General features: G+C 52.3%; 100 protein-coding genes, 12 tRNA genes, 3 rRNA genes and 4 pseudogenes (2 of these 119 only partly in view). 95 read left to right on the top strand and 24 right to left on the bottom strand.

Annotated elements, in window-relative coordinates:
* From rplO to EHV15_RS03445, 19 genes are all read left to right on the top strand, one after another.
* Positions 1 to 239, top strand: partial view of a 50S ribosomal protein L15 gene (rplO, locus tag EHV15_RS03535; protein ID WP_036619537.1) — the 3' portion only. The gene continues 202 nt to the left of window position 1, outside the view; only the last 239 of its 441 coding nucleotides appear in the window; its start codon lies off the left edge, out of view; its stop codon occupies positions 237 to 239.
* The gene (gene secY, locus EHV15_RS03530) at positions 239 to 1,537 is read left to right on the top strand and encodes a preprotein translocase subunit SecY (protein WP_128630034.1); all 1,299 of its coding nucleotides are present in this window, start codon (positions 239 to 241) and stop codon (positions 1,535 to 1,537) included. The genes rplO and secY overlap by 1 nt, the downstream gene beginning before the upstream one ends.
* A 95-nt stretch (positions 1,538 to 1,632) precedes the next feature.
* Positions 1,633 to 2,277, top strand: coding sequence for an adenylate kinase (locus EHV15_RS03525; protein ID WP_128630033.1), 645 nt, complete (start codon positions 1,633 to 1,635; stop codon positions 2,275 to 2,277).
* Between the two features lie 5 nt (positions 2,278 to 2,282).
* Positions 2,283 to 3,035: a type I methionyl aminopeptidase gene (map, locus tag EHV15_RS03520; protein ID WP_128630032.1), complete on the top strand. Its 753-nt coding sequence runs from the start codon at positions 2,283 to 2,285 to the stop codon at positions 3,033 to 3,035.
* A 3-nt stretch (positions 3,036 to 3,038) separates the two neighbouring features.
* Entirely contained in the window at positions 3,039 to 3,353 is a 315-nt protein-coding gene (locus EHV15_RS03515) for a KOW domain-containing RNA-binding protein (protein ID WP_128630031.1), read from the top strand.
* Positions 3,354 to 3,355: 2 nt separating this feature from the next.
* A complete protein-coding gene (infA, locus tag EHV15_RS03510) occupies positions 3,356 to 3,571 on the top strand; it encodes a translation initiation factor IF-1 (protein WP_006212898.1) in 216 nt (71 codons plus the stop codon).
* Positions 3,572 to 3,761: 190 nt separating this feature from the next.
* Entirely contained in the window at positions 3,762 to 3,875 is a 114-nt protein-coding gene (gene rpmJ, locus EHV15_RS03505) for a 50S ribosomal protein L36 (protein ID WP_003333770.1), read from the top strand.
* A 21-nt stretch (positions 3,876 to 3,896) separates the two neighbouring features.
* Complete coding sequence (gene rpsM, locus EHV15_RS03500) at positions 3,897 to 4,265, top strand: 30S ribosomal protein S13 (RefSeq protein ID WP_016310723.1); 369 nt, start codon at positions 3,897 to 3,899, stop codon at positions 4,263 to 4,265.
* Positions 4,266 to 4,284: 19 nt separating this feature from the next.
* Positions 4,285 to 4,680: a 30S ribosomal protein S11 gene (rpsK, locus tag EHV15_RS03495; protein ID WP_036619547.1), complete on the top strand. Its 396-nt coding sequence runs from the start codon at positions 4,285 to 4,287 to the stop codon at positions 4,678 to 4,680.
* 129 nt (positions 4,681 to 4,809) lie between these two features.
* Positions 4,810 to 5,754, top strand: coding sequence for a DNA-directed RNA polymerase subunit alpha (locus tag EHV15_RS03490; protein ID WP_128630030.1), 945 nt, complete (start codon positions 4,810 to 4,812; stop codon positions 5,752 to 5,754).
* Positions 5,755 to 5,792: 38 nt separating this feature from the next.
* Positions 5,793 to 6,158, top strand: a complete 366-nt coding sequence (gene rplQ, locus EHV15_RS03485) for a 50S ribosomal protein L17 (protein WP_128630029.1) — start codon at positions 5,793 to 5,795, stop codon at positions 6,156 to 6,158.
* 320 nt (positions 6,159 to 6,478) lie between these two features.
* The gene (gene truA, locus EHV15_RS03480) at positions 6,479 to 7,264 is read left to right on the top strand and encodes a tRNA pseudouridine(38-40) synthase TruA (RefSeq protein ID WP_128630028.1); all 786 of its coding nucleotides are present in this window, start codon (positions 6,479 to 6,481) and stop codon (positions 7,262 to 7,264) included.
* A 74-nt stretch (positions 7,265 to 7,338) separates the two neighbouring features.
* The gene (locus tag EHV15_RS03475) at positions 7,339 to 7,683 is read left to right on the top strand and encodes a TFIIB-type zinc ribbon-containing protein (RefSeq protein ID WP_128630027.1); all 345 of its coding nucleotides are present in this window, start codon (positions 7,339 to 7,341) and stop codon (positions 7,681 to 7,683) included.
* Positions 7,684 to 7,941: 258 nt separating this feature from the next.
* Positions 7,942 to 8,379 carry a 50S ribosomal protein L13 gene (gene rplM / locus EHV15_RS03470; protein ID WP_128630026.1) on the top strand — a complete coding sequence of 146 codons (438 nt, stop codon included), beginning with the start codon at positions 7,942 to 7,944 and terminating at the stop codon, positions 8,377 to 8,379.
* A gap of 20 nt (positions 8,380 to 8,399) precedes the next feature.
* Complete coding sequence (rpsI, locus tag EHV15_RS03465; protein ID WP_128630025.1) at positions 8,400 to 8,792, top strand: 30S ribosomal protein S9; 393 nt, start codon at positions 8,400 to 8,402, stop codon at positions 8,790 to 8,792.
* Positions 8,793 to 9,010: 218 nt separating this feature from the next.
* Positions 9,011 to 9,703 (top strand): phosphoadenylyl-sulfate reductase, encoded by a 693-nt coding sequence (locus EHV15_RS03460; RefSeq protein WP_128630024.1) that lies wholly within the window; start codon positions 9,011 to 9,013, stop codon positions 9,701 to 9,703.
* Positions 9,704 to 9,751: 48 nt separating this feature from the next.
* A complete protein-coding gene (sat, locus tag EHV15_RS03455; RefSeq protein WP_128630023.1) occupies positions 9,752 to 10,921 on the top strand; it encodes a sulfate adenylyltransferase in 1,170 nt (389 codons plus the stop codon).
* Positions 10,922 to 10,993: 72 nt separating this feature from the next.
* Complete coding sequence (gene cwlD / locus EHV15_RS03450) at positions 10,994 to 11,764, top strand: N-acetylmuramoyl-L-alanine amidase CwlD (protein WP_128630022.1); 771 nt, start codon at positions 10,994 to 10,996, stop codon at positions 11,762 to 11,764.
* A 59-nt stretch (positions 11,765 to 11,823) separates the two neighbouring features.
* Positions 11,824 to 12,945 (top strand): Mrp/NBP35 family ATP-binding protein, encoded by a 1,122-nt coding sequence (locus tag EHV15_RS03445; protein ID WP_128630021.1) that lies wholly within the window; start codon positions 11,824 to 11,826, stop codon positions 12,943 to 12,945.
* 36 nt (positions 12,946 to 12,981) lie between these two features.
* On the opposite strand, the gene gerD is transcribed toward EHV15_RS03445, so the two are convergent.
* A complete protein-coding gene (gerD, locus tag EHV15_RS03440) occupies positions 12,982 to 13,746 on the bottom strand; it encodes a spore germination lipoprotein GerD (protein ID WP_128630020.1) in 765 nt (254 codons plus the stop codon).
* A gap of 140 nt (positions 13,747 to 13,886) precedes the next feature.
* Here gerD and EHV15_RS03435 point away from each other — a divergent pair, with 140 nt between their 5' ends.
* On the top strand, positions 13,887 to 14,471 hold the full coding sequence (locus tag EHV15_RS03435) for a KinB-signaling pathway activation protein (RefSeq protein WP_128630019.1): 585 nt from the start codon (positions 13,887 to 13,889) through the stop codon (positions 14,469 to 14,471).
* Between the two features lie 66 nt (positions 14,472 to 14,537).
* Here EHV15_RS03435 and pdaB read toward each other — a convergent pair whose 3' ends face one another.
* The gene (gene pdaB / locus EHV15_RS03430) at positions 14,538 to 15,347 is read right to left on the bottom strand and encodes a polysaccharide deacetylase family sporulation protein PdaB (protein WP_128630018.1); all 810 of its coding nucleotides are present in this window, start codon (positions 15,345 to 15,347) and stop codon (positions 14,538 to 14,540) included.
* Between the two features lie 128 nt (positions 15,348 to 15,475).
* Here pdaB and EHV15_RS03425 point away from each other — a divergent pair, with 128 nt between their 5' ends.
* The 25 genes from EHV15_RS03425 (at position 15,476) to glmS (ending at position 34,587) form a co-directional block, all read left to right on the top strand.
* Positions 15,476 to 16,093, top strand: a complete 618-nt coding sequence (locus tag EHV15_RS03425; protein ID WP_128630017.1) for a stage II sporulation protein M — start codon at positions 15,476 to 15,478, stop codon at positions 16,091 to 16,093.
* A 109-nt stretch (positions 16,094 to 16,202) separates the two neighbouring features.
* Positions 16,203 to 16,433: a hypothetical protein gene (locus EHV15_RS03420; protein ID WP_128630016.1), complete on the top strand. Its 231-nt coding sequence runs from the start codon at positions 16,203 to 16,205 to the stop codon at positions 16,431 to 16,433.
* Positions 16,434 to 16,770: 337 nt separating this feature from the next.
* Positions 16,771 to 18,324 (top strand): 16S ribosomal RNA (locus EHV15_RS03415).
* Positions 18,325 to 18,455: 131 nt separating this feature from the next.
* A tRNA-Ala gene (locus EHV15_RS03410) sits at positions 18,456 to 18,531 on the top strand.
* A gap of 234 nt (positions 18,532 to 18,765) precedes the next feature.
* Positions 18,766 to 21,697: ribosomal RNA gene (locus tag EHV15_RS03405) — 23S ribosomal RNA — on the top strand.
* Between the two features lie 63 nt (positions 21,698 to 21,760).
* A 5S ribosomal RNA gene (rrf, locus tag EHV15_RS03400) occupies positions 21,761 to 21,877 on the top strand.
* Together the 16S, 23S and 5S rRNA genes with 12 tRNA genes alongside form the textbook arrangement of a ribosomal RNA operon.
* A gap of 5 nt (positions 21,878 to 21,882) precedes the next feature.
* A tRNA-Asn gene (locus EHV15_RS03395) sits at positions 21,883 to 21,958 on the top strand.
* Positions 21,959 to 21,961: 3 nt separating this feature from the next.
* A tRNA-Thr gene (locus EHV15_RS03390) sits at positions 21,962 to 22,034 on the top strand.
* Between the two features lie 10 nt (positions 22,035 to 22,044).
* Positions 22,045 to 22,119 (top strand) — tRNA-Glu (locus tag EHV15_RS03385).
* A 7-nt stretch (positions 22,120 to 22,126) separates the two neighbouring features.
* Positions 22,127 to 22,202 (top strand) — tRNA-Val (locus EHV15_RS03380).
* Positions 22,203 to 22,209: 7 nt separating this feature from the next.
* A tRNA-Gln gene (locus EHV15_RS03375) sits at positions 22,210 to 22,284 on the top strand.
* Positions 22,285 to 22,296: 12 nt separating this feature from the next.
* Positions 22,297 to 22,372: transfer RNA gene (locus EHV15_RS03370), tRNA-Lys, on the top strand.
* Positions 22,373 to 22,407: 35 nt separating this feature from the next.
* Positions 22,408 to 22,491 (top strand) — tRNA-Leu (locus EHV15_RS03365).
* A 6-nt stretch (positions 22,492 to 22,497) separates the two neighbouring features.
* A tRNA-Gly gene (locus EHV15_RS03360) sits at positions 22,498 to 22,572 on the top strand.
* 6 nt (positions 22,573 to 22,578) lie between these two features.
* A tRNA-Arg gene (locus EHV15_RS03355) sits at positions 22,579 to 22,655 on the top strand.
* A gap of 45 nt (positions 22,656 to 22,700) precedes the next feature.
* Positions 22,701 to 22,777, top strand: a tRNA-Pro gene (locus EHV15_RS03350).
* Positions 22,778 to 22,796: 19 nt separating this feature from the next.
* A tRNA-Gly gene (locus EHV15_RS03345) sits at positions 22,797 to 22,870 on the top strand.
* Positions 22,871 to 23,906: 1,036 nt separating this feature from the next.
* On the top strand, positions 23,907 to 26,702 hold the full coding sequence (gene ppc, locus EHV15_RS03340; protein ID WP_128630015.1) for a phosphoenolpyruvate carboxylase: 2,796 nt from the start codon (positions 23,907 to 23,909) through the stop codon (positions 26,700 to 26,702).
* A gap of 158 nt (positions 26,703 to 26,860) precedes the next feature.
* Positions 26,861 to 27,436, top strand: a complete 576-nt coding sequence (gene sigW / locus EHV15_RS03335; protein ID WP_128630014.1) for an RNA polymerase sigma factor SigW — start codon at positions 26,861 to 26,863, stop codon at positions 27,434 to 27,436.
* A 133-nt stretch (positions 27,437 to 27,569) separates the two neighbouring features.
* Positions 27,570 to 28,187 (top strand): zf-HC2 domain-containing protein, encoded by a 618-nt coding sequence (locus EHV15_RS03330; RefSeq protein ID WP_128630013.1) that lies wholly within the window; start codon positions 27,570 to 27,572, stop codon positions 28,185 to 28,187.
* Between the two features lie 251 nt (positions 28,188 to 28,438).
* On the top strand, positions 28,439 to 29,269 hold the full coding sequence (cdaA, locus tag EHV15_RS03325) for a diadenylate cyclase CdaA (protein WP_246061288.1): 831 nt from the start codon (positions 28,439 to 28,441) through the stop codon (positions 29,267 to 29,269).
* Entirely contained in the window at positions 29,262 to 30,692 is a 1,431-nt protein-coding gene (locus tag EHV15_RS03320; protein WP_128630012.1) for a CdaR family protein, read from the top strand. The genes cdaA and EHV15_RS03320 overlap by 8 nt, the downstream gene beginning before the upstream one ends.
* Positions 30,693 to 30,799: 107 nt before the next feature.
* Positions 30,800 to 32,140: a phosphoglucosamine mutase gene (glmM, locus tag EHV15_RS03315; RefSeq protein ID WP_128630011.1), complete on the top strand. Its 1,341-nt coding sequence runs from the start codon at positions 30,800 to 30,802 to the stop codon at positions 32,138 to 32,140.
* Between the two features lie 114 nt (positions 32,141 to 32,254).
* A complete protein-coding gene (locus EHV15_RS03310) occupies positions 32,255 to 32,557 on the top strand; it encodes a hypothetical protein (RefSeq protein ID WP_128630010.1) in 303 nt (100 codons plus the stop codon).
* 197 nt (positions 32,558 to 32,754) lie between these two features.
* Positions 32,755 to 34,587, top strand: a complete 1,833-nt coding sequence (glmS, locus tag EHV15_RS03305) for a glutamine--fructose-6-phosphate transaminase (isomerizing) (RefSeq protein WP_128630009.1) — start codon at positions 32,755 to 32,757, stop codon at positions 34,585 to 34,587.
* A 234-nt stretch (positions 34,588 to 34,821) separates the two neighbouring features.
* Here glmS and EHV15_RS37840 read toward each other — a convergent pair whose 3' ends face one another.
* The 3 genes from EHV15_RS37840 to EHV15_RS03290 form a co-directional block, all read right to left on the bottom strand.
* A complete protein-coding gene (locus tag EHV15_RS37840; RefSeq protein ID WP_281281707.1) occupies positions 34,822 to 35,061 on the bottom strand; it encodes an ATP-binding cassette domain-containing protein in 240 nt (79 codons plus the stop codon).
* Positions 35,062 to 35,613: 552 nt separating this feature from the next.
* On the bottom strand, positions 35,614 to 38,196 hold the full coding sequence (locus tag EHV15_RS03295; protein WP_128630008.1) for a glycosyl hydrolase: 2,583 nt from the start codon (positions 38,194 to 38,196) through the stop codon (positions 35,614 to 35,616).
* Between the two features lie 222 nt (positions 38,197 to 38,418).
* Entirely contained in the window at positions 38,419 to 39,459 is a 1,041-nt protein-coding gene (locus tag EHV15_RS03290; RefSeq protein ID WP_128630007.1) for an NAD(P)-dependent alcohol dehydrogenase, read from the bottom strand.
* Between the two features lie 155 nt (positions 39,460 to 39,614).
* On the opposite strand from EHV15_RS03290, the gene EHV15_RS03285 reads away from it, so the two are divergent.
* The 9 genes and pseudogenes from EHV15_RS03285 to EHV15_RS03245 all read left to right on the top strand — a co-directional run bounded on the left by EHV15_RS03285 (position 39,615) and on the right by EHV15_RS03245 (position 48,137).
* Positions 39,615 to 40,028, top strand: coding sequence for a MerR family transcriptional regulator (locus EHV15_RS03285; protein ID WP_128635153.1), 414 nt, complete (start codon positions 39,615 to 39,617; stop codon positions 40,026 to 40,028).
* 190 nt (positions 40,029 to 40,218) lie between these two features.
* Positions 40,219 to 40,878, top strand: a pseudogene (locus tag EHV15_RS03280) (MFS transporter); the annotation flags it as partial.
* 29 nt (positions 40,879 to 40,907) lie between these two features.
* Positions 40,908 to 41,234: pseudogene (locus tag EHV15_RS03275) on the top strand (cupin domain-containing protein); the annotation flags it as partial.
* Between the two features lie 63 nt (positions 41,235 to 41,297).
* Positions 41,298 to 41,713 (top strand): annotated as a pseudogene (locus tag EHV15_RS37995) (SRPBCC family protein).
* Between the two features lie 492 nt (positions 41,714 to 42,205).
* Complete coding sequence (locus EHV15_RS03265) at positions 42,206 to 43,249, top strand: FecCD family ABC transporter permease (protein WP_178075753.1); 1,044 nt, start codon at positions 42,206 to 42,208, stop codon at positions 43,247 to 43,249.
* A gap of 186 nt (positions 43,250 to 43,435) precedes the next feature.
* Positions 43,436 to 43,882 carry an acetyltransferase gene (locus EHV15_RS03260; protein WP_128630004.1) on the top strand — a complete coding sequence of 149 codons (447 nt, stop codon included), beginning with the start codon at positions 43,436 to 43,438 and terminating at the stop codon, positions 43,880 to 43,882.
* A 16-nt stretch (positions 43,883 to 43,898) separates the two neighbouring features.
* Positions 43,899 to 44,639 carry a LytR/AlgR family response regulator transcription factor gene (locus tag EHV15_RS03255; RefSeq protein WP_128630003.1) on the top strand — a complete coding sequence of 247 codons (741 nt, stop codon included), beginning with the start codon at positions 43,899 to 43,901 and terminating at the stop codon, positions 44,637 to 44,639.
* Entirely contained in the window at positions 44,640 to 45,947 is a 1,308-nt protein-coding gene (locus EHV15_RS03250) for a sensor histidine kinase (RefSeq protein ID WP_178075751.1), read from the top strand.
* Between the two features lie 123 nt (positions 45,948 to 46,070).
* Positions 46,071 to 48,137: a serine hydrolase domain-containing protein gene (locus EHV15_RS03245; RefSeq protein ID WP_128635150.1), complete on the top strand. Its 2,067-nt coding sequence runs from the start codon at positions 46,071 to 46,073 to the stop codon at positions 48,135 to 48,137.
* 614 nt (positions 48,138 to 48,751) lie between these two features.
* On the opposite strand, the gene EHV15_RS03240 is transcribed toward EHV15_RS03245, so the two are convergent.
* The 4 genes from EHV15_RS03240 to EHV15_RS03225 form a co-directional block, all read right to left on the bottom strand.
* Entirely contained in the window at positions 48,752 to 49,861 is a 1,110-nt protein-coding gene (locus EHV15_RS03240; RefSeq protein WP_128630002.1) for an NADH:flavin oxidoreductase, read from the bottom strand.
* 108 nt (positions 49,862 to 49,969) lie between these two features.
* Positions 49,970 to 50,299: an ArsR/SmtB family transcription factor gene (locus tag EHV15_RS03235; RefSeq protein ID WP_128630001.1), complete on the bottom strand. Its 330-nt coding sequence runs from the start codon at positions 50,297 to 50,299 to the stop codon at positions 49,970 to 49,972.
* 121 nt (positions 50,300 to 50,420) lie between these two features.
* Complete coding sequence (locus EHV15_RS03230) at positions 50,421 to 51,521, bottom strand: saccharopine dehydrogenase family protein (RefSeq protein ID WP_246061286.1); 1,101 nt, start codon at positions 51,519 to 51,521, stop codon at positions 50,421 to 50,423.
* A gap of 57 nt (positions 51,522 to 51,578) precedes the next feature.
* Positions 51,579 to 52,031, bottom strand: coding sequence for a MarR family winged helix-turn-helix transcriptional regulator (locus EHV15_RS03225; RefSeq protein ID WP_128630000.1), 453 nt, complete (start codon positions 52,029 to 52,031; stop codon positions 51,579 to 51,581).
* 121 nt (positions 52,032 to 52,152) lie between these two features.
* Here EHV15_RS03225 and EHV15_RS03220 point away from each other — a divergent pair, with 121 nt between their 5' ends.
* Positions 52,153 to 52,674, top strand: coding sequence for a TetR/AcrR family transcriptional regulator (locus EHV15_RS03220; protein WP_128629999.1), 522 nt, complete (start codon positions 52,153 to 52,155; stop codon positions 52,672 to 52,674).
* A 191-nt stretch (positions 52,675 to 52,865) separates the two neighbouring features.
* Complete coding sequence (locus EHV15_RS03215; RefSeq protein WP_128629998.1) at positions 52,866 to 53,834, top strand: SDR family NAD(P)-dependent oxidoreductase; 969 nt, start codon at positions 52,866 to 52,868, stop codon at positions 53,832 to 53,834.
* On the opposite strand, the gene EHV15_RS03210 is transcribed toward EHV15_RS03215, so the two are convergent.
* Positions 53,835 to 54,713 carry a LysR family transcriptional regulator gene (locus tag EHV15_RS03210; RefSeq protein ID WP_128629997.1) on the bottom strand — a complete coding sequence of 293 codons (879 nt, stop codon included), beginning with the start codon at positions 54,711 to 54,713 and terminating at the stop codon, positions 53,835 to 53,837.
* 306 nt (positions 54,714 to 55,019) lie between these two features.
* Here EHV15_RS03210 and EHV15_RS03205 point away from each other — a divergent pair, with 306 nt between their 5' ends.
* Together EHV15_RS03205 and EHV15_RS03200 are read left to right on the top strand one after the other, a co-directional pair.
* Complete coding sequence (locus EHV15_RS03205) at positions 55,020 to 55,400, top strand: DUF805 domain-containing protein (RefSeq protein ID WP_128629996.1); 381 nt, start codon at positions 55,020 to 55,022, stop codon at positions 55,398 to 55,400.
* A gap of 247 nt (positions 55,401 to 55,647) precedes the next feature.
* On the top strand, positions 55,648 to 56,328 hold the full coding sequence (locus EHV15_RS03200; RefSeq protein WP_128629995.1) for a DUF554 domain-containing protein: 681 nt from the start codon (positions 55,648 to 55,650) through the stop codon (positions 56,326 to 56,328).
* A gap of 343 nt (positions 56,329 to 56,671) precedes the next feature.
* Here the strand turns inward: EHV15_RS03200 and EHV15_RS03195 are convergent, their stop codons facing one another.
* Together EHV15_RS03195 and EHV15_RS03190 are read right to left on the bottom strand one after the other, a co-directional pair.
* Positions 56,672 to 58,705: a zinc metalloprotease gene (locus EHV15_RS03195; RefSeq protein ID WP_128629994.1), complete on the bottom strand. Its 2,034-nt coding sequence runs from the start codon at positions 58,703 to 58,705 to the stop codon at positions 56,672 to 56,674.
* Between the two features lie 655 nt (positions 58,706 to 59,360).
* Positions 59,361 to 59,954 (bottom strand): Uma2 family endonuclease, encoded by a 594-nt coding sequence (locus tag EHV15_RS03190; RefSeq protein ID WP_128629993.1) that lies wholly within the window; start codon positions 59,952 to 59,954, stop codon positions 59,361 to 59,363.
* A gap of 150 nt (positions 59,955 to 60,104) precedes the next feature.
* On the opposite strand from EHV15_RS03190, the gene EHV15_RS36300 reads away from it, so the two are divergent.
* On the top strand, positions 60,105 to 60,278 hold the full coding sequence (locus EHV15_RS36300) for a hypothetical protein (RefSeq protein WP_164815316.1): 174 nt from the start codon (positions 60,105 to 60,107) through the stop codon (positions 60,276 to 60,278).
* Between the two features lie 132 nt (positions 60,279 to 60,410).
* Here EHV15_RS36300 and EHV15_RS03185 read toward each other — a convergent pair whose 3' ends face one another.
* From EHV15_RS03185 to EHV15_RS03165, 5 genes are read right to left on the bottom strand one after another with little or no spacing between them, the layout of a single operon-like run.
* The gene (locus EHV15_RS03185) at positions 60,411 to 61,883 is read right to left on the bottom strand and encodes a glycoside hydrolase family 1 protein (RefSeq protein WP_128629992.1); all 1,473 of its coding nucleotides are present in this window, start codon (positions 61,881 to 61,883) and stop codon (positions 60,411 to 60,413) included.
* Entirely contained in the window at positions 61,873 to 63,165 is a 1,293-nt protein-coding gene (locus EHV15_RS03180; RefSeq protein WP_246061889.1) for a PTS sugar transporter subunit IIC, read from the bottom strand. Before EHV15_RS03180 ends, EHV15_RS03185 begins: the two co-directional genes overlap by 11 nt.
* A 19-nt stretch (positions 63,166 to 63,184) precedes the next feature.
* On the bottom strand, positions 63,185 to 63,478 hold the full coding sequence (locus EHV15_RS03175; protein ID WP_128629990.1) for a PTS sugar transporter subunit IIB: 294 nt from the start codon (positions 63,476 to 63,478) through the stop codon (positions 63,185 to 63,187).
* A gap of 2 nt (positions 63,479 to 63,480) precedes the next feature.
* Positions 63,481 to 63,819 (bottom strand): PTS lactose/cellobiose transporter subunit IIA, encoded by a 339-nt coding sequence (locus EHV15_RS03170; protein WP_128629989.1) that lies wholly within the window; start codon positions 63,817 to 63,819, stop codon positions 63,481 to 63,483.
* Positions 63,820 to 63,833: 14 nt separating this feature from the next.
* A complete protein-coding gene (locus tag EHV15_RS03165; RefSeq protein ID WP_128629988.1) occupies positions 63,834 to 65,759 on the bottom strand; it encodes a BglG family transcription antiterminator in 1,926 nt (641 codons plus the stop codon).
* Positions 65,760 to 65,928: 169 nt separating this feature from the next.
* On the opposite strand from EHV15_RS03165, the gene EHV15_RS03160 reads away from it, so the two are divergent.
* The 21 genes from EHV15_RS03160 to EHV15_RS03060 all read left to right on the top strand — a co-directional run bounded on the left by EHV15_RS03160 (position 65,929) and on the right by EHV15_RS03060 (position 94,698).
* Complete coding sequence (locus EHV15_RS03160; RefSeq protein WP_128629987.1) at positions 65,929 to 67,644, top strand: sensor histidine kinase; 1,716 nt, start codon at positions 65,929 to 65,931, stop codon at positions 67,642 to 67,644.
* 187 nt (positions 67,645 to 67,831) lie between these two features.
* Positions 67,832 to 69,406, top strand: a complete 1,575-nt coding sequence (locus EHV15_RS03155; protein ID WP_128629986.1) for a response regulator — start codon at positions 67,832 to 67,834, stop codon at positions 69,404 to 69,406.
* Positions 69,407 to 69,515: 109 nt separating this feature from the next.
* Positions 69,516 to 70,436: an ABC transporter permease gene (locus EHV15_RS03150; protein WP_128635148.1), complete on the top strand. Its 921-nt coding sequence runs from the start codon at positions 69,516 to 69,518 to the stop codon at positions 70,434 to 70,436.
* 132 nt (positions 70,437 to 70,568) lie between these two features.
* The gene (locus EHV15_RS03145) at positions 70,569 to 71,432 is read left to right on the top strand and encodes a carbohydrate ABC transporter permease (RefSeq protein ID WP_218571267.1); all 864 of its coding nucleotides are present in this window, start codon (positions 70,569 to 70,571) and stop codon (positions 71,430 to 71,432) included.
* A 192-nt stretch (positions 71,433 to 71,624) separates the two neighbouring features.
* Entirely contained in the window at positions 71,625 to 73,223 is a 1,599-nt protein-coding gene (locus tag EHV15_RS03140) for an ABC transporter substrate-binding protein (RefSeq protein WP_128629984.1), read from the top strand.
* 30 nt (positions 73,224 to 73,253) lie between these two features.
* A complete protein-coding gene (locus tag EHV15_RS03135; protein WP_128629983.1) occupies positions 73,254 to 75,338 on the top strand; it encodes a beta-galactosidase in 2,085 nt (694 codons plus the stop codon).
* Positions 75,339 to 75,793: 455 nt separating this feature from the next.
* Complete coding sequence (locus EHV15_RS03130) at positions 75,794 to 76,954, top strand: winged helix-turn-helix domain-containing protein (RefSeq protein WP_128629982.1); 1,161 nt, start codon at positions 75,794 to 75,796, stop codon at positions 76,952 to 76,954.
* A 485-nt stretch (positions 76,955 to 77,439) separates the two neighbouring features.
* A complete protein-coding gene (locus EHV15_RS03125) occupies positions 77,440 to 78,753 on the top strand; it encodes an MFS transporter (protein ID WP_281281593.1) in 1,314 nt (437 codons plus the stop codon).
* 529 nt (positions 78,754 to 79,282) lie between these two features.
* A complete protein-coding gene (locus tag EHV15_RS03120) occupies positions 79,283 to 79,876 on the top strand; it encodes a TVP38/TMEM64 family protein (protein WP_128635146.1) in 594 nt (197 codons plus the stop codon).
* A gap of 193 nt (positions 79,877 to 80,069) precedes the next feature.
* Positions 80,070 to 81,035, top strand: a complete 966-nt coding sequence (locus EHV15_RS03115; RefSeq protein WP_128629981.1) for a glycoside hydrolase family 43 protein — start codon at positions 80,070 to 80,072, stop codon at positions 81,033 to 81,035.
* Positions 81,036 to 81,210: 175 nt separating this feature from the next.
* Positions 81,211 to 82,953, top strand: coding sequence for an extracellular solute-binding protein (locus tag EHV15_RS03110; RefSeq protein ID WP_178075749.1), 1,743 nt, complete (start codon positions 81,211 to 81,213; stop codon positions 82,951 to 82,953).
* A 17-nt stretch (positions 82,954 to 82,970) separates the two neighbouring features.
* A complete protein-coding gene (locus EHV15_RS03105; RefSeq protein ID WP_128629980.1) occupies positions 82,971 to 83,894 on the top strand; it encodes an ABC transporter permease in 924 nt (307 codons plus the stop codon).
* An 8-nt stretch (positions 83,895 to 83,902) separates the two neighbouring features.
* The gene (locus tag EHV15_RS03100; protein WP_128635144.1) at positions 83,903 to 84,841 is read left to right on the top strand and encodes a carbohydrate ABC transporter permease; all 939 of its coding nucleotides are present in this window, start codon (positions 83,903 to 83,905) and stop codon (positions 84,839 to 84,841) included.
* 17 nt (positions 84,842 to 84,858) lie between these two features.
* A complete protein-coding gene (locus EHV15_RS03095) occupies positions 84,859 to 86,160 on the top strand; it encodes a family 43 glycosylhydrolase (protein WP_128629979.1) in 1,302 nt (433 codons plus the stop codon).
* A 102-nt stretch (positions 86,161 to 86,262) separates the two neighbouring features.
* Positions 86,263 to 87,204 carry an ArsR/SmtB family transcription factor gene (locus EHV15_RS03090; RefSeq protein ID WP_128629978.1) on the top strand — a complete coding sequence of 314 codons (942 nt, stop codon included), beginning with the start codon at positions 86,263 to 86,265 and terminating at the stop codon, positions 87,202 to 87,204.
* 81 nt (positions 87,205 to 87,285) lie between these two features.
* Positions 87,286 to 88,224: an ArsR/SmtB family transcription factor gene (locus EHV15_RS03085; protein WP_128629977.1), complete on the top strand. Its 939-nt coding sequence runs from the start codon at positions 87,286 to 87,288 to the stop codon at positions 88,222 to 88,224.
* Between the two features lie 662 nt (positions 88,225 to 88,886).
* On the top strand, positions 88,887 to 90,224 hold the full coding sequence (locus EHV15_RS03080) for an ABC transporter substrate-binding protein (protein ID WP_128629976.1): 1,338 nt from the start codon (positions 88,887 to 88,889) through the stop codon (positions 90,222 to 90,224).
* 81 nt (positions 90,225 to 90,305) lie between these two features.
* Positions 90,306 to 91,193: a carbohydrate ABC transporter permease gene (locus tag EHV15_RS03075; RefSeq protein ID WP_128629975.1), complete on the top strand. Its 888-nt coding sequence runs from the start codon at positions 90,306 to 90,308 to the stop codon at positions 91,191 to 91,193.
* A 1-nt stretch (position 91,194) separates the two neighbouring features.
* Entirely contained in the window at positions 91,195 to 92,001 is an 807-nt protein-coding gene (locus EHV15_RS03070; protein WP_128629974.1) for a carbohydrate ABC transporter permease, read from the top strand.
* A 39-nt stretch (positions 92,002 to 92,040) separates the two neighbouring features.
* A complete protein-coding gene (locus EHV15_RS03065) occupies positions 92,041 to 93,801 on the top strand; it encodes a glycoside hydrolase family 2 protein (RefSeq protein ID WP_128629973.1) in 1,761 nt (586 codons plus the stop codon).
* Positions 93,802 to 93,819: 18 nt separating this feature from the next.
* Positions 93,820 to 94,698, top strand: coding sequence for an MBL fold metallo-hydrolase (locus EHV15_RS03060; RefSeq protein ID WP_246061275.1), 879 nt, complete (start codon positions 93,820 to 93,822; stop codon positions 94,696 to 94,698).
* Between the two features lie 27 nt (positions 94,699 to 94,725).
* Here EHV15_RS03060 and EHV15_RS03055 read toward each other — a convergent pair whose 3' ends face one another.
* Positions 94,726 to 95,697, bottom strand: coding sequence for a helix-turn-helix transcriptional regulator (locus tag EHV15_RS03055; RefSeq protein ID WP_128629972.1), 972 nt, complete (start codon positions 95,695 to 95,697; stop codon positions 94,726 to 94,728).
* A gap of 122 nt (positions 95,698 to 95,819) precedes the next feature.
* On the opposite strand from EHV15_RS03055, the gene EHV15_RS03050 reads away from it, so the two are divergent.
* On the top strand, positions 95,820 to 96,722 hold the full coding sequence (locus EHV15_RS03050) for an SDR family oxidoreductase (RefSeq protein WP_246061273.1): 903 nt from the start codon (positions 95,820 to 95,822) through the stop codon (positions 96,720 to 96,722).
* 373 nt (positions 96,723 to 97,095) lie between these two features.
* Here the strand turns inward: EHV15_RS03050 and EHV15_RS03045 are convergent, their stop codons facing one another.
* Positions 97,096 to 97,473 carry a DUF2500 domain-containing protein gene (locus tag EHV15_RS03045; RefSeq protein ID WP_128635141.1) on the bottom strand — a complete coding sequence of 126 codons (378 nt, stop codon included), beginning with the start codon at positions 97,471 to 97,473 and terminating at the stop codon, positions 97,096 to 97,098.
* A 544-nt stretch (positions 97,474 to 98,017) separates the two neighbouring features.
* On the opposite strand from EHV15_RS03045, the gene hflX reads away from it, so the two are divergent.
* The 4 genes from hflX (at position 98,018) to EHV15_RS03025 (ending at position 101,370) form a co-directional block, all read left to right on the top strand.
* Positions 98,018 to 99,295: a GTPase HflX gene (gene hflX, locus EHV15_RS03040; protein ID WP_128629971.1), complete on the top strand. Its 1,278-nt coding sequence runs from the start codon at positions 98,018 to 98,020 to the stop codon at positions 99,293 to 99,295.
* Positions 99,296 to 99,343: 48 nt separating this feature from the next.
* Positions 99,344 to 99,814: a GNAT family N-acetyltransferase gene (locus EHV15_RS03035; RefSeq protein ID WP_128629970.1), complete on the top strand. Its 471-nt coding sequence runs from the start codon at positions 99,344 to 99,346 to the stop codon at positions 99,812 to 99,814.
* A 294-nt stretch (positions 99,815 to 100,108) separates the two neighbouring features.
* Positions 100,109 to 100,435, top strand: coding sequence for a transposase (locus EHV15_RS03030; protein ID WP_128629969.1), 327 nt, complete (start codon positions 100,109 to 100,111; stop codon positions 100,433 to 100,435).
* A gap of 38 nt (positions 100,436 to 100,473) precedes the next feature.
* Positions 100,474 to 101,370 (top strand): IS3 family transposase, encoded by an 897-nt coding sequence (locus tag EHV15_RS03025; protein ID WP_246061270.1) that lies wholly within the window; start codon positions 100,474 to 100,476, stop codon positions 101,368 to 101,370.
* 273 nt (positions 101,371 to 101,643) lie between these two features.
* Here EHV15_RS03025 and EHV15_RS03020 read toward each other — a convergent pair whose 3' ends face one another.
* Both EHV15_RS03020 and EHV15_RS03015 read right to left on the bottom strand, forming a co-directional pair.
* On the bottom strand, positions 101,644 to 103,209 hold the full coding sequence (locus EHV15_RS03020; protein ID WP_128629967.1) for a HAMP domain-containing sensor histidine kinase: 1,566 nt from the start codon (positions 103,207 to 103,209) through the stop codon (positions 101,644 to 101,646).
* A gap of 34 nt (positions 103,210 to 103,243) precedes the next feature.
* Positions 103,244 to 103,930 (bottom strand): response regulator transcription factor, encoded by a 687-nt coding sequence (locus EHV15_RS03015; protein ID WP_128635140.1) that lies wholly within the window; start codon positions 103,928 to 103,930, stop codon positions 103,244 to 103,246.
* A gap of 277 nt (positions 103,931 to 104,207) precedes the next feature.
* On the opposite strand from EHV15_RS03015, the gene EHV15_RS03010 reads away from it, so the two are divergent.
* Positions 104,208 to 105,140: a manganese-dependent inorganic pyrophosphatase gene (locus EHV15_RS03010; protein ID WP_128629966.1), complete on the top strand. Its 933-nt coding sequence runs from the start codon at positions 104,208 to 104,210 to the stop codon at positions 105,138 to 105,140.
* Between the two features lie 115 nt (positions 105,141 to 105,255).
* Here the strand turns inward: EHV15_RS03010 and EHV15_RS03005 are convergent, their stop codons facing one another.
* Positions 105,256 to 106,509 (bottom strand): MFS transporter, encoded by a 1,254-nt coding sequence (locus EHV15_RS03005; RefSeq protein WP_128629965.1) that lies wholly within the window; start codon positions 106,507 to 106,509, stop codon positions 105,256 to 105,258.
* A gap of 300 nt (positions 106,510 to 106,809) precedes the next feature.
* Between EHV15_RS03005 and EHV15_RS03000 the strand changes: the two are divergent.
* Positions 106,810 to 108,267 (top strand): annotated as a pseudogene (locus EHV15_RS03000) (SulP family inorganic anion transporter).
* Positions 108,268 to 108,597: 330 nt separating this feature from the next.
* Here EHV15_RS03000 and EHV15_RS02995 read toward each other — a convergent pair.
* The gene (locus EHV15_RS02995) at positions 108,598 to 108,924 is read right to left on the bottom strand and encodes a hypothetical protein (RefSeq protein ID WP_128629964.1); all 327 of its coding nucleotides are present in this window, start codon (positions 108,922 to 108,924) and stop codon (positions 108,598 to 108,600) included.
* Positions 108,925 to 109,073: 149 nt separating this feature from the next.
* Between EHV15_RS02995 and EHV15_RS02990 the strand changes: the two genes are divergently transcribed.
* Complete coding sequence (locus tag EHV15_RS02990) at positions 109,074 to 110,462, top strand: amino acid permease (protein ID WP_128629963.1); 1,389 nt, start codon at positions 109,074 to 109,076, stop codon at positions 110,460 to 110,462.
* A gap of 29 nt (positions 110,463 to 110,491) precedes the next feature.
* Here EHV15_RS02990 and EHV15_RS02985 read toward each other — a convergent pair whose 3' ends face one another.
* Complete coding sequence (locus EHV15_RS02985; RefSeq protein WP_128629962.1) at positions 110,492 to 111,124, bottom strand: LysE family transporter; 633 nt, start codon at positions 111,122 to 111,124, stop codon at positions 110,492 to 110,494.
* Between the two features lie 150 nt (positions 111,125 to 111,274).
* Between EHV15_RS02985 and EHV15_RS02980 the strand changes: the two genes are divergently transcribed.
* From EHV15_RS02980 to deoC, 7 genes are all read left to right on the top strand, one after another.
* Positions 111,275 to 112,012 (top strand): MBL fold metallo-hydrolase, encoded by a 738-nt coding sequence (locus EHV15_RS02980; protein WP_128635139.1) that lies wholly within the window; start codon positions 111,275 to 111,277, stop codon positions 112,010 to 112,012.
* 4 nt (positions 112,013 to 112,016) lie between these two features.
* On the top strand, positions 112,017 to 112,598 hold the full coding sequence (locus tag EHV15_RS02975; protein ID WP_128629961.1) for a TetR/AcrR family transcriptional regulator: 582 nt from the start codon (positions 112,017 to 112,019) through the stop codon (positions 112,596 to 112,598).
* Between the two features lie 732 nt (positions 112,599 to 113,330).
* The gene (locus tag EHV15_RS02970) at positions 113,331 to 113,597 is read left to right on the top strand and encodes a YqkE family protein (RefSeq protein WP_128629960.1); all 267 of its coding nucleotides are present in this window, start codon (positions 113,331 to 113,333) and stop codon (positions 113,595 to 113,597) included.
* An 87-nt stretch (positions 113,598 to 113,684) separates the two neighbouring features.
* Positions 113,685 to 114,044, top strand: a complete 360-nt coding sequence (locus EHV15_RS02965; protein ID WP_128629959.1) for a hypothetical protein — start codon at positions 113,685 to 113,687, stop codon at positions 114,042 to 114,044.
* 74 nt (positions 114,045 to 114,118) lie between these two features.
* Positions 114,119 to 114,310, top strand: coding sequence for a helix-turn-helix transcriptional regulator (locus EHV15_RS02960; RefSeq protein WP_128629958.1), 192 nt, complete (start codon positions 114,119 to 114,121; stop codon positions 114,308 to 114,310).
* Entirely contained in the window at positions 114,303 to 114,884 is a 582-nt protein-coding gene (def, locus tag EHV15_RS02955; protein ID WP_128629957.1) for a peptide deformylase, read from the top strand. Before EHV15_RS02960 ends, def begins: the two co-directional genes overlap by 8 nt.
* Before the next feature lie 50 nt (positions 114,885 to 114,934).
* A protein-coding gene (gene deoC, locus EHV15_RS02950; RefSeq protein WP_218571266.1) for a deoxyribose-phosphate aldolase crosses the window boundary here: on the top strand, positions 114,935 to 115,343 show its 5' portion. It continues 242 nt past the right edge of the window; only the first 409 of its 651 coding nucleotides appear in the window; it begins with the start codon at positions 114,935 to 114,937; its stop codon lies beyond the right edge, outside the window.

Here is a 115,343-nt window from a genome sequence, read left to right as displayed (position 1 = left end):
ATCCGACGCGGAAAGAGTATGCGATTGTCAACATCCAAGATTTGAACAAATTTGCGGCGGATACGGAAGTAACTCCTGAACTGTTGTTTGAACAAGGGATCGTGAAAGACGCGAAGAGCGGCATCAAGATTCTCGGCAACGGCGAAGTAACTGTCAAGTTGACAGTGAAAGCGAACAAGTTCTCCCAATCTGCGGTAGAGAAAATCGAGGCTGCCGGCGGTAAAACCGAGGTGATCTAATGTTTAAAACCATTAAGAACATATGGCATGTTCAGGACCTGCGCACCCGTATTCTGTTTACGATGTTTATCTTTCTCATTTACCGGATCGGATCTTTCGTTCCGGTTCCGGGCGTTAATGCGTCGGTATTTCAGTCGGCAAACGAATCGGGGAACAATCTGCTCGGGCTCTTGAACACCTTCTCGGGAGGCGCTTTGGCGAATTTCTCAATCTTTGCCCTCGGGATTATGCCTTATATCACGGCTTCCATCATTGTGCAGCTCTTGTCCATGGACGTTGTTCCGAAGTTTGCGGAATGGGCTAAGCAAGGGGAGCACGGGAAAAAGAAGATGGCCCAGGTAACTCGTTACGGTACGGTCATTTTGGCAATCATTCAGGCGTTTGCCACATCGATTGGTTTCAATCGGTTGTATGGAACGCAAATGGTGCCGAATGCGACCTTTGCGGATTATCTGGTTATTGCGATCGTGTTGACCGCAGGCACTTCGTTTTTGATGTGGCTCGGTGAACAAATTACCGATAAAGGCATCGGCAACGGGATCTCGCTGATCATCTTTGCCGGGATCGTTGCTTCGTTTCCTTCGCATATCACAACGATCGCCCAATCGGAATTTATCGTTGAAGGGCAAACTTTCATTAACGTGGTGAAATCCATCGCGATTATCCTCGTGTGCGTACTGATCGTCATCGGTGTTATTTACATCCAGCAGGCCGTACGGAAGATTCCGGTGCAGTACGCCAAACGCGTCGTCGGCAACAAGATGTACGGCGGACAGAATACGCATATTCCGCTGAAAATCAATGCCGCGGGCGTTATTCCGGTCATTTTCGCAATTTCCTTGCTGCAGTTCCCGGTTGTGATCGCCAGCTTCTGGTCGACGCACACCTGGGCGCAATGGGTTACACACAACCTGTCCACGAACGCGCCGCTTGGGATTGTGCTTTATGTGGTCATGATCATCGGCTTTACGTTCTTCTATACGTTCGTACAGATGAACCCGCAGCAAATGGCCGAAAATATGAAGAAAAACGGCGGATACATTCCGGGAATTCGCCCGGGGAAAGCAACCGAAACTTATCTCACCCGGGTTCTGACCCGCTTGACGATGACCGGCTCCGTGTTCCTCGCGGCCATCTCCATCCTGCCTATGGGCCTCGGCGCATTGGCAAATCTGCCGCGTACGGTTCTTATTGGCGGAACCTCGATTCTGATCGTTATCGGCGTTGCGCTGGATACGATGAAGACGATCGAAGGTCAGTTGATCAAACGTCACTATAAAGGCTTTATCAATAAATAGGCGATAGGTACCAGGATCGGGCTGCTGCTGGGCTCGCCTGGCACCTATTGTGCTGTTTATTGTCATGGTGTGATTTTTTGGAGGGAGTGAGAGACATGAACCTGCTTTTCATGGGTCCTCCCGGAGCGGGAAAAGGAACACAAGCCGAGACCATCGTCAATGAATTCGGTATTCCTCACATCTCCACCGGCGATGCGTTCCGTCTGGCCATCAAACAGGGAACGCCCGTAGGGGTGAAAGCGAAGGAATATATCGATAAGGGCCTTTTGGTGCCTGATGACGTCACGGTGGGCATCGTCCGCGAACGCCTGCAGCAGTCCGATTGCGAAAAAGGTTTTTTATTGGACGGTTTTCCAAGAACCCTTTCGCAAGCGGAATCGCTGGAGGAACTGCTCCAGGAAATGGGGCGCAAGCTGGACCACGTCATCAACTTGAAAGTGGACCGGAACAAGCTGCTGGCGCGGCTGACCGGACGCCGGATTTGCAAATCTTGCGGGGCCACTTATCATGTGATCTTTAATCCTCCTAAGCAGGAAGGTGTCTGCGATAAATGCGGCGGCGAGCTGTACCAACGCTCTGACGATACGGAAGAGCATGTAGGTACACGGCTGGACGAATATATCAACAAAACGGCACCGCTTCTGAAGTTTTACGAAGAAAAAGGCCTGCTGCGCCAAGTAGACGGCGAACAGGAAATCGATGCGGTCTCGAAAGAAATCGTATCATTACTGCGAGGTTAGGTGTAATGATCATCTGTAAATCCGAAACGGAACTGGGCTTTATGCGAGAAGCTGGGCGAATCGTAGCGGAAACGCACAGGCTCATGGCGCAATCGATTGAGCCTGGAATTACGACGGGGGAACTCGATCAGATCGCCGACAGATTTATTCGCAGTCAGGGCGCCGTGCCGTCCTTTAAGGGCTACAACGGTTTTCCTTACAGCATTTGCGCTTCGGTCAACGAAGAATTGGTACACGGATTTCCCGGCAAACGCAAATTGAACGAAGGCGATATCATCAGTCTGGATATCGGCGCGGAGTATCGCGGCTACCACGGCGACTCGGCGTGGACCTATCCGGTGGGCGAAATTTCGGCGGAAGCGAAACGGTTGCTTGAAGTGACCGAAGGATCGCTGTATGCGGGCCTTGCGCTCGTGAAGCCGGATGTCCGCTTGTTCACGATTTCGCATGCGATTCAGCAGCATATCGAAGCTGCAGGTTTTTCCGTCGTTCGGGAATATGTCGGACACGGCATTGGATCCAAGCTGCATGAAGAACCGCAAATTCCGAACTACGGCATGCCTGACCGGGGGCCGCGGCTCAAACCCGGGATGGTCCTGGCGATCGAACCGATGGTTAACGTGGGAAAAAGGTATGTCAAAACGCTGGACGACAATTGGACGGTCGTTACGGTGGACGGCTCGTTGTGCGCTCATTTTGAGCATACGGTGGCCGTTACGCCTGACGGTATGGAAATTTTCACGAAGCTGGACGCGTAGGTGATGAATGTGAAACAACGTTCGGAAGCGCAGCCGGGTCAATTGGTGAAAGTTCTAAAAGGCAGGGATGCCGGAACGGTGAACGTGATCGTTCAGATCGTGGACGACAGGTTCGTTCAGATCGCGGACGGGGACAAACGCAAGTTTGACCAGCCGAAGCGAAAAAACGTCCAGCATCTTGAGTTACTGCCCATGGTCAGCAGCGAGGTTGTTCATAGTTTGCAGGAGAGCGGCCGGGTTACAAATGCGAAGCTGCGTCACGCCGTGCTTGTCTATTTGAAATCCGAAAGTTCCGAGGCTGAAGAGAAAGGAGACTGACTGTGGCTAAAGAAGATGTCATTGAAGTCGAAGGCACGGTTATTGAACCGCTGCCGAATGCAACATTCAAGGTTGAGCTGGAAAATGGCCATCAAATTCTCGCTCATGTTTCCGGGAAGCTGCGGATGCACTTCATCCGTATTTTGACCGGAGACAAGGTGGTTGTCCAACTGTCGCCTTATGATTTGACAAAAGGCCGGATCACTTACCGTAAATAGTTGGCTCTGGCATGTGCCGCTGTTTTGTGGTACAATATGCAGGTTGAGTTGTTTCAAACCAATGCTGACGATAAAGTTTTACATCCGTAAAACTTAGTTTTTCCTTACGAAGAGAGTTTTGCTTCGCAAAACTAAGCTCGTGCTTTCGAAGTTAGTTTTACTTACGTAAAACTTTTAGGAGGTAATCAACATGAAGGTAAGACCTTCTGTAAAGCCGATTTGCGAAAAATGCAAAGTCATTCGTCGCAAAGGCAATGTCATGGTGATTTGCGAAAATCCGAAACACAAACAAAAACAAGGTTAATAGAAGGGGGTGTAGCGTAAAATGGCACGTATTGCTGGTGTGGATTTGCCACGTGATAAACGCGTTGAGATCGCCTTAACTTACATTTTCGGAATCGGTAAAACGACTTCTCAGAAAATCCTGAAAGAAACAGGCATCAATCCGGACACTCGTGTTCGTGATTTGACGGAAGATGAGGTTAGCAAACTACGCGAAACGATCGACAAAACGGTCAAGGTGGAAGGCGACCTGCGTCGTGAAATTTCCTTAAATATTAAACGTTTGATCGAAATCGGCTGCTACCGCGGTGTGCGTCACCGTCGCGGCTTGCCGGTTCGCGGACAACGTACGAAAACGAATGCCCGTACTCGCAAGGGTCCTCGTCGTACGGTAGCGAACAAGAAGAAATAAGAAGGGGGGATAACAGACAATGGCTAAACCAAAAAAAGTCGTACGCACGAAACGTCGTGACCGGAAAAATATCGAATCTGGTGTGGCACATATCCGCTCCACCTTCAACAATACGATCGTTACCATTACGGACCCGCACGGCAACGCGATCTCTTGGGCAAGCTCCGGTAATCTCGGCTTCAAAGGCTCCCGTAAATCGACGCCGTTTGCCGCGCAAATGGCTGCGGAATCGGCTGCGAAAGCGGCTATGGAGCATGGCATGAAGACTGTTGAAGTTATGGTCAAAGGTCCTGGTGCCGGCCGTGAAGCCGCTATTCGCTCATTGCAAGCGGCAGGTCTTGAAGTTAACATGATCAAAGACGTGACTCCGATTCCTCACAACGGCTGCCGTCCTCCAAAACGCCGCCGTGTTTAATGAAGCCGTACTGAATGTGGTATAACAACAGCGCCACTTGGTAACAATGGTTGTTTAGGCATACTACATGATCGACTTCAGCAAACAAGGCAGTTTCAAAGGAACGACGTTTTGAAGGAGGGGTACTTCGTGATAGAAATCGAAAAGCCAAAAATTGAGACCGTAGAAGTTAACGAAGAAGGCACCTATGGGAAATTTGTAGTAGAACCACTTGAGCGTGGATATGGCACCACACTGGGCAACTCGCTTCGCCGGATTTTGCTATCTTCTTTGCCGGGTGCTGCGGTAACCTCGGTCCAAATCGATGGAGTTCTGCATGAATTCTCGACCATCCCGGGCGTTATGGAAGACGTTACGGAAATTATCCTGAACCTGAAAGCTCTCTCGCTCAAAATCCACTCCGATGAAGAGAAAATTCTCGAAATCGATGCGGAAGGCGAAGGCTTGATTACGGCAGGGGATATCCGTGCGGACAGCGACGTGGAAATTTTGAATCCGGATCTGCATATCGCAACGATGGAGCCGGGTTCGAGACTTCACATGCGCATTTATGCGGGACGCGGTCGTGGTTATGTTCAGGCAGATCGGAATAAACGAGATGATCAGCCGATTGGTGTCATTCCCGTCGATTCGATCTATACCCCGATTACTCGCGTCAATTATGTGGTGGAGAACACCCGTGTTGGCCAAGTGACCAACTATGACAAGCTGACGCTTGAAGTGTGGACCGATGGCAGCATCAAACCTGAAGAAGCGGTTAGCCTCGGCGCAAAAATTTTGACCGAGCATCTCTTCCTGTTCGTCGGGTTGACGGACGAAGCGAAGGACGCTGAAATCATGGTTGAGAAGGAAGAAGACAAGAAAGAAAAAGTGCTTGAAATGACGATTGAAGAGCTCGATCTCTCCGTTCGTTCCTATAACTGCCTCAAACGTGCCGGGATTAACACGGTACAAGAGCTGACGACGAAAACCGAAGAAGATATGATGAAGGTGCGCAACCTTGGCCGCAAATCTTTGGAGGAAGTTCAAGAGAAGCTCGAGGAACTTGGTTTGGGATTACGCACTGAAGAATAAAGACCACTTGAATCGTTTTAGCGAAGGAGGGAAAACTCATGGCATACCAAAAGTTGGGCCGCGATTCCAGCGCACGTAAAGCTTTGTTCCGTGACCTGGTAACGGACCTGTTCTTATACGAGCGCATCCAAACGACGGAGGCGAAAGCGAAAGAAGTTCGTTCGATCGCTGAAAAGCTGATCACCAAGGCAAAACGCGGAGATTTGCACGCCCGTCGTCAAGTGGCAGCTTACGTTCGCCGCGAATCGATCGACGGGGAGCAGGATGCAATCCAAAAGCTGTTCAATGAACTGGCAACTCGTTATTCCGCGCGTCCAGGCGGATATACCCGTATCTTGAAATTGGGACCTCGCCGCGGCGACTCTGCTCCTATGGTTTATCTGGAACTGGTAGACCGGGCGTAATTTACGGGGATCTCCCCAAACAAAGCGTGTAAAACTCTCTGTCGGCTCGCCTTATGGCTAAGCTTTCGGAGAGTTTTTTTCTGTGAGTCTACATAAGCTGAGCTTGAGACAGGGAGGAAAATAGGCAAGAGGGTGAAATGATTCTGAAGAAGCGGAGCGTTCGCCTTTGTGAGCGGATTTCTACCATGTTTGAATTTACTGAATCAAAGAAATCCGCGAACAACAGCGATCGTAAGAACATTTCACACGTCTGCCTCTATCCGACCCGACATTAATTCAATATATGTAGACCACCCAACGACTCAGGAAGGAAGGAACCGATGCGTAATTTGCTGATGACCGTCAGTTACGACGGCACGAACTATTACGGTTTTCAAACCCAGCCTGGCGGCAACACGGTGCAGGACCATCTGGAAGCGGCGATTTACGGGCTTACCGGAGAACAGGTGAAAATCCACGGCTCCGGGCGGACCGATGCCGGCGTACATGCCCGGCAGCAGCCGTTTAATTTCCCGACGGCGGCGAAGATTCCGGTGGAACGCTGGTGCCTGGCGCTGAACAGCCGTCTTCCTTCCGATATCCGGGTGACTTCGGCCAGAGAGGTTCCGCTATCCTTTCATTCCAGACGGTCGGCTAAACGCAAAACGTATCGCTATACGATCAACGGGAATCGTTTTCCCGACGTGTTCCAGCGAAACTACCAGTTGCACCATTACGGCCGGCTCGATATTGAGGCGATGCGCTTGGGGCTGGCCTTTTTGGTCGGTACGCATGATTATACATCCTTCGCCTCGCGTTATTCCACCAAACCGAGTCATGTTCGCACGATTTATGATGCCCGCTTGGAAGTGGATACATCGCCGGATGCTTCCGGCAGCGAAGGGCAGGGGATCATTCACTTCTATTTTACCGGCAACGGCTTTTTGCAGCATATGGTTCGCATCATTGTGGGTACGGTCCTGGAAATCGGCGAGGGCAAACGTAAGCCGGAAGAGATTCCGCTTATTCTCGAAGCCCGTAGCCGCGCAGCGGCCGGCCCTACAGCGGAAAGCAAAGGGTTGATGCTGTGGAGCGTCGAATACGAAGAAAAAGCTCTTTTGATGTGAAACCCCGGTTGGACTCATACGTAACATATTTAAAAATGTGATTATTAAAATGAGCCCTAAGGAGGTTTTTCCGTATGAAATGTCCGGTATGTAGTGATGTGCGCATGAGAGAAGTGGAGAAGGATGGCGTCTTGATCGATGTTTGTCCGGATTGCAAAGGAGTTTGGCTGGACCGAGGAGAGCTGGAGAAGCTGATGAGCGAAGTGCGGGAACTCCGGCCTGCTTTTAACGAGTGGTATGAGCGGGATTATGACCGGGATTATGACCGGCCAAAGCCGAAGTCCAACGAAGGATATGACAGCTATCCAGAGAAGGGGTATGATCGCGATCCGCGATACTCGCAGCACGGTTATGACAAACACTATAAACATAAAAAGAAGAAATCGGTGCTTGATGTGTTTGGCGATCTGTTTGATTAACCGGGAAGCGGCATTTTAGCGAGAAAACCTTAAAAAAAGCTTGCGTATTATTTGCCCTTCCTGTAAAATAAAAGTTGTGTTTTCTTGATGGCTCTCCCACAGCCCCCAGTCAAGAAAGCCAACCAAACAAGCATTTGAGATTTGCTAATTATGAATGAAACGATCGAAGATAAATGTGCTGGAAAAGGTCAGGCGACCTGAAGAGCAGGATCGTTTTCAGCAGGATTGAAACGGACGAATTTGAAGGAGGATCATTACATGCGTACCACTTATATGGCGAAGCCGGGCGAAGTTGAGCGCAAATGGCATATCATCGATGCCGAAGGCAAAACGCTGGGCCGCCTGGCAAGCGAAGCTGCCGCTCTCATCCGCGGTAAACATAAACCACAATTCACTCCACACGTTGACTGCGGTGACTTTGTTGTCGTCATCAATGCGGAGAAAATCGCCCTGACCGGCAAAAAAATGGATAACAAAAAGTACTATCGTCATTCCCTGCATCCGGGCGGTTTGAAAGTGACTACAGCCAAGGATTTGCTGAGAACGAAACCTGAACGTGTAATCGAGTCCGCCGTTCACGGCATGCTGCCAAAAACTCGCCAAGGTGAGAAAATGAAGCTGAGATTGAAAGCTTACGCTGGCACAGAGCATCCACATGCGGCACAAAAACCTGAAGTTTACGAACTTCGCGGATAATTAAAAGGGAGGACAGTTTCATGGCACAAGTACAATACTATGGGACAGGTCGTCGTAAACATTCGGTAGCTCGTGTTCGCCTTGTACCGGGTGAAGGACGCATTGTCATCAATAAACGCGACATCAACGATTATTTCGGTCTGGAAACGCTGAAGCTGATCGTAAAACAACCTCTGGCTTTGACGGAAACGATCGGCAACTACGACGTCATCGTCATCGCTCATGGCGGCGGTATTTCCGGTCAAGCCGGCGCAATCCGCCACGGGATCTCCCGTGCTCTGCTCAAAGCAGATCCGGAATTCCGTCCTGCGCTGAAAAAAGCAGGCTTCCTGACTCGTGACCCACGGATGAAAGAACGTAAGAAATACGGTCTCAAAGCCGCTCGTCGCGCGCCTCAATTCTCGAAACGTTAATATTTGCAAGCTAAGCCCTTCTCCGGCTTTCGGAGAAGGGCTTTTTTGCTTTTTCGTACATATACATCTTTTTTATGTTGAAAAGCTGGTCTTTTTTTCAAAATGGATTTTTTTTGTTGACTTATCATATTTATGTTTTATACTTAAAAATATAATTCTAATCTGATTAGTCGGTTTTATTCCATCCATAGGCATACCTTAGTGGGAGGTTGAAATCATTGAATTTATTGGAAAAAGAACAGCTGATTCACACAAAGGCGGAGGAATTTGAAACCTACACCCCGCAGGAGATCATTGCCTGGGCGGTCGAGGCGTTTCCGAACATCACTTTCGCCTGCAGCTTCGGCGCGGAAGATGTCGTGATCGTTGACATGCTGCAGAAAATCAGTCCATCCACGGATATTTTTTATCTGGATACCGATTTTCACTTTAAAGAAACGTATGAGACGCGCGATGCGATTGCGGCCCAATATAATCTGGAGTTCGTACGCGTATCCCCGAAGCTTACGCCGGAGGAGCAAGCGGAGAAGCACGGGGATGAACTGTGGAAATCCGATCCGAACGCCTGCTGCAATATTCGCAAGGTGGAGCCGTTAACCCGCGTGCTTGGCGGTTACGAGGCTTGGATTACGGGAATACGCCGCGACCAGGCGCCAACGCGGGCCAATGCCAAGAAGGTCGAATACGACGTTAAATTCGGCTTGGTCAAATTCAATCCGTTGGCAGATTGGACGTCGGATGATGTATGGAACTACATCCGGGACAATCAGCTCATTTACAACCCGCTGCACGATCGGAATTTCCCAAGCATCGGCTGTGAGTACTGCACACGGCCGGTTATGCCAGGGGAAGACCCTCGGGCAGGACGTTGGGCCGGCACGGAAAAGACGGAATGCGGGTTGCACAAATAATACGCTAATGCAAAAGCGACAAACGAATTGGAAATTGGGGGAGATCAAATGACGGCAATTTTACCGCATGGAGGCAGCCTGGTGAATAGGCTCGTGACCGGCGAGGAGCGTACTGAATTATTGGCGTTGGCGCGGGAACTTCAGTCGATTTCCATCAATGCCTGGACGATATCCGATTTGGACCTGATTGGGGTCGGTGCTTTTTCGCCGTTAACCGGCTTTATGAACGAAGCGGATTACCGTTCCGTGGTGCAGCGGATGCGGCTGGCGGACGGTACCATATGGAGCATCCCGATTACCCTTTCCGTCAGCAAGGAACAGGCGAAGCTGTTGGCCGTAGGGGAAAAGGTTGCGCTAACCGGGGAACAGGACGGCGTCATTTACGCGCTGCTTGAAATTGGAAGCATCTATGAGGTCGACCATGGAGAGGAAGCCAAAAATGTCTTCAAAACGGACGATATCGAGCACCCGGGCGTAAGAAAGCTGTTTGAGCGTTCGCCGTATTATGCCGGCGGTTCGGTACAGGTGCTGAATCGGCCGCAGCCGGCTCGCTTCGGGGAGTTTTACTTCGATCCGGCGGACACGCGCCGTATCTTTGCCGAGAAGGGCTGGAGGAAGGTCGTTGGCTTTCAGACCCGCAACCCCGTGCACCGGGCGCATGAATACATCCAAAAGAGCGCGCTGGAGATTGTGGACGGCCTGTTTTTGAACCCGCTTGTCGGCGAGACCAAGTCCGACGATGTTCCGGCAGACGTGAGAATGAAAAGTTATTTGACGCTGCTCGAAAATTATTATCCCAAAGACCGCACGTTCCTGGGCGTATTCCCGGCGGCGATGCGCTACGCGGGACCGCGTGAAGCGATTTTCCATGCGATGGTGCGGAAAAACTACGGCTGTACGCATTTCATCGTTGGCCGCGATCATGCCGGGGTCGGCGATTATTACGGAACGTATGAGGCGCAGGAGATTTTTTCGAACTTTACCGCCGAGGAGTTGGGTATTTCGCCGCTGTTTTTCGAGCACAGCTTCTTTTGCACGAAGTGCGGCAACATGGCTTCCAGTAAAACCTGCCCGCATCCGAAGGAAGATCATTTAACTTTGTCCGGCACTAAAGTGCGGGGGCTGCTGCGCGAGGGCATCTGCCCGCCGCCGGAATTTACCCGTCCCGAGGTGGCCCAGGTGCTGATCGAGGGTATGAAATCGCAAGTGACAAGTTAACAGCCAGTCATATTTGTCCACCTTGTCCCATATCATGGTTAATGTCATGAAGGGGAGAAAGGTGGCTTTTTTATGGGCGAAAAAGATAAGGTAACGCTATGGATACCCTTGAACCATATTAAAAAGGCGCTGATCGGCGTCTGCCTTGTTGCCTTGCTCATCGGTATAGCGTTATATCAAGCTCCTGCGCAAAAGGTATGGAAATACTGGAGCCTTCCGCTTGCGGGACGGGTTATTGCGCTTGACGCGGGGCACGGCGGTCCGGATGGGGGCGCTGTCAGCCGGCAAGGGCAGATCGAAAAGGACATTAATCTGGCCGTATCGCTGTATTTGCGCGATTATTTGCAGCAGGCCGGGGCGGTTGTCGTCATGACGCGGGAAGAGGATAAGGATCTGGCGAATGAAGGGACACGTGGGTTCAGTAAACGCAAAACGGAGGATTTGAAACGCCGCGTTCGCTTTGTCGAGGAAAATCAGGCTGATCTGCTGGTGAGCATTCATATGAACAGCATTCCGTCGCCGCGCTGGCGCGGGGCGCAGTCGTTCTACTACCCTAATCATGCGGACAGCGCCAATTTAGCGGCGCTTGTTCAGGAGGAGCTCAAACGGAACCTGGAAAATACGGACCGGGTCGCCAAGCCGTCGGATAAAACCGTCTATTTGCTGGAGACGGTGCGGATTCCTTCGGTGCTCGTGGAGGTCGGTTTTTTGTCCAATCCCGAGGAAGCCTCCCTGCTCGGCAGCGAAGCCTATCAACGCAAAGTGGCTGCTTCGATTTATCAAGGCATATTGCGCTATTATTCCGGCGAAAAACTCAAAAGCCCGGCAGACGGCGTCAGGTAATGCTATAATAAACATCATAATGAACCAGCCAACTATCTGATGAAGTCGAGGTGCTTTCATTGTTAACGAAGGATGAACTCCAGGCTGCATTGCGTCCCGTTGCCGAACCGGCGACGAAGCGAAGTCTGGTGGAGATGCAATGGATTCGCGATATGATGATTAAAGAGAATCGGGTCGCTTTAACCGTAGTATGCATGGACAAGGACAGCGAGGAACTGGCGGAAGTGGAGCGGGAAATCCGCTACCGTCTGGCCGAGGCGGGCGTGCCTGACGTACATATTCGTTTCCGCGAAGCGTCCGAGCGGGAGCGGGAAGAGGCCCGCGGCTCAGGCGGTTCTGGCGGCGCCGCATCCGGGCCGGCGGAGGGCGGCAGGGAACTGAAGGGCCACGGCGCCGGACTGGAGCACCTGCCGGTTCTCGATCCCGCGTCCGGCGTGCATTTTATAGCCGTGGCCAGCGGGAAGGGCGGAGTCGGCAAATCGACCGTCACGGTCAATCTGGCGGTCGCGCTTGCACGCCAAGGCAAACGGGTCGGCTTGATCGACGCGGACATTTACGGATTCAGCGTGCCCGATATGATGGGCATTGAAGAGGCGCCTAGCGTGGAAGACGGGGTGATCGTCCCGGTTGAACGGTTTGGTGTAAAAGTCATGTCGATGGGCTTTTTCATTCAAGACAACAATCCCGTCATTTGGCGGGGGCCGATGCTCGGCAAGATGCTGCGTCAATTTTTTAACGATGTTCATTGGGGCGAACTGGATTATCTGCTCCTTGACTTTCCTCCGGGGACGGGCGATATTGCGCTTGACGTGCACCAAATGATTCCCCAGAGCCGGGAGATCATCGTAACGACGCCGCATGCCACGGCGGCCTTTGTGGCGGCCAGAGCGGGGACGATGGCGTTAAGAACCGAACATGAAGTGCTGGGCGTCGTCGAGAACATGGCGTATTACGAATGCTCAAAATGCGGGGAAAAAGAGTACATCTTCGGCAAAGGCGGTGGGGCCCGGCTGGCCGAATCGCTCCATACCGAGCTGCTCGCGCAGATTCCGCTGGGCGCGCCGGACAATCACCCGTCCGAGCCCGACTTCTCGCCTTCGGTATATAAAGCGGACACTCCGGCCGGCAAATTGTATGATGAGCTGGCTGGACGGATCGTCGATAAATGCGAAAAAGACTGACCTCCGGCCAGTCTTTTTTTTGTGTTCGCGCGGGGCTTAAGACGAACCGCCGCCACCGCCGCCGCCTCCTTGACCTTCGCCGCCTCCTTGGCCTTCTCCCCCTTCTTGGCCTTGCTTCTGCGGCGCTTTTTCAACCTTCGGCTGCAGTTCTTCCTGAACGACCGTTTTCAGCAGTTCCCGCACTTCCATGCGGAACAGCGGGCTTTGCATCGATTCCTGCATGATGGTCATCGTTTGCTTACGGTAATCCGGGGTTTTCGTCAGATCGAAAAACATTTTCGTGACTTCCGGCGATTTCAGCATGTCGGTCATGGATTTCTGATACGTCGGATCTTTGATTAACTGCATATGGAGCTCTTTGTTTTGCGAGCTGATGGCTTTGGCAAAATCCCCGGCAAATTGAGGATCGGTCATGATTTTCTCGATTTCCTTTTTGTATTCCGGAGAAGTGATCGTTTCTTTAACGGCCATGCGCACATCGTTGTTGGTTTGCGGCGGGAGAATCATTTTGACGCCGAAAGTTCCGCCGCCGCCTCCTCCGGCTCCGCCCCCTCCGCCTGAACCGGATTCCGAACCGGGATCGGAGCCACCGCCGCCACCGCCGCTTGGGGAGCTCAGCGCTTCGTAGACCGCTTTTTTGCCTTCGTCCGTTTTCAGGATATCGATCACCATCGATTTCGTTTCTTTATAACCTCCACCACCCTGGGAAGAGGAGGAGCTTTGTTCAGAACCGCAGGCCGCCAGCGGAAGAGCAAATGCACATAAAAAACATAAAAACCAACGGGTACCCCGCAATTTCATGGTTCCCTTCCTCCTTATCATCATTATTGCTGGTTTTAGTATGCAGCTTCAAAACGGAATTATCCCAATGAAAAGGCTGAAAAGAATGGTTTTTTGACGGGAACGTTGGTAAAATATTTCGATAGTGGGGGTGTAGGGGCTTGAACCTGAAAAAGTGGCTTTATCTGTTCTCGACTTCTTTGGGCGTAGGCGCGGCCATATCGCTGATCGTCGGCTTGCTGCTGCAGTGGACCGATACGGTAAAATATAACGGCGTCGCCGATATTTTCGTGAATATCGGCATCTTGCTCGGTGTTGGCATTATGGTCAGCGTTTACTCGCAAATGGGTTTTTTTGCGTATCTGATGATCAATTACATGGGGACCGGCGTATTTTCCAGAAGATCATGGCAGTATGTACAGCTGGTGCTTACGGCATTGGCACTGCTGGAGCTCATGTTTTTCCGGATATTCGTGGGCGGGGACAAAAGCGGGATTTCCGACATCATCCTCGGCGTCATTATACTCGTGGTGGCCATCGTAACCGCCTATTTCAAGGCCAAGTTCACGAATGGAACGGCCTGGATTCCGACCTTGTTTTTTATGGTGGCGGTGACGATCGTGGAAACCGTAGGTGTGCTGAAAATCGGAGTGGCCGAGGCGACGGCCTGGATCGTTGCCCCGCTTATCGCCTGCAACGCATACCAGATCCTGATTTTGCATAAAGTTCTGAAGCCGGAGCGTTAAAGATAGGATATACATAAAAAGGCCCAGCAATGCACTGGGCTTTTTTTGTTCATATCGTCGATTGCTTCACAAGCCGGCAGCGAAGTCCAACTGCTCTTGCAGCCAGGCTTGATCGCGCACCTCGTTGCCCTGTACGTTCGCTTCCTGAAGCAGATCGGTGACCGTAACGAATTCGTAGCCTTTTTTACGCAGCTCATCGATGATGGTCGGCAGCGCTTCATGCGTCTGCTTGACCGAATCGCTGGCATGAAGAAGGACGATATCTCCGGGGTGAGCTTTGTTCACAACGCGCTCGACGATCGTCTGTACGCCTTTGTTCATCCAATCCTGGGAATCCGTATCCCACTGAATGACTTGATAGCCTTGGCTGGCAGCGATTTTCAGCACCCTTTTATCGAAATCGCCGTTAGGCAGTCTGAGCAGTTTTGGCGGTTGTCCGGTCACCTCGGTAAGAATGGTATGGGCGGTCGTAATTTGCTGTGATATCTCTTCATCGGTAAGGCTGCTGTAGTTGACATGTTTATACCCGTGGCTGCCGATTTCGTAGCCCTGCTGCTGAATCGCCTTGACCAGTTCCGGATGAGTTTTGCTCCAGGGGGCGGAAAGGAAAAAAGTCGCTTTTTGCACGTTTTTATCCTTCAGCACCTTGAGGATCGGTTCGGCGCGTTTATCTCCCCAACTGATATCGAAGGTCAGGGCAATGACTTTTTTGTTCGTGGAGACACTATAAATGGCTGAAGGCGTGCTTTCTTCGGAAAACACGGTGACTTGGCCCCGTTCCACGTAAATGACGCCGGCGGCAAACAGGGCCGCAGCGAAAACAAAGAAAAAACGTTTGATTTTCTTCCCGTTCAGGACATAGAAGAAATTGTTCATTAGCAATTTAGCCCCTCTCGTCATCAGAATGAAATGATCAGAACTGATCCACTGATCCGCTTGTACCAATGTATGCTTTTCCCGCTGCTTTATGACGCCCTTGTCCCTGAAATTTAAGGAGGTTACCTATGTTTTCCTTTAAAAGATTTATGATGGATTTGGTGCTTTACCGCAAGGCGATGCTGATTTCCTTTTTGATTTTTGCCGCAGGAGTAGCGCTTGGGGCCGCCAACGCCGATGCGCTGACGCGGTTGATTCTGCCGGACCTTGAGAAATTGGGGGAATACAGCCGGCAGTTATCGCAAACCGAGACGCCGGAGCTGCATTTTTTCACGTTTATTTTCTTGAACAATGCTTTAAAAAGTGTCGCGATCATGGTTTTGGGCGGGCTGCTGGGGCTGCTGCCGGGCATATTTCTGCTGATGAACGGGGTGGCGCTCGGGTATGTGGTGGCGGCGGCCAGCAGCCGGGGAGAACATGTGCTGGATTTGATCGTTCGCGGGCTGCTTCCCCACGGCATTATTGAAATCCCGGCGATCCTGATCGCCTCGGGATTCGGCCTGCAATTCGGCTATTTGGTTATCAAAAGCCTGGGCGAGCGGGGCGCGAGGGATCCGGGGGAAAGAACGGTCGACTGGCGGGGATTTTTTACGGCTTTCTGCCGTGGAGCATGCTGGGTTGTTTTGCTTTTGGTCATCGCGGCCGTTATCGAAAGCACGCTGACTTTTTATTTGGTTGGATCATAATTTTCCCAAAAAATGTGCATAACAGTAAAGCACCTCTGGCGAGCTTAGGTGAACAATGCATCCCCTATTTCAACATTTGAATCTATGACGAAAGAGGAGTTGTTCTGTCATGCTGGGAATGTTATTCAGCGAAAAAGAATGCAAGGAACTTGATTATGTACTGCGAAAAGAGCTGGATGAAATGCTGTTGGATATGAGCGACCATCGGCTTGATCAGGATATTCGGCATGCGATCGCCAATCGGTATAAAACGATATTTAGAATGTACGCCCGCTTTGCGCCTTCCAAAGAACTGTCCAAATACGCCCGCCGGGCCCGTTTTCCGCAAGTGAAACAATAAGAGAAAGTTGGAGTTGACGATAGGGGGCGAATTATGTTAAATTAGCATTCGTCCCGTTAGTAAGGGATGTAAAGCAGCGACGCGGGTTTGATTGACTGGGTTAAAGTGGAAACAAAAAAATCTACAAAACCTCTTGCAAAAACCCAACTCACTGTGATATATTATAAAAGTCGCCGCTGAAACAACGGCGATGAACGAAAACGAAGTTGATCTTTGAAAACTGAACAACGAGTGAGTATTAATGAGAATTAATTTTCTCGTCAGTTTTTCTAAATGAGCAAGTCAAACCTCGGATGGAACACCTCATAGCCTTCGGGTATGAGCCTCCTTCCGATCCTTATTGGAGAGTTTGATCCTGGCTCAGGACGAACGCTGGCGGCGTGCCTAATACATGCAAGTCGAGCGGAGTTAATCGGGAGCTTGCTCCTGATTAACTTAGCGGCGGACGGGTGAGTAACACGTAGGCAACCTGCCCGTAAGACCGGGATAACTACCGGAAACGGTAGCTAATACCGGATAATCAAGCTTCTCGCATGAGAGGCTTGGGAAAGGCGGAGCAATCTGTCACTTACGGATGGGCCTGCGGCGCATTAGCTAGTTGGTGGGGTAACGGCTCACCAAGGCGACGATGCGTAGCCGACCTGAGAGGGTGAACGGCCACACTGGGACTGAGACACGGCCCAGACTCCTACGGGAGGCAGCAGTAGGGAATCTTCCGCAATGGACGAAAGTCTGACGGAGCAACGCCGCGTGAGTGAAGAAGGTTTTCGGATCGTAAAGCTCTGTTGCCAGGGAAGAACGTCTTCTGGAGTAACTGCCAGGAGAGTGACGGTACCTGAGAAGAAAGCCCCGGCTAACTACGTGCCAGCAGCCGCGGTAATACGTAGGGGGCAAGCGTTGTCCGGAATTATTGGGCGTAAAGCGCGCGCAGGCGGCTGTTTAAGTCTGGTGTTTAATCCTGGGGCTCAACTCCGGGTCGCACTGGAAACTGGATGGCTTGAGTGCAGAAGAGGAGAGTGGAATTCCACGTGTAGCGGTGAAATGCGTAGAGATGTGGAGGAACACCAGTGGCGAAGGCGACTCTCTGGGCTGTAACTGACGCTGAGGCGCGAAAGCGTGGGGAGCAAACAGGATTAGATACCCTGGTAGTCCACGCCGTAAACGATGAGTGCTAGGTGTTAGGGGTTTCGATACCCTTGGTGCCGAAGTAAACACATTAAGCACTCCGCCTGGGGAGTACGGTCGCAAGACTGAAACTCAAAGGAATTGACGGGGACCCGCACAAGCAGTGGAGTATGTGGTTTAATTCGAAGCAACGCGAAGAACCTTACCAGGTCTTGACATCCCTCTGACCGGTACAGAGATGTGCCTTTCCTTCGGGACAGAGGAGACAGGTGGTGCATGGTTGTCGTCAGCTCGTGTCGTGAGATGTTGGGTTAAGTCCCGCAACGAGCGCAACCCTTGACTTTAGTTGCCAGCAAGTGAAGTTGGGCACTCTAGAGTGACTGCCGGTGACAAACCGGAGGAAGGTGGGGATGACGTCAAATCATCATGCCCCTTATGACCTGGGCTACACACGTACTACAATGGCCGGTACAACGGGAAGCGAAGGAGCGATCTGGAGCGAATCCTAGAAAAGCCGGTCTCAGTTCGGATTGCAGGCTGCAACTCGCCTGCATGAAGTCGGAATTGCTAGTAATCGCGGATCAGCATGCCGCGGTGAATACGTTCCCGGGTCTTGTACACACCGCCCGTCACACCACGAGAGTTTACAACACCCGAAGTCGGTGAGGTAACCGCAAGGGGCCAGCCGCCGAAGGTGGGGTAGATGATTGGGGTGAAGTCGTAACAAGGTAGCCGTATCGGAAGGTGCGGCTGGATCACCTCCTTTCTATGGAGTACCTCGTTCCTGTAACGGAACGGTACAAATACGGTCCGCGTAAGCGGCCGGATAATTAGACTTTGCTTGCAAAGTCGAACTTATTGACGAGTTCCCATTTGTTCAGTTTTGATGGAATTTGCGGGGCCATAGCTCAGCTGGGAGAGCGCCTGCCTTGCAAGCAGGAGGTCAGGAGTTCGATCCTCCTTGGCTCCACCATATGATTTCATCAATTTGCTGAAATTTTGAACGTCACTTTTCGTGATCGTTACAAAATTTCGTCATTGATCCTTGAAAACTGGATAACGAAACGAAATTTGCGTTTTAGAACAATCCTTTTCTGATGAATTTAAATTTGCTGCAAAGCCAAATTGAAATTCATCATAGCTGAACTTGTGTCAAAACAAGTTTCAATTAAGGTAGTGATTGCGAAGGCTTTGTGCCAGAGCAAATGGTTAAGCTACTAAGAGCACACGGAGGATGCCTAGGCGCTAGGAGCCGAAGAAGGACGTGGCGAACAACGAAACTGCCTCGGGGAGCTGTAAGCAAGCATCGATCCGGGGATATCCGAATGGGGAAACCCGGCTAGGGTAATACCTAGTCACTCGTATCTGAATTCATAGGATACGAAGAGGCATACCAGGGGAACTGAAACATCTAAGTACCCTGAGGAAGAGAAAACAATAGTGATTCCGTCAGTAGCGGCGAGCGAACGCGGATTAGCCTAAACCAGGGAGCTTGCTCTCTGGGGTTGTGGGACGTCTCACATGGAGTTATCAAGGAACAGGTTAGACGAACAGGTCTGGAAAGGCCGGCCAGAGAAGGTAAAAGCCCTGTAATCGAAAATGTGTTCCCTCCGAGACGGATCCCGAGTAGTGCGGGGCACGTGAAACCCCGTATGAATCTGCCAGGACCATCTGGTAAGGCTAAATACTCCCTAGCGACCGATAGTGAAGCAGTACCGTGAGGGAAAGGTGAAAAGCACCCCGGAAGGGGAGTGAAACAGAACCTGAAACCGTGTGCTTACAAGAAGTCAGAGCCCAATTTAGGGGTGATGGCGTGCCTTTTGTAGAATGAACCGGCGAGTTACGTTTGCAAGCAAGGTTAAGCTGAGAAAGCGGAGCCGCAGCGAAAGCGAGTCTGAATAGGGCGAATTAGTTTGTAGGCGTAGACCCGAAACCGTGTGATCTACCCCTGTCCAGGGTGAAGGTGCGGTAACACGCACTGGAGGCCCGAACCCACGTACGTTGAAAAGTGCGGGGATGAGGTGGGGGTAGCGGAGAAATTCCAATCGAACTCGGAGATAGCTGGTTCTCCCCGAAATAGCTTTAGGGCTAGCCTCGGTGTGACAGTCGTGGAGGTAGAGCACTGATTGGGTGCGGGGCCCGCCAAGGGTTACCAAGCTCAGTCAAACTCCGAATGCCATAGACTGATTCACCGGGAGTCAGACAGTGAGTGCTAAGATCCATTGTCAAAAGGGAAACAGCCCAGACCATCAGCTAAGGTCCCCAAGTGTGTGTTAAGTGGGAAAGGATGTGGAGTTGCACAGACAACCAGGATGTTGGCTTAGAAGCAGCCACCATTTAAAGAGTGCGTAATAGCTCACTGGTCGAGTGACTCTGCGCCGAAAATGTAACGGGGCTAAACACACCACCGAAGCTATGGCTTGATACTTTTAGTATCAGGGGTAGGGGAGCGTTGAATACGGGTTGAAGGTGTACCGGAAGGAGCGCTGGACTGTATTCAAGTGAGAATGCCGGTATGAGTAACGAAAAGATCAGTGAGAATCTGATCCGCCGAAAGCCTAAGGGTTCCTGAGGAAGGTTCGTCCGCTCAGGGTAAGTCGGGACCTAAGGCGAGGCCGAAAGGCGTAGTCGAAGGACAACAGGCCCAGATTCCTGTACCACCATAATCCGCTACGAGCAATGGGGTGACGCAGGAGGGTAGTGACGCGGGGCGATGGAATGCCCCGTCCAAGCAGTGAGGCTGGTGTGTAGGCAAATCCGCACACCGTAAGGCTGGGCTGTGATGGGGAGGGAAAATTTACAGTACCGAAGGTCATGATCTCACACTGCCGAGAAAAGCCTCTAGCCAGGAGAAGGTGCCCGTACCGCAAACCGACACAGGTAGGCGAGAAGAGAATTCTAAGGCGCGCGGAAGAACTCTCGTTAAGGAACTCGGCAAAATGACCCCGTAACTTCGGGAGAAGGGGTGCCCCGGTAGAGTGAATAGCTCGAGGGGGCCGCAGTGAAAAGGCCCAAGCGACTGTTTAGCAAAAACACAGGTCTGTGCGAAGCCGCAAGGCGAAGTATACGGGCTGACGCCTGCCCGGTGCTGGAAGGTTAAGGGGAGCGGTTAGGGGTAACCCGAAGCTGTGAACCGAAGCCCCAGTAAACGGCGGCCGTAACTATAACGGTCCTAAGGTAGCGAAATTCCTTGTCAGGTAAATTCTGACCCGCACGAATGGCGTAACGACTTGGGCGCTGTCTCAACGAGAGATCCGGTGAAATTTTAATACCTGTGAAGATGCAGGTTACCCGCGACAAGACGGAAAGACCCCATGGAGCTTTACTGCAGCTTGATATTGGACTTTGATACGATTTGTACAGGATAGGTGGGAGCCTAGGAAGTGGGAGCGCAAGCTTCCATGGAGGCGCCGTTGGGATACCACCCTGATCGTATCGGAGTTCTAACCCAGTACCGTAAACCGGTACGGGGACCGTGTCAGGCGGGCAGTTTGACTGGGGCGGTCGCCTCCTAAAGAGTAACGGAGGCGCCCCAAGGTTCCCTCAGAATGGTTGGAAATCATTCGCAGAGTGCAAAGGCAAAAGGGAGCTTGACTGCGAGACTGACAAGTCGAGCAGGGACGAAAGTCGGGCTTAGTGATCCGGTGGTACCGCATGGAAGGGCCATCGCTCAACGGATAAAAGCTACCCTGGGGATAACAGGCTTATCTCCCCCAAGAGTCCACATCGACGGGGAGGTTTGGCACCTCGATGTCGGCTCATCGCATCCTGGGGCTGAAGTAGGTCCCAAGGGTTGGGCTGTTCGCCCATTAAAGCGGTACGCGAGCTGGGTTCAGAACGTCGTGAGACAGTTCGGTCCCTATCTGTCGTGGGCGTAGGAAATTTGAGAGGAGCTGTCCTTAGTACGAGAGGACCGGGATGGACGCACCGCTGGTGTACCAGTTGTTCCGCCAGGAGCACAGCTGGGTAGCTAAGTGCGGACGGGATAAGCGCTGAAAGCATCTAAGCGTGAAGCCCCCCTCAAGATGAGATTTCCCAATTAGTAAGACCCCTTGAAGACGACGAGGTTGATAGGCCTGAGGTGGAAGTGCAGCAATGTATGGAGCTGACAGGTACTAATCGGTCGAGGGCTTATCCACAAAACATCTAAAAGGCAAATTTGTTTCGTATCCAGTTTTCAAGGATTAACACCTTGAAAATCGTTTGGTGGCGATGGCGGAGGGGTTCCACGCGTACCCATCCCGAACACGGCCGTTAAGCCCTCCAGCGCCGATGGTACTTGGACCGAAGGGTCCTGGGAGAGTAGGACGCCGCCAAGCAATGTTCCCTGATAGCTCAGTTGGTAGAGCACTCGACTGTTAATCGAGTTGTCACAGGTTCGAGTCCTGTTCGGGGAGCCACTTGCTCTCATAGCTCAGTAGGTAGAGTGCATCCATGGTAAGGATGAGGTCACCGGTTCGATCCCGGTTGAGAGCTTTTTACATAAGGCCCGTTGGTCAAGGGGTTAAGACACCTCCCTTTCACGGAGGTAACAGGGGTTCGAATCCCCTACGGGTCACCATACATATGGAGGCTTAGCTCAGCTGGGAGAGCATCTGCCTTACAAGCAGAGGGTCGGGGGTTCGATCCCCTCAGCCTCCACCATTGTTAATGGGGATTAGCCAAGCGGTAAGGCAACGGACTTTGACTCCGTCATGCATAGGTTCGAATCCTATATCCCCAGCCATTTTTAGATTATGAGCCATTAGCTCAGTTGGTAGAGCACCTGACTTTTAATCAGGGTGTCGAAGGTTCGAGTCCTTCATGGCTCACCAGTTTTCCTTAATAAATGAGGAAAATGTTTGAAATTGCGCGTGTGGCGGAATTGGCAGACGCACTAGACTTAGGATCTAGCGTCTTTGACGTGGGGGTTCAAGTCCCTCCACGCGCACCAAATTATGCGGACGTGGCTCAGCGGTAGAGCATCGCCTTGCCAAGGCGAGGGTCGCGGGTTCGATTCCCGTCGTCCGCTCCATAATTTGCGCCCTTAGCTCAGCTGGATAGAGCGTTAGACTACGAATCTAAAGGTCAGGAGTTCGAATCTCTTAGGGCGCGCCATTTTAATAAAATAAATGTTTGGCGTAAAGATTGGCCAACATATCTCGGGACGTAGCTCAGCTTGGTAGAGCACCTGGTTTGGGACCAGGGGGTCGCATGTTCAAATCGTGTCGTCCCGACCATCAATGTTTTAGGTATTGTGCGGGTGTAGTTCAATGGTAGAACTCCAGCCTTCCAAGCTGGTAGCGTGGGTTCGATTCCCATCACCCGCTCCATATATAACAGCAACATCATCGGAAGATGATGTTTTTTGTTATAGATATCAGAAATTTATAATTTTGAAAATTAAAGTTATGATAACTGGACTCAAAACCGAAAACGGCACTTGCCCCGTCGATGAGGCCGCAGCTTATTATCTTAACGGAGCTTGATGAGCGGGAAAACCCGCCCCTCAAACGAGTTATCATTCTGCGAATTATCGTTCTAACGGTTGCCACAACCGCTATTTGTACCAAAAACGTTGATTTCAAATTCTAACGGTTGCCATGGCGCTTATTTCACTTAAAACCAGCCCATTTTGCTTAGATTCAGGTAAATAACGGCGCTCACAACCGTTAGAATCTAGAAAAGGTCTTTTTTCGTAAAATAGCCGCTGCTACAACCGTTAGATCTTCCTCCGGTGGACGATAATTCGATTCGAAAACCTTAGCGATTGCGGAAATCTGGAAAGTATCAGGGATTCAAATTGTGAAAAAGCTTGTGCAACGCTAGTGGGGGGAACGAATTTTAACAGTTGTGATGGGCCTTGCGTCGAACTGTTGACTTTTAAACGAATAGTTTGGGCACCAGGCTCAGTAGTCAAGTGCGAATTTTTAGGTTGAGCCGATAACTGTAGCTTATTGAGCAAAAAAATTTATTTATATTCTTGTATTTTATTGCTTTACCGTGTTAAGGTTGGTAATGGTTGTTTATGCGGGAGGTTGTTTACAACCTCTTTGTTCCCTTGACTGCGGATGGGAAGTTCTACCATCAGGGACTTGCAGTGTACTCGGCATATTAGCTCTATCATGCATAAATATAAAATGATTAATTTTTCATCTTGAGCATGATTCCTTTTAATTCAATGGTATGCCTAATCTTGTGACTGCTGCGCTTTATTAGCGAGCTTGAATATTTACTCATTACTAAGTTTCGAATCCAACCGCCTTACCGCGAAATCTTACAAATTAGGTGAAGATTTTCGGGGGAGATTATTGTATGATGTTAAGAAAGCTTTAGAAAGACGGAATAGGGATGAAATGGGGGAGAAACATGACTGAACTAACGGTAACGGCAGGCACGAGCAACTCAAACAACCTGCTCCGGCGCGACATTCGTTTTTTGGGCAATATTCTAGGAGAGGTCCTTGTACATCAGGGCGGTAATGAACTCTTGGATATTGTCGAGAAGATTCGTGAAGCCAGTAAATCGCTGCGGGCTGTATTTTTACCCGAATTACATGATGAGTTTAAGGAAATGATCAATTCTCTTGAACCCGGAATTCGTCACCAAGTTATCCGTGCTTTTGCCATTTACTTTCAACTCGTCAATATTGCCGAGCAGAATCACCGGATTCGCCGCAAACGGGATTACGAACGCTCGGCTGGAGAAACCGTTCAAACGGGAACGATCGAGGCCGCCATTAAAAATCTGAAGGAACAGGGCTTCACTTATGTCGAAGCTAAGGAAATCATGGAGGGCATGTCCCTGGAGCTCGTGATGACGGCACACCCCACTGAAGCGATGCGCCGGGCGATCTTGGATATCCACAAACGGATTGCCGATGATGTCATGCAGCTTGATAATCCAACCCTTACGTTCCGTGAGCGCGAACAGCTTAGAGAAAAGCTCTTAAACGAAGTGATCACGCTTTGGCAAACCGATGAGCTGCGCGACCGTAAACCCACGGTGCTCGATGAGGTCAGAAACGGGATGTATTATTTTCATGAGACGCTGTTTCATGTGCTTCCCGAAGTATATCAGGAACTGGAACGTTGCCTGACTAAATATTATCCGGAGCATTATTGGCATGTGCCCGCTTACCTGCGCTTCGGTTCCTGGATCGGTGGCGACCGGGACGGCAACCCGTCCGTTACCGCGGACGTGACCTGGCAAACGCTGCGAATGCATCGGAAGCTGGCGGTACGCGAGTATCAGCATATTTTGAGCGATTTGTTCAAGCACCTTAGCTTCTGTACCACAATCGTCGACGTGACCGACGAACTGATGGCCTCCATTCAACGCGACCGGCTTCAGGTAACGCTGCAAAAAACGCAGCAGTGGAACAACGAGAAAGAGCCTTACCGCATTAAACTGACTTACATGGTGGAGAAGCTGCACAATCTGCTGGATGACACGAAAAAGGACACACCGGAGCGCTACGCCAACGTAAGCGAGTTTATCGAGGACTTGAAAATCATCGACCGCAGCTTGCGCCATCACTATGCGGACTATGTAGCCGATACGCATCTTAAGAAGCTGATTCGCCAGGTCGAGCTGTTCGGCTTCCACACGGCGACCCTGGACATCCGCCAGCACAGTAAGGAGCACGAGAACGCCATGACGGAAATTTTGGCGAATATGAATATCGTGCCGAACTATTCCGAACTGGAGGAAGAAGAGAAGGTCAAGCTGTTGGAAAAAATCCTGAACGATCCTCGTCCATTGACATCGCCTTATCAGGATTACAGCGAAAGCACCAAAGAATGCTTGGAAGTATACCGTACGGTATACCGGGCGCAGCAAGAGTATGGAAAGCAGTGTATCACCAGCTACTTGATCAGTATGACGGAAGCGGCCAGCGATATTCTTGAAGTCATGGTTTTTGCGAAAGAAGTCGGATTGTTCTACAAGGAAGCGGACGGCAGTGTCACCTGCACGCTGCAATCGGTGCCGCTGTTTGAGACGATCGATGATCTTCACGCCGCGCCGGGCATCATGGACCAACTGTTCAGCATGCCGATCTATCGGCAATCGGTGGCGGCGATGAACGATTTGCAGGAAATTATGCTGGGATACTCCGACAGCAACAAGGACGGCGGCGTGGTGACGGCCAACTGGGAGCTGCGCGTGGCGATGAAGCAAATTACGGCGACCGCCAACCAATACGGCGCTAAGCTGAAGTTCTTCCACGGCCGCGGAGGCGCGCTTGGCCGCGGAGGCATGCCGCTGAACCGCAGCATTCTGGTGCAACCGCCGGAAACGATCGGAGGAGGCATCAAGATCACCGAACAAGGCGAGGTGCTCTCGTCGCGTTATTCTTTGCGCGGTATCGCCTACCGCAGTTTGGAGCAGGCGACCTCCGCATTGATCGAAGCCAACAAGCTTGCCAAGCTTCGTCAGAAGTGCAGCCCCGAGGAAGAACGCTGGGAAGATATCATGGTTGGCATTTCGGAGACTTCGCTGAGCAAATATCAGGATCTCGTGTTCCGCGAACCGGATTTCCTGAAGTTTTTCCGGGAGTCTACGCCGCTTGTCGAAGTCGGCGAACTGAATATCGGCTCACGCCCGTCCAAACGCAAAAACAGCGACCGGTTTGAGGATCTCCGGGCGATTCCTTGGGTATTCGCCTGGACGCAAAGCCGCTATCTGTTCCCGGCCTGGTATGCCGCCGGCACCGGACTGATGAATTTCTATCAGAACAAAGAAGAGAACCTGAAAATACTGCAGGAGATGTACCAACACTTCTCGTTTTTCCGCTCCGTGATCGATACGCTGCAGTTTGCTTTGATTAAGGCGGATTTGGTGATCGCGAAGGAATACGCCAATATGTGTTCCGATTCGGAAGCGAAAGACCGGGTCTTCGATCAAATTGAAGAAGAATTCCGTCTGACGCGGGAAATGGTCCTGAAGATCGCAGGCATCTCCGAAATTTTGGACAATGTTCCAGGGCTCCAGGAATCGATCCGCCTGCGGAATCCTTACGTTGATCCGCTGAGCTACTTGCAGGTTCAACTGCTGGCCGAGCTGCGCTCGGTTCGCGAGCAAGGCGAGGATGACGCGCATCTGCTGCGTGAAGTGCTGCTTACCATTAACGGTATTGCCGCAGGGCTCCGGAATACGGGCTGATACGAGCTTAAACGCTGCATTTCATCATATGCCGGTCCTTTGGCAAAGGGGCCGGCTTTTTGTGTAGGTTCTATTGCAATTTGCAGACAGTTGCATTAACATTTGAATGAAGTACAGGGAATAGATGATGAAACCCGTCCATGGATCTGGGGGAAAATATGGTGGTAGATCATTACGACGCAAGGCTGGTGAGGCTGGCCCGAAAAGGGGATCAGGGAGCCTTTGCCGAACTCGTTGATTTATATAAGGATAAACTGTTTCATCTGGGCTACCGGATGTTGTCGAACCGGCACGAAGCGGAGGACGTCGTGCAGGAGACGTTTTTAAGGGTATACAAAAACTGGAGCCGTTACGATGATAAACAGAAATTTTCGACATGGATATACCGCATTGCGACAAATCTCTGCATCGACCGGCTGCGCAAGCGGAAACCGAATTACTATCTCGATGCCGAGATGAACGACCAGGAAGGAATGGACGGCTATACGCTGATTCCTGGTGACGATAAAACACCGGAAACGGAATATCTGCTTTCGGAAACGCAGCAGACGATTCATCAAGCCATTGCAGGCTTGCCGGCGAAATATAAGTCCGTCATTGTTTTAAGATACCTGCAGGAAATGTCGCTCCAGGAAATTAGCGATGTGTTGGACATGCCGGTAACGACGGTGAAGACACGGGTTCACCGGGGACGCGAATTTCTGCGAAAAAAGCTGGAGCATAAAGTGCTTTAAAATCGTGGTAAAGTTTGCCGATTTTTTTGTGAAACGAAATTGTTTGCGATGCGTAATGTAATGATAGGACGACTAGGTTCCGGGGATCCGCCGGGATTATCCGCATAGATTGATACTGAAAGGATTGGCTGATATGGAATGCAAGCAAGCCTCCTCATTAATGCATGATTATTTGGACGGTGAATTGAGCCGCGAGGAAGCCGTAGCGTTGAAGCAGCATATGCAAAGCTGCTCGGCTTGCCAGGAGCGGTTCAGAGAACTGGAGCAAACCGAAATGATGCTGTTTGCGACCATCAAGCATACGAACTTTTCGGCTCCCGATGAGTTGGTTAACCGGATCATCAGCCAGATCCCGAATCAGCCGAAACAGCAGGCTTGGATCAAGTGGATCAAACGGCACCCGGCATTGACCGCGGCCGCGATGTTTCTGCTGGTGATGCTGTTCAGCGCCGTTTCGTTTTGGGATACCGATGACCAACTCGTGGTCAAAGGGTCTAATCTCGATCAGGTGATCATCCATGGCGACACGGTGACGGTACCAAATGACTCAAAAATCGCCGGGAACTTGACGATAGAAAACGGTAAGGCCGAAATCTATGGTGAGGTTCAAGGCAATTTAACCGTCATTGACGGTACGTTTTATCAGGCTTCTACCGCCCATATTTCCGGTCAGGTCAAAGAAATCGATCGGGCACTGGATTGGATCTGGTACAGGATCACCAATACGTTCACGGAAGTCGCCTATAGGTAAAGTTCGGCTGGATTCACATTTGGCGCCTCCCCTTCGGGAAAACGGGCGCTTTTTTTATTTTCATTGATACAGGAAAATAATGTAATTGATTACGAAAAGCGCCTATTTTTTCCCGGACGCTTGCATCTCGTATGTGATCGTTATAACCTAGTAATTAGGGGAAACTTATAGAGACAAGCATCGTGCTGTAAATATCGTTTCCTTTCAGCGGGCGAAGGATGCCCGTCAGGAACAGTGCCGGGGGTTGCATCATGAGTTATTTTTCGAATATGACATGGCAGGACACCATCAAGGATGTCATCGATATCCTCATCGTTACCTACATCATTTACCAACTGATCCTGCTTGTGCGGGGAACGCGGGCCGTTCAACTGCTCAAGGGGATTCTCGTTCTAGTGATCATTTGGGCGGTAAGCACGTGGTTTGATTTATATACGCTGAAATGGCTGATGAACCAAATGTTTACGTTCGGCGTGCTGGCGATCTTCATTATTTTCCAGCCGGAATTAAGACGCGCGTTGGAGCAGCTCGGAAGAGGCAAGCTGTTTGGCCGCAGTTCGGCGGATGAAGAACAATTCGGCAAAGAAATCGGCGAGATTATTAAAGCCGTTAATTATTTATCACGTAGAAAAATCGGGGCGTTAATCGTTTTTGAACGCGATACAGGGCTTAATGAATATACCGAATCCGGAATTCCGATGCAGTCGCTCATCTCTTCGCAGCTGCTGATCAATATTTTTATCCCGAATACGCCGCTGCATGACGGAGCGGTTATTATTCAGGGTCACAAAATATCGGCCGCGGCCTGCTATTTGCCGTTGTCTGAAAATCCGTTTATCAGCAAAGAGCTCGGCACCCGGCACCGTGCGGCAATCGGAATCAGCGAGGTCGGCGATGCCGTTTCGATCGTCGTTTCCGAGGAAACCGGCCAAATATCCCTGGCAATCAACGGCCAAGTCGTGCGGGATATTAATGAGGAATCGTTGATTTCCAAGCTTTATGAGGAGCTAGGGCCGGATTCAAACGCCAAAGAAAAGCGCGGACCTTTCCGTAGAAGGAAGGAGGCCGGCAAAAATGGATAAATGGCTGACCCACAACAATTTTGCCAAGGTATTGGCCCTGGTCGTCAGCATCATTTTATGGGCGATGGTTCATTTGGACAGCGGGACGCCCGTCGATTCGACGACGCTGGCGCAGCCGAAAATCATCGATAACGTGAATATAGAAGTTACCGGATTAAACGATGAGAAGTATGTGTTATATGATCTGGAACCGACCAAGGTCCGGATGGAGGTTAAAGGAAAACGCATTGATTTAACGACAAATTTTTCCGATTATAAAGTGAAATTGAATTTGAAAAACGTAGGTCCGGGGACGTTTACGCTTCCTTTGACCTATGAGCTTCCTCCCGGCGTGCAGCTGGTGTCGATTGAGCCCTCGATCGTGAAAGTCACGATTGAAGCGAAAGAAACCAAAACGGTTCCCGTGAGCATCGTGACGAAAGGGCAGCCTGCGGACGGGCTGCTTCTGGGAAGCCCGATCGTAGCCGGAAGCGGCACCGTTGAAGTCACGCTGCCGGCCAGTGAAATCGGCGAGCTCAGCAAGGTGCAGGGGACGGTGGACGTAACGGGGCTGAAGGAATCGGTCAAAGGCAAAAGCGTGAAGCTTACGGCATATGATAAGCAGGGGAAAGCGATGGAGAATGCGGGGATCTCTCCTGACTCTGTCGATACCGATGTTCCTATCACTAAAATGTATAAAACCGTGCCGATCGAACTGCAGTACACAGGGCAGCTTCCGGCAGGTTACGTTCTTGCGGGCGCGGAAACCGACGTGGAGGGCGTTGCCGTATATGGGACGAAGGAAGCGCTCGGGGGCATAAGTTCCTATCCGATCACCGTCGATTTAGGGCGTTTTGGCGGCTCGGATGCGACCAAATACTCGGTGGGCTTGACGCCGCCGGAAGGTTTTGAGAAAATCGAGCCGAGCTCCGTCACGGTGACATTAAATGTGAAGCCTGCCGAGCAGAAGCAGGTGGATGGTATACCGATCACCTTGGAAAATGTGAATTCGCTGTACAACGTAAAAGTCATCCGGCCGGCCGACCGCCAAATTTCGCTTACACTGCTAGGGGCGGAGGACGTGCTGGGCAAGCTTGCGGCGGCCGATATCCAAGCTGCGGCGGATTTGTCCGATCTTGGTCCGGGGCGCCATACGCTGCCGCTTAACGTGAAGCTCCCGGCCTATGTGGAGCTGGCGGACGCAAGCAAAGGCTTGACGATTGACGTAGAGCTGACGGAGAAAGATAAGCCGGCCACCGCCGAACCGGAAGAGGATGCGGGGAAGCAGGAAAATCAGACTGACCCGGGAACTTCGGGAAATGCGGGGAACCCGGGAAATCAGCAGAGCGAGAACAATACGGAGAGGCCTGCAGGCAACGATTCTTCGTCCAATCAGGGGGACGACGTTGGACCGGCCAACAATGGGGCTGCCGGGGGAGCGTAAAGTTTAACGCCGGCTGCCTGAAAACAGGAACGGAAAACGGCATATTGCCGAATCGTGCAACAGGAGAGAACGGGCGAAGCGCTTGAAATTTTTGGAGGAGTGAAACCATGGGGAAATATTTTGGTACAGATGGCGTAAGAGGTATCGCCAATAAAGAGTTGACGGCGGAGCTGGCGTTTCAGATCGGCCGCTGCGGCGGATATGTGCTTGCGGGTCAAGCTCCGAAGCCTAAAGTCGTGATCGGGATGGACACGCGCATTTCCGGCGTCATGCTGGAATCCGCGCTCGTGGCGGGTCTGCTGTCGATCGGGGCGGATGTTGTTCGCCTTGGCGTCGTAACGACGCCGGCGGTCGCTTATTTGACGCGGTTGCTGAAAGCCGATGCGGGCGTGATGATATCCGCGTCGCACAATCCGGTTGAGGATAACGGGATCAAGTTTTTCGGAAGCGACGGCTTCAAGCTGTCGGACGAGACAGAGCTGCAGATCGAAGAACTGATGGATAAGTCCGTCGATGAGCTGCCGCGTCCGATTGGCGATGGATTAGGCTCGGTGAAGGTAGACTACGAATCCAAGCTGAAATATTTGGACCATCTGAAGACGACGATCACATCTTCGTTCCAAGGTCTCAAAGTAGTGCTCGATTGCGCCAACGGCGCGGCCTATGAGCTGGCACCGAAGCTGTTTCGCGAGCTGGGCGCCGAAGTGCACGCCATCGCGGCCGAGCCGAACGGACTGAACATCAACGACCACTGCGGATCGACTCATCCGGAGAAGCTGAAGGAAGAGGTCGTGCGCTTGGGGGCCCATCTGGGGCTGGCGTTTGACGGAGACGCGGACCGCCTGATCGCTATCGATGAGCATGGGGAAGAGGTCGACGGCGACTATATCCTCTGCATTTGCGGGGACGCCATGAACAAGGCGGGCCAGCTGAAGGACAGCACGGTTGTGTCGACGGTCATGAGCAACTTCGGGTTTTACAAAGCTGCGAAGAAGCTGCAGCTGAACACCCAGCAAACGGCGGTGGGCGACCGTTATGTCATGGCGGAAATGCTGCGCGGCGGTTACAATCTCGGCGGGGAGCAATCCGGGCATGTGATTTTCCTGGATTACAATACGACCGGCGACGGCATTCTCACGGCGATTCAACTGGTGGATACGATGCTGAAGTCCGGCAAGCCGCTTAGCGAGCTGAAAAAGGTGATGAAGCAGTATCCGCAGGTACTCGTCAACGTGCGCGTGCAGGATAAGAGCAAATACGCCGGAAATACGGCGATTGCCGAAGCGGTTGCCACGGTGGAGAAGGAGCTAGGCGATAACGGCCGGGTGCTCGTTCGTCCTTCCGGGACGGAATCGCTCATTCGCGTCATGGCTGAGGGACCGGAGAAAAGCGAGCTGGAGAAGCTAGTGTCGCAGATCGTCAGCGTGGTGGAGAAACAACTGGTATAATAGCCGTTACTAAAAATATGAGCCGCCGGAACGAGGAGACGATCCCGATTCGGCGGTTTTTTGCTGGGAAAAAGGAAACAGAGGGGACAAAAGTCAATCAGGACAAGATGATCATTGCCAAATGACGAAAAGGTGCATATAATTAAGCATATTCGAGAAAAAGAAAGCGAGGGTTGTGAGGTTTACCGGAAGCAGTTAAGCGCCAGAGCTTCATTTCGCGCGGATGTGTCCGAGTCTGAGTTGGGACGTATTCGGCAAAGAGAAGCTGACGAGGTGGAGGTGTTCGGAATGTTCGGCGGGGGCCTCCCGGTGCTGCATCGCACCGTAACCGCATTGGCAAAAGGAATGGGCGACCGTTCCCACAAACCTTGCGGGCAGATGGAAATCACATTCATAGCAAATCATGAGTGTACGTAAGCGAAAGACGCGGCAGATCCGCGGTGAACGGAGCACATGGACATTCATGAAAATTTTTTGGCGAAAGCCGCGAATTTTTACGTATTTTCTGAAAATTGAATAGTTCTGTCTCGATGATTCCCGCGCGAAGGGTCTTCCGCTTCTTTTCTTACGTCCAAAAACCATCTTGTAGGAATGAAACGGAGGAACTATATATTATGTGTGGTATTGTTGGATACATTGGGAAAAGAGATACGCAGTCGGTGTTGATCGAGGGTCTGAAAAAGCTCGAGTACCGGGGATACGATTCGGCAGGCATCGCCGTATTTACTTCGGACGGGCTGAAAATCTCGAAGTCGCTGGGCCGCCTGGCCAATCTGGAATCGAAGCTGGAGAACGCTCCGCTGCAAGGGTCGGCAGGGATCGGTCATACGCGCTGGGCTACCCACGGCAAGCCGTCTGACGTTAATTCTCATCCGCATACCGACCATACCCAGAAGTTTTCCGTCGTGCACAACGGCATTGTCGAAAACTATCTGGATTTGAAGGAAGAACTGATCGGTCAAGGATATGTTTTTGTATCCGAGACGGATACGGAAGTGATTTCGCACCTGATCGCTCGCGAATACCAGGGCGACATCGTTAAAGCGGTCCAGAAAGCGATCAGCTATATGCGCGGCGCTTATGCACTTGGAGTGCTGACGGAATACGAACCGGAAAAGCTGGTTGCCGTGCGTCAAGCCAGCCCGCTGATTATCGGGATCGGGGAAGGCGAAAACTTCATCGGCTCCGATATTCCGGCGCTGCTCAACTATACGCGCAATGTGTATATTTTGAATGACGGCGAGATGGCGGTATTGACCAAGGATTCTGTCGAACTGATGACGATTGAGGGGAATTTTATTTCTCGGGAAATGATTCGTGTCGATTGGGACGCGGTAACCGCGGAAAAAGGCGGTTTTGATCATTTCATGCTGAAGGAAATCCATGAGCAGCCGAAGGCTTACCGCGACACAATGCTGGGCCGGATCGACGAAAGCGGCCGCAAAGTGGTGCTTCCGGGGCTGAAGCTGAGCGAGGAAAAAATCCGCAGCCTCAAGAGCGTTCATGTCATCGCCTGCGGCACGGCCTACAATGCCGGTCTTGTCGGCGGGACGGCGATCGAGCAGCTCGTGCGCATCCCGGTGATGAACGACGTCGCTTCGGAATACCGCTACCGCTCGCCGCTGATTACGCCGGACACGCTCGTCATCGTTGTCAGCCAATCCGGCGAAACCGCGGATACGCTGGCCGCGCTGCGTGAAGCGCAGGCGAACGGTGCGCATGTACTGGCGATCACCAACGTGGTCGGCAGCTCGATCGCCCGCGACGCGGACGACGTGATCGCCACGCTGGCCGGGCCGGAAATCGCCGTCGCTTCGACGAAGGCGTATACCTCGCAGTTGATTGCGTTCTATCTGCTTGGCCTGTACATGGCTCAGGTGCGGGGCACGCAAAGCCAAGACGAGGTTGCCCATATCATCGCGGCGATGCAGTCGCTGCCGGAGCAAGTGGAAAACATGCTGGCTCAAGCGGATACGGTGAAGGCGTATGCCGAGCAAATCGCCAGCCATGAACATCTGTTCTTCATCGGCCGTGGCCTGGATTACTCGGTGGTGCAGGAAGGCTCGCTGAAGCTGAAAGAGATCTCCTACATCCACTCCGAGGCGTATGCCGCCGGCGAACTCAAGCACGGCACGCTCGCTTTGATTGAGGAAGGCGTTCCGGTCATCGCTTTGGCGACGCAAGACACCGTGCTGGAGAAAACCATCAGCAACATCAAGGAAGTTAAAGCCCGCGGCGCCGACGTTATGGCGATTACGCACGAGGAGCATGTTCCCGGCCTGCTGAAATCGGTTGACCAGGCGCTGGCCATTCCGCAGACGCTGCCGCTGCTCACGCCGGCCCTGTCCGTCGTGCCGCTGCAACTGCTCGCTTACTACGCTGCGCTGGCTCGCGGCAACGATGTCGACAAGCCAAGAAACCTGGCGAAGAGCGTGACGGTGGAGTAAGGGACGGGAATAAAAAGGCCCGGTGTCACGATGTAAAAAGTTTGTCCTGATGTAAAAAGGATTGTCCGAGGATTGGGGAATGCTGGAGCCAATGTCCAGTTAATCTCCGATCCTTTTTTCATTTCAAGAAGGGTGCGGCAGGTGAAGGGGCCAACATATAATGGTTGAGAAATGTTGGAGTAACGGGGCTTTGGGAAGTTTGACTTCAGGAAGAAAGCAAGAGCGTCTCTTTCTTTACTCACATTTTCCTCTAATTTTCGAGTTATATATGCTCATAATGTGACTATTCATTTGTCTTGATTCTATATCCAAGCCGACGGTCGGCTCATCTAAAAATAAAACTTTTGGATGGGATATCATACTCATTGCAATATCGAGCCGTCTTGCCACCCCTCCAGAATATTCGGATACATTATAATCACAATATTCTGTTAGGTGAAAGGCTTGTATTAGTTCTTCACTGCGAGCTTGGATAGTGGCAGAATCCAGATTGTGATCTAAACATGTTTTAAGTACATTGCGAATTCACTTTTGGGCTCAACCTAATAATCAGCGCTTGACAGTCAAGCCGGTAACCGATCGTGGCAAGAAATATCGGAAGGGCGTTAAAAGCTTGAGGACAGGGAGGGCTGGTGGGTTGGTCGGCAGATCAACATCCGCTGTCCGGACGCTTTGCACGATTATCCCGTTTGATCCGGAAGCAGAGAGAAAGATAAATTCAGGAGGGAGAAGCAGACATGTTCGAGATCGTTAGACAGGTTTGTGAGAAGGCGGTTTAGGAGAAGTGAAGCTGACCTGACGGGAGGAATGGGGCAAGATACCGGGAAAAATGAAAGGACCGTGATTAGCCCCCACCCTTTACCCCCTGAACAAAAGGGATAATCGTGCAAGGCAGCATGCAGGGATACCAAGTCACGAACGCTATAGATAGCCACCTCAGTGCCCAGACATATAGGTCTTGCCTAACACAACAAAAAGGGTTGGAGCAGGGGATAATCCCTGATCCAACCCTTTTTTCTTACCTCTTTACGGCTCAATCCCCCATACAAGCTGATCGTTCATATACCCGGTAACCTGTTCATTGTTTACAAACTGATTGGTAGATGCCTTAAACGAGTAATCGTCAGCCTGGTTGTAATTGGACCAGTCGGTTTTGGAGAAGCGTGCTTGAATTTCTGCGCTTTGGCCGGGATTAAGCGTTCCAGCCGAACTCGTAAAGCCAATTTCCAGAACATAATCGGCTCCGTCAACCGGAGTTGCCAGTTTAACGAATTTGCCGGTTACATTTGCACTTCCGATACTGGACCAGTCGCACCAGAAGTTCTGTGTCTTTTCCCCGTCAATCGTATAGTAATACCGGAGTTTTACATCACTTAATTGAACCGCTGAATCTCCGTTGTTAATTATTTTGAATTTGGGTGAAATTCCGTTGGTGGAGGCACTCGTGTTGCCGTTAAAAGCTTGGATCGTCAAGTCTCCCGCGGGTACAGGAGCACTGCTGTCCACTACATTTACTGTAAGAACAGCGTCATTTCCTCCGCTGAAATGAAAGGTTATCGCATGCTGGCCCAGCGGCAGCGTGGAAAGATAGGATTGGTTCAGAACGACGGCAGCGCTTGATTCCGTATAATCCTTGCCTGATGTAAGAGTGTAATTTCCATTCGTTATGCTTGCAAGCTGGTGTCCGTTTAAAGTAAGGGATACGGAAATATCCCACCCTAGATTTTCCGCTTTATCATATGTCGCATTCACGGGTGTAATCGCAGCGCTTGGTGTTGAATCGACAATTTTGACTTTTAATACGGGATCTTTTCCTTGATTAAAATCAAAGATGATCGAATGCTCGCCAACCGGCAGCCCGGCCAGGAATTCTTTTTTCAACAGCAGTGTACTTTCGTTCAAGATATAGTCCTGAGCCTCGGTCAATGTTTTGGCGCCTGCCCGGAGAGCGGTTAACGTATTGCCGTTAAAATTCACGGTGATGGCTTTATCGCTTTGATCCGGCGTATATTTGTCAAATTCGATGTTTGCAGGTGTGATGGACGCGCTTGGGGTTGGATTTTCAGACTTTAAATCAGGCAGCTCATCCAACGTGATTACATAATCACTTTGATAAAGTGTTTTCAGGGTGGCCGGATAATTAAAGGCGGTACTCATAAGATGCTCGCCATACCAGGGGCAGAAGTAGAGCCAACCCGCTTTTTCCTCTGTCAGATTCTGTACGCTTGGAACGGTGTCGTTCTCCGTCATGGCCACCATTTTTGTGCCGCCGGTTAAATCAACAAGCTGATAGAAAATCGAGGTAATGGCATCCTCATTGGGTACACCTGACAAACCGTCATAACGGTTGTAGATCGTATTGTATTTATCGTAGCCGACAATATCCACCTGATCGTCGCCGGGATACCATGCGGGAGAAGTGCTATACACGTAGCTGTTGTAGGTCCAGATCAAGTTGTGCAAGCCGTATGTCTCCGTAAGTTCGGTATAGAGCAGATCCCACAGCTGTTTGTACACATCCGCGCCTGCCGAAGCCCACCAGAACCACGCGCCTTCCCCATTCAACCCGCCGTTGCCCTCCGCCTCATGATAAGGACGGAAAATAACCGGCACATTGTTATCTTGAAGAATCTGCAGCTGTTCCGCCAAATCCTCAATGGTCATCATCACGTATTGATTTTCTTTCGTACCGGGAACCACCGCATTGGCAGTATTAAAATTGGTTTCCGTCGGCTTGTAGGTGGCGTTCTTCCAATCCACAAACTCCCCGAGCTGATAGGCGTTGAAATCTCGGGGCACATTGATATGCCAGGAAGCTGTCGCGATCCCGCCCCGGTTATTTACCCAATCGATCATCCGCTCGGTTGTGCCGTCCTCCCAACCGTAGAGCGGATTATAGTTCATTAAATCGAAGCCGCGGATGGCCGGATACTTTCCGGTTAAATTGTAGATCCAATCAAACTCCAACTCAGAATCGCCGTTATTTCCGCCTCCGTAAATCTCCTGCTGCCCGGAGATAATATTTTTGCCGTAAACCTCCGTTAAATAATTCATCAAAACCTGCGTTTCCGGTGTGGCCTCGGGATCGGTGAGGACAGGCTGCACATCCAAGGGATCCAGATCGGCATAATCCACCGTGAAGGTGTCAAAATAAGCAAATCCCCAACCGGCCTTCAGTTGGATGGTGTTGCTCCCTTGCTGCAGCTTATGAAAGCCAAAATCGAAATTCGACCACTCGGTCGTGTAGGGCAGCATATACGAACCCTTGGTAACGCCGTTAACGGTCAAATATTGAAGCCTGCCGTCAGGACTGAGCTCCTGCATATAGCGGGTGGAGATCGCATACATGCCGGTTTCCGGGACGGTCACCGTAAAAGTGATTGTGCCGGAATTTTGCATCCAGACAAACCCGCTCCCCGAAAATCCGGGCTTGGGCTGTCCGTAAATTTCAGTCGCCACTTGAAGATCGGAGCTGAGCTGAGCATCTTCGCCTTCAATCGTGAAAAGTGCGGTGTCTGCATGAACGGGCGCTGCCATCGATCCAAACAATCCAAGCAGCAGAGTAAATGCCAGCATCATTGCGCTTGCCTTTTTCAGCAAATTTTTCATTATTATCATTCCTTTCCATGTAAAATATGAGAAATAATCGCGAAATCTATCAATTCGTGGCGGCGATTTATAGTAAATATAGCACACGTACCATATTCTGTAAATATATGAAAATTGAAACGTTCTGCATCTTGAACAAAGTAAAAAACGCACTGTCGCAGACAATGCGTTTCAAATTTATCAAGCTTTTTAGGTCAGGTAAGGGGCGGCTGTTTACACAACTCACATTGTGCTGATGTCAATCACGAATCGGTATTTCACATCTGAAGCTAAGACACGTTTGTAGGCTTCGTCAATTTGATCGGCCGAGATCACTTCGATCTTAGGAACAATATTGTGTTTGGCACAGAAATCCAACATCTCCTGAGTCTCACGAATGCCTCCAATCATGGAGCCTGCAAATGAACGGCGATGACCGATGAGGGACATTACATTTAGGGACAACGGCTCTCCAGGGGCACCGACGTTCACCAAAGTTCCGTCAAGCGTGAGCAGTCCGAAATAAGCGTCCAAATCGATATTGGCACTTACCGTGTTAATAATCAAATCAAAGTGCCCGGCCAGTTTCTCGAATGTTTCCGGATCGCTTGTGGCATAGTAGTGGTCTGCGCCCAATTGCAAGCCATCGTCCTTTTTCTTCAATGATTGTGACAGAACGGTGACCTCGGCGCCCATGGCATGGGCAATTTGGACAGCCATATGACCAAGACCGCCCATACCGACAACAGCTACTTTTTTACCCGGGCCAGCTCCCCAGTGATTCAGCGGAGAATATGTCGTAATACCTGCGCAGAGTAATGGCGCTGCGACGTCAAGCTCAATGCTGTCGGGAATTCTGACAACGAAGTCCTCAGTGACGACAATATGGGTAGAGTAGCCGCCTTGAGTTGGTTCGCCGTATTTGTCAACACCTGCGTAGGTTGGGACATTTCCGTTAAGGCAGTATTGTTCTTCACCTTTTCGGCAGTTCTCACATTCGCCACAGGAGTCGACCATACATCCTACCCCAACCCGGTCACCGACCTGGTATTTCGTGACATTAGGTCCTACAGCCGTGACAATTCCCGCAATCTCGTGTCCGGGTACGAGCGGATAGTTTACAGGTCCCCATTCCCCGTGAGCCGTATGGATGTCGGAATGGCATATTCCGGCATATTTAATCTCAATTAAAACATCTTGGGCATCAAGATCGCGTCTTTTAATTTCAGCAGATCGAAATGGTTTGTCCGGACCGTCGACAGCGCGTGCTTTAGCAGTAATCATTCATAAATCCTCCTATCATTAATTTTTACAATCTCTTACAAAACAAATTTTACTCCTTAGAGTTAACTCTAGGTCAAGTGACGATTTTATGGTAGAATTATTTTATATATTAGAGTTAGCTCGAGGTCTATATTCTAATGAAAGGAAGATCCATGTTGAAGACATATTCGATCAGCGAAGTTGCCAAAGAACTGAATCTAACGCCATATACCTTGCGTTACTACGACAAAGAGGGACTTATCCCTTTCGTAGAACGGACAGCCAGCGGAACACGCTTGTTTAAAGAATCCGATATCGACGCTTTAAAAATAATAGAATGTCTTAAATCCACCGGGATGCCGATCAAGGAAATTAAAAATTTCATTGATTGGTGTTCCGAGGGGGATTCCACCTTGCAGCAAAGATATGACATGTTTCTGGAACGAAAAGCTGCTGTAGAAGCGCAGATGGAAGAACTTAAAAAAACGATGGCCGTCATCGAACACAAATGCTTCTATTACAAGACTGCCCTGGATGCCGGTACGGAAGATATTCATAAGAACAATATTGGGAGCCTTATGGCTAATTAACAGAAAACCACCTGTAATTCATAACTTCGATATGAATTGCAGGTGGTTTTGTTTGTAATATTTATCGTCGCTACCATCAAACGCGCGTTTCCTCTTGCCATAGAGTTAACTCTAGCCCTTATACTCAATCCTGTAAAAATTGCAAAGGGGGAAATTATGGAGAAACAAAAAACATTACTGATATTTATATGCCATTGTATTCATTGCTACTTTACTATTTGTGCCATCTATGCCTGTTGAAGAAAGACTCTCTTACGGCATGCAATTTTCCGTATTAAAAAAAACTGTTATATGGATTTCCATTGTGACTGTCATTTTATTAAACTCATCGATCTTCGGGGTTTATAGCTACCTTGCCGAATATCTGAAATCTGTCTCGAATATGTCACCGGACACCATAAGTTTAACGTTATTCATCTTCGGTGGAGCCAATATAATCGGAAACATTGTCGCAGGAAAGTTCCTTACTCATAGTGCCGCCAAAACGGCAGTAACTTTTCCTTTGTTATTGGGTGCTGTTTATGTCATTTTGTTCTTCACAGGACAGTTTACCGTACCTATGGCAATAATAACTTTAGTTTGGGGAATATTGGCTGGGGGAATAATGGCAAACATTAATCAATATTTGATTGCGTCTGCAGCACCCGAAGCGCCTGATTTTGCCAATGGATTATTTATATCGTCCTGTAACGTAGGAACAACATTGGGTTCAGTTGCAGGCGGGTTATTTATATCAGAAATGGGAACCCAATACGTCGTATTGGTGGGAATCCTATCTTTGATATTAAGTTTGTTCACCATTATTCTAAGAACCTATATGTATAGGCCTATAAAACAACATGCTGCATAAGGAGTAGATTTCAGTGGGGTTAATAAATCGGGGACGCATATTTGCAAATGGTGTTTACCGATCCAACCCCGCTCAATACCGCTATCGGGAATGTAACCTTTGCTCCGGGGTCCCGCAATAACTGGCACTCTCATAATTCGGGGCAAGTGTTGTTGGTTACTGGCGGCGAGGGTTGGTATCAAGAAGAAGGAAAACCGGCTCAATTCCTCAAAACCGGCGATGTGGTAAACATTCCACCGAACGTAAAACATTGGCATGGGGCTTCGAAGGATAGCTGGTTTGTACATTTAGCCCTTACACCAGGGCAAACCGATTGGTTTGAATCTGTAACCGATGATGAATATAATCAACTTTAATATGTAAAGTTGGCGAAATTTAAAGGAGAGTTTGTCTGGCATCAGCATGAAAATGAGGATGAAATGTTTTTGGTTGTGGAAGCAATCGTTCATGCCCCTGTCGAAAGCGTGTGGAAGTATTGGACGGAACCGAAGCATATTACGAAGTGGAATCAGGCTTCCGAAGTCTGGCATACGCCGTACGCGGAAAATGATCTGAGGGCCGGCGGCAAATTCGTTTCGAGAATGGAAGCCAAAGACGGCAGCTTTGGATTTGATTTCGGCGGAGTATACGACGAGGTGAATATTAACGAGAGCATTTCCTATACACTAGGCGACGGCAGAAAAGTAAAGATCGATTTTATTCGCCAAGAGGGCGGCACGAAAATCATCGAATCGTTCGAAGCGGAGGAGACCAACGCCATCGAGATGAGCAAGCCGGGTAGCAAGCGATTTTGGACAATTTCAAAAAATATGCGGAAAGTGCCAAAGAGGAATAAAATAACTTTCGCAGCCTTAAAGAGCGCATGCCCATGTCGGCATGCGCTTTACTTTATGACTTGGTCGCCTGTGGACGTTCAATCCGAACGCGTCTTTTCTATTCAAAGGGATAAGGCGCAGTTTCTTCAAGCGAGGCCGTCATTCTAACGGTTGCAATCGCCGTTATTTCGGCAAAATGGAGGGGAAACCAAATTTAACGGTTGTGACAGAGCTTATTTTGCCTTTTTTCTGCGAATTCGAAGCCCTTTTCACCAAATAAGCGCGCCTGCAACCGTTAGAAATTGAATTCCCGTCTTTTTGGCTAATTAGGCTCGATTACAACCGTTAGCGAAAGTCAGAAGGCCCGGGATCGAACCGTTAACTTCAAACGGATGATTGGCTGACTGACCTTGCGGTCAAGCGCTTTTTCTTTATTTATAGAGGAAAAATTGCCCAGGGCAAAGAAAACATTACATAGAACCTAGAAAATGAACGGAGAGAGAGGAAACATTTTGACAAAGAACGCTCAAATTACTTATGAGGGAGATATACGTACGGATCATAAGCATCTAAAACAAACGCTTTTGTTCATTTTATTAATTGTGATAATGTTGTTAGCATCGGCCTGGTCCATGACCCGTGGGGCGGTTTCGGCTTCCCCAAAGGATGTATGGGATGCTCTTCAAAATCCTGGTGAAAGCGCCACTTATCAAGTAATTTATGAAATGAGGTTGCCTAACGTCCTCGCTGCCATTTTTGGGGGGATGGGGTTGGCCGCCTCAGGTGTAATTCTCCAGCGCGTAATGCGGCATCCGCTACCGGACCCGGGAACGATGGGAATGACGGGAGGCGGGGCATTTGTTATAAGCTTAGCAGCACTTTATATATCTGATTTTTCTGTTTTTCATTACTTTGTGGCTTCGATAATAGGTTCAATTGTGACAAGCGGAATTGTGTGGTTTCTCGCTTCCAGAGTGAAAAGAGGCAGCATGGCGATACGAAGTATGTTTGCGGGCACGTTAATTCTATTGATTATCGAAGGTAGTGTAAGGCTAATTGCACAGAATACCGATAATTTAATTTCACTATGGTATGCTCCAGCGTCAGGTATAGGCTGGTCTCTGATGAACTGGCTTATTCCTTGGTTTGCAATTGGACTTTTTGGCGCTTTTACGATTGTATTCGCCCGGCCCGCTACGGAACTTGGAAAAAAACTGATCAAGATTCTACCGATAATCGTCGTCATTGAATTGTCGGCAGGCGTGGCTCTAGCCTTTGGTGCAATTGCCTTTGTAGGGACACTGGTGCCGCTTTTGGTACGGCGATGGGTAAGCAAAGATGATCGTTGGGTGCTTCCGATTTCAGTTATTCTCGGCGCTATTCTAATGGTAGTCATCGGTGTAGTCAACCGCACATTAATAGCACCTATAGAACTTCCATGGAATTTTATCGTTTCTATTGTTGGCGCTCCAATCATGATTTATTTATTATGCCGAAATGCCGTGAAAGAAGCGAATTTTAAATCTACTCCAACTCACATTGGAAAAATCCAATAGATTTCGCCCAAATCCCCCGTTTTAGGCCTGCTGAGCCTAATCTATTGGATATTTCCAATCAGGAGCGATGCAATTATCAGGCTCCGGGAACTTACCGCCGGCTGGCTTTGTATAAGACCCCGGCCTTTCTTTTGTCCACCATCCCTTTTAAACTAGTAATAGCATAAAGAAAGGCGGGGAAGAGAATTGTCTAATCTCATTGTTCCTTATCAGGAAAAATATCACGATCAATTAGTAGAGATTTGGTATCAAGCCGTAGTACATACACACAAATTTTTGGCCGAGCAAGATCTTAAATTTTACCGGCATATGGTTCAAAACGGGGCCTTAAAGGAAGTTGAGATTTGGATTGAATTAGCCGAAGGTATGGAAGCGATAGGGTTTATCGGTCTGGACGAAACGAAAATCGAGATGCTGTTTGTGGATCCGAATTGCCATGGAAAGGGAACGGGCAGACGTTTGATCCAACATGCCGAAAAACTAAAAGGCCCAAATCTGCGGGTCGATGTAAACGAGCAGAATGATGGGGCCAACGCCTTTTACAAGCGGCTGGGGTTTGTCCGGACCGGACGTTCGGAATTGGACGGTTCGGGCCGGCCATATCCCCTGCTTCACCTGGAGAAAATCAGTTAGGCGGGGAGGTGGTTTCATGTACCGAATCGCGATCTGCGACGACGAAGAGGAGCAAAGGCAGCAGGTCAAGCGGATGCTGCTCGCCTTATCCGTCAAGACCGGGATTGACTTCGAGGTTGCCTTGTTCCAAACGGGCGAGTCATTGATAGAGCATTACGAAAACGAGGGCGAGCCTTTTCACATCCTCATTCTTGATATCGAAATGAACGGATTGAATGGCATCGAGACCGCGCGGAAGCTGAGGGAGATGAAGCGGCACGGCGAACAGATCATGTTCCTGACGAGCTATGCCGAATATATGCTGGAAAGCTTCGACGTGGTTACGTTCCAGTACCTGATCAAGCCGGTGGAGCCCGAAGTTTTTGAGGAAAAAATGCTGAAGCTGTGCCGGTATTTTCAGGAGCGCGATCAAGACATTCTGATCATCAAGTCAGCGTATGAGGAGATTGTGCTCCGGCATGAAGATATTATCGCCATCGAAGTCGTAAAGGGCCTGACGGTCAAAAACAAGCTGAAATTCACGACGGTTCATGCCGTTTACGAAGGCAGGGGACTGATTTCAAGTTATGCTTCGGCACTTAAGGACGAACGCTTCCTGCAAATTCACCGCTCCATCCTGATCAATCTGCTGCACGTCCACAAATTTGCCGGAGGGGGAGTCATTATGTCAAACGGAATGGATCTGCCCATCGGGAGGTCCAAGATCAAGGAAGTCAAAGACGCCTGCACGAAATTTATGGTTATGAAGGCAGAGTGAATGATGGAACCGGCTTTTCTCTTGCTGAACCTGGGTGTAGTGCTGGTCATGGCCGTGCAGGTGAATTTTTACTTCAATTCCGTCTTTGGCAAGGAGAGAAGCAAGCCGACGAAAAAAATCTATATGTTGGTGTTTCTCCTGCTGGACTTTTTGTATATGAGCGACTATTTTTCATCGGTCTGGTCCTCGCTGCTTGCGGTGCTGGTCATCTTCTGCCTGGCGCTGGGCTATGAGGCGGACTTCAGGCTGAAAATTCTGTTCTCCATCCTGTATGCGGTACTGCTCACGATGGTCAATCTCATCTGCCTTTTTTTACTTGACCCTTCTGTCTCGATGGACATGGACCGTTCGGAGCTGATGGGGGAGCCGGGACAACTATTGTTTGCCAAAAGCATTCTGCTCAGCTGTACAATCATGTTCGCGGTTGTCCAGATCATCCGGTTTGTGGCCAAGCGCAAAAGTTTTCCGCTGAATTTCCGCTATTACCTGCTGTTTCTCAGCGTGCCGGTCATCAGCATCTACCAGGTGAACGTGATGTCGGCTTACAGCGAGAAAAATATCCATTATTTTCTGGCGGTGTTCGGTTTTGTGGTGCTGAACGTGCTTGTCGTCCATATTCTCGATACCGTAATCGCGAGATTCCAGCTTCTGCATGAGAACGTTCAACTGCAGCGCCAGATGGATTACCAGGATGCCAATTACGAGAAAACGGTGCACAGCTTCAAAAAGATCAAACGTATCCTTCACGATACGAATAAACAGTTTCTGTACGTGGCGGAATGCATCGAGCGGGGCAAGACCGCGGAAGCGAGCGAGCATATCCGGGTGACGCTGAACAAGATCGAAGACGCTTATCCCCGGGTGAACACCGGCAATCTGGTGATCGACGCGCTGGTGACGAACGCGCTGAACATCGGGCAGGCTAATGGCATCCGTATGGACACGGAGCTCCGCCTTTACGACCGGGAGGTCCGGATCGAGCGATATGACCTGTGCGTGGTGCTCGGCAACATGCTGGACAACGCCGTCGAGGCTTCGAAAAAAGTAAAAGTCGCCGAGGACCGCCATATCCGGGTACATATCCGTTCGAGCGAGTCGGCTTTGTTCATCCGCATCCGCAACCATGTGGACCGCGAGGTGAACGATCTGCGCAGCCGTAAGGCAAGCCCGGAGTACCACGGCTTCGGACTTACAAATATCGAGCGGATTTGCGAAAGATACGGCGGGCATATGGCGATCGAAACGGAGCATCGGACGTTCGATAACATGGTTGTGCTGCCTTTTCGCATAGACGATTCCCGGGCCTAGTGCCGTTCGGGGGTCGTTTTTTTCGTTTCAGGGTATTTTTGCGCTGCCTTCTCTATTGCCCGATATAATGAACCTGGGTACCCAAAAGTTGGAATAAAGGGAAGGGGAGAAATCATGAACAGGTTGAAACGAATGGGTGCTGTGATCATGGCGGCCCTGCTGTTGGCTCTGCCGGCGGCGGCAGGAATAGCCCGGGCAGACGGTACGGAGGAGGGCGGCTTAGCCGCGCAAAAAGCGCGGGAGATGGCGGAGGCGCTCATTGGAGGCTACGGCGTAAACGGCGTGCAGTATGCCATTCGGGACGAGGGGAAAGTCGTATTATCGGGCGGTCTTGGCGTGGCGGAAGACGGCAGCAGGGAGCCCATTTCCAAAGATACGATGTTCGGGATCGGCTCGGTCAGCAAAATGTATGTGACCGCAGCCGCGATGATGCTGGTGGACTCCGGCAAAATAGATATCGACCGGCCGCTGACGGATTATATTCCCGACTTTAAAATGGCTGATGAACGCTATAAACGGATTACGCCCCGAATGCTGATGAATCACTCGGCGGGGCTTTACGGTTCGCATTACAAGAATAGCATGTTGTTGGGGGACAACGATACGGAGAATTTTGACACGCTGCTTGAAAATCTCCGTTCCGAACGGCTCAAGTCCGATCCGGGCGAGTATTCCGTATACGCCAATGACGGCTTCCAACTGCTGCAGCTTTTGGTTGAACGGGTAAGCGGAATGAGCTACAGCGAGTTTTTGGCGCGTAACGTCAGCGGTCCGTTGGAGCTAACTTCGACAAAGACGCCGCTTGACGTGTTTGACCGCGACCGGCTGGCCCCAACCCGTTTTCCCGGTATCCAAGGCGAGCTGCCTCCGGAGAACGCGAATGTGGTGGGGACCGGCGGGATCTATTCGACCGCCGAAGAGCTTACCCTGTTCTCGGAGGTGCTGACGGGGGAGCGGCCCAAACTGCTGTCCAAAGCGTTGGCATCAGCCATGCAAAACCCGGAATACCGCAAAGGCGTCTGGGTTGAGGACGAAACGAATACGTTCGGCTACGGGCTTGGCTGGGACTCGGTCGATCTGGCTCCGTTCGGGGATTACGGTATCAAAGCGGTAACCAAAGGCGGCGATACCATTGTGTATCATTCGGCGCTAATCGCTCTGCCGGAAGAGAATATCTCGATCGCGCTGCTCACGTCAGGCGGCTCGTCCATCATGAATACGGCGGCGGCGTCGAATATTTTGCTGGTATACCTGAAGGAGACGGGCGGCATCGCCGATATTCTCCCGGACAAGACCTTTGAGGCTCCCGTGAAAATGGACCCGCCGGACGGTCTGCAAGCTTACTCCGGCTTATACGGTAATGTGGGCTCGACGCTCCACGTCACGATCGAAAACGGAGAGGTGGAGCTGCCCGGGTTATTGAGCGGTATGATTCCGGCGCAAACCTACGTCTATACCGGGGAGGAGGAGTTTACCGGCGTTGACGGCCGCACCGTCATCAGCTTCGACGAACAGACGAACGGGCATACGTACATCCGCGTCAAGACTTATCTGGAGTTCCCCGGCCTCGGGCAGTCGGTGATGGCTTATTATGAATACCAGAAGCTGGACGAGAACCCGCTGGACAAGACGGTTGCCGAAGCTTGGACAGAGCGGGAAGGACGAACTTATTATGCATTGGACGAAAAGATCAATTCGCTGTTCTATCTTTCTCCTTCGGTATTAACGAAAACGATCGGCCTGGACAAGGAAGGCGGCTATGCCAATGGGACGAAAATTACGGATGAAGACCATGCGGTGAACGTCGCCGAAATCCCGGTCATGAACGGCCGCGACGCCTTCGATCTGGACTTCTTCCGCCAGGACGGAACGGAATATCTCCGGGCCGACGGCCGGACGTATACCGCCGAAACAGCTTTGGCGCCCATCTCCGGCGCCGCCGCTTCGATTGTGACGATCCCGGACACGGGTTACGTGCGCTGGTACAAGATCGGCGCGGAAGCAGCCGGGCAGACAATGACCGTAGATTTCCCGCAGAGTGGCGGCTTCGCCGTCTATAATGCGGAAGGAGCTTTGGTGAATTTCTCCGTTGCCAGCGGCATCAACACCGCGCTCCTGCCGGAAGGCGGCCTGATCGTCTTTGGCGGCGGGGCAGGCGATGTATTCAAAATTTCGCTGACGCACAAGTAAGCTTCAAAGATGGGTGGTCGTCTGACCGCCTTGCACCTGGCTTCGCCCGCTGTTTATCAGAGGGTGAAGCTATTGTTTTAAAGGGTGGGTTACAACATACCTTAATATCTTTTCTGAACAGTGTCTTATTAAAGGAACCGTCTTTAATTTAGGAAGGGAAGAGAGGAACACGTTGAAAGGAAGCTGGAAGCGAGGCCCTCGCGAGACGCCGGGAGGTTGAATGCGAGAGGATGTGAGACGCAAAACGGTGAAGGCTAACGGACCCCAGAGCCTCTATTTGGCCAAAAACAGAGGATTCCGAATTTTAACGGACAGAGGCGACCTTATTCCCGGCAAATCTGCAAAAATAGCTCCATTTGGAGCCGAATAGCGTCACCTGTGTCCGTTAGGTCAGGAAATACCCGGGAAATGAGCGATTAGCGTCATTACAGTCCGTTACGGGGAACTCCGGTCCGTTACAGGGAGCAAACGTGGGGAAAATTGCCACTAACCGCGGTCCCGTCACCCTGGAATGTGCGTTGATAAACGTTTTGTTACGGTAAAAAGACCTTTTCGGCTCTGGTCCGAAAAGGTCTTGAAATCAAGCGTGTTCCTGTACTCCGGCTCAACGAAATTCAGCTCAGCGTGGCCAGCGACTCGCGGGTGAACGGCTGCAGTTCGTCGGTGCGGCCGTCCCTGATCTTGGCCGCCCAGGCCGGATCGGTCAGCAGGGCGCGGCCGACGGCGACGAGGTCGAACTCTTCGCGTTCCAAGCGTTCGATCAAATTGTCGATGCTGGCGGTTTCGCTGCCTTTGCCGGACTCGAACAAGCTGGTGAACTCGGAGTTCAGGCCCACGGAGCCGACCGTGATCGCCGGTTTGCCGGTAAGCTTGCGCGTCCACCCTGCCAGGTTGAGGTCCGACCCCTCAAACTCCGGCTCCCAGAAGCGGCGCGTTGAGGCGTGGAAGATGTCGACGCCAGCCGCAGACAGCGGCGCAAGGAAGCGCTCCAGCTCCTCCGGCGTCGCCGCCAGCTTGGCGTTGTAATCGACCGCCTTCCATTGCGAGAAGCGGAAGATGATCGGGAAGTCGGGGCCGACCGCGGCCCGTACCGCTTCGATCACTTCCACGGCGAAGCGGGTGCGGCCCACCAGGTCGCCGCCGTATTCATCCGTGCGTTTATTGGTCACTTCCCAGAAAAACTGGTCGATCAAGTAGCCGTGCGCCCCATGGAGCTCCACCGCGTCGAAGCCGATGCGTTTCGCGTCAGCCGCGGCCTGCGCATAGGCCTGAACGAGCCCTTTGATCTCGCTGACCGTCAGCGGCTCCGATACCGGTTCGCCGGTCAGGCTGAGGCCCGACGGGCCGATTGGATCGGCGTCCGAATCGGGGAATTTCTCGCGCTGGCGGGCGGTGCCGGTATGCCAGATTTGCGGAGCGATTTTGCCGCCGGCTTCATGCACTTCGCGGACGACGCGCGCCCATCCTTCCAGCGCCGCTTCCCCGTAAAAATGCGGCACGTCATGATCGGCCCCTGCCGCCGGATGATTAATGAGCGTTCCTTCGGTGATGATCAGGCCGACGCCATTTTCCGCTCTCCGGCGGTAATATCCGGCCACATTGGGTCCGGGAATGCCGTCCGGCGAAAAGGATCGGGTCATCGGCGCCATCACGATACGATTGTCCAGCTTCAGGTGTCCCCCTTCAAAAGGCTTGAACAGGGCTGCCGCTTTGGATTGGGTCATATTTCTCTCCTCCTATTTTTAGGATAAAGCCGCAAAAAACATACATCTACAAATCTAAATATATAGATGAATAGATCAAAATGCAACCCCGTGAAGCAACCTGAAGGGTTACCTCCCGGTTTGCAGCTTGGCGGCGAGTTCTCCCATAAATGCGGCGATCCCCGCTTCATTTAGCCTGTAATACGTGTATTGGCCATAGCGGCGGGACTCCAGGAGGCCGGACTTCTGCATTAAGGCAAGGTACGAGGAGATCACCGATTGCGTCAATCCGGATTTCTCCTGGATGTTCCCCACGCAGACGCTGCCGGGAAACTCTTGTTTTATGGCGTCCGGCAGCTTCCAGCCCAGCTTTTCCGGTTCCCGCAGCCAGCAAAGGATGTTGAGGCGGGTCTCATTCGACAGAGCCTTCAGCACGGCAATCAGATCTTCATTATTCATGAGGCGACACCCATTCCTAGTTGTTTGTTACAGTATACCAAAAGTTTCGCCTGTAAAAAAACGATTTGACCATTAGCCGCAAGCCGGTGTCTCATGCGCGGTCATTTACGAAAATAGGATCTCATCGAGCCATCCCGCCTTTTTCTTCATGACTTTCAATATCAACGATTCGCTCCTCCAACGAAATAACGTCTTTTAGCTCCGCAAATAATTCCGCAGACTGAAAAAGTTCCTCTATATGAAATACCCCAAAGGACTGGCGGTCCCGGGCCAATTTTCCAGCTATATAAGCCGCGACCCTTCCCGTAACATAACCTTCTCTAACGCCGGACACCGAACCTTGATAAATCGCCTGACGGCCATCCTTCTCACCCCAAACGTCAACTTTTGCCGCAAAATTGTCCGAACCCCATCGCCACGATTCCATGAGGTCGACCGCTTTGTTTCGGATCGCGGGCCGCCCAAGCCAGCCGAGACCGCCCGCGCGTTTTAAACCTGCCGCCGCGCGCGTCACCAGCGGGGAGTCGAAGCACAGACGCGTGGATACGGAGGGGATGTCCAATGTACGGGGGATGACATGCTGATCCGAGAAGTTGAACCGGTAAGCCGTCCGTTGTCCATATGGAGCGGGGAAAAGCGTTTTTTTACCTTCGGTGAAGCTGGCCACCTGACGTCTCCTGCCGTACTCCTGCACGGAAAAATCGGCCGCCAAATTGTCTATCGTCCATTCGATGGCGGCCCGCCCATGCTTCTCCCCCAAACCGAGCAAAACATAAATATCCGCTTGACGGGCCGTGTCCAGCCGCTGTTTGCCTTGTTTGGCCAGCATATTGGTCAGGCCGGGGGCGAGCCCGACGCTTAAAACGGCGGTAGATCCGGCGGGACGGAGCTTTTCAATGTCCGCCATGACCGAATAGTCGGCCGTGATATCGACGTAATCGACTTGGTGGTCGATGCAGGCCTGGACAAACCCCGTATCCCGCAGATCAAGGCACATCACCACCAAGGAAACATCTTGGAAAAAGTCCTCCGGCATCCCTTCGTTCATATCCATCTGCAAAGGAAGCACGCGGCCCCCTTGCTCGTCCGAAAAGCGTTTGGCTTTTTCATATGAACGGCCGGCAGCATATACGTTGCCGGGGAAGTGTTTCGCGAGTTCATGACAGACGACCTGACCAACCTGCCCATAGCCGCCTACGACGACAATACCCTGTTTCATCATCTATACCCCATTTTCAAATCGGAATTTAATTTAGTTACTAAACTATTTGCGCAAAAATTACTCCGTCGTCAGATGACGACAGAGCTTTTCCAGGCACTTATCGAAGATCTCGATTTCCCGCTCGTCGAGCTGCGAGCTCAAATCGCGTATAAAGTTCAAATGCATCGCCTCGTGGGCGCGGTAGGCCTCAAGGCCCGCAGCGGTCAAAGAAACGAGCGTGCTTCGGGAATCGGCCGGATTCGGCGTCCGCCTTACGAGATTTTTCTCCTCCAGACGGAGGATCATTTGCGTAACGGCCCCCTTGGTGATGGCCAGCCGGTGGGCCACCTCGCTCATGAATACGCCTCCTTCCGGGCCGATCGCCTCGATGGTATGAATTTCGCCGGGCGTTAAAGGCCCCGCCTTTCCGAAAACAAACGGATGTTTTTCCAGCCGCCCAAGCTGTACGATAAAGCGGCTTAAATTTTTGATCACGGCCGGGTTACGGCGGCTTTCTTCTTGACTTTTCATGTCTTTAGTTTAGTAATTAAACTAAATGATGTCAAGCGCGCCGCAAATTCTGTTTACTCCGTGAGAAATTTCGTATACACTATTGATTGATCAATTACATCAATCTGAAGGCGGGAAGAGTATGGCAAAAAACGGCGCAACCTCGGTGAATCGGAAAGAAGAGATTATTTCGGCCGCGATCGAAGTGTTTTCCGAAATCGGTTATTTTCGGGCGACAACCGCGCAGGTGGCGGAACGGGCACAGATATCCCAACCTTACGTATTTCGTTTTTTTAAGAGTAAGGAAGCTCTGCTGCTGGCCGCGCTCGAAGTTTCATGGTCCCGGGTCATCCGCTCTTTTCGGCAAGTCGTCGAAACGGCGTCTCCGGAGCAGTTGGAAAAAGGGCTTATTGCGGCGTACGAGGATATTTTAGCCTCATATAAAAATGAAATCATGCTGCAGATGCAGGCCCAGACGATTCCGGAGGATTCCATTAAGGCCGCGATGCGGCAAGGGTTCGGCGAAGTCCGTCAAATGGTTCTGGATGCGTTTCGCGAAATCGGCAGTGAAAATCCGGAGGAGCGGACGATGTTGTTTTTGGCAAGGGGCATGTTATGCAATATTTCCGTAGCGATAGGTATGCCTGAATTGAAGGAGTTTTGACGGCTCCGGTAAGCGGAGAGCAAAAATGGATTCCATTTAGGGCTTGCGGAAGGACAAAAGATGAAGTATGATCAATTTGTGATTGATCAATCACTAACAATGATGAAGGAGTAAATTTGGCCGGGAATCGGTTTGATGACTGCAATAGTAATTGATCAATCAATCACAACAAAAACGGAGGGATCAATTTTATGAAAAAAGCGATCGTATTAGGCGCCACCGGAGGCGTTGGCAATCCCGTAACGGCGGAGCTTTTGAAACGAAACATCGAAACGGTCGTTTTCGGCCGGTCCATGAACAAGCTGCGCGCCATGGCGGAACAGTTGGGAAACCCGTCCCATTTAAAGCTGGCGGAGGGGGATGTGTTTAGCCCGGACGATATCGTCCGGGCGGCGGAAGGCGCGGACACTATCATCAACAGCGCGAACGTGGCTTATCACAAAATGGCGGAGAAGCTGCCGCCGCTGGGAGAATCGGTGCTGGAAGCGGCGAAGCGTCTGCAAGTGAAAACGGTGCTTGTCGACGGCATTTATCCGTATGGACGCAAAACATCGCAGGACCCCATCACCGAAGATCACCCGAAAAAACCGCACACCCGGAAGGGCCAGGCGCGCCATGCTTACGAACAATTGTTTATGCGGGACGGTTGGGGTGGGAAGAATACCCTGATCGCCAGGCTGCCCGATTACTACGGTCCGTCGGCGAAGCAATCGTATTTGAATGCGACGATGGAAGCTATCGCGGCGGGCAAAAACGGCGTTTTTATCGGAACGATGAAGGTGCCGCGCGAGTACGTCTATTTGCCCGACGCGGCGCGCATGATCGTCGAACTGGCCAGCCGCGACGATACCTACGGGGAAAACTGGCACATTCCCGGACCGGGGGTCATTTCCGGCGAACAAATCGTGGCGATCGCATCGCGGGCCGCGGGCTACAAGGGCAAGATTCGGCCTGTAGGGAAAATCACGCTATCGCTCCTCGGCTTGTTTGAAAAGCCCATGAAAGAAATCGTGGAGATGCTTTATTTGACGGAAGAACCGCTGACGTTAAGCGGGGAAAAGTACCGGCGCCGAATCGGCGAAATCCCGAGTACGCCCTATGAGAAAGGGATTGCGGATACGATTCGGCAGCTGCAAGCGAAGATAAAGAGCAACATGTAATCAAAGCTGATGATGCCCAACCCATTCCGTTATGAATTGAAACATTTGGGCGGCGGCCGGGGAAAGATTGTTCCTGGAGATGGCGGCAAGCCCGATCGTGCGGTAATGTTCGCCTTCCAACGGCCGCAGGCACAGGTTATGAGTCATATGGGCGAGAATCATTTCCGGAAGAATGCTGATCCCCAGACCGTGCTCGACCATGGACATGATTGCATGATCATCTTCCAGTTCATATTTGATATTTAGCGGCCCCTTATACTTCATAAAAATCCGCCGGACGTCCGCGTCGCAGCCGGAGATCGGAATAATAAAAGGCTCGTTGATGATTTGATCCAAGGAAACGGCCGATTGGTTCGCCAGAGCGTGACCGGGAGGCAGAACGCAGAACATCCGGTCTTTTTTCAGCTCGGTCACATCAAGCGGCTGCAGCGTGGGCAAACTGACAAAACCTATATCGATATGGCCGGTGGCGAGCCATTGCTCGATTTCCTGGTAATGCCCGTCGTACAGCTTTACTTCAATATGGGGGAATTCGGCGTTAAAAGCCTTCACCATTCCCGGCAGCCAGTGGATCGATACGCTTGAGAAGACGCCGAGCTTAACGGTGCCCGCCACCAATCCCTTAATCAAGGCGATCTCTTGGTACAATCGCTCATTCAACTGCTGTATTCCTTGAAAAAAATGAAACAATCGCTCTCCGCTGCTCGTGAGGCGGACCCCAGAACGGTTGCGGATGAGCAAGGTGAGCCCCAGTTCCTGCTCCAAACTGGAAATCGCGTGACTGACCGCGGATTGGGTTAAATTCAACTGCTCCCCCACCTTTGTCAGACTTCCCGTTTCAACCGCCTTCAGCAAAATCTCGTATTTTTGCAGACTCATGGTCGCTCCTTTAATATGAAAAAAATAAATGCAAATCATCATAAACATTGATTTTATTTATCTATATTTGCCGTATATAATCATAGCAGCAAAAAATATGTTTGATAAGTGCGGGAGGGCATGTCATGAGGGAAAACAAGGGGAATGGTGCTAAGGAACTATAAAAGTCCCGGTATCAGATGGAGACACCAGGACTTTTTTGCTGAATTAAGAAGAATTTTATTAATAATTCTGAAAGAAATCCGATATATTCTAAAGCAGGAGGGCAAAGGCTAAAGATCAATTTAAGAAGAGGTGGAGTTTTACATGCAATGGTATTTGAAGGTAATGAAAAACTACGTAGGATTTCAAGGGAGAGCGCGGCGCACAGAATTTTGGATGTTTGCTCTGTTCAACGTGATCATTTCATTCGTTCTTGGGTTCTTGGGGGGGCTCATTGATGTCACCGTAGGCACTGTGCTGGGTTACATCTATGGTTTGGTGGTCCTGCTGCCTTCCTTGGCGGTTGGGGTTCGCAGACTGCATGATATCGGAAAAAGCGGATGGATGATTTTGCTCGGATTGATTCCTTTTGTCGGAGGCATTATTTTACTCGTATTTTATTGCCTTGACAGCGAGCAGGGCGATAACCAATACGGACCGAATCCGAAAGCTTTCGATCCAGTACATAACACATTCGCAAAATAATATAATTTAACAATGTTTTTGCCCACGCTAAACGAAGGAATCACAGGCATGCTTGCCTGTGATTTTTCGTCTTTTCGGGGAAGAAATGCGCCTTTATGGACCATCGGGGGTTCCGGCCAAAGTCAACCCCGTTCTTCGGAGTGGCCGCACCCTGGAGGAAAGCTAAGTTCGGGTTTATAAACCGCCTGCAATGCGTTATCATGGACTAGGATTATGACATACCCGCGGATAGGAGCCAGAAATTCATATGATCGGTACACTCGTAAACGTAGGGGCGATTATCGCCGGAAGCCTTATCGGCAGCATTTTTAAAAAAGGTTTAAACGAAAAATACCAGGCCGCGCTGTTTACGGCCATCGGTTTTGCCGCGACCGTACTCGGCATCAATGCCGTGGTCACCAACATGAAGAACAGCGCGTTCCCAGTCTTGTTTATCATCAGCTTGGCCGTCGGCAGCCTGATCGGTACGGCGCTGGATATCGACGGCAGGTTTCAAAAGCTGGTCGGCCGCTTTTCGACCTCGAATTTGGGGCAAGGGCTATCCACGGGGATTTTGCTCTTTTGCATCGGGACGCTGTCGATTTTGGGGCCGATCGAAAGCGCCATCCGCGGCGACCACACCTATCTGTTCATGAACGCTACCCTCGATCTGGTCACCTCGATGGTATTGGCTTCTTCTTATGGCATCGGGATTATTTTGACGGCGGTGGTATTGTTTCTTTGGCAGGGCGCCATTTACATGAGCGCCGATTATTTGGCCCCTTTCCTGACGGCCGACCTGCTGACGGAAGTTTCGATCGTGGGCGGGGTCCTGATCGCCAGCTCGGGGCTGTCCATTCTTAAAATCAAAGAAAGCAAAACGCTGAACATGCTGCCATCGCTGCTCGTTCCGGTCGTCTGGTTTTTGATCAAAGGCTGGATCGGTTAAAAAATCATGCAAAAAGGCCCTCCGCAGTTTCCGTCAGGAAAACGGGAGGGCCGGGGCGTCACATATTATCTGCGGGGCAGGTACCTCCTAATAAATAATAGCGGAACTTTATGGTCTTATTTTCCGGAATTGAACATGTTTATCCCCATTAGCGGAATTATATGTCCTTATTTTCCAAGGAGCGGGGCAAAAGTCGGCCATCACCCTGTGATTCAAGAAAATAGCGACATAAATTTCCTTTATTGCTCTCAAAATGGGTGATCCCGTCGAATTAGCGACATTTTTTGTCCTTATGTTTCCGCTTAAGCTTTTCAACAGTCTCAACGTTTGCCATTTTTTCTCCCTAAGCGCGCATGCTCCGGTAATCTTCTTCCTTATCCTTGATGTCAGCCAGCACATCTTGCCGCACCTGGCGATCCGCCAGAGCTTGCAGCAGCTTGCCTTGGATTTCGGCGGCGGCTTCGGGATCGCCGGCCCGGGTGGCGACGGATTCGGAGAGACGGTCCATATAATGCCGGTAATCGATATGCCCGAGCGTACCTGCGGCAAGATGGCTGTTCTCCAGCAAGCTGGGGGCCAGCGTTTTGCGGGCTTCTTCGACCGCGGGAGGAATGATGTGAATCCGCCCGTCTTGGCCCAGCAGCTTATAAGGCTTGGTCATTGGCATGGCCAACGCCACCTGCGCATGTACGGCCACTTTGCGGTGGGGCAGCCGCTCCGCAATCGCCTCCAGCACGCCGTTGCTGCTCTCCGCATATTTTGTGCCGTCAAAATAAAGGGTTTTGGCCGTAGCTTCCGTAAAGAAATCCTGCGCCAAAAATTCCTCCGTCCGGTCCATGGGCGGCTCCACGCGAATTGTAAGCGGATTGGACACGATGTCCTCGTGTTTGAAATGCAGCGCCACCTGAACTGTATAATCTCCGGGCTCGGACACCTCCCAGCCGTTTTTCCCCACCGCGATAAATAACGAGTTATATACCGATTGCCCCGGGGCCAGCACTTCATGCTCCGGCTTATGAATATAGTGGACGAACGGCGATATTTTGCGCGCGGTTTTCCCTTGTTTTTTCACGATGATAGTCATGTTGTCCAGATCGGCCAATATCCGCCGGTCTATGATTTGCGGTTCGGAAGTCCGGTTGGTCAATTTGAGCTCCAGCACGACGGGCTCCATAAATTCAAAGCGTAAGGTTTCGCGATTGGCCCGGAGCAGCAGCTCGAAGGCCGGCTTGGCCAGCAGGCGGTGTTGCTCGAAACCGTGGTGGTCGAACCATTCAGCGTTGCCCATTTGCACGAAACTCTCCGGAGCATGGCGCATGAACAGCAGCTCGTTATCGGAGAACCGGTATTCAAAGTTGGCGAAAAAGGCGGTTTCGCCCCCCCGTACGCTGTAAGGATAGTTCATGAAGCTGCGCGCTTCTCCTTCGTTTCGTAAAGGAATCCACGGCTCGCCAAGCGCTTTTTGCCAGGAATGGGCGAGATTAAACCCGTGTCCCATCTCATGGCAGGCGGTCCAAAACTTCATGCGTTCCACCCACGCCTTCGGATGGCTTTCGCCTTCTGCGGGGACGCTGATGAACGATCGATTGAAAAGCGCTGTTCCCTGGCGGTGCTGCGGGCCGATGCTGTCGAACATAATTCCGCCCACGGAAGGCCCTTCTTCATACAGGGAAGCGAAAAATACCCATAGCGCCCATTTCGGCACATTGGCAAATTGCGACCAATGCCTTTGCATGGCGTCATGCATCTCCGCGTCGCTCCAGCGCACATCCAGCCCCGCTTCGGAGGTCGGGATCGAGTTTGCGCCCTCGGAGATACTTACGTCGAAGCCGGCGCGGCGGAATACATTTTCAATCGTTAGCTGTTCGTTCGGTAGAGTGGCGGGATGATTGGGATGCGCATGCGTGTCGATAGCCAGAACGGGAGTTACTCCGGCTTCACTGTCAAATTCGAACTGAACGGGATGGAAATAGGGAGAAGTCCAGCGGTAATACGAAGTATGCGTAAAAGAACTGCCGTTGGAAAAAATCACTTTTAAGAGGTTGGAGGGTGCTGCCTCCAGTGCGATGTTGACGGTCGTGTACGGAAACTGCGAAGTATCCCCGTCTTTGAAAAAGATTTGCCCTTCCCAGGCAGACGGGCCAAGCGCGGCTAACTTAGCGGTCCAATGGATGTACAATTGAGGGTGTTTCCAGGCGCCACTTACCGCCATTTGCGGATAGGGGCCGTCCACATCGAGCCGCAGCGTTTCCTGAACGGCATCGGCGGCCGTTTCGGCCCGATTCAGCAGCTTGTCCCTGAACAGGTCCTCCGCATGGTCCAATTCCCATAATCCGCTGATACGATTAGCATCTTCAGAGCAGGATACGAATGCCATGACGATCACGCCTTTCTATTAAAATATGGAATTATATTAATATTTAACCACAAATTCGCAGTTGAAACCATAAAATTTCTAAAAATGGTAAAATGATACTATTAACTGCGCACTAATCGCCAAAGCAACTCTGAATTCCTGGACGCTGATTGGAAATATCCAATAAATTGGTCCGAGTAGCGGCAATTTTCATTGGCAGATTCTGTACGCATCATAAGTTGTTTCTTCGTTCATTCCGTTTTCGGAAAGATAGAGCTGGCTATGGGAATTTTGGGTGGGCTAGTTTGCAGAAGGCCGGAGACGGCAATCCCGGGGCTTTTAACTTTTGGCAGGCTTTTCGAGCGATACTATCGCCCTTTGGAAATCTAACGGTTGTAGCAGCGGCTATTTTACGAAAAATGACCTTTTCTAAATTCTAACGGTTGCAGGCGCCGTTATTTGCCTTAATCCAGGTAAAAATAGCCGGGGTTAAGCGAAATAAGCGCCATGGCAACCGTTAGAATTTGAAATCAACGTTTTTGGAACAAATAGCGGTTGTGGCAACCGTTAGAGTAGTTTCGTGGTTAGAAATGTATCTTTCTGATATCTAAAAAAAAGGCAGCGGCGCCAGACGGCCTATATGCCATCCGGTGCCGCCGCTTTATCGATCTTCTCTTCAACCCGGCAGCCCCGCGGCCGCGTCGGCGACCTGTCCCATCGTAAATGAGACGCAGGGAAGGCGCTCCGACCGGACCGTCTCCTCGCGGTCAAACACTTCCAGCAGCTCGTATTTGCCGTCCTTCAGCACATACTGCTCCAGCGACTCGTGGGCCGGGTCGATGATCCAATACTCCGGAATTTGATAGGTGGCGTACACTTTCAGCTTGCTTTGCTTGTCCCGTTTGACGGAATGAGGCGAGAGGATTTCCGCGACCAGATCGGGTATCCCTTCGATTCCCCGGCGGGTGATGATCTCGATCCTGCTGCGGTGCACCATAACCAGATCAGGCTGGCGGACCTCCGTTTGGGACAAAATGAGATCGATGGGCGAGGCGAAAATAACATACTCTGTTTGACAACTATTGGTTAGTAAATTCTGAATTTGGTTGCTTATCACCTGGTGTTTGGGCGTCGGCGCTGGTGTCATCAACTCCAACACACCGTCCGCCAATTCGTAGCGCTTACCGTCGTCGGGCAGCCGGGCATAATCGTCGTAGGTGGCAGGCTGCTCTTTAATGATAGGTTTTTGCTTATCATCTCGGGCTTTCATAGGGTCCCCCTTAAGAACGATCTGTTTAAATTATACCATACAGCCCTTGGCCCGGCGTTTGAAGGATCGGCGACATTTCTCGGCTGCAGGTATATTCCGGAAAATATTAGCAATAATAGAGAGCAACTCTATACGGAAGGAGCAAAGCTAATGGATGCTACTCTTGGAGCTGATGAGGTTGTCCGCAGAATCAAGCAATTGCAAACGGAAGGCAGTTCGCTAAGCAAAAAGCAGGTCAAGCAACATGATCCGGAGTTGATGCGCAACGCTTTGTTTTATTTCCCCAGTTGGGAACACGCCGTGAAAAATGCGGAAGGTTTATAAACGGGAGACCCGTTTGTTTAAGTTAATGAGTTGAGGCTGTGTATAAATAATAAGGGCTGTCCCCCAGTCGTCAAGGATGACTGGGGGACAGCCTTCTTGCTTTTGCCTTCAAGCTGATTTTCAGCAAAAGTACTAAAGGTCAGCGCCGTTGGAGGCGATTATCTGCTTGTACCAGTAGAAGCTGTCTTTTTTATACCTTTTTTGAGTCCCATTACCCAGATCGTCTTTATCTACATAAATGAAACCATAGCGTTTGGACATTTCAGAGGTTCCGGAAGACACAATATCTATGGCAGACCACGGTGTGTAGCCTATTAACTCCACTCCATCTCTAATCGCTTCTTTCATTTGGGCAATATGCTCACGCAGGTAGCTGATTCGATAGTGATCGTGAATCTCATGATCCTCCAACTTGTCTTCTGCCCCTAGTCCATTCTCTACAATAAAAAGCGGCTTCTGATAGCGGTCATAAATAGTATTCATCGAATAACGGATGCCTACAGGGTCAATCTGCCAGCCCCAGTCCGATGCTACCAGATACGGATTACGTATCCCCCTCGTCAGGTTCCCCTCCGTTTCATCCAGCTGGGCCAGTCTCTCTTTACTGTTGCTGGTTATGGCGGATACGTAGTAGCTGAAGCTGATGAAGTCGATGATGTTGTTCTGAAGAATCTCGGTATCCCCTGGCTCCATGACAATCTCAATCCCGTTGTCTTCAAAAAAACGATTCATATAGGGAGGATAAGCTCCACGCGCCTGGACATCCATGTAAAAGAAATTATGATACTGGTCATCCAGCATAGCCTGCAAGACATCATCCGGATGACAGGTTGCCGGATAAGTAGTCAGTCTGGCAATCATACATCCGATTTGGCTGTTCGGCGCAAACCGACGGCACTTCTCGACCGCCAAGGCACTGGCCACAAACTGATGATGTATCGCCTGATAGCAATCCTGAAGGTAATGCTCGGAGCGATCCTCAACCAGTCCGGTTGATTTAAAGGTGGAGAAGCGGCCTGCATTGATCTCGTTGAATGTGATCCAGTAGCGGACCCGGTCCTTATAGCGTCGGAACAAAAGCTCGGCGAAACGGATGAACATTTCAATGACCTTGCGGTTCTTCCAGCCGCCGTATTCATTCACGATGTGCAAAGGCATTTCGAAATGAGAAAGGGTGACCAAGGGTTCAATATTGTATTTTTCAAGTTCAGTAAGTACCCGGTCATAGAATTCAAGTCCCTTTTCATTGGGAAGAAGCTCATCTCCTTTGGGGAAGATCCGGCTCCAAGCGATGGAGAACCTGAATACCTTGAACCCCATCTCGGCGCATAAGCGGATATCCTCTTCGTAGCGATGATAGAAATCGATTCCTTCCCGTTTGGGGTACCCCTTCGTGCCCGTCTCCCGCAGGGCTTTTTCAATAACGGATGAGGTAATATTCAGATGCTTGGACAAGTCCCTGCGGTCTGAATCAGGATCGTAAAAGGAGATGTCCGATACAGAGATTCCTTTATGATCCTCTCCAAATCCTCCCTCAGCCTGACAAGCGGCGATGGCTCCTCCCCACAAAAAACCTTCCGGAAATCCTTTTTTACTATGCTCCATGTGCTGCCTCCTGCTCCAGTGCACTTCTCTCATCCTCCAAAGATCGTTTATCAATGAGGCGGAAGAATGGATAGTATATTAGAATTTGCAGCGCTATACAAACAAACTGCAAAATAACCAGCGGGATACCGCCGTTGACGAATGAATTAAGGATAATAGGTGTCCCCGCCGGAAAATGAGTTCCGTTGGCGATTGGAACAATGCCGAGCGCCATCGACCAATAAGCTACGCTGGATACAATGATCGGGCCGAATACAAAAGGAATCAGCATGAATGGGTTGAGTACAATCGGCGCGCCAAAGATGATGGGCTCATTAATACTGAAAATCGAGGCCGGGAAAGCGAGCTTGCCCAGCGTCTTGTAACGCTTGCTGCGCGAGAAGAAAGCCAGCAGAATGGCCAAGCCGAGCGTTGCTCCGGAGCCGCCGACCACCACAAAGGAGTTGTAGAAGCCGCCGCTCAAAATATTATGGTGCGCTTCACCGCGGCTGATGGCCTCCAGATTTTCCAGGCCCATAGGCAGCCATACACTGTAGAAAATCGGGCTGACCACCATGAAGCCATGAATACCAAAGAACCATAAAATTTGGACAACGAATACAAAAATGACAAGTGACCAGTAGCCCCCGCCGATATTATGCAGCGGCGCCTGAATGAATGTATAAATCATCTGATGCAAGCTTCCAAATTCCGTTAATGACGATAAGTAACTGATCAATGTAAACAAGATAACAATGACCGTACCCGGAATCAGATTGGCGAAGGTTTTGGCTACGGTGGGAGGAACTCCCTTCGGCATTTTAATGATCCAGTTTCTCTCCACGATCGTAACATATAATTTTCCGACGATCAGACCTACGATAATGGCCACGAACAATCCCTGCGCACCTAGAAATTGAAAGGTGAACGCGTTGGCTTCATTAACCTTGGTGATCGGTGTCAGAATGAAGAATGACATTAAACTGATCAAACCGGCTCCGGCATTGTCGACCTTCGGATTGAGGTTGCTCACGAGACGATAGGCCACGAAAAATACGGCATACACGGACAGGAGTGTAATCAGTACGTTTGCCGGTATTTGAAAAATCTGTTTTAGTCCGGTCTTCTGGATAAAGTTCTGATAGCCCTCTATGTTGAGATTGGCGAACAGGGTCGCGAATGAGCCCAGCATCAATACAGGCATAACGGAGGTCAGGGCTTCGGATATGGACGACAGGTACTTATTCTTGCTGATTTTGCTTGCAGTTCCGATTACGGATAATTTCAACTTATCAAAGTTCATGCTCACTAGAGGGCCTCCCTTAATGGAGCAGACTTAAGGCGCTTTTCAGCACCTTCTCGCCGTCCATCATGCCATAGTCCATCATATTAATCGTCATGACCGGAATCGGAAAAGTCCGCTTCATCTCGGCTTCCATATGTCCTATTTGCGGCCCCAGCAGTACAACATCCATATCCGTGAACTTCTCCATCTCACTCTCTGCTGTAGCATCGATGAAGACCTCGATTCCTTCGGCAGCCGCAGCCTCCTTCATCTTCTCGACCAGCATGCTTGTAGACATTCCCGATGAGCACACGAGCAGTATCTTCTTCATATTCAGTCCACCAATCCTTTCAATTTCTGTTCAAGCGCCTGGCGTTGTCGAATCTCCTCAATCAGCTCTACGATCAATTCCCGTACCGTCAAAGCATTCATTAAATGGTCCTGGGCGTGAATCATCAGAATGGTGACCTCCGTTTTTTCACCGCGTCCTTCAGCTTGGATCAGTCCGGTTTGCACTTTGTGCGCTTTTCCCAATTGCTCTTTAGCCTGCTTCAACAGCTCGCCTGCTTCTTCCAGCCGGCCTTCTCTGGCAATGCGCACGGCTTTCAGGCACAAGCTTCTAGCTTCTCCGCTGCTGGCGATAATTTGCATGACGATTTGTTCAAATTCCATATGGTTTCCCACTCCTATAGAAAATTCTCGATTTCTTTCATAAATTGCTCAAAGCTGGTTACGGCCAAAATTCTGCTGCGCACATCGTCTTTTTCCATCAGTGTAAGCAGCAGCTTGCTGATTTCTTTGTGCAAAAACAACTGGCCGGGCTGCAAATTGATGATAAAAATGCATTGGACCAGTTTGTCTTCAAACAGGGCCGGTTTTTTCAACAGCGTCACATTAATGCAGTCCTTAATTGCGCTCATCCGCATGGGATGGGGTCCGGCTACGCCGTTTTTGTAAATCGTCGTAAATTTCCGCTCCCGCAGTAAAACCTGGCGGGGGAAGTCTTCCGCCGCGTACTGCTTGCCGACGATTTCTTGGCAGCGCTCCTCCAGCAGTTTCATATAATCTTCGGGACCGGACAGATGGAACAATTCTCGCCGGAATAAATCTTTGAAATCGCTCAGCTTATAGGATGGGCGCGATGGATCGATTCTAAGGGAAAGCAGCTCGCGAATGCGCTGTATTTCCTGGTCATCCAGCAGGCTTTTGATATGAATGACCGGCTTTTCCTTGAAATCGGTTGCCAAAGGCACCGTAGTCAGAATCAAATCCACCGGCCGGTTCAGCATGTCTTCCATTTCGGAAATTGAGGCCGTAATCACGGAGGCTTTCGGAAAAACCGCTTCCAGTTTCAGCCGGATTAAATGCGCGCTGCCCGCTCCCGTCGAACAAATGACCGCGATTCGTTTGAACTGCTCCAGATTTTGCTGCTTTTTGCGCTCCAGATGAGTGGCAAAATGCAGGGCGACGTAGCCGACCTCATCCCGGGACATTTTAAATCCGTATTGCTCCTCAATAATTTCGGCAAAGCGGAATGAGATGACAAACACGTTGGCATATTCGCTGTACACGTCTTCCACCAGCGGATTGTCGAGCTGCAGGTTGTAATACAATCGGTTTAACAGCGGGAACATATGCATCAGCAGCGATTGCTGGAGGTCTTCATCCAAGCTGAAGCCCGTCAGGAACTCTTGATCAAGCCGCCTTAAAATAACGCTGATACCCTGCTGCAGCTCCTGTTTCGTGTCCTCGCCAATATGCTCCACAATCGTTTTGCCCGAAATATGCAGCGCAAGGTAGTCCATTTCGTCGGGCGGAAGCGCCATTTCGTAATGTTGTACCACCCAATCCGCTATTTTTTCGGCAATATCGCGGTACAGGGGTTCGGGCGTTTTGAGCATGGCTTGTCCGCTGACAATATAATTACTTTTGGAGATGCGGTAGAGCAGGATAAACAGATGCGTGACGATATTGTTTAGAAACACATCGGAAATCCGCAGTTCTTTTTCCTTCAGCACCTGCAGCAAATATGCTTTCAATTGATCCTTATGCGCGTCAAACTTACGGCTGAATTTGTTGAAATCCTCGTTTTGCTCAATCGCCTGATGATTCTGGAGAATAAAATGCGAAAAAGCTTTGCGGATATTTTTTTCTTCCCCTTCAATTTTCACCCCGTAATGGGAGCGCCGGAGCAGCTCGAGCTGAAAGGGGGCGATTTTCAGCTCGACCTCCTTCAAATCGGAAGTCAGCGTCGTGCGGCTGATGCCCATCTCTTCCGCAACCTGGTCCATGGACTTAAAGGCATCGCTCTGAAGCAAGTAATAAATAATATATTGCTGGCGGGAAGCCGCATTATCCGAATCTACCATGCTCCTAAGTCGGCGTACATGCTCCAAATAGGCGGCAAACCGGTTCTCTTCCTCGATTTCAAGCAGGAATCCCTGATTCCGGATGGTCTTGATGCCAAATCCGTGTTTGGCTCCCGTCCGATCCAGGGAACGAATGACTCCCCTAACCGTCCTTTCGCCGAGCCCCACTTCCGCAATCAACTCGCTCATCCTGACCGGAAGCCTTTTGGTGTACAAAATATGCAGTATGGTGTATTCTCGCATGCCGTTCCCTCTTTTTTTGATACTAGTATCGTCAAGCAATACAACCGGTTATGGCTTAAGCATAGGGGAAGCGTTCTCAAAAGAACATAGCATTTTTTGCAATTTGAAACGGCAAGGATTGTTAGGATTCGCTGTTTCCATTGATGCTTCCCGCCGATATGATGGATGTATGAAAAAATATATCCCTTTTACCTACAAAATGCTGATCCCATACCTGCTGCTCGTCCTGTTGACGGATGCCATCATCGGCTACACTTCTTATTCGATGCTGATCCAGTCGAGAACGGAAATGGCGGAGACGAACATTCGGACAGGTATGGAGCAGGCCCGAAGCAACATCCGTTATCAAATGGACGAAATCCAGCGGATGTCGGACACGTTGTTCAGCAACCTCGCTTTTCAGCGGGCGCTGCAGACCAAAGGGGAGGCCTACGACATCTACTTGGCCATGCTGGATAAGATCGTGCCTGAAATCACGGCGCCGCTGAAGTTATTCGGAAACGATATCCGGTTAATGTTATATACGCTCAACGATGAGCTGTATTTCGTATCGGGCGATAACCTGGAGGAGCCGATCAGGGACAGCGATTACTATATTCTGCCGTTCGAGGACATTAAGGACAGCGCATGGTACAAAGAATTCAAGGATTCGGAGCGGGACAACATCTGGCTGCAAATCGATACGGACCAGCGGCTCGGGAACATCTCTCACATCCGCAGGCTGGTGTCGTACAGCGGAAATATGACCGTCATCGGCTACGTCCGCATCACGGCGTCGCTCGACGACCTGTTCGGCGATTTCTCCACCTTTCCCGTCGAGGAGGGCATCACCATCCGCCTGATCGATACGGCTTCATCCGGGGAGCTGCTGTACCAGCGGGGCAGCGCCGCGCAAAGCTATGACGGAAATTCCTACTTAAGCCTGAAGGAACCGATACCGGGAACGGATTTCGTGATCGAAGCGCTGGTGCCCAAAGCATATTTAACGAAAGATGCCGGCCGGCTGCAGCGGGTGATTCTTACCGTCTGTACGATCAGCTTTGCCTGCATGGCGGCCATCGGGTACATCGTCGCCCGCTTGTCCGGCCGCAAAATGAAGCGTATCGTTGCGCTGGTGCGATCGTTTCAGGACGGCAACTTTCAGAAGCGGATCCGCTTTTCCGGCAACGATGAATTCGTCCACATCGCCGATGCGTTTAACGTCATGGCCGCCAATATCCAGACGTTGATCAACAGCGTTTACGTGCAGGGCATTCAGAAAAAGCAGGCCGAACTGGAGGCGCTGCAGGCGCAGATCAACCCGCATTTTCTATACAACACGCTGTCCACGATCAGCAGCCTGGCCAACTTGGGAGAAGCGGAAAAAGTAACCCAAATGGTGCAGGGCTTATCCCGTTTTTACCGCCTGACCTTAAACCAGGGCAACGTGTTTACACCGCTCGAAAACGAATTAAAGCAGGTCGAGACGTACCTGGACATTCAACGCGTCAAATACGCCGGGGCGTTTACGGTCCATATCGATGTGGCCCCTTCCATTTTGCAGGTTCAGGTTATGAAGCTCATTTTGCAGCCTTTTGTGGAAAACAGCTTTAAGCATGCCTGGTTCGGCGAAACGATCGCCATCATCATCAAAGGGCAACAAATAGGCGGTCAAATCGAGCTGAAGGTGATCGACAACGGCATCGGCATGCGGCCAGAGACGGTGAGCCGGCTATGGATCGGACCAAGCCAAACCGGCGGCTACGGCGTCAAAAACGTAAACGAACGAATCAAGCTGCGGTACGGCGATAAATACGGAATTCGCATCGCCAGCGTTTACGGCGGGGGAACGACGGTGCGCATCATGCTCCCGGCCAACACGGAAGACCAGCCCGCTTTGGAGTAACCCGGAATTTTCAAGGATGGGAATCATCGCCAAATCTATTAAAATCGGTGAATTTGTATAGGTTTTTGTTGGAAACCGCTATATTCTTGGCAAGTACCTGCAAGTATGCTCGAAATAGAAGAACCTTCTCGGTGCTGAAAAGCCGACTTTTTGAACTCACGCTTAAAACATCCGGAGGATGACAGATATGAAAATCAATGTATTGCTGGTTGATGACGAAGCGATTGACCTCGAGTGGCTGCGCCGCAGAGTGCTGGCCGGCGGATTGAATCTCCAGGTGGCGGCCACGGCCAACAACGGCTTCAATGCGTTAAAAGCGATGGAGCAGGAGCGCATCGACTTGATCCTGTCCGATATCCGCATGCCGATTATGTCGGGGATTGAATTTGCCCGGAAAGCGAAAGAAATCAATCCGCATGTCAAAATCATATTCATCAGCGGCCATGACGATTTCGAATACGCCAAGGAAGCGATCAGAATCAGCGTGTCGGGTTATCTGCTGAAACCGGTGGAGGACCAGGAGTTGTACAAAATGGTCGGCGAGCTATGCGCCGAAATCGAGCGTGAGCGCGACCAGGACCGTACATTTGCGGAAGCGCTGACCCTGGTGAATGAAGAACTGCTGCTGCGTTGGCTGAACGATATCTCGCCGGAGCAGGTGGAGTGCCATATCCGCGGTTTTTTGGACACGCTCCTGAAAACGGGAACGGCGGCCGCTTTGGTCGAAATCGATGATCTCGAGTGGAAGACGGGAGCGATGGCCGAGGACGAACGGCGCCGGCAAATCCATAAAGTGATGGATTTCGTTCAGCATTTTTCGCTGGAAATGAAAATGGGCACTTTTCTCGTCAATCATCCGACGAGGTTCGTCCTGCTGTCGGCCGTTCCGGAAACGACGTTTCTGGAAATGCTCGAGGAACTGATCCGCGCCGTTCGGCAGATTTCCCCGTTTTCCGTCACCGTCGGCGCCGGCGGGTTTGCCTATGACGGGCAGCAGCTGCGCGAGTCCTACCGTCAGGCCCAGGCGGCGCTGAGCGCGAAATGGCTCGTCGGCAAAGACCGGCTGATCCGGGAGGCCGGTGTGTTTTCGCCGGAAAGCCGGTTTGCGTCCAAGCGGACGGATGAAATCCTCGAGCGGATGCTGAAGGCGATTTTGCACTATGACCTGGTCACGATCGACGACTGCTTGCTGGAGCTTTTTTATCAAGGGGTGCCCCTCGCCCAGAAAAACGACGTCTACGACCTGATCATCCGGATCACGACCAAACTTCATGCCGATTTGCGGGAAATGGGCGAAAACTTGTACGAGCTATTGAAATGGGATTCGCATCAGCCGGTGCTGCTGTTCCAGTTTGAAACGATCCATGACATCATGTCGTGGCTGCGGAGACGGTTTTTTGAGCTGTCGGAGCTGCTTTACGCCAAAAAGCAGAAGCAAAAGCGCAAGCTGATCCGGGACATTATGCAGCACGTGGAGAACAATTTGGAGCAAAAAATTACGCTGAAGGAAGTGGCCGCGTTTTTCGACTTTACCCCGAATTATTTGGGTTATTTGTTTAAAGAAGAAACCGGCGTCCATTTCAGCGATTATTTGAACGGTCTGAAGACGAAACGTGTTTGCGAGCTGCTGACCGATCCTACCTTAAAAATCTACGAAATCGCCGAGCAGATGGGCTATAAAAATATCATTTATTTTAACCGCCAATTCAAGCAGGCCACCGGGATGACCCCGGGCGAATACCGTAAAACGCAAAAAATATAAGCGGGTATCGTGGAATTAGTATTGCTTTTTGTTGCTTTGCTGAATCCCCCGTGAAACCGCCCCCTTCTATAATACATATAGAGACAACCAAGAGGGGAGTATGGATCAGATGAAAGGACGCGGCTTTTGGAGCGATGTGAAAAAATATAAAGTGCTGCTGCTGATGCTGGCGCCGGCCGTTTTGTTTTTTCTGTTGTTCGCTTACATACCGATGGCGGGCATCGTATTGGCCTTCAAACAGTACAACTATACCGGCGGGGTGTTCGGAAGCCCGTGGAACGGACTCGACAATTTTCGCTTTTTCTTCGACTCCGGGGACGCCTGGCGGGTTACGAGAAACACCGCGCTGTACAACTTAGCGTTTATTGTCGTCAACAACATCGTGCAAATTTTTGCGGCGGTTTTGCTGTTTGAGGTGGCCGGGAACTGGTTCCGCAAAATCACCCAAACCGCGCTTTTTCTGCCTTATTTCATCTCCTGGGTTGTCGTCGGCGCGATTGCGTACAACCTGTTCAACTACGATTACGGAACGATCAACGTGCTGCTGAACGCCGTCGGCCTGGAATCGATCGACATCTACAATACCGCGGCCTATTGGCCGGTAATCCTCATCATCGTGTCGGCCTGGAAAACGCTCGGGTACGGAACGATCATGTACCTGGCGGCGATTACGAGCATCGATACGGAAATGTACGAAGCGGCGGAAATCGACGGCGCCAACGTGTTTCAACGGATTTTCAAAATTACGATTCCGAATTTGTACCCTACCCTCATCATTTTGGTCCTGCTTGCCATCGGGAACATCTTCCGCGGCGATTTCGGGATGTTCTACAATATGGTCGGCAACAACGGCCTCCTGTTCTCGGCTACGGACGTCATCGATACTTTCGTGTTCCGGTCGCTGACGACGTCGAACGAAATCGGCATGTCCGCCGCCGCCGGCTTCTACCAGTCGATTCTGGGTTTTGCCACGATTATGCTGGCGAACTACGCGGTACGCAAATACGACAAGGATCGCGCTTTGTTCTAACGGCCGGGGCGGCCTCATGAACACGAACGACTTATATAGGAGGTTTACGATATGAGTACGATGGCTCCGAAGTACGACAATCTGGAACCGGCGGTGAAGCCGGGAGAGAAAAAACGCAGGTCCGCGGACCGCATGCTGCTGCAAATCATCGGGTATACCGCATTGACGTTGTTCGCCTTATTTTGCATTTTTCCGTTTATCCTTGTCATCTCTTCCTCGCTCACCGAGGAGAGCAAAATCATCGAAGACGGGTTCCAGCTCATCCCTACGGCTTTTTCCCTGGAAGCCTACAGCATTCTGTTCAAATATCCGCAGGAGATGCTGAAAGCTTACGGCATCACGATATCGGTCACCTTGCTTGGTACCTTTTTCGGCCTGTTTTTGACCTCGATGACCGCTTACGTGCTGTCGAGAAAAGATTTTAAATGGCGGAACCACTTCTCCTTTTTCTTCTTCTTTACAACGCTGTTCAGCGGCGGGCTTGTCCCGTGGTATTTGCTGATCGTCAACTACCTGAATCTGAAAGACACGCTAATCGTGCTGATTCTGCCGATGCTGATGAACGTGTTTTATATCATCGTCATGAAATCGTTTATGAGCAGCATCCCCGAAGCGATCATCGAATCGGCGAAAATCGACGGAGCCAGCGACTTTCAGATTTTTATCCGCTTCGTCCTGCCTTTATCAAAACCGGCTTTGGCCACGATCGGCCTGTTTATCGCCTTGGGCTACTGGAACGACTGGTACAATGCGCTGCTCTTCATTTCCGATTCCGATCTGATGCCGCTCCAATACTACTTGTACCGGCTGCTCGGCAATATGGACGGCATGCGCAAGGCGATGATGGCCGCCGGCGCCGTCATGAGCGTGGACATCCCGACCGAAAGCCTGAAGATGGCGATGACGATCGTCGCCACCGGCCCGATTATGATCGCGTATCCGTTTATTCAACGCTATTTCGTGCAAGGCCTGACGATCGGCGCAGTTAAAGGATGACCTCAGGGGAAACCTGGTTATCAAATAGATGTAGTTCAAAAAGTCATCTTTTGATCACGAAGCAGGACAAGAAGCGGATTCGACATCGAATCTTGAATTCAGCCGGGCCTAAGCATACGCTTCGGTGCTGAAAACCTGACTTTTTGAACAATCTTATGAGCATTTCATCATATCATTAGGGGGAACTCTAGTATGAAAAAGATGAGAAAGAAAGCAACATTTCTGCTGGCCATGGTGTTGGCGCTGACGACATTGCTGGCCGCTTGCGGCGGCGGAGGAGGCAATAAAGCGGCAAACGAAAATACCTCCGGCGCGGGGGCCTCGAACAACACCGCTGCGAATGCAGCTATAGCGGCGGACGGCTCTGCGGACTTGTCTCAGGAAGTAAAGCTCAAAATGCTGCTTATCGGCGGCAAACCGACCGATTATGATGAAGTGTTCGGCAAGCTGAACGAGCTGCTGAAAGAGAAAATCAACGCCACCGTAGAAGCCGAGTTTCTCGATTGGGCGGACTGGACGCAGAAGTATCCGCTGAAGTTCGCTGCTGATGAAGATTTTGATATCGCTTACACCGCAAACTGGGCGTTCTACATCGACCAGGTGCAAAAGGGCGGGTTCCTGGAGCTGACGGATGAAATGCTGCAGAAATACGCGCCGCAAACGTGGGCGGCGATGCCGCAAAGCTCCTGGGATCAAGCCAAAGTGGGCGGGAAGCTGTACATGGTGCCGAACAACAACCAGGACGTGACCGACAAAGTGGTGCTGGTTCGCGAAGACCTGCGCAAAAAATACAGTCTTGAGCCGGTAAACAGCCCGGAAACCTACGCCGCTTATTTGAAGGCGATTGGTGCGAACGAAAAAGGCATTAGCCCGTTTGGCGCCAAACCGGCCGACGGCTGGAAATGGCATGAGCTGGACCAAATTTTGCTGGAGCAGCAAAACGAATGGAACCTGGTCGATTACAACTTCCCGCTCGCTTATAATATCGACGATCCGGCCGGTAAATTGTTTAATGCCTACGATACGCCCGAGTTCAAAAGCCTGATTGCGTACTACAAAGATTTGGCCGACAACAAAGGCTGGTCCAAAAACATCGTCAGCAACAAAAACGACGTATTCCAGGACATCAAAGCCGGAAAAACGTCCTCCTACGCGCAAAACCTGGGTACGATCTCGAGCAATGTCGGCGAAATCCGCCGCGACAAGCCGGAGATGGAAGTTACCGTTGCCGATCTGACGCCGGACAAGAAAAAGATCGGGGCAATTTCGACGCAAAACGGCCTGGCAATTCATGTTTCCTCCAAAAACGCGGAGCGCTCGCTGATGCTGATCGACCTGCTGCAAAATGACAAGGAAATCCATGATCTTACGATGTACGGCATCGCCGGCAAGCATTACGAGCCGGTGGACGACGACAAATACAACCCGGGACCAAGCTTTACGAACTATAACTTGTCTGGCTTTTCCGTTTGGGGCTGGAACTCTCTGCTGAACCGCACCGATGCTTCTTATCCGGAAGAAGGCACGAAAATGCTGGAAGACTGGCAGTCGAAGGTGTACCATTTCCCGCTCGAAACCTTCGTCTTTGACGATACGAACGTGAAGAACGAAATCGCCAATGTCGGCAACGTGATGCTCCGCTACGCGATTCCGCTCGAATATGGACTGATTAACGATCTTGATAAAGGCCAGGCCGATTTGATCAAGCAACTGCAAGCCGCCGGTCTGGACAAAATCCAGCAAGAGCTGCAAAGCCAAATCGACGCTTTTCTGGCCGCACAACCCAAATAAAGCCTTTCGCATGAAGGAGAGGACGATACCATGAGTACAAAAAGCAAAAAATTTCCCCCGATCAGCGCCAAACTCCCGGCATTTATGCACGGCGCCGACTACAATCCCGACCAATGGCTGCATGACCCGCAGGTGCTGGCCGAAGACATCCGGATGATGAAGCTGGCCCATTGCAACGTGATGGGCGTGGGGATTTTCTCCTGGGTTGCGCTGGAGCCGGAGGAGGGCTTGTACCGCTTCGAATGGCTGGACCGCGTGCTGGACACCTTTGCGGAAAACGGCATCTACGCCTGGCTGGCCACCCCCAGCGGCGCGCGCCCGGCCTGGATGTCGGAGAAATATCCGGAGGTGCTGCGCGTAGGTGCAAGCCGCCAGCGCAATCTCCACGGCATGCGGCATAATCACTGTTTCACGTCGCCAGTGTACCGCGAGAAGGTGGCGCAAATGAACACCCGCTTGGCGGAGCGCTATTCTAGCCACCCTTCGATCCTCGGCTGGCACGTATCCAACGAATACGGCGGAGAATGCCATTGCGATTATTGCCAGGAAGCGTTCCGCGGCTGGCTGAAGCGCAAATACGGATCGCTGGACGCGCTGAACCGCGCTTGGTGGACGGCGTTCTGGAGCCATACGTACACGTCCTGGTCGCAGGTGGAATCTCCGGCGCCGCACGGCGAGACGATGGTGCACGGGCAAAACCTCGACTGGCGCCGCTTCGTCTCCGATCAGACGATCGATTTCTACAAGCATGAAATCGCCCCGCTCAAGGCGGTAAATCCCGATCTGCCGTGCACGGTCAACATGATGGACCTGTTTTACGGGCTGGATTACCGCGAATTCGCCAAGGCCGTGGACGTCATTTCCTGGGACGCTTATCCGACCTGGCACGAAGCGGATTCGGACGCGGGCGTGGCGTCCTGGTTCGCCTTTAACCATGACCTGTTCCGCTCGCTGAAGAAAAAGCCGTTTATGCTGATGGAAAGTACGCCCTCCTTGACGAACTGGCAGCCGGTCAGCAAGCTGAAGCGCCCGGGCATGCACCGGCTGTCCTCGCTGCAGGCGGTGGCTCACGGCTCCGATACGGTGCAATACTTCCAATGGCGGAAAAGCCGCGGCTCCAGCGAAAAGTTCCACGGTGCGGTCGTCGACCACGTCGGGCATGAGCGTACCCGCGTGTTCGAGGACGTGGCCTCGCTCGGGAAGACTTTGGCCGGACTAACGGAGGTGCTCGGTACAACGGTTCCGGCGGAGACGGCGATCCTGTTCGACTGGGACAACCGCTGGGCGGTCAACGACGCGCAGGGGCCGCGGAACAAAGGAATTCACTATGAAGAGACCGTCATGCAGCAGTACCGCGCTTTGTGGGAATTGGGCGTGCCGGCCGACATCATCGGTTCCTTCGACGATTTTTCCGGGTATAAGCTGCTGGTCGTTCCGATGGCGTATCTGCTCCGCGAAGAAACCGGGAAAAAGATGGAGCGGTTCGTCGAAAACGGCGGCACGCTGTTCGTCACCTATTGGTCGGGCATCGTCGACGAAAACGATCTCTGCCATCTGAACGGCTTTCCCGGACCTTTGCGGAAGACGCTGGGCGTGTGGGCGGAGGAAATCGACGGGCTGCACGATCATGACCGGAACGGTCTGGTGATGGAGAGCGGGAATGAGCTTGGCCTTAGCGGCACGTTTGAAATTCATGAGCTGTGCGAGCATATCCATGCCGAAGGCTCCCGGGTGCTAGGCGTCTACGGCGATGACTTCTATGCCGGCAAACCGGCGTTAACCGTAAATCGCTTCGGTGCAGGCAAAGCGTATTATTTGGCGGCCCGCGTCAGCGATCCTGCGTTTTACGAAGCGCTGTACGGCAAGCTCGCCCAAGACGCCGGCGTGCGCCGCGCGCTTGAAACCGCGCTTCCGGCGGGGGTGACCGCGCAGCTGCGCACGGACGGGGAGCACGATTACGTGTTCGTGCAGAACTTCTCCGGCCAAGCGGCCCGCGTCGAGCTTGACGGGCGCGGCTACACGGATGCCGAAAGCGGCGAAGCGGTATCCGCCGGCACGCTGCTGGAGTTGCCCGTACACGGCATCGCGATTTTGAAGCGCACGGCGCAGGCGTAGGGAAAGGGAGGGGCTCCGGCAACAGGACTTCCGAAATGGAATTGTAGCTGGAAAGTTTCTACTCGCAACTGGGGAGTCAGCCTCCTCGCGTCTTATGGTAAGAATAAGGGAGAAAAATGTCGCTATTTTCAGCGGAAACCGGGGGATGAGCAAATAGCGGAATAAAAAGTACTTATTTTCCTCCAGACGGACAAAAACAGTTAGAAATAAGTGGGCTCCACATTAATAGGGCCCAAAAATGTCGCTATTGCGGTGAAATGGGGCGAAATGATGGGAATAACGCCATAAAATTCCGCTATGCGCCAGGCTCGCCCGATTGCAACTAGCGCAGTAACCGCATTACAGCAACCGCAGTACAAAGCCGCTGACTCGTTCAGCGGCTTTTTCCTTGCCGAAAAAAGAAGTAAAATGAAAAACAACGTTTTACTCAACACCGCGAAAGGATGAATGCACGGATGTCCTCATTGATCTTTGATCCCGCCAGCTATACGGTAACATGCGGTTCGGATTCCATCGGCCTGCTGGCAAAGGAGTTCGCGCTTCTGCAATTTTTGTACGATCACCGCAACCAGGCGTTTACGCGAGAGCAACTGCTCGACCGGGTATGGCTGCTGGAATATCCGGTGGAGCGGACGGTGGACGACCATATTTACCGCCTGCGGAGGAAGCTCCGCCACTGGCCGCATATCGCCATTAATACGGTGCGGGGATACGGATACAGCCTTACGCTTCGGGACAGAAGAGCGGTCGGCAATCCTTCGGTGCAAGATCCGGAAGTACAAGAGGCGATGAGGGAGCTGTTCAAAAAATACCACCTGCTGGGGCAGGGCAAATCGCTGCTTGCCTTGGCCGATCGGCAGGACGTGCTGGGGTTTGAAGTGGATGAATATTATACGCTATACGTTCATTTCATTCAAGGCGATATTCCCTGGTTTATGGAAGAGAACGGAATCCCCCTCCAGGAAAAATTGTATTGGATGCTGATCATGTATCGGGGAATGGCGCTGCGGCGGGAGGAAGTTCTTTCATTTCTGCAATTATGCGAGAGGGTGCTGGAGCTGCGTATTCTTCCGGACCGGCAGCATCGGGAACTGGCGATTTTAAACATCATGGATGTATATGCCGATGCCGGACAACCTGGGGAGGCGATAAGCAGATTCGAAAAAACGCGGCAAACGGTCGAATCTGACGGACTGTCCGGCTTTGTTATCCCTGTTGCGATTATGGAAATGTACGTTCAGGTCGTAGCCGGCCAGAGCTCCGAAGCGGAACGCGCCTCCGGCCGGATCGAGCGGCTTTTGCAAGACTCGCCGTATCTCCGGGAGATCGGACGTTACCATATTGTCAAAGGTCTGCATCTGCTTACCCAAGGGCAGCGGCAGGCCGGGGCCGATTTGATCGACGAAGGGCTGGAAGTGCTGCAAGCGTCCATGCATGTGCCGATACTGCTGGGATCGGTCTGCCAAATCGTTTTGTTCCTGCAGGAACGTCTGCCGGATGACCCCCGGCTTGGACAAAAATACCGTGCCGTTTACGATGCTTTGGATAAGGAGTATGGCTTGTCCCGCTATCGGGCCGATTTAAAAAAGGTTGTTCAAAAAGCCATCTTTCCATGACGAAGCGGTTTATGAAGCGGATCGGGCGTGAATCTTGAATTCAGCCGGGCCAAGCGGATGCTTCCGAAGAATGTTTCCTGCGGAAACATTTGACTCACGTAGGTTCACCAAGCCTATGTTTCCGAAGCCGTTTTCTACGAAAACGTGTAGCTCCGCTACTTTCGTCCCTAGCTTCATCCGACCTAAAGCGTTTTGAAAAAACGCACTTCGAAAGCATAAGCTTAGCGTTTTGAAAAAACGCACTTCGAAAGCATAAGCTTAGCGTTTTGAAAAAACGCACTTCGGAAGCATAAGCTTAGCGTTTTGAAAAAACGCACTTCGGAAGCAAAAGCTTCGGTCCTGTAAACCTGACTTTTTGAACTCGCACTAAAAAAACAATCGAATCGGCTCTCCCTCCAAGGTGACACGGATTCCGTCTGATTTTCCTCTGACAATGCTCCGTTACGATGTGGCTGTAAGCTGAACGTGAAACGGAGGAATGTCCGGTGCAAAATCAAAATAACGAATCCTGTCCATCTCTGCGGTCGAACCGCAGCTTCCGGCACATGTTTGCTGCCTATGCCCTGGCCACTTTTGGCGATTGGTTTGACGCCCTGGCGATCCAGGTGATCGTCGCTTACCGCTGGGGAGCCGACCCGCTTTTGCTGGCGCTGATTCCGGTCACCATGGCGCTGCCGGGGGTCCTGCTGGGCTCTTTTGCCGGAGCGCTGGCCGATCGGCTGCACAAAGCGAAGCTCATGCTTCTGTGCGATCTCGTGACCGCGATGCTGACCGCGGCCATACTGGCTGCGCCGAACTTGTACTGGCTGCTGCCGCTGCTTGCCTTTCGTTCGGCCGCGGGCGTATTTCACGTGCCGGCCCAGCAGGCGCTGACGCGTCAGGTTGTGCCGCCCGGCCAACTGCTCCAGGCAACCGCGCTGAACGGGCTGGTCGGGCAAGGCTCCAAGGTGGCCGGGCCGCTGCTGGGAGCCGCGGCGCTGGCGGCGTTTGGCCCCAAGGCGTGCATCGCGATTAATATTGGCGCGAGGCTCCTGTCCGCGGCGCTGCTTTATCCTCTTGGCCGGCTGCCGAATGGCGCCGCGGATGGCAGACACGTTCCCGGCGGCCCGCGCCCGCATATGCTGAGCGGACTCCTTGGCGAATGGCGGGAAGGCTGGCTGCTGCTCGCGCAAGCGAAACTGCTTAGAAATACGATGCTGTTTGGACTCATAGCGCTGATCGTTTTGATGATGGTCGATTATCAGTTTGCCGCGCTGTTGCGCGGGATTGCGCCCGACAACGAATCGCTGATCGGCTGGCTTGTATCGGCGATCGGGGCCGGAGCCGTATTGGTCCTTCTGCTGCTTAACCGGTTCCGCCGGATTTCCTCCGGCTGGGGACTCGGCGGCGGCTGCGCCCTGATCGGCGCGGGGATTGCCCTGCTGGGCCTTTGTCCTCCCGGAACGGGGGCGGCATGGCTGCTCGGATTCGGCCTGCTGATCGGCATCGGCAACGGCGCGTATATGGTGACGCAAAATTACGTCCTGCAGAAGGAAACGCCCGAGCAAGCGGTCGGCCGCGTATTCGGCATCCAAAATACGATCTCCAGCGCGATCATGCTGACCGCTCCGCTGGCCGGGGGCGTCTTGATCCGGCTGGTTTCGGCCGGCACCGCGTTTCTGCTGATCGGCCTGCTGCTTGCCGCGATCGGGACGGCGGGCGTGCTGTTTCACACGGTCTTATGGCCCGCTTCGCCGCCGGAGAGGGATGAAGCCGGCCTGCCGCCTGCGGCCGAGCGTTCTTATCCTGGCGGGGCGTGACCGCTCCGGCTTTATTAGATGCCAGAATTTATAAAATTTCCGGCGGGGTAGAGGAGGATGCGCAGGTAGAGAGGGGAGGAGAAGCGGAATCTGAAGGCTAAGGGACACCAGAGCCGCTATTTTCGGAAAAACGGAGGTTTGCAAAATGTAACGGACACAGATGACCTTATTTACCTCAAATCGGCCTGGATGAACTGGTTTTGAGCTAAATAGAGTCAAGTGTGTCCGTTAGCCTGGGAAATACTCGGGAAATGGACGGATAAGGTCGCTGGTGTCCCTTAGAGCAGCCCCCTCCCCTCCCAAAGTTTAGAAAAAGCCAAAGTCCTCGGTGCTTCCGATCATGAGGGTTCTCGTAATCGAACCGAAGAGGGAATGCGCGGGCAAAGGGCCTCGCCAGCGGCGATGCTTTTTTTGTAATATCCATCATATTGTTGATTATTCAGGCCGGGAATCCGGGTTCGGCTATAGTATAATGGGGGGACCCGGATAGAAGAGGTGAAGTTTATTGTCAGGCGCAGAACTTAGCATGATGGATTATTTTACGGAACAAAGTATAGAGCTCTTCCTGGAGCGCTTCCGCTCCCTGGGGCCGCTGCCCGGCATCCTGCTAACCTTCCTGAAATCGTTCGTTCCGCCGCTGCCGACGATCGTGATCGTGGGGGCCAATGCCGCGATTTACGGGATGTGGCTGGGCTTTTTATACTCCTGGATCGGACTCGTGAGCGGGAGTTTGCTGACCTTTCTGCTGATCCGAAAAGCGGCCGAGACTCCCGTCATGCGCCGCTGGGCGGCCAAACCCAAGGTGCGGAAAGCGATGATATGGGCGCGCAGGAACGGATTCAGCTTCGTATTTCTGCTCAGCATGCTGCCGGTAGGCCCGTTTGTCGTGATTAACATGGCTGCGGGGCTAACGCGGATGCCGGCCGTTTCCTTTGGCGTGGCGGTAGCTTTGGGCAAAGCCGTCATGGTCTTCTGGGTGTCCTATATCGGCACGCATCTGTCCGACTTTGCCGCGCAGCCGGCCAAGCTCCTTGGCGTCGCGGCGTTCATTGCGGCTTCCTTGTGGTTGAACCGGAAGCTGCAGAGCCACTTCACGGCGGCTGCGGCCGAGCCCGCCGAGTAAGCATGGGGCGTTCCAAAAGTGAAATTACTTTTGGGACGCCTTTTTGTTGCTTCGGCTGAGAAAATATTTCTTTTTTATGAAAGCGTTGACAATCACCAGGGAAAGCATTATTGTTGTAAAATAAATAAAATATTTGCATTAAAACAAATATTTTATTGTACTTACCAGACTCAATTTATAAAGGAGGCCAAACATGACTCAACATTCGTTCCGTAATCCGCTTTTGGCAAACGGTGCCGATCCCTGGATCATCCGGCATAGCGACGGGAGTTATTACATGTCGGTGACGCTGGGAGACCGCATCGCGCTGTGGCGCAGCGAGACCCTAACCGGACTGGCCGATGCTCAGCCGAAGACGGTTTGGGTTCCCGCCGCGTCTGGGCCGTATTCCCGCAATTTATGGGCGCCGGAGCTCCACTGCATCGAAAACCGCTGGTACATCTACTACACGGCGAATGATGGCGGCGGGGATGATACCCGGAGAGTGTGCGTGCTCGAGCTTTCGGGGGATGATCCGCTGAACGACGAGTGGCGTTTTAAAGGAGCCGTCAATACGGAGTTTCCGGGGCTGGACGGGACGGTACTGCCGCATCGGGGAGAGTTGTATTTCTTCTACTCGGGTTACGGATATTTTCCTGATTACGGATCGGCCGTTTATGCCGCCCGCATGGCCAATCCCTGGACTTTGACGGGGCCGAATGTGCTGATTACGGCGCCTACTGAAGCCTGGGAGAAGCAGGGAGGGATGGCGATTAATGAAGGCCCGGTGTTTTTGCGGCGGGGCGGCTGGATTTTCCTTGTGTTTTCGGCGAGCGCCACCTGGTCGGACGATTACTGTTTGGGAATGACGAGGATTTCGGAGTCCGAGGATCTTTTGGACGCGAAAGCCTGGATCAAACACGAAGGCCCGGTCTTCGCCCAAAATCCGGAGTCGGGGGTCTATGCTCCGGGACATAACAGCTTCACCCTATCTCCGGACGGCTCCGAGGATTGGATCGCTTACCACGCCTACTCCTATTCCGAGGCGGAGCAACCTCGCTCGGCGGGAACTCCCCGCAGCACGCGCCTGCAAAAATTCGGCTGGAAAGAAGACGGCATGCCGGACTTCGGCGTTCCGCTAGGAACCAACGCCTCTATACCTCGCCCATCGGGAGAATAAATAAACATCTTCGAAACAAATATTTTGCAATCCAAAAACTCCACAAAAATCAGGTTTACGGAAAATGAAAGCGTTAACATTCTACAAATACCGGATTTTAATCTGCGCCAACATACAAAAATTTTGCATTAAAACATAATATTAAGGTTAATAGATTAATTAAGCGGAGGGTTATATGAAAAAATCAAAACGTATGCTCAATCTGTTGTTGGTCTTATTACTTGCGGCATTAATGGTAACGGCGTGCAGCGGCGGCGCGAACCAGGCTTCCCCAAACACTACCTCCAATCCGGAGAATTCTTCCGAAAAACCACCAGGCAAGGTTCACACATTTACGGACATCAGCCAGGAGATCCGCGGCAATACGGCGCCAACCCAGGAACAGCTCGATGAGGTTAACCTCACTTTGAACGATACCTACCTGGGCGATATTTTTGACGAACAAATCCCTAATGACTATTCCGCCTACCCCTTTAAAGAAGGCGTCACCCTGGACGTCTGGATGCCCGCGAACACCAACATCCCCGATATGAACAACCATGCCGTTCAGAAGCAAGTCGAAAAATTGACGGGTATTAAAGTAAACTTTATCACTCCGCCGAAAGGGCAGGAGGCCGACGCGTTTACGCTGATGATTTCCTCCGGCGAATTGCCCGACATTATCATCGGGCCCGGCCGCTACCCGGGAGGCTTCGAGGCGGGGGTCAACGACGGAGCGTACATGGATCTGACCGATTTGATGGAGACAAACGCCCCGAACTATTCCGCCTGGCGCAACTCGGATGAGACGCGAAGAAAAACGACGATCACGGACAGCGGCAGACTGCTCGGCTTCTACGGCCTTGCGCCTTATTCGGAATGGATGTGGTTCGGCATGCTGGTCAAGCAGGAAGCGCTGGACAAAACAGGCATGGAAGTGCCCAAGACCATGGATGAGTGGCACGCTTTTTTAACCAAAGCCAAGGAAGCCGGCTACAGCGAACCGCTGAATTACGGGTCCAACTATGGCCAGATTTTTACGGGCGCGATGAACGGCGCGTTTGGCGTGTGGGATTGGACGTTCCTGGACGGAAACGGCAAAGTGGCCTGGGGCCCGGCGCAGCCCAAAGCCAAGGAGTATTTGGCCACGATGCAGCAGTGGAATAAGGAAGGGTTGCTGAACCGGGACTGGGCAACCGCCGACTTTAATCAAAGAATGGCCGGCGCGATTTCCGGCAAAACCGCGGTCATTATGGATTCGCCCGACACGATGTGGAGTTACTGGAAGGAGCAAAACGGCATCGATTTTGTCGGCGCGCTGAATCCTGTGCTGAACGCAGGAGATAAATCCGCCACCACGTATAAAAACTTCAAGAGAACCGGGACCGAAGCGGCGATTACCACCCAGTGCGATAATGTCGAGGCGGCGATGGCGTGGCTGGATTTTGCCTACACGAAAAAAGGCTGGGAAATCTACAATTACGGCGAATACGGCACGGTCCATATGATCGATGAAAACGGCAAACCTTATTACCCCGAAAACAGCCACATGTACAACGATCCCGATGGCCAGCCCGTCGCTGTTGCGCTCGATAAATACCGCAGACACTCGTGGCCGGACATTCGCGACGAACACAACTCCAATCCGCTGATCGTGGCCAAAGGAAGCTATTCCGGGGAAATCCGGAAGTACTGGACCGAAAACATGGATACAAGCGCGGCAATACCGCCGGTTTCCTTCACGCAGGAAGAAGCGTCGCGGGAGGCGGAGCTCGGGAACCAGCTGTCGACGCTGAGAGGGGAATATTTTGCAAAAATCATCAAGGGCGAGCTGCCCGTTGACGCTTATGACAAGTTTTTGGAAGAAGCCAAAAAGATGGGCCTGGACGAATTCCTGAGCATTCATCAAACGGCATTGGAACGCTATAACAATAGATAAAGCAGGTGATACGTTCAATGGAGATCGTCCGGAAAAAGCAGATCATCAAAAAGGATTTGAAAAAGAACTGGTTTGTTTATTTGCTGGCCATTCCCGTGGTCGCCTGGTTTCTCGTTTTCTGTTACGGCCCGATGTGGGGCGTGCTGATTGCCTTTAAGGACTACAAGCCGCTGCTGGGGTTTGCCGAGAGCGATTGGGTGGGCTTCAAGCATTTTGTTGATTTTTTCCAGGGGCCGTATTTTTGGCGGGTGATCAAAAACACGCTGCTCCTCAATGTTTGGGGCATCGTATTCGGCTTTACCGCCCCGATCATCCTGGCGCTGATGCTGAATGAAATCCGCGACGGCAAATTTAAAAAGTCCGTGCAAACGATCACTTATATGCCGCATTTTATTTCTTTGGTCGTCGTTTGCGGGATCATCCATATTTTTACGGCCGATGAAGGTGTCGTCACCCAGCTCATTCAATGGATTACGGGCCAGGAGTACACCTCGCTGCTCGGGTATTCCTCGTTCTTTAGGCCGATTTATACGTTTTCCGGCATCTGGCAGAACATCGGCTGGGACAGCATCATTTATTTGGCCGCGATGAGTTCGATCGATCCCGCGTTATATGAAGCGGCCGACATTGACGGCGTGGGGCGAATCAAAAAGATGTGGTACATCACGCTGCCGCAAATCACGCCGATCATCGTCATTTTGTTCATTTTCGCGATTGGCGGGCTGATGGCGTCCGGGCACGAGAAAATTATTTTGCTTTACAACCCTCTGACCTATGATACGGCCGACGTCATCGCCTCCTATGTGTACCGGCGCGGGTTAAGGGAAGCGAGCCTGAGCTTTTCCACCGCGGTCGGGTTGTTTAGCGCCGTGGTCAACTTTGCGCTCCTGTGGGCGACGAACCGGATCGCCAGACGCACTTCGGAGGTGAGCTTATGGTAGAAAGAAGAATGGCCAGCCCCAAGCAAACCGGATTCCGGAAAAAAAGCTGGCGGCCCAAAACCGCCTCGGACCGTGTTTTCGACGCGTTGAATTATACGTTATTAACGGCGATTACGGTGGCCTGTTTCTACCCGCTGCTCCATATTTTCCTCGCTTCGGTCAGCGATCCCGTGGCGCTCATGGCGCACAGCGGCGTCCTGCTGAAACCGCTCGGGTTCACGCTGGACGGTTACAAGCTGGTGTTTAAAGACAACAGCCTGCTGGTGGGATACAAAAACACGATTATATATGTTAGCTTAGGCACGCTGATTAATATGGTCATGACCATTATGGGCGCTTACGTATTGTCACGGCGGGATTTGTATTTCAAAAATCTCATCATGATCCTGATTACGATTACGATGTTTTTCGGCGGCGGGCTGATTCCCTGGTTTTTGCTGATGAAAGACATCCATTTGTACAACAACCTGTGGGCGATGATCCTGCCGACCGCCATCAGCACCTGGAATATCATCATTTTAAGAACCAGCTTTCAGGCGCTTCCGGTTGAGCTCGAGGAAGCCGCGACGATCGACGGCGCGAGCCAGGCCAGCGTGCTCATCCGGGTGATTTTGCCGCTGTCCAAAGCGACGTTGGCGGTCATCTTCCTGTATTATTTGGTGGGCAACTGGAACTCCTGGTTTAATGCGATGGTGCTGCTGAAAGACCGGGACCTGTTCCCGCTGCAGCTATTAATGAAGGAAATTTTGGTCGCCAATGACTCTACAGCCACCACAATCGGCAGCGCGGGCGGCGTCGTCATCAACAGCGCCGAAAGCTCCACCGCGTTCCGCGAGCTGGTGAAATATTGCGCGATCGTCGTTTCGACGGTGCCGATTTTGCTGGTGTATCCTTTCCTGCAAAAATATTTTGTCAAAGGCGTCTATGTCGGTTCGATTAAAGGCTGAAAGGAAGGAAGCGAAGCATGGACCATTTTTATAACGTGATCATGCAGGATGGGGCCGATCCGTGGGTCTACAAGCATACGGACGGATTTTACTATTTTACCAAAACAACCGGCGGCAACGTTACGATTTGGAAATCGCATAGTTTAACCGCGCTTGACGCGGCGCCCCGCAGAGTGATCGCCACAGGCGGCCATAATATTTGGGCTCCCGAGCTCCATTACATTAACGGGGCCTGGTATATTTATTACGCGATGGATGACGGAGATAACGCCAATCACCGGATGTATGTCATGGAAAATACCTCAGACGATCCGATGGAGGGGGGATGGGAGCAAAAAGGCCAGATCACCGATTCCACGGACCGCTGGGCGATCGACGGCACCGTATTGCAAGCGGGAGGACAGCTGTATTTTATCTGGTCCGGCTGGGAGGAATATGTCAACGTGCGGCAAAATCTGTACATCGCCCGCATGAGCAATCCTTGGACCATCGGCTCGGAGCGCGTGGAAATCTCAAGGCCAACCTATAGCTGGGAAACCAATCATTCCCCTCATGTCAATGAAGGTCCCCAGGTCGCCATCCGAAACGGGGTCGTTAATCTTGTTTACTCGGCGAGCGGGAGCTGGACCAACGATTACTGTCTTGGGCTAATCACGGCCGATATGTCCGGCGATCTGCTGAACCCCGCTTCATGGAGCAAACGGGATCGGCCTATCTTTGTATCCGGGAACGGGCTGTACGGTCCTGGGCACCATTCTTTCACGACTTCTCCGGACGGCACGGAGGATTGGATCGTTTACCATGTGGCCAAATACGACGGTGCCGGCTGGAATCGCGAAATCCGCACGCAGCCGTTCACTTGGAACATAAGCAATACCCCGCGTCTCGGAGTGCCCGCCGATCCGAACCTGCCGATTCGGCTGCCTTCGGGCGAAGCCGCGCGCACCCGCTATGAGGCGGAGTCGGGAACGCTTGGCGGCGGCGTGGCCGCTTTGCCAAGCTCCGCGGGCTCGGGAGGAAGCAAGGCGCGGTTTGAGGCGCCGGGCAGTTACGCGGAGTATACGGTGAACGCGGCGGAGGGCGAGTACGTTTTGTTGGCCAGAACCGCAAACGGGAACGAAGGCGGAGAAGCGGCTTATTTCGGGCTAAGCGTAAATTCGGGGGCTCCCGTCAGCTTGTATGTCACCCGTAAAGGCTGGGAAAATTGGGGGCTGTCCACCGCAAAAATCAAGCTGCGGGACGGCGAAAACAAAATCCGGTTTACAAAGGATACGGGGGAGGTTGAGCTCGATTTTTTTGATATACGGCCGGTGAAATGAACTTCCTGATCGTGAAATGAATAACGTTGCTTTACTGCAGGTTTTTATAGTAAAGTCAATAAAGATAGAACATTTTTTGGGAATACGGTGACGGAGGTTCATATGCTGGAAGTCGGTATACATGAACCAGATAAACTGGTTCAGGTCGCTCACGCTCTCTCGACGCGCTCTCGGGTTGACATGCTTCGCCTGCTCAACACGCGAAGCATGAATATTATTGAACTTGCCGAGGCCCTTCAGCTTCCGGTGTCCACGGTGGCGAACAACGTGAAGGTGCTGGAAGCCGCCAGGCTGATCAATACGGAACTGCTCCCGGCGGTACGCGGAGCGATGAAGGTATGCAGCCGGAATTATGACGATATTCTGATCTCGCTAAACTCAAGTATCCGGACCTCGAAAGACGGGATGAAATATTACGAGGTCGAGATGCCGATCGGCCATTACAGCGATTGCGAGGTGCATCCGACCTGCGGCATGGCGTCAAGCGAAGGCATGCTGGTGAGAGAAGACGAGCCGGCGAGCTTCTATCATCCCAAGCATGTGGCGGCGCAAATTTTATGGTTCCGCAAAGGCTACGTGGAATACCAGTTTCCGCTGGAGATTCCGCAAAACGCGCGAATCCAGTCGCTCGAGCTGTCTATGGAAATGTGTTCCGAAGCGCCGAATTACGACAATGATTGGCCTTCGGATATTTCCGTGTGGATCAACGGCGTGGAGATCGGCATGTGGACGAGTCCGGGGGATTTCGGCGACCGGCGCGGGGCGCTGAACCCGGCATGGTGGGAAGATTGGTCGACGCAATACGGACTTTTGAAAACATGGCGGGTTGACCACGAGCGGACCACTTTGGATATGCAGAAAGTGTCCGACGTTACGCTGGGGCGTTTGGGGCTTGACCAGCGTCCGAGCATACGGGTGCGTATCGGCGTGAAGCCGGACGCCGTCCATAAAGGCGGGGTCAATCTGTTCGGCAAGCAGTTCGGAGATTATGAACAGGATATGATCATGCAGGTTGCGTATACACTCGATGATTCAGCGGAATAAACGATCGGAAACGAAAAACCATCTTCCTTTTGCGGGGGATGGTTTTTGCTAAATGGTTGATACGCCGGAGGAGGGCTTTGAATGTTGGAAGTCGGTATTGAAGAACCGGAGAAGCTGGTTCAGGTGGCTCATGCCCTTTCAACGCGTTCGCGGGTGGATATTTTGCGCCTGCTCAACGCGCGGAGCATGAATGTGAACGAAATCGCCGAGGTTTTGCAGCTTCCGGCTTCTACTGTGGCGAACAACGTCAAGATCCTGGAAGCGGCCAGGCTGATCAACACGGAGCTGCTGCCCGCCGTGCGCGGAGCGATGAAGGTATGCAGCCGGAACTTTGACGATATTCTCATCTCGCTAAACAATACGATTCGTTCGACGAAGGATGGAATACGGGTTTACGAGGTTGAAATGCCCATCGGGCATTTCAGCGATTGCGAAGTCCATCCGACCTGCGGGATGGCGAATCAGGAAGGGATGCTGATGCGTGAAGACGAGCCGGCCAGCTTTTACAATCCCAAGCGTATAGGGGCGCAGATTATTTGGTTCCGCAAAGGATTTTTGGAGTATTTGCTGCCTTTGGAAATCCCTAAAAATGCGAGAATCCACAGTATTGAGCTATCGATGGAACTGTGTTCCGAAGCCCCGAATTACGATAATGATTGGCCGTCGGATATTTCGGTGTGGGTTAACGGCGCCGAAATCGGCACTTGGACCAGCCCCGGCGATTTCGGCGACCGGCGGGGGCTGCTGAACCCGCCCTGGTGGCTGGACTGGATGACCCAATACGGTCTGCTGAAAACGTGGCGCATCGACCATGAGCGGACGACGCTGGATATGCAGAAAGTGTCGGATGTCACGCTTTCCGATCTGCGGCTCCAGCAACGCCCGGGCCTGCGGGTGCGTATCGGCGTCAAGCCGGATGCCGTACGCAAAGGCGGCGTTAATCTGTTCGGCCGCCAGTTCGGCGACCATGAACAGGATCTGCTCATGCGCGTAATGTATACATTGGATGAGAATGAGTGAAAAAAACGAGCAGCCGTTAATTCCGGTTTCCCGGAGTGGGCGGCTTTTTCTTTTCTTTTAGGTGAAGCTAGCTGTCGGTACGTCATTCGGTATTGTCATTGGATTATATCCAATAGAATTGGAAAATGAGTGGTAATTTTAGCGGCCAGATTGGATATTCTCCAATAGATGACGCTCGGTGGGGCGCATAATGCGCGATTTGCGAGAAATCTATTGGATAATTTCCAATGAGAGTTCAAAATGACGTGCGTATTCCGTCAATCTATTGGATTTTTTCCAATCGGAGCCGCCCGTCAGAAATAGCGGTACAAACGGACCTTATTTTCGCCCAAAAAGAGAGAGGAGAGGAAATAGGGGATTTTTTTACGGTGAAATCGTAAAAATAGCGCCCCAAATTACCTCTATTTCAGGCAGAGGCGGTAGCAGAGGGCTTCCCCGATCCCATTCCCGCCTCGGCTTGTCCTTTTATTATAACCAGCCGCCGCAGCTTGCACTGTTAATTACAATAATATTGTAACAAACAAAAATATTACAAAAATCCAGTATGAAACCGTTGACAAAACACCCTATCATCATTATATTTAGGTACAAAGGTTCGGAATTTATGTAATAAAACATAAATTCTGTTCCATATTTCACCAAAGTGTAAAGGGGAGGCCAACATGAAAAAAAGCTTTGCAATGCTGCTCGTTTTGTTGCTGTCAATCTCTCTCTCGTTAAGCGCGTGCGGCGGCGGCGGAAACAATGCTGCGGCGCCATCCGGTAACGAGGGGACAAACGGGCAAGGTAGTGAAAGCGCTTCAAATGGTGGCGGCGAGAAGATCCAATTATCGTTCTGGACGCTGTTCTCGGGCGGAGACGGCGACAATATGCAGGCGATGATCGATGCCTTCAACAAGGAACATCCCGACATTCAAGTGAAAAATACGAAGCTGGAATGGGGAGAGTATTACACCAAGCTGATTACCGCGGTTGGCAACGGCAACGGTCCGGATGTCGGCATCTCCCACATTTCCCGGCTGCCCGATCTGATCGACCAGGGGGTCGTCACCGAGCTTGACGATGTGGCCGCCGAAGCCGGCGTGGACTGGTCCTCCTTCAACCAAAACATCCTTGACGCTTCCGTGGTGGACGGCGCGCACTATGCGGTGCCGATCGATACGCACCCGTTCATTATGTACTACAACAAGAAGCTGCTGAAAGACGCCGGGCTGCTTGGCGAAGACGGCAAACCGGTCATGGAGCAATCGGCCGACGGTTTCGTCGCTTTCCTGAACACGCTGAAAGAAAAACTGCCGGCGAAAGCGACTCCGTTTGCCTTGTCGAACACGAATGACGACCCGTTCCGTTTGTGGTGGGCGCTGTATTCCCAGCTCGGGGGCAATGACGTCGTATCCGACGACTTGACCACCGCCCAGGCGGATACGGACAAAGCGGTTCAGGCGGCCCAATATGTCCAGGATCTTTTCCATAAATATAAAGTTATTAAACTGAACGATCCGGATTTCTACAAAAACTTCCAAAGCGGTACGGCCGCCATTATGATGACCGGGGTTTGGGCCACAGGCACCTGGGAGTCCACGGAAGGGCTGGATTTTGGCGCGATGCCGATCCCGAAAATCTTCGATCAGGAAGCGACCTGGGGCGATTCCCATACCGTGATCCTTCCCGTAACCAAAGATGAAGACCCAGCCAAGCGAAAAGCGGCGATCACGTTCGCCAACTGGCTGGCCGACAACGGCCAGGTTTGGGCGAAAGCCGGCCATATCCCGTCCAAACCGTCCGTGTTTGAGAAACAGGAGTTTAAGGAGCTTCCTTACCGGAGCGATTACGTATCCGTGGCTTCGACCGTGAAGTTCAGCAAACCGTCCACGAAAAACTGGCAAATCCGCGATTTGGCCATGTTCAAATATTTGAATGAAGTATGGGCCAACAAAATGACCCCGGCGGACGGCATCGCCAAAATGACCGAGGAAGTCCAAAAGGTATTAAACGAATAGCGGTTAGATCATGACTCCGGCCGGCTTTGAGGCAAACTCGCAAGATCAAGGGCCGGCCGGCCTATGGGGAGGCTTGAAACGATGAAGATGAACAAACTGAGAGCGGACGTGCAGGCACTCCTGTTCCTGCTCCCCTTCTTGGTCGTTTATTTCCTGTTTACGATCTGGCCGATGATCAAGGGCGTGGAAATGAGTTTCTATAAATGGACGCTGATCAAAAAAATGAAGTATCTCGGCTTGGGCAATTATGAGCGGATGTTTCAGGATCACGAATTTTGGGCGGCGATTGGGCACTCGGCGGTATTCGTCATCATTACGACGCCGTTGATGCTTGCCCTGGCCATCGTGCTGGCGCTGATCGCCAACCGGAACTCCAGGCTGCAGCGGTTTTACCGCAGCGTGTTTTTTATCCCCAGCATTTTGTCCGTGGCGGTCGCTGCCTACCTGGGATTGTTTCTGTTCCAGCCTTATACGGGACTGGTGAACTCCTTGCTTCACCTGCTTAAGCTGCTTCCGGAAGGCGCGGAAATTTTCTGGCTGTCGGAGACGGGCCTCGCCTGGATCGCTGTTTCGCTGCTTACGCTCTGGTGGACGGTCGGCTTTAACTTCATTTTATATTTGTCGGCGATGCAGGATATCCCGGATGAGGTTTATGAAGCGGCGCGCCTGGACGGGGCGACCGATTCCCAGGTTTTTTGGAAAATCACCCTTCCGCTGCTGAGCCCAATCACCAAAACGATCACCATGCTGCAAATTATCGCTTCATTTAAAGTATTTATGCAAATTTACGTTATGACCGGCGGCGGCCCTTTGGACCAAACCCGCCCCGTTATCCAGTACATTTGGCAGACGGGCTTCCGCAAAAACGACCTCGGTTACGCCTCGGCCATGTCCTACATGCTGTTTGTCATTTTGCTGGTGCTGTCCGGGCTGCAGTATTGGGTGAACAACCGGAAGGAGGCGAAATAGTATGAAGTGGTTTTACCGGATTTTTTCCCTGTTCATGGCGCTGCTGTTCGCTTTTCCGTTAATTTGGATGCTGGTCGTTTCGGTCAAAAAAGAAGGCATGAAAATCATCTCCGTCGTCGACTGGTTTACGCCGCCTTATTCGCTGGCGGTTTACAACGAAGTCATTACCGGCACCAAACTGTTGGCCTGGTCTTGGAACAGCTTTTTTATCGCCGTCTGCGTCACCGTGTTTACGCTGATCATCGCCGCGATGTCCGGATTCGCCATGTCCAAAATTCCGTTCCGGTACCGGACGTTTATGTTTTTCTTCATTTTGGCGGGGCTGCTGATTCCCGGCGAAGCGATTTTGATTCCGCTGTATCAGGTCGCCAAGGACATGGAGATTCTCAACACTTATATGGGGCTGATTTTTCCCGTTTTGGCTTCGCCGTTTGCGATCATCGTGCTGAAAAGCTTTTTCGACGGCATTCCGAACGACCTGCTGGAAAGCGTGCAGATGGACGGCGGCGGCATCTGGCGGATTTTCATCAACATCATGCTTCCGCTTACCCGTCCCGCGCTGGTGTCGATCGCGATTCTGACGTTTATCGGCTCCTGGAACAACTTCCTGTGGCCGTTCCTGTCCGTCACCGACGACAACCTGTTTACTTTGCCGATGGGGATCCCGACGTTAATGAATCAATATACCGAAGATTACGTCAAACCGATGGTCATCAACACGGTGGCGTCCCTGCCGATCATGGTGCTGTTCCTGATTTTCGAACGGCAGATCATCAAAGGCGTCAGCCTCTCGGGGATTAAAGGGTAACCAGTTCAACTTACGATAGATATAGAAGGAGCAGAGACTATGACAAACCAGCTTACGCGCAGTGAATATCCGCGGCCCCAATTCGTCCGCGAGAAGTGGGCGAGCCTGAATGGAGAATGGGAATTCGAATTTGACGATGACGGGATAGGAGAACGGGAAGCCTGGTATGAGCAGGATAAGGGGCGGTTTAGCCGAAAAATCACGGTTCCTTTCTGTTTTCAAAGCCGGCTTAGCGGTATCGGAGACACATCGGTTCATGACCAGGTTTGGTATCGCAAACGATTCACCGTTCCGGATGAATACAACGCGGGCAGAGTGCTGCTGCATTTCGGCGCTGTCGATTACGAGGCTAAAGTATGGGTCAACGGAAAGCTGGTGGCGGTCCATGAAGGCGGACATACGCCGTTTCATGCCGACATCACGGATGTTCTTGCCAAGGGCGGCAATACCATCGTTGTGAAGGCGACCGACTACAGCCGCGACGTCTCCTTGCCGCGCGGCAAGCAGTATTGGGAGGATCAGTCAGCGGGGATCTTCTACACGCGCACGACCGGGATTTGGCAAAGCGTATGGCTTGAGCCGGTGCCCGAAACGTATGTGGAGCGCATCCGGATGATTCCGGACATCGATAAAAACGATCTCGATCTGGAGGTGTTCCTGTCGGGCTGCCGGCCTGGCGCACAGGTCAGCGTTAAAGCCGTTATATCCTTCAAGGGCGAGTTCGTGTCCGAAGACTGCTTCGCCTTGAGCCATGCTTCGGCCCGCCGCTCCATCCATCTCGAGGACTTTAACGACCACGGCCTGGGGCGGTGGTGGACGCCGGAAAATCCGCACCTTTACAATCTGGAGCTGACGCTGCTCGTGGACGGGAAAGCGGTGGATTTGGTAAAAAGTTATTTCGGCATGCGCAAAGTCTCCATTGAAGACGGCAAGCTGCTGCTCAACAATCGGCCTTATTATATGAAAATGGTGCTGGATCAAGGGTATTTTCCGGAAGGGCTGCTGACCGCCCCCAGCGACGACGACTTGCGCAGGGATGTGGAACTCACCAAAGCGATGGGCTTTAATGGAGCCCGAAAGCATCAAAAAATCGAAGATCCCCGGTATTTGTATTGGGCCGACCGGCTGGGCCTCCTGGTATGGGGGGAGATGGCCAATGCTTTCCGCTTCTCCGAAACTTACGCGGGCCGCATGACCCGGGAGTGGATTCAGGCCGTGGAGCGGGATTTCAATCATCCATGCGTCGTGGTTTGGGTGCCGCTGAACGAAAGCTGGGGCGTCACCAACATTTTGGTGGACCGGCAGCAGCAGCAGCACGCTTTGTCTCTGTATCATTTAACGAAATCACTGGACCGGACGCGTCCCGTCATCTCCAATGACGGATGGGAGCTGGTCGCCACCGACTTGCTCACCATTCACGATTATGAATGGCGGCGGGAGGTGCTCGCGGAGCGGTATGCCGCGCGGGCAACCGCTTTGGCCGCCAAGCCGGGCAACCGCTGGATTCTCGTGCCCGGGTTCCCGGACGAAGGCCAGCCGATCTTGCTGACGGAGTTTGGCGGTATTTCCTTCAAAGCCGGTGATTGGGACGGATGGGGTTATTCCGGAGCCGAAAATGAGCAGGATTTTGCGGCGCGTTTGCAGAATGTAATTGAACCCGTTTTGCAATCGCCGGTGGTCCAAGGATTTTGTTACACCCAGTTCACGGATGTGGAACAGGAAATCAACGGCCTGTTGACCTATGACCGTAAGCCGAAAATTCCGCTGGAAACCATCCGTTCGATTGTTGCGGGAACCTAATAGCCAGAGGAGAGCAACATGACTGATTCAATCCGAAAAGGCGCCGGCATGACCCGCAAAGGCGCCGCCCTGATCAACGAAGTCATCCGCACCGAGGTTCCTTACGGAACGCTCGCGCTGTGGTTTCTGGGGCAGGAGAGCGTAATTATTAAAGGAGACGGAATTACGATTTATGTGGACCCTTATGTCTCGGGCGACCTCGATTCCGGAGACTGGCGACGGGTTTTTCCCGCCCCGATCGAGCCGGGAGATATTCTGGGGGCGGATTTATGCCTGATCACGCATGAGCATGGTGATCATATGGATGTGGGTACGCTGCCCTATTTTCACCGGCAGAACCCGGCGGCGCCGATCGTGGCGCCGGCCTGCTGCAAGCCGGCTTTGCAGGAGATGGGGATTGCGGCCCCGCAAATTTGGGAGGCCGATGACCGGCGGCAGCTGGAGTTGTTCTCCAAGCTCCGCCTTACGGTCATTCCCGCCGCTCACGAACAGTTGGAACGGGATGAGGCAGGAAAACCCCGTTACGTCGGGTACGTGATCGAACTGAACGGCGTGACGCTGTACCATGCCGGGGACACGCTGGTGTACCCCGAACTGATCGAGCGGCTGCGGGAGGTCCGGCCGGACGTCGCCCTGCTGCCGATCAACGGCCGCGACTATTTCCGCGGGCAGCGCGGCATCGTCGGCAACATGGACTACCGGGAAGCCGCGGAGCTGGCGGCCGCCATCGGCGCCGACACCGTCATCCCGCTGCATTATGACCTGTTTGCCGTCAACGCGGAGAAGCCGGGCCACTTCGTGGACGATTTGTACGAGCGTTTTCCGGAGCAAAAATGCCATGTCATGGCCCGGGGAGAGCGGTTCGTGTACGTGTCGCCGCGGGCGTTTTTGCGGTGAACTTGTATCCGCGGCCCGCGCTGACTGTCAATCGCCCGCTTCGGAGTACAGGCGAAAGACTGCCTCGGCCTCGCGCCTCACCCGTTCGCGCAGCTCCGGCGGCTCCAGCACCTTGACCTCCGGGCCGCAGGCGAGCACGATTTCGCACGCCGATTCCAGCGTCTGAAATTCGATATCCGCTTTGACAAACCCCTGTTCGTCCGGTTTTTCCGCATGGAGCACTTTGGTATAACGCTCCCTGCGCAGCCGGTCCAGCCGGGGTTCTTTGACGTTCACCCGCGCCGGATAACGGGGCAACCGGGATTTGAAGTCGGCGGTGGACTGTTCCCAATATTCCGCCAAATCAAAACCGGCCGGCCGCTCGAAGGTTTCAGCGAGGAGCTGCGCGTCTTCCAGCCGGGAGATACGGTACGTCCGCATCCCGCCGCCGTCCTCCTGCGCCGCCGCCAGGTACCAGACGCTGCGTTTGGCGATAAGGCCCAAAGGGAGCAGCGTGCGCTCTACGGCCTCATCGTCTTTCCGGTAGCGGATCCGCAGCTTCCTTTGCGCCCATACGGCTTCCTGCACGGCGGACAGCCAGGGAAAGGCTTCGCCCGAAGCGTGCCAGCCGGCGCCGTCGATATGGATGCGCTGGCGGATCAGTTCGGCGTCCTGCCGGATCCGGGCGGGGGAAGCGGCCAACAGCTTTTGGTAAGCCGTTTGGAAATGCCCCTGGATTCCCAAGTCGCCGAGCAGCTCGTTATGGCTGCTGGTCAGCAGCAGCGAAACGATTTCTTCCGGGCGCATCCCGGTCAGGTTCGTCCGGTAGCTTTCCGCCAGCGCCCAGCCGCCCTGAGCGCCTCTTTCCGCGTAGACCGGAATGCCGGCCGCACTTAACGCTTCCAGATCCCGCCCGATCGTCCGCTCCGATACCTCAAGCTCTTTCGCCAAGTGGCGGGAGCTCATTTTTCCCCGATTTTGCAGCAGCAGCAAAATGGCCAGCAATCGATCCGCTCTCAAGCGATCCTCTCCTTGCAACGTTTTTATTTATTTTATCATGTATATAAGACAACGGATGTCGTATATGCCCTGTTACACTGCTATAGAATAAACAAAAAATAGCCAGGGAGGATGTTGAAACGATGGACTTGAAGGACATGCAAAGGGAAAAACCGTTGCAGGGGAAAGTGGCGGTCGTCGCCGGGGCTACCCGGGGAGCAGGAAGGGGGATCGCCGTCATGCTTGGCGCCGCCGGTGCGACCGTTTACTGCAGCGGACGCAGCGTTCGCGGACAGGCGTCGGATATCGGCCGCAGCGAGACGATCGATGAGACGGCCGAAATGGTTACGGCCCGCGGCGGGAAAGGCATTGCCGTACGCACGGACCATACCTCGGAGGAACAGGTGCAGGCTTTGTTTGCGCGGGTGCAGGAGGAGCAGGACGGCCGCCTCGATATCCTTGTCAATGACATATGGGGCGGAGAAAACCTGACCCACTGGAACACGCCGTTTTGGGAGCAACCGCTGGCCGACGGCCTGCTGATGCTGGAGCGGGTGGTCAAGACGCACATGATCACCAGCTACTATGGCGCTCCGCTGATGGTGAACCGGAAGGCGGGGCTGATCATCGAAGTCACCGACGGCTCCACCTACAACTATCGCGGCAACCTGTATTACAGCCTGGCGAAAATATCGCCGATCCACCTGGCCGCCGCCATGGCCGAGGAAATGCGGCCCTATAACGTGACGGCGTTGGCGGTTACCCCCGGCTTTCTGCGGTCCGAACAAATGCTGGATTATTTCGGCGTTGCCGAGAGCAACTGGCGTGACGCTATTCAGAAGGAGCCGCATTACGCGGAATCGGAAACGCCGTATTTTGTGGGCCAGGCCGTCGCCGCATTGGCCGCGGACCCGCAGGTTGCGGACAAAGCCGGTAAGGCGCTCACCAGTTGGGACTTGTCCGACGAGTACGGATTCGCCGACATCGACGGCCGCCAGCCGCATTGGGGCAATTACGCGCGGCGGCAGGGCCTGCCGGTCAATTGAGGCGGGGAGGGTGCCGAGCTAACGCAAATGCGCGAGCAGCAGCGATCCTTCCTGCTGCGGCTCGCGCTTTTCAGTTAATTCGCCGGCGCCAGGTTCCCGCGGCCTGATACATCGTTCTAATTGGATAATATCCAATAGAATTGGAAATTGCATGGAAGATACAGCGGTTTGATTGGATATTTCCAATAGATGAGGCTCGGCAGGGCGCAGAACGGGTGGTTTGGGCGAATTCTATTGGATTATTTCCAATGAGAGCTCCAAATTGCGGCCGATGTGAGTTAATCTATTGGAGTTTTTCCAATGAGAGGTAGAGCGACGGGCCTCATATTTACATGATCCAGTTGATTTCACCATCGGATTAAGGTCTGCTCCATTAAAATGTCCCACCGCCCCGGTTTTGTGCCATGTCGCGTTCAAACGCCACGATCCAATCGCCCTGAACGGCCGCGTATCCGGCATCGCCTTCGGCCACAAGGCCGTACAGGTTTTTCACATCAAGGTACTCCACGCGTTGGCCGTTATCGAATTCCAGCGTAATGTAATAATACGTCCGGGACGAGGAAGAGTGCATATGATTATCGCCGTGGTGGCTTGAGCTATGCCGAACGTCCATCCGTTTGGACACGATGCGGGCATACCGGGTTTCCCGGGGGGAGCGGGCGTTTTGGACGTACTTGACGCCATTGTTGATGAGCCCCACAATCACGATAACGAAGATAATGCCTATAAAAATCGGGACCAGCGTAAACATAAAATCAAAACCGCCGCCAAAGCCGCCGCCAAAATCACCCCCGAATCCCCCTCCAAAGCCAACACTGCCAAACAGCGGATTAAAACCGCTCATGATAAGCCCTCCTTATGTTTCCTTATGTCCTGCTATATGAGATCAACCTGCCGAATCTCGCCGATGTTCTTCCTTATTTACGCAAAACGGGGAGATTTGTTTCATCTTACCATGCTTTTCGCACCGATTGTGAACGAATACGAATTGTGATAAACTGGAACCATCTTAAGAAGAACGGAGGGTTCCCCGTGTTGTACATTAAATTCCGTTTTACCACTTTGCGCGGCTAATTGAATAGTGCCAAAGGCTCCGCACCTGTGCGGGGCAAACGGGATAGGTGTGCTATGATAAAGGGAACCTGCAGGAACTTTAGAATAGAATATGCCTTGTGACCTGCCGCTTTCGGCTGGCGTTTTTTGCCGCCGGGGCGCTTTTTGCCATAGGTCCGTTTGCTTGTAAACACAGGTGTGGCGCCTGTGTTTATTTTTTTCCCAAGGGAGGAAGCAACTATATGGAACAACAAAAACTCGAACAAAAAGCCATTTTGGTTGGCGTGAACTTAAATCATCAGGAAGATTTCGAATACTCCATGGAGGAGTTGGCGAATTTGGCGGAAGCCTGCGACATTGAAGTCGTAGGGACGCTTGCGCAAAATCTGCTCAAAATCAATACCTCGCATTATATCGGAACGGGAAAATTAACCGAGGTCAGGGCGCTGCTTGAAGCGCACGAAGGCAATCTCGTCATCTTTAACGATGAGCTGTCCCCTTCGCAAATCCGCAATCTGGAGGCGGATCTGGATTGCAAGGTGATCGACCGGACCGTGCTGATCCTCGATATTTTTGCGCAGCGGGCCAAAACGCGGGAAGCGCAGCTGCAGGTGGAGGTCGCCCAGCTCAAATACATGCTGCCGCGCCTCGTTGGGCTGCGGGAGTCGCTGGGCCGCCAGAGCGGCGGCGTCGGCACGAAAAACCGCGGCGCCGGGGAGACGCGCCTGGAGCTTGACCGCCGGCGGATCGAGGAGAAAATTACGGCGCTCAGCAAGGAACTGGAGCTGCTCGTGGCGCATCGGCAGACGCAGCGCAAGCAGCGCAAAAAAAACGAGCTGCCCGTCGTCTCGCTGGTCGGCTACACCAATGCGGGCAAATCGACGATCATGAACGCGTTGATGGAGCTGTACAACCCGTCCCAGGAAAAGCTCGTGCTGGAGAAGGATATGCTGTTCGCCACGCTGGAAACGTCGGTCCGCAGCATTCCGCTTCAGGATAACAAAGCATTTTTACTGACCGATACGGTCGGGTTTGTCAGCAAGCTGCCGCATCATCTGATCAAAGCGTTCCGCTCGACGCTGGAGGAGGTGGCCGAAGCCGACCTGCTCATCCATGTCGTCGATTATTCCAACCCGGAATACGAGCGGCTGATCGACATCACCAACCGGACGCTGAAGGAGATCGGCATTACGGACATTCCGACGATTTATGCCTATAACAAATCCGACTTGACCGATCAAGCCATTCCGGAGGTTCGCGGAGATATCGTATATATGGCCGCAAAACCCCGGATCGGCATCCAGGAGCTGGTCTCCGAGATCCGCAGCCGGATTTTCAAGGACTATGTGCAGTGCCAAATGATAATTCCTTACGATCAGGGGGCTTTGGTGTCTTATTTTAACGAGCACGCCAACGTCCTGGAAACAAGCTATGAGCCGGAGGGCACAAAGCTGTCCCTGGAATGCAAGCTTAGCGATTACGGAAAATACAAGGAATACGTGATCGAGGCGTTGAAATAACTTAATAATAGCCCTCAAATCACGAACTTTCCAAAGGAGACTTAAGCGATGTCGGATATGCTGGTCAAGTTGTACGACCTGCCGCCTTTTGAACCGGTGGAGCAATATGAAGCGCGCACGGGCGTGACGATCCGGCGGGCGATTGCCCCGGAAAAACACGTCGTCACCAAGTGGGTCGGCGAGCATTTCAGCCCGTTTTGGGTCAGCGAGTGCGAAGTGGCTTTTGCCCGGGCGCCGATCACCTGCATCATCGCCATCGATAACGGCAAACTGCTCGGTTTTGCTTGTTACGACACGACGGCCAAGGGGTTTTTCGGCCCTACCGGGGTGGATGAACAGGAACGCGGGAGAGGCATCGGCAAAATGCTGCTGATGCATACCCTCGATTTAATGCGTCTCGACGGATACGGTTATGCGGCGATCGGCGGGGCGGGCCCCAAGGACTTTTACGCCAAAGCGGCGGGCGCGGTCGTGATCGAAGGCTCGGAGCCGGGGATTTATAAAGGGATGCTTCGCTAGTTTGGCGTAGCGGGAAGCAAAAAGAGCCTCATCCAACAACGTTTGGATGGGGCTTTTAAATATACAATCAATGCGATTAGCTTGTTTGACTGGATCAAATGCAAAAGTGCATTTCATTTTCTCTAAAACACCATTCAAGTGCGTTTGAAATGCAAAAATACATCTGATTAGGGGCTTTTCGATAAAAAAGTGGCTTTTGACCGGGATTGTACTGCATTTTCCCCACGGCCCCCTAATTGCATTGGAGTCCTGCCCTACAATATATTATTGTATTTCTAAGGGAGGACGAACAGTATGCGACGATCAAGCAAGCTATACGAGGAAGTGCGTATCGAAGTGGTGCGTGAAGCCATGTCCGGGATCAAGGTGGGGGTGCTGGCCCGGAAGTATAATCTCCACCCGGAAACGATTCGCAACTGGATCCGAACGTATCGGGATGAAGTGGACATCCACGAACTACCGCCGGCGGATCATCAGCTTCAAGAGCTGAAACGGCTTCAGGACGTGGAAGTGAAATATGAAAAAGCGATGAAGGTGCTGGGTGAAAAGGAACTCGAAATCGAGATCCTGCGAGAACTCCTAAAAAAGAAGAACCCTGCTTATCTGAAAAATTTGAAATAGCCGACCGCTTTATTAAGCAGGGGAACACCGCAACTCTTGTGTTGCGTATATTAGGTCTGGCAGAATCCACCTACTACGAGCGCCTCAAACGCACGAAACAGTCCACAGGGACTTCTAACAACACGGGAAGAGGCCGCCCTTGTCCAGGGTACTCCTTGACGCTACAAGGTCGTAAAGTCAGCGACGAGCAGATCAAAGAGTGGCTGCTGGAGCTCATCGAAGGCGAAGAGCACATCTACGGCTACAAGCTTTTGGCTCAGTGTTTGCGCGACAAATACGACCTGGTTCTAGGAAAGTCAAAGGCCTACCGCCTCTGTAAAGAGCTAGGCATTCTTCAAAAGCAGAGAAAGCCCAAGTCCAAGCATCCACGAAGACTGGCTAGAAACCGTCTTGTCACCGGCCCAAACCAATTATGGCAGGCGGACATCAAGTACGGATATGTTCCCGGCCGCGATCGTTTCTTCTTCGTCTTTAGCATCATCGATGTGTTCGATCGCGTCATCGTCGCCTATTACAGAGGCTCTGTTTGCGAAGCGACGCATATCTGTCAGGCCTTGGGGCGGGCCATCAGGAGTCGATTGCAACCCGGAGAGACCATGCCCGTGATCCGCACGGACAACGGCCCTCAATTCCTGAGCGTACTGTTTGGCGATACTTGTGAAAGCTGGGAGATACTCCACGAGCGAATCCCGCCAAAGACACCAAACATGAATGCGTACATCGAGTCGTTCCACAGCTCGATGGAACGCGACCTGCTCACCAAAGAATCGTTTGAGACCATGGAAGACGCGTATGCGGCTATTGACTGGTATATGGACTTCTACAACAACCGCAGAATGCACGGGAGCTTGAAACGCAAAGCGCCCACAGTGTTCAGCGAATGGGTCAAGCAACTGAAGGAAGAAGATCAAGCCAAATTCCATAGAACGCTGTAATTTGGTGAAAAAGTGAGCAATCGTACGACACACATTATTTTGACGGTGTGGACTCCGGAATTAGGGGGCCTAGCCGTTTTTGCATTTGAACCACCCGTTTCGAGGAATTTCGACGAAAACCGCATGCACTTTTGCATTTCGCGGTAGTCGGCTTTGCATTTCGTGATAGTAGGCTAGACGCACATAGCCCTCTATCCGTATCATTCCTGTGCTAACGTAGAAATAAACAAAACCTGGCCGGCGGCCAGGTTTCTCTTATTCGTTTGGGACCGTCTACAGCGCCGGCAGCACAACGGTAAACGTTGCTCCCGCGCCCGGTTCGCTGGCTGCGGAGATTTGCCCGCCGTGCGCTTCGACAATTGACTGGGAGATCGCCAGCCCCAGCCCGGCGCCGCCTTGTTTGCGCGTCCGCGAAGCGTCGCTGCGGTAAAACCGCTCGAAGACGTGGGGCAGGTGCTCTTTGGCAATCCCCGGCCCGTTGTCCTCGACTTGAAGCAAAGCCCGCCCGGGCTCGGCGGACAAGGTGACCGTGATCCGTCCGGCCTGCGGGTCGGTATGCTGAACGGCGTTATGGAACAGGTTCAGCACGACCTGTTTGATTTTATCGTTATCGCACATCGCGGCAAGCCCCGGATGCACCACAAAGCGGACCTCCCGATCTTCGGCCAGCATACGGAGGTGGGGCTCCATTTCCCGGATCAATTCGTCCAGCCGAACCTGCGTCCGCTGCACGACCGGCGTGCGGTCCAATTTGGCCAACGTCAGCAGGTCTTCCACCAGCTTCTTCATCCGCTCCGATTCGCCAAGCATGCTGTTCAGCGCCGTGTGAAGCTGTTCGGGCCGATCGGCGGCCCCGCGCAGCAGCACTTCGAGGAACCCGTGGATCGAGGTTAGCGGGGTGCGCAGCTCATGGGAGGCGTCGGCGACGAAGCGGCGCATCTGCTCCTTCGCTTCCCGCTCCGCCTCGAAGGCGGCCTCCAGCCGCTCCATCATGCCGTTAAAGGAAACGCCGAGCCGGTCGATTTCCGATTGCCCCGAAGCCGCCGGAAAACGGTTGCCGAGATTGCCGGCATTCGTATCCTCCACCGTTTTGACCATTTGGTTCAAAGGAGTCAGCGTGCGCCGCAGCACCGGGAAATACAACGCCAACCCTCCGGCCAACGCGAGCAGCGAAAGTCCGGCAAATGTCAGCAGCTGCCGAAACACCACCTTAAGCATTGGAGCGGTGTAAATGCCCATCTGCACGAGCCAGGCTTGCTCCCCGTTGTCCCCGGGAAATACCACTTCGCGAAATACGACAAGCTGTTCGTTGCCCTCCTCGTCCTTCATGACGCGGTAATCGCCAGGGCCCGATTTGCCCCAATTCCGACTAAACAGGTTCCCGTATTCGCTATCTGTCAGACGGGGAGCCGCAATGCCCGTTTCGGAAGTCAAGTCGATAAATTTGTAATCGGAGTTGATGATGGCCAGCGAGGAATCGGGCAGAAACAGCAGCGGACGCGGCTCCGGAGCATTTTTGTTTCCGGCCCCGGCTCCGGCGCCGGGAGGAGAGCCGGCAGGTCCCGGTTTTGGCACGTCGCCACCCCAATGTTCGGGAGTTTGCCCGCTCCGGTCGAACACTTCCCTCAAGGGACCTCTCATCTGCGAAGCCATTTTCTCAGCCTGATTTTTATATAAAAAATCCTTCATAATCACGTACTGGAACGCTCCGATTAAAACAAGCAAAGCGGCCAAAATGAATAGGGAACGCGACAGCAGTTGAAACCGCAGCGAGCCCGGCAAAAACAAGCTTCGCCATCTTTGCCCGACATTGCTTTTGTTGAGTTTGGGGCTTTTCATAAGTTCAAGTTCCTTTCCTTATTAAAAAGGATCTTCAAGGCAAATCGACGCGATAACCCGCGCCGCGAAGCGTGCGGATCAGCCGGTGCTCTTTGTCGTTCAACTTTTCCCGGAGCGAGCGGATGTAGACTTCCACGATATTTTCCTCGCCGCCAAAATCGTACCCCCACACCTTATCCAATATCGTCGTTTTGCTAAGCACAATTCCGTGGTTGAGGATCAGGTATTTGAGCAGTTCGTATTCGGTGGGGGACAACTCCAGCGGCTGCTCCTGGTAAACGATTTCTTTTCTCCGGTCGTCCAGGCGGAATGGTCCGATAGCGACTTCGCCGAACAGCGCCGGAAACTGGTTGCGCAGGCGCGCTCCGATGCGGGCCAGCAGCTCTTCGAAGCTGAACGGCTTGACGACGTAATCGTCGGCGCCGATCGTCAGCCCTTTCACCCGGTCGTCCACTTCGTCCTTGGCCGTCAGCATGATGATCGCGACGTTGTCTCCGTTTTTGCGCAGCAGCCGACACACTTCCCAGCCGTCCATGCCCGGCATCATGACGTCCAGTACGATGACATGCGGCTGAAATTCCGCCGCCAGACTGACAGCGCTCATGCCGTCCACCGCGGTTCTGACCTCAAAACCTTCATTCGCCAGCCCCAGCTCCAGAAACTGCACGATATGCGGCTCGTCGTCCACCAGCAATATTTTCGCTCCCTTTGCGTTATTCATCATAAAAAATGCCTCCTATAATATATCATCTCTATTATGACCGATGACGCTGAGCGTTTGCTGAAAACCGCCTGAACGCTGACTTAAACTATGCAGGCAGGCGGATCGCGGTATTTTGGCCTACCCTAATTGGCCTTACTTCCTGATCGTACTCGGTTTGCGCCGCGATGTAAATTGTTCTATGATTTCAGCCGGGTTCGTCCTTGCCGCTCTTGATTGCGAATCTGATTATAAGCTATACTTTTGTCATTAAGTCTTTTAAAAGGGGAGTAACGAGATGGAAAAAGTATTGATTTTCGGACATAAAAATCCGGACACGGATACGATCTGCTCGGCGATCGCCTATGCCGATTTGAAATCGAAGCTGGGCTGGAACGTGGAGCCGGTGCGGCTTGGGGAAGTGAACGGGGAAACGGCGTTTGCGCTGGAACGGTTCGGCTTTGCCGCGCCCCGGCTGGTGGAAGCGGTAGCCGGCGAGGTGAAAGAGGTCATTTTGGTCGACCATAACGAACGCCAGCAAAGCGTGTCCGACATCGATCAGGTTCGCGTGGCCGAAGTTATCGACCATCACCGGATCGCCAATTTCGAAACGAGCGGCCCGCTCTATTATCGCGCTGAGCCGGTAGGCTGCACGACAACGATTCTGAACAAAATGTACAAAGAAAACGGCATCGAAGTTCCGTCCAATATCGCCGGACTGATGTTGTCCGCGATCATTTCCGACTCGCTGCTGTTCAAATCGCCGACCTGCACCGAGCAGGACGTCGCCGCGGCCCGCGAGCTGGCGGGCATCGCCGGCGTCAACCCCGAGGAATACGGACTCGATATGCTGAAAGCCGGGGCTGATCTAAGCGACAAAACGATTGCACAGTTGATCACGCTCGATGCCAAGGAGTTTGACATGGGCGGGTCGAAGGTGGAAATCGCCCAGGTGAACGCGGTGGACGTGAACGACGTCCTGTCGCGCCAAGGCGAAATCGAAGCCGCATTAAACGGCATTATCGAAAGCAAAGGCCTGGACTTATTCCTGTTCGTCGTCACCGACATTTTGAACAACGATTCCGTGGGCTTGGCGCTCGGAAAAGCGGCCGACGCGGTCGAGCAGGCGTACGATGTCAAGCTGGCCGACAACAAAGCGGTGCTGAAAGGCGTCGTATCCCGCAAATCGCAAATCGTGCCGGTGTTGACGGACATTTTCAACAAGCGTTAAGCGAAGTAAGTTCAAACGGCATCACATGAAATGAAAAAAGTCTTGAAGCGGCGGGCTTAAGCCCGGTTTGCTTCAAGACTTTTTTGCGGTTAACACGGCTTCATGCGTTCCAAGCCTACGGCTGCTCGGGTGCCGGAGTAGGAGCCGGAGCCGGCTTATATTTGAAGATCGGGATCAGAATCGCCGCCCCGATCAGCAAGATGATCCCGGAGGCCGCATAGATGCCGACCAGCGGGAAAAACTTTTTGAGCACGCCGGACAACGACATCATGATGACCATCATGCCCATGAACATTGGGCTAAGTACCCCATTGACGCGCCCGACGTATTCCTGCTCCGTCCATTGCAGAATGAGCGTGTTGATGCCGATTTGGATGCAGGGCATGGTCAGGCCGTTGAAAAATTGCAGCGTCAAGGTGAGCGGAACGCTTGTCGAGAAGCCCATGCCGGCGATACACACCGCGCTGATCGTTATCCCGAACGCCAACAGTATTTGCGGGGGGATGCGTTTAGCCAGCGTCATGACGGCCGCCCCGCCGACCAGCATGGCGATCCCGTTCACCATCAATAGAAATTGCAGGAATTCCTCGCTTTTCCCCAGGTTTTCCGTGACCACAAACAACCCCAACGTCTGGATCGTACCGACGGAAAAACCGGCGATGGCAAAGGTCGCGCCGAGCACTTTGAGCACCGGGCTGCGCCAGACGTAGCGGAAGCCGTCCGCCAGCTCCTGGCGAATGTTCGATGGTTGGCCCGTTTTTACCTCTGGCGTTTCATCAGCCGGGATGCGGAACAGAACAACCGCTGACAGCAGGAAGGCCACGCCCATCACGCCGATTGAAAGATGAATGCCAAACTGATGATAAGCAAAGATGCCAAGCGACGGCCCCAGCACCATAAAGATGGCGACCAGCGACTGGAACAGGGCCATGCCTTGCTGCACCTGATCGGGATGGACGTGCTGCTTGAACAGCTTCATCACCGACGGCTGAGAGAACTGCGACAAAATCGCCGAAACAAACGTAGCGAAATAAACGGTTTCCCAAGATTCATACAGCAGGGTGATCAATACCACAAATACCGACACTGCGGAGAGGAAGTCGCACCAGATCATCGTTTTTTTCGGTCTCCAACGGTCGGCAAAGGCGCCTCCGATAAAGGAAAACACAAAAATCGGCGCAAACTCCACGACGGAAATCAGCGAGATGGCCAGCGGATCATTATGCGTTTTTTCCGAAACGAACATTAAAATAGCAAAGTTACGGACCCAGATCCCGATCTGCAAAAAAATGTTGGAGATCAGAATCGTCTGATAAAACTTGTTGCGAAACAAACTGGGGGCGGGTGAAGCATGTGCTTGATTAGTCATTATTACCACCTCAATATGGATTCTCGTTGTTTAGTTAAGCTTACCCAACTTTCATATAATAAGTGTTTTTTCTTCTCCAGGAAAGGGAAAAAACAATTATAATCGGATATTCTCCAGTTTATTTATTAAATTTTAAGGATTTTCATGGATACCGGAGTATTCGGGAGCATACATGACGATTATGCGCTTTTATTGGGCGGAGCCTGTTTGAGGGAGGCGGCGTTTCTTTTATATAATCGGGAGCGTTGGCGTTGCACCGGACCTTTAAAAACATCAAATATCACAGGAGGTATTTTTATTTTGTTCAAACAACTTCATATTAAGCGGCTCTGGTTTTCCAATACCCGGAGTGATATCCTGTCCGGATTGACGGTTGCTTTCGCTTTGATTCCCGAAGCGATCGCGTTTTCCATTTTGGCCGGCGTCAGCCCGATGGTCGGGCTTTACGCGTCGTTCACGATCGCGGTCGTGATCGCTTTTGCCGGCGGACGCCCGGGCATGATCTCGGCGGCTACCGGGGCGATGGCGCTGCTGATGGGCGGTCTCGTCCGCGACCATGGCATCGAATATTTATTCGCTGCCACGATTTTGGCCGGGATCTTGCAGATCGTCATGGGGATGCTAAAGCTGGGAAAATTCATCAGTTTTTTGCCGCATTCGGTCATGACCGGCTTTGTGAACGCGCTGGCGATTTTGATCTTTATGGCGCAGCTGACGCATTTTTCCGGCCAGGGGTGGATGATGTAAGCGCTGGTGGCGTTGACGCTGGCGATCATTTATCTTTTTCCGCTGATCACCAAAGCAGTTCCGTCCGCCCTGGTGGCGATCATTGTCGTATCAGTGCTCGCAATCTCCCTGCGTCTTGATGTCAAAACCGTAGGCGACATGGGAGAAATGACATCATCCTTGCCCATTTTCCATCTTCCCAATGTGGTGATTTCCTGGGAGATGCTGAAAACCATTTTCCCGGTGTCACTGTCGCTGGCCATCGTCGGCCTATTGGAATCGCTTATGACGGCGACGCTGATCGATGAGATCACGAATACGTCCAGCAACAAAAACCGGGAAATGAAAGGCCAGGGCCTGGCCAACATCGTGACCGGATTTTTCGGCGGCATGGCCGGCTGCGCGATGATCGGGCAGTCGATGGTCAATATGAAATCCGGCGGACGCACGCGGCTGTCGACGCTGGTGTCCGGCGTCGGCCTGCTGTTCCTCGTCGTCGTGCTCGGGGACGTCGTTAAGCAGATCCCAATGGCGGCTCTCGTCGGCGTCATGTTTATGGTATCCATCGGAACGTTCGATTGGGGTTCCTTAAAATCGCTGCGTAAAATTCCGCTGTCCGACGCGCTGATCATGGTCATTACGGTCGTGGCCGTCGTCGCTACCGATAATTTGTCCATCGGCGTAGGGATCGGCGTGCTGCTTAGCGCGCTTGTGTTTGCCTGGAAAATGGCGAGCATCCGCATCGCCGCTAACCTGGAGCAGGGAGTCAAAACGTATGCCGTGACCGGGCAGATGTTTTTTGGCACAGTGTCCCACTTTTTAAATGAATTTGATGCCGAAGGCGATCCCGGCCATGTGACGGTCGATTTCTCGAAATCGCATGTCTGGGACCAATCGGCGGTTAACGCGATTTCCAAATTGCTGCACAAGTACCGGCTGCAAGGCAAAAACGTCACGATCACCGGGCTCAACGAGGAAAGCACCCGGCTCGTCGAGCGCATCGGTTTGTCCACACCGGCCGGGCATGGTTAATCCGCTGCGCCGGATGCTGAACAAAAAAGCTGTCCCAAAGCCTGCTGGCTTTGCGGGCAGCTTTTTTTCAAATGCAAAAGTGCATTCTATTTTTCCGCAAATCCCCATTTTAGAGCAATTGAAGTGCAAAAGTACATCTCATTTAGGACTATACGAAAAAAAAGTAACTTTTGACCGGAAATGAACTGCACATTTGCATTTGAACTGCTCATATTGAGGCGCTTCGACAAAAACCGCATGCACTTTTGCATTTCGTAGGATTACACCCTCTTACTTATATCGTAACGTGGCGGGAGAGGCTTATAGTTCCTTTTAAGCGCCCCCTTGCTTTTAGGTGGATTTTCGTTCTGGCGGGCTCGCCAGTTTAAACCGCTCCAGCTGTGACCAAAGCCCTTCCTTGCGCAAAATTTCGCGTTGTTTGGGGCCGATCAGGTCGAAGTGGGGAAACGGCGAGCGGTGATGGATATATTTCGGGTCAAGCCCGTGCTCGCGGCACCAGGAGGTGAGCCGGCTTAAGTCCGAGCAGCCGACCTTTGTCACCGTTTTGGCGCCGGGAAAACGCGGGTCCAGCCAGTAATGGGTCAAATAGGCGATGTCGCCGCGGGCGACGTTGTGTTTCCACTCGTTCAGTTCTTCTCGTGTCACGCCGAAAGCCATAGGCCAAGCCTCTTTTCTTTGAGATGTGACTTATTATACCATAGGCCATTTTGCCGTAAAAATGGGCTTACATAATTCCAAGGGTTCGGCTGCACTATAAAGGAATGACTGGATTTTAACATTATATTAACGGAAATGGAGGAACTGAAATGACGGAGGCGCGGGGGACTGAGGAAGAAAAAGGAAAACTGCGCTGGTGGCAGCTGTCCCTGCTTGGGGTGGCGTCCACGATCGGGACCGGTTATTTTCTCGGCTCGGGGATCGGAATCCGCATGGCGGGTCCGTCCATTCTGATTGCGTTTATCCTCGCGGCCGCCGGAACATATACGGTATTCGAGGTGCTGGCCCGGATGACGGCGGACCGGCCGGAGCAGGGCTCTTTCCGCTCTTATGCGAAACGGGCGTTTGGCCGGTGGGCCGGCTTTGGCAGCGGCTGGGTGTACTGGTGCTCCGAGCTGCTCATTATGGGCAGCCAGTTGACCGCATTGTCCTTGTTTTCGCGATTTTGGTTCCCTGGGATGCCGATGTGGATTTTTGCGATTGGTTATGCCGTGCTTGGATTGGCCGTCATTTTTTTGGGAAACCGGGTATTCGATTCGATGGAAAATGTGCTGTCCGTGATCAAAATCGCCGCGATATTGATGTTTTTGATCATAGCGGGGGCCGCGCTTATGGGCTGGATTCCGGGAGGAGGAGGCAAACCCCCGGCGTTTCCGCATACGGCGGACACTTTTTTTCCTGCCGGTTACCTCGGATTATGGTCGGGATTTATTTTTGCATTTTATGCCTTCGGGGGCATCGAAGTGATGGGCATGATGGCCGTGCGCCTGCGGGAGCCGAAGGATGCGCCGAAGGCGGGTACGGTGATGCTGGTGGTGCTGTCGATCGTCTATTTGCTGTCGATTGGTTTGACGCTGACTTTGATCTCGTACAAGGCGGTCGATCCGAAACGCAGCCCGTTTATTACGGCATTAGGGAACTATCATCTGCCGTTTATTCCGCATGTGTTCAACGGAGTGCTGATCGTCGCCGGATTTTCCACGATGGTGGCCTCTTTGTATGCCGTAACGACGATGCTGGTCACCCTCGCCAAAGACAAGGATGCGCCCCGGTTGTTCGCCCGCAAAGCCTGGGGCAAGCGGCCTTTGTACGCGATTGGCCTGACCGCCGCCGGAATGGCGGCTTCCGTCGTATTGTCGTTCGTGATGCCCGGGCGCATTTACGAGTACATTACGACCGCCGCCGGACTGCTGCTGCTTTACAACTGGTTTTTCATCTTGGTTACGGCGGGCAGGCTGCTGAAGTTCAGCGTATTTGGCCAAATCAAACGCTGGACGGGCATGGCGCTTATCGTGCTTGCGGTGATCGGTTCGCTATTCCACAGCACAAGCCGCCCCGGGTTTTGGGGCAGCTTGATTTTTATCACCGTCATCGGCATTGTCACGCTAATCATGCAGTTTGCCGTTTGGAAGCGCCGGAAAATCGCGGGACGCCGGCACGGTAAACCGCTGGTGCTGCGCCCGAAGCGCACGACTTGATCAAAGTACGTGATCAAAAAGCGGACTTTTTAAAGCCGTTCCAGCAGCAGGAGCGCGGCTTCGTAACCGAAGTACAGCCCGAAGCCGATCAGAGACAGGCCGGACAATATGGAGATGACGACGAGAATCCGCTCGGTCAGAAACTTGCGGAATACGCTGGCAAACCCGGCCATCGCCAAATCCCACATGATCAGGCCGGAAATGATGGCGCAGCTGTTGACGATCAGTTCCGGCGTTCCGGCGGCGGATGCCGCCTGGGCCAGCACCGAGCCGTAGATGCCGAGCCAGAACAAAATGGACAGCGGATTGCTGACGGACATCATAAATCCGGACAGGAACGATTTTATCAGCGGTTCGCCGCCCCGCATGTCATTCAGCTGGATTTTCCCCGCCTCCTTCAAACTGTCGATACCGGTGTAAGTCAGGATGAAAAAACCGAACAGCCACAGGAACGTTTTCATAAACGGGGTGTTCAAAAAATGAACGACGCCGAAATAAACGAGCAGCATGTATAAAATATCGGCGGCCAGCGCCCCGATTCCCACCAGCCAGGCATGGAGAAAGCCGCCACGGATGCCTTTGTCGAGTTGGGCCGCATTAACCGGGCCGATTGGTGCGGACAAGGATAAACCCAGCAGCACGAAGCTGATGAAACTGTTCATTCGACATTCCCTCCAGACTGTGATTTATCTTGCTTGTACATCTTATTCGGAAGGCGCGGCTTGTACGACTTAAAAAACAGTTGAAAAACTAAATCTTTTAGTTTAAATTAAAACTAAAGGCTTTAGTTTTTTGGGGAGAGGGGATTAATGATGAGAATCCGTAAATATGGAAAGTTAACGCAGCTGTCGTTTCTGCCGCGTTTTTTTCCGGTCAATTGCTATTTGGTCGAGGAAGAGGATGGCGTTACGTTGATCGACGCCGCTTTGCCCTACAGCGCCGAAGGGATTTTGCGGGCGGTGCAATCGACCGGCAAGCCGCTTGCCCGCATCGTGTTGACGCATGTTCATGACGATCATGTGGGGGCGCTGGACGCGCTAAAGGCGAAGCACCCGGACGTTCCGGTGTACGTCTCCGCCCGGGACGCCCGGCTCATGAGCGGCGACGTAACGCTCGATGAAGGTGAGCCGCAAACGCCGATCCGCGGCGGTGTCCCCAAGAAGCTGAACACGCGCGCCGACGTCTTGTTCACGGACGGAGAGCGTATCGGCTCGCTGCTCGCCGTGGCTTCGCCGGGGCATACGCCGGGCTCGTTTTCGCTGCTGGACACGCGCAGCGGCGCGCTGATCGTGGGCGACGCCTTCCAGACGCGCGCCGGCATCGCGGTCAGCGGCACCGTCCGCCCGCTGTTCCCGTTCCCGGCGCTGGCCACCTGGAACAAGCCGGCCGCGCTGGTCAGCGCGCGCAAGCTGGCCGCTTTGAGGCCGACGCTGCTGGCGGCCGGGCACGGCGATGTGCTCGAGCGGCCGGGCGCCGCGATGGAGCGGGCGGTCCGGGCGGCGGAGCGCGCCGTTTCGGGCGGCGTGCAGCACCACCAACGGGAGGTGTAGCGGCATGTCGCCAAGAATCGGCCTTGACAGCACCGCCGTATTGATGGCCGCCGTAGAGGTGGCGAACGCCGAGGGAGCCGCTGCCGTCAGCATCTCATCGGTCGCCCGGAAGCTGGGGATACGCCCGCCTTCCTTGTACAATCACGTCAGCGGGCTGGAGGAGATCCGCGCCGGGCTGGCCAAGTATGCACTGGAGCGGCTGTACGACCACATCGCAGGCGCGGTCGGAGACCTCAGCGGCGAACACGCCATCCGCCGCTTTGCCGACGCCTACCTCGCTTTCGCGCACGAGCACCCCGGGCTGTACGAGGCCGTGCAAATGGCCCCGGGCCCGGAGGACCGCCAGCTGCAGGAAGCCGGCAGCCGGCTCGTCGAGCTGACGCTGCGTTATCTCAGCAGCTATCCGCTAACCGAGGAGCAGGCGCTCCACACCGTTCGCGGCCTCCGCAGTCTCATTCACGGCTTCGCTTCGCTGAAGCGGCAGGGAGGCTTCGGATTGCCGCTGGAGGTGCGGGACAGCCTGCATTTCAATCTCGATCTGTTGCTTGGGGGACTGAAGCGGCTGGAAGGCGAGAACGGCAGATAGTCCCGAATCTTCTTCGGGCCTCGCCTTAATGGTCGGTGTAGTTGGCCGGCCGTCCCCTTTTTGCCCCCGACCCTTAGACATCCTTCCGCCGTTCCATCCATTGACAACTTTCCGGGGGACGGTGATAATTTAGGCATAAACCAGTGGATTGGCTCCGGGAATAACTGGCCGTACAGGTTTCAGCCTGATTGGTGACTGGCGCTTGAGGCTTGTTTGAGGCCTGCTTGCGGCTTGCTTGCGGCTTGCGTAACATTCTAACGGATCGCAGCGCCGTTATTTCGGCGAAATCAGTACATTTTCTAGCCACAAATATTCTAACGGTTGCCACAAGCGCTATTTGCTCCAAAAACGCTGATTTCAAATTGTAACGGTTGCCATGGCGCTTATTTCACTGAAATCCGGCTATTTTTGCTTAGATTCAGGCAAATAACGGCGATCACAACCGTTAGAATTTGGAAAAGGTCTTTTTTCGGAAAATAGCCACTGTTACAACCGTTAGATTTCCGGGCAGCTTTTACGGGGAATCTTGAGCAAAAGTTAATGCAACGTTAGTGCTTTTTAGGGCAAATAAGCGCGTCCCAGGTCCGTTAGCGAAGGCCGTATAATAAAGGACACCACCCCGGTACATGCCAGTACCTCCCGAACACCGCGCCAGTGCTAAACCGGATTGAAAGCTGACGCGATTTTGGAGTTATCTGCCGGCGAGGAAGAGAGGAAATGAGGTGAACCATAATGGGAAAGAAAAAAGGGCAACGCCCCGCATCGGCGGCAGCGGCGTCCTCATCGGATAAACCGGCGACGTTGAAAGACTTGCTGGGCGGGGATACGATCGCCAAACTGAAAGCCCAGGCCGAGGAGCTGAAGAAAGAAGAGGAAGAGCGCAAGGCGCAGGCCCGCATTCAGGCCGAAGCAGCGCGCCGGGCCGAGCAAAAGCGGCTGGACAACGACTTCGAGCATTTGCTGAATACGAGCGAAATGGACTGGCACAAATTTAAATAATCAAGGTTTGGCAATATAGGGATTCATTTATAAGCGGATTTATAAACGCATTTATCAGGCATTTATAAGCGGGGGGTGACGGAGCGGGTGGATCATTTGTGGCTGTGGATCGTGTTTTTTCTGGTCATCGTAGGGCTCGGCATGTTCAACCAACAATTCAAATATTCGGCCAGGCTGCGGGAAAACTATGAGGAGCTGAGCGCCTTGGCCGAGCGCACCCGGAAAGGCCGCACGACCAAGGCGGACTTGAGGCGTTGGGATGCCGCGCTGAAGCGCCTCGAGAAACATCCGAGCGAATACAACAAGCTGGACCGGGAGATCCGCCTTCGGGAAGCCTATGTCCGCTATCTTGAACAGCATTATCCGGAGGATGAGCGGCTGCCGCAGCTGCGGGAAGCGGCCGGATTTCAAAAAGACTCGGTCTGGGGCATTAAATTCAAAGCCTGACTTGGCTTTGACAACCAAGCCAGGCCCGTGTTACCCTTAATTAGTCCAAAACTTTTGACATTTGGGTGATGCCCATGAACAATAAAATCAAGCAGTTCCGCAAGCGGCTGGGGTTAACCCAGCAGCAGCTGGCCGCCGCCTGCGGCGTCGCCAGACAGACGATCAACAGCGTCGAAAACGACCGGTACGATCCGACGCTGGAGCTTGCGTTCAAGCTTGCGTTTATTTTGCAGACGAAGGTGGATGAATTGTTTATTTATGAGTAAATTCAATAGCGACTATTTCATTACGATGGATGACATCGTTCGCGAAGGAGCGCCGATTTTGCGCGTCGTGACCGAGGCGGTCAGCATTCCCCCCACCGAGGAAGATCGCGGGGAAATGGCGGCGATGCTGCGCTTTCTCAAAAACAGCCAGGACCCGGAAACGGCGAAAAAATACAAGCTGCGCGCAGGCGTAGGCTTGTCGGCCAATCAGATCGGCCTGAACAAGCGGATGTTTGCCGCCCTGCTGACCGACGATCAAGGACAGGACAGGGAAATCGCCATGTTCAACCCGAAAATCATCAGCCATTCGACCGCGATGATTTACCTGCCGGAAAGCGAGGGCTGCCTGTCGGTGGACCGCCCGGTGCAGGGCTTTGTGCCGCGCTACGAGAAGGTCCAGGTCAAGGCGTACGACGAACAGGGGAACGAGGTCAAAATGCGGTTCAAAGGCTATGACGCGATCGTCATGCAGCACGAAATCGACCACCTGAACGGTATCATGTTTTACGATCATATCAATCAGGAGCACCCGTTCAAGCTGCCGAGCGGCGTGCAGATTTCCAGCTTGTATTAAAGGAATCAAGAACGGAGGAGTTCATTTTGTCAACGACATCGATTGCCGCCATGGTCGACCATACCCTGCTGAAGGCGGAAGCGGGACAAGCTGCCATTCTCAAGCTGGCTGAAGAAGCGAAGCAATACGGATTCGCCTCGGTTTGCGTTAATCCGGTTTGGGTGGAAACGGCAGCGGAGACGCTAAAAGGTTCACCGGTAAAGGTATGCACGGTCATCGGCTTTCCGCTCGGCGCGTCGGCGCCGGAAGTGAAAGCGTTCGAAGCGGCCCATGCGATCCGTCAGGGGGCCGGTGAGGTCGACATGGTCATCAATATCGGCGCTTTAAAAGACGGGAACGACGAGTTGGTCGCCCGCGATATCGCCGGCGTCGTAGAGGCCGCAAAAGGCAAGGCGCTGGTAAAGGTCATCATTGAGACCTCCCTGCTGACGGAAGAAGAAATCGTCCGCGCCTGCCGGC

Source organism: Paenibacillus oralis, assembly GCF_003863965.1.
GTDB classification, from domain to species: domain Bacteria; phylum Bacillota; class Bacilli; order Paenibacillales; family Paenibacillaceae; genus Fontibacillus; species Fontibacillus oralis.
The sequence above is the reverse complement of the archived record's forward strand: the minus strand, read 5'-3'. Positions and strand labels throughout refer to the sequence as shown.

Coding starts and splice junctions, on each gene's coding strand:
- secY (WP_128630034.1), top strand. CDS start 239: ATGTTTAAAACCATTAAGAACATATGGCATGTTCAGGACCTGCGCACC.
- EHV15_RS03525 (WP_128630033.1), top strand. CDS start 1,633: ATGAACCTGCTTTTCATGGGTCCTCCCGGAGCGGGAAAAGGAACACAA.
- map (WP_128630032.1), top strand. CDS start 2,283: ATGATCATCTGTAAATCCGAAACGGAACTGGGCTTTATGCGAGAAGCT.
- EHV15_RS03515 (WP_128630031.1), top strand. CDS start 3,039: ATGAATGTGAAACAACGTTCGGAAGCGCAGCCGGGTCAATTGGTGAAA.
- rpmJ (WP_003333770.1), top strand. CDS start 3,762: ATGAAGGTAAGACCTTCTGTAAAGCCGATTTGCGAAAAATGCAAAGTC.
- rpsM (WP_016310723.1), top strand. CDS start 3,897: ATGGCACGTATTGCTGGTGTGGATTTGCCACGTGATAAACGCGTTGAG.
- rpsK (WP_036619547.1), top strand. CDS start 4,285: ATGGCTAAACCAAAAAAAGTCGTACGCACGAAACGTCGTGACCGGAAA.
- rplQ (WP_128630029.1), top strand. CDS start 5,793: ATGGCATACCAAAAGTTGGGCCGCGATTCCAGCGCACGTAAAGCTTTG.
- truA (WP_128630028.1), top strand. CDS start 6,479: ATGCGTAATTTGCTGATGACCGTCAGTTACGACGGCACGAACTATTAC.
- EHV15_RS03475 (WP_128630027.1), top strand. CDS start 7,339: ATGAAATGTCCGGTATGTAGTGATGTGCGCATGAGAGAAGTGGAGAAG.
- rplM (WP_128630026.1), top strand. CDS start 7,942: ATGCGTACCACTTATATGGCGAAGCCGGGCGAAGTTGAGCGCAAATGG.
- rpsI (WP_128630025.1), top strand. CDS start 8,400: ATGGCACAAGTACAATACTATGGGACAGGTCGTCGTAAACATTCGGTA.
- sat (WP_128630023.1), top strand. CDS start 9,752: ATGACGGCAATTTTACCGCATGGAGGCAGCCTGGTGAATAGGCTCGTG.
- cwlD (WP_128630022.1), top strand. CDS start 10,994: ATGGGCGAAAAAGATAAGGTAACGCTATGGATACCCTTGAACCATATT.
- gerD (WP_128630020.1), bottom strand. CDS start 13,746: ATGAAATTGCGGGGTACCCGTTGGTTTTTATGTTTTTTATGTGCATTT.
- pdaB (WP_128630018.1), bottom strand. CDS start 15,347: ATGAACAATTTCTTCTATGTCCTGAACGGGAAGAAAATCAAACGTTTT.
- EHV15_RS03425 (WP_128630017.1), top strand. CDS start 15,476: ATGTTTTCCTTTAAAAGATTTATGATGGATTTGGTGCTTTACCGCAAG.
- EHV15_RS03420 (WP_128630016.1), top strand. CDS start 16,203: ATGCTGGGAATGTTATTCAGCGAAAAAGAATGCAAGGAACTTGATTAT.
- ppc (WP_128630015.1), top strand. CDS start 23,907: ATGACTGAACTAACGGTAACGGCAGGCACGAGCAACTCAAACAACCTG.
- sigW (WP_128630014.1), top strand. CDS start 26,861: ATGGTGGTAGATCATTACGACGCAAGGCTGGTGAGGCTGGCCCGAAAA.
- EHV15_RS03330 (WP_128630013.1), top strand. CDS start 27,570: ATGGAATGCAAGCAAGCCTCCTCATTAATGCATGATTATTTGGACGGT.
- cdaA (WP_246061288.1), top strand. CDS start 28,439: ATGAGTTATTTTTCGAATATGACATGGCAGGACACCATCAAGGATGTC.
- EHV15_RS03320 (WP_128630012.1), top strand. CDS start 29,262: ATGGATAAATGGCTGACCCACAACAATTTTGCCAAGGTATTGGCCCTG.
- glmM (WP_128630011.1), top strand. CDS start 30,800: ATGGGGAAATATTTTGGTACAGATGGCGTAAGAGGTATCGCCAATAAA.
- glmS (WP_128630009.1), top strand. CDS start 32,755: ATGTGTGGTATTGTTGGATACATTGGGAAAAGAGATACGCAGTCGGTG.
- EHV15_RS03295 (WP_128630008.1), bottom strand. CDS start 38,196: ATGAAAAATTTGCTGAAAAAGGCAAGCGCAATGATGCTGGCATTTACT.
- EHV15_RS03290 (WP_128630007.1), bottom strand. CDS start 39,459: ATGATTACTGCTAAAGCACGCGCTGTCGACGGTCCGGACAAACCATTT.
- EHV15_RS03255 (WP_128630003.1), top strand. CDS start 43,899: ATGTACCGAATCGCGATCTGCGACGACGAAGAGGAGCAAAGGCAGCAG.
- EHV15_RS03250 (WP_178075751.1), top strand. CDS start 44,640: ATGATGGAACCGGCTTTTCTCTTGCTGAACCTGGGTGTAGTGCTGGTC.
- EHV15_RS03240 (WP_128630002.1), bottom strand. CDS start 49,861: ATGACCCAATCCAAAGCGGCAGCCCTGTTCAAGCCTTTTGAAGGGGGA.
- EHV15_RS03235 (WP_128630001.1), bottom strand. CDS start 50,299: ATGAATAATGAAGATCTGATTGCCGTGCTGAAGGCTCTGTCGAATGAG.
- EHV15_RS03230 (WP_246061286.1), bottom strand. CDS start 51,521: ATGATGAAACAGGGTATTGTCGTCGTAGGCGGCTATGGGCAGGTTGGT.
- EHV15_RS03225 (WP_128630000.1), bottom strand. CDS start 52,031: ATGAAAAGTCAAGAAGAAAGCCGCCGTAACCCGGCCGTGATCAAAAAT.
- EHV15_RS03220 (WP_128629999.1), top strand. CDS start 52,153: ATGGCAAAAAACGGCGCAACCTCGGTGAATCGGAAAGAAGAGATTATT.
- EHV15_RS03215 (WP_128629998.1), top strand. CDS start 52,866: ATGAAAAAAGCGATCGTATTAGGCGCCACCGGAGGCGTTGGCAATCCC.
- EHV15_RS03210 (WP_128629997.1), bottom strand. CDS start 54,713: ATGAGTCTGCAAAAATACGAGATTTTGCTGAAGGCGGTTGAAACGGGA.
- EHV15_RS03205 (WP_128629996.1), top strand. CDS start 55,020: ATGCAATGGTATTTGAAGGTAATGAAAAACTACGTAGGATTTCAAGGG.
- EHV15_RS03200 (WP_128629995.1), top strand. CDS start 55,648: ATGATCGGTACACTCGTAAACGTAGGGGCGATTATCGCCGGAAGCCTT.
- EHV15_RS03195 (WP_128629994.1), bottom strand. CDS start 58,705: ATGGCATTCGTATCCTGCTCTGAAGATGCTAATCGTATCAGCGGATTA.
- EHV15_RS03190 (WP_128629993.1), bottom strand. CDS start 59,954: ATGAAAGCCCGAGATGATAAGCAAAAACCTATCATTAAAGAGCAGCCT.
- EHV15_RS36300 (WP_164815316.1), top strand. CDS start 60,105: ATGGATGCTACTCTTGGAGCTGATGAGGTTGTCCGCAGAATCAAGCAA.
- EHV15_RS03185 (WP_128629992.1), bottom strand. CDS start 61,883: ATGGAGCATAGTAAAAAAGGATTTCCGGAAGGTTTTTTGTGGGGAGGA.
- EHV15_RS03180 (WP_246061889.1), bottom strand. CDS start 63,165: ATGAACTTTGATAAGTTGAAATTATCCGTAATCGGAACTGCAAGCAAA.
- EHV15_RS03175 (WP_128629990.1), bottom strand. CDS start 63,478: ATGAAGAAGATACTGCTCGTGTGCTCATCGGGAATGTCTACAAGCATG.
- EHV15_RS03170 (WP_128629989.1), bottom strand. CDS start 63,819: ATGGAATTTGAACAAATCGTCATGCAAATTATCGCCAGCAGCGGAGAA.
- EHV15_RS03165 (WP_128629988.1), bottom strand. CDS start 65,759: ATGCGAGAATACACCATACTGCATATTTTGTACACCAAAAGGCTTCCG.
- EHV15_RS03160 (WP_128629987.1), top strand. CDS start 65,929: ATGAAAAAATATATCCCTTTTACCTACAAAATGCTGATCCCATACCTG.
- EHV15_RS03155 (WP_128629986.1), top strand. CDS start 67,832: ATGAAAATCAATGTATTGCTGGTTGATGACGAAGCGATTGACCTCGAG.
- EHV15_RS03150 (WP_128635148.1), top strand. CDS start 69,516: ATGAAAGGACGCGGCTTTTGGAGCGATGTGAAAAAATATAAAGTGCTG.
- EHV15_RS03145 (WP_218571267.1), top strand. CDS start 70,569: ATGCTGCTGCAAATCATCGGGTATACCGCATTGACGTTGTTCGCCTTA.
- EHV15_RS03140 (WP_128629984.1), top strand. CDS start 71,625: ATGAAAAAGATGAGAAAGAAAGCAACATTTCTGCTGGCCATGGTGTTG.
- EHV15_RS03135 (WP_128629983.1), top strand. CDS start 73,254: ATGAGTACAAAAAGCAAAAAATTTCCCCCGATCAGCGCCAAACTCCCG.
- EHV15_RS03130 (WP_128629982.1), top strand. CDS start 75,794: ATGTCCTCATTGATCTTTGATCCCGCCAGCTATACGGTAACATGCGGT.
- EHV15_RS03120 (WP_128635146.1), top strand. CDS start 79,283: ATGGATTATTTTACGGAACAAAGTATAGAGCTCTTCCTGGAGCGCTTC.
- EHV15_RS03115 (WP_128629981.1), top strand. CDS start 80,070: ATGACTCAACATTCGTTCCGTAATCCGCTTTTGGCAAACGGTGCCGAT.
- EHV15_RS03110 (WP_178075749.1), top strand. CDS start 81,211: ATGAAAAAATCAAAACGTATGCTCAATCTGTTGTTGGTCTTATTACTT.
- EHV15_RS03105 (WP_128629980.1), top strand. CDS start 82,971: ATGGAGATCGTCCGGAAAAAGCAGATCATCAAAAAGGATTTGAAAAAG.
- EHV15_RS03100 (WP_128635144.1), top strand. CDS start 83,903: ATGGCCAGCCCCAAGCAAACCGGATTCCGGAAAAAAAGCTGGCGGCCC.
- EHV15_RS03095 (WP_128629979.1), top strand. CDS start 84,859: ATGGACCATTTTTATAACGTGATCATGCAGGATGGGGCCGATCCGTGG.
- EHV15_RS03090 (WP_128629978.1), top strand. CDS start 86,263: ATGCTGGAAGTCGGTATACATGAACCAGATAAACTGGTTCAGGTCGCT.
- EHV15_RS03085 (WP_128629977.1), top strand. CDS start 87,286: ATGTTGGAAGTCGGTATTGAAGAACCGGAGAAGCTGGTTCAGGTGGCT.
- EHV15_RS03080 (WP_128629976.1), top strand. CDS start 88,887: ATGAAAAAAAGCTTTGCAATGCTGCTCGTTTTGTTGCTGTCAATCTCT.
- EHV15_RS03075 (WP_128629975.1), top strand. CDS start 90,306: ATGAAGATGAACAAACTGAGAGCGGACGTGCAGGCACTCCTGTTCCTG.
- EHV15_RS03070 (WP_128629974.1), top strand. CDS start 91,195: ATGAAGTGGTTTTACCGGATTTTTTCCCTGTTCATGGCGCTGCTGTTC.
- EHV15_RS03065 (WP_128629973.1), top strand. CDS start 92,041: ATGACAAACCAGCTTACGCGCAGTGAATATCCGCGGCCCCAATTCGTC.
- EHV15_RS03060 (WP_246061275.1), top strand. CDS start 93,820: ATGACTGATTCAATCCGAAAAGGCGCCGGCATGACCCGCAAAGGCGCC.
- EHV15_RS03050 (WP_246061273.1), top strand. CDS start 95,820: ATGGACTTGAAGGACATGCAAAGGGAAAAACCGTTGCAGGGGAAAGTG.
- EHV15_RS03045 (WP_128635141.1), bottom strand. CDS start 97,473: ATGTTTACGCTGGTCCCGATTTTTATAGGCATTATCTTCGTTATCGTG.
- hflX (WP_128629971.1), top strand. CDS start 98,018: ATGGAACAACAAAAACTCGAACAAAAAGCCATTTTGGTTGGCGTGAAC.
- EHV15_RS03035 (WP_128629970.1), top strand. CDS start 99,344: ATGTCGGATATGCTGGTCAAGTTGTACGACCTGCCGCCTTTTGAACCG.
- EHV15_RS03030 (WP_128629969.1), top strand. CDS start 100,109: ATGCGACGATCAAGCAAGCTATACGAGGAAGTGCGTATCGAAGTGGTG.
- EHV15_RS03020 (WP_128629967.1), bottom strand. CDS start 103,209: ATGAAAAGCCCCAAACTCAACAAAAGCAATGTCGGGCAAAGATGGCGA.
- EHV15_RS03015 (WP_128635140.1), bottom strand. CDS start 103,930: ATGAATAACGCAAAGGGAGCGAAAATATTGCTGGTGGACGACGAGCCG.
- EHV15_RS03010 (WP_128629966.1), top strand. CDS start 104,208: ATGGAAAAAGTATTGATTTTCGGACATAAAAATCCGGACACGGATACG.
- EHV15_RS03005 (WP_128629965.1), bottom strand. CDS start 106,509: ATGACTAATCAAGCACATGCTTCACCCGCCCCCAGTTTGTTTCGCAAC.
- EHV15_RS02995 (WP_128629964.1), bottom strand. CDS start 108,924: ATGGCTTTCGGCGTGACACGAGAAGAACTGAACGAGTGGAAACACAAC.
- EHV15_RS02990 (WP_128629963.1), top strand. CDS start 109,074: ATGACGGAGGCGCGGGGGACTGAGGAAGAAAAAGGAAAACTGCGCTGG.
- EHV15_RS02985 (WP_128629962.1), bottom strand. CDS start 111,124: ATGAACAGTTTCATCAGCTTCGTGCTGCTGGGTTTATCCTTGTCCGCA.
- EHV15_RS02980 (WP_128635139.1), top strand. CDS start 111,275: ATGAGAATCCGTAAATATGGAAAGTTAACGCAGCTGTCGTTTCTGCCG.
- EHV15_RS02975 (WP_128629961.1), top strand. CDS start 112,017: ATGTCGCCAAGAATCGGCCTTGACAGCACCGCCGTATTGATGGCCGCC.
- EHV15_RS02970 (WP_128629960.1), top strand. CDS start 113,331: ATGGGAAAGAAAAAAGGGCAACGCCCCGCATCGGCGGCAGCGGCGTCC.
- EHV15_RS02960 (WP_128629958.1), top strand. CDS start 114,119: ATGAACAATAAAATCAAGCAGTTCCGCAAGCGGCTGGGGTTAACCCAG.
- def (WP_128629957.1), top strand. CDS start 114,303: ATGAGTAAATTCAATAGCGACTATTTCATTACGATGGATGACATCGTT.